We start from the raw sequence: 111,021 nt of genomic DNA, 5'->3' as shown, positions 1-111,021 counted from the left end.
AATGGGCGATCGCCGTCCTCGCGCTCCCCGCAGTCGCGCTCAACGCGCTACTGATCGGCCCGGGCGACGCGCTCTATGTCGCCGCGTGCGTGATGGCAGTGGCGATGGCGCTCGAACATCGTCACCTCGCCATGTTCGCGTGGTGCGGAATCGCTGTCGCGTTCGACATACACGCAGCGCTGGTCGCGCCCTTCTTCCTCGCGCTTGCCATCCACCGCCGCGTGCCCTTCGGCTATTGGCTCGCGGCACCCGCCACCTTGGTAGCGGTCGCAACACCCGCGCTGATCGCCAGCTGGTCGTCCGCAGACCTCGCGACGGTCTATTTCCGTCAAGCCGATGCCGGCATTGCCCTCAATGCGCCCAACATCTGGTCTCTCGCGAGCGCGATCTCGCCCGAACTGGCGCCGACGCTCTTCGGCCTCGCGCTCGCTACGACATTCGCCGCTACTGCCACCTATGTCGCACAACTACAGGTGGCGCGCTTCGACAAAACAGGGCTGGTCGGCATGGCCGCGCTCGCCGCGCTGCTTACCGCCGGACTGCTGCCGGGGATGCACGCGCGCGCCTTTCTGCTCGCCGACATCCTGATCCTGGCGTTCGCGATTTCGCGCGGCACCCGCAGCGCGTTTACGCTCGCCGCGCTTGTCCAGCTCGGATCGACCGCGGCGATCCTCGGCGGTCCGGGCCCTGGCATCCCGATGGTCGCAATCGGAGCGGTCTGTATGATCGCCGCGACGTGGATCGCAGCCCGGCCACTAATTGCCCCTCATGCGAATGATAATCGCGACGGATCGCATCGAATCCCCGCCCCGCACGGGCTGCGCGGTACCCTGTCCTTTGATATGATAAGCGCGCGGGTCGCAGGGCCGCGGGGGGAGTAAGACTTATGTTCGGGAACAAGACGCGCGACGAGCGGCCAGCGATGCCGCTGACCAATGGCAACAACGGCAAGCGCGGCATGTTCTCCGTCATCGGCGCCGATGTCACCATCTCGGGCAGCATCAGGGCCAGCGCCGAGCTGCATGTCGAGGGCCGAATCGAAGGCGACGTCGATTGCGCCGGGCTGATTCAGGGTGCGGAAAGTCAGATCATCGGCGGGGTCACTGCGGAGAGCGCACGCATCGCCGGCGCGATCGAGGGCGCGGTCCGTGTCCGCCAACTCACCGTCGAGCGTACCGCCCGGATCAGCGGCGACGTCGAGTATGAGAACATCACGATCGAGAATGGCGGCCATATCGACGGCCGGATGCGCCGCATCGGCGCCACCACCGTCACCATCACCCCGCTGATCGGCAGCGACGCCCCGCGGGCGCCGCTCGCGACGACAATCGAACCGGCCGCCGCCAGCCTAGTCTGAGACCAGCACCCCGCCCTTGATCACCGCCTTCACTGCGGTGAGCACGCCGACATCCTTGAGCGGGTCGCCCTCTACCGCGATGATATCGCCATAGCGGCCGACCGCGATCGCGCCGACATCCTTCTCGCGTCCAAGCGCCTGCGCGGCGGTCACCGTCGCCGCGCGGATCGCTTCGAGCGGGGTCATCCCATAGGTGACCATCGTGCGGAACTGGCCCGCCGCAGTGCCGTGCGGCATCACGCCCGCATCGGTGCCGAACACCATCTTCACCCCGGCGGCGTGCGCCTTGCGGAAATTGTCGCGCTGGATCTGTGCCACCTCGCGGTCCTTGCGCAGATTGTCCTCGAGCACGCCGTTCTTCTTCCCCTCGGCCTGCGTATAGTCGGTGTTGAAAATATCCATCGAGAACCAGACCGGCTGCTTCCGCGCAGCAGCAAGCCGAATGCCCTCGTCATCGACCAGGCTGGCATGTTCGATCGTATCGATCCCTGCACGGATCGCCGCCTTGATCCCCGCCGCGCCATGCGCGTGCGCCGCGACCTTCAGCCCCCATTGATGCGCCTCGTCGGCAATCGCGCGCATCTCCTCCTCCGACAGTTGCTGCTGCCCCGGCTCGGTATTGCGCGAGAAGACCCCGCCGGTAGCGCAGATCTTGATCACCTCGGCACCGTATTTGCGCTGCTCGCGGACCTTGACGCGCAGCTCCTGCGGCCCGTCGCCGACCGCCACGCCCTTCGCTTTGAACGAGGGCGGCAGATAGGTCTGGTCACAATGCCCGCCCGTCGCGCCCAGCGCATGCGCCGCCGGCACGATCCGCGGGCCGGTGATCAGCCCCTCCTCGATCGCCTGCTTGTAACCGACATCGGCATAATTCTCGGACCCGACATTGCGGATCGTCGTGAACCCCGCCTTGAGCATCGCGCGCGCATTGGCGACACCCTGGATCGCCCAGAAACTGTCGGTGAACTGCAGCCCGGTATAGCCGCCATAGAGCGGGTTGGCGTCGAGATGGACATGCATGTCGATCAGGCCCGGCAGGATCGTCTTGCCGCTCAAGTCGATATGCCGGACATCGCTGCCCCAGCGCACCGTCCGCGCATCGGCGATGTTCTTGATCCGCCCATCCTCGATAAAGACAGCGGGATGCTCGACCACAGTTCCCGCGACGACATCCACCATCCGGTCGGCGGTGACGACGACGGTTTCGGCGGCGGCAGGTGCGGCGGCAAGCACGGCTGCAGCCGCGGCGATCATCTGGCGCTTCATGGTATCCCCCGTTTGGCGTTTTCCCGACGCTCGCCCCGCCCGCGCCAAAGGTCAACTATTTCAGCGGATCATGTCCCCAGTTCATCAGCGAATAGCGCCAACGCGAAGTCGGAATACGGAACTCCTCATACGGCCCTTGTCCGCGATGCCGCCGCACGAAGCCGACCACCTTCCGCATATGCGCATAGTCGCTGCCGTCCAGCCCATCCCGGGGGGTCCGCAGGATGCTCACGATCCGGCGGCCCGAAGCGTGGCCGACACTCTCAGTCGCACCGTCGCGCCTGAAGCCGACCTTGCCGCTTTCCTCGGTCTGCAGCCACGCCTCGATCTCACCCGCGGTCATGTTCACCGCCTCGTGAAAGTTCTGCAAAACCTGCTCGTGATCGTCTTGCTTCGCCATGTCTTCCCAAAGCTCAAACCCTGGCCGGGTTCTCCATCACGCCGTCCAGCGCAGCCCGTGCGCTCGCCACGTCAATCGCAAAGCCGATCCACATCGCCAGCAACACAAGCGCCGAGAGCGAGAAGAGCAGCGCTCGCACCGGCACCTTCTTCGGCCCGATGTGCACGAAACTGTGAACGCAGCGCAGCCCGACATAGACCCACGCCAGCACCCCCTGCGCCATGCTGTCGTGGCCGGTGATCAGCAGAAGTGGAACCAGCGCGAAATAGAGCACCGGCATCTCGAACAGATTGCGATAGTTGTTCGCCGGCATCTCGACCGGCTCGAAGTAGCGCAGGGCTGCCTCACCCGTCGCGAAATCCTCCGCCGTCGGCGGGTTGGCGCGGATATGGCCGAACCGCTTCACGAACATCATCAGGTAGACAATGAACGCCAGCCCCACGAGCGCGAATGTGGGCCACAGGATCGAATTATCCATGCCGATGTCCCTCCCCTTCGGTTATGGTGGCAGCGTGGCGGCACGGAGCCGCGCTGTAAAGCGGAGGGTCGAATGGTGACGGGTCAGGAAGGCGGATGCCGCTGCGGGAAGGTTCGGTTCCGGATCAACGCCGAGCCGTTCGTCACCGCGGTCTGCCATTGCCGCGGCTGCCAGAAGATGAGCGCCAGCGCCTTCTCGACCACCCTCACCTTGCCCGCCGATGCGCTGGAGATCCTCGAGGGCGAGCCGGTGATCGGCGGTCTGCATGGCGACGAGGCACGGCATCATCATTGCGACTGGTGCAAGAGCTGGCTCTTCACGCGGCTGCCGCCTGAGTACGGCGCGGTAAACGTGCGCGCGACGATGCTCGACGATGCGAGCGGGTTCGTCCCGTTCATCGAGACCTATACCAGCGAACGCTTGCCCTGGGCGCAGACCGGCGCGACCCATAGCTTCGAAAAATTCCCCGAAGCGTCCGACTATCCGACGCTGATGCAGGCCTTCGCGCAGGCGAAGGCGGGCTAACCGCCGCGCGTCAGACCGATTTGCGGCCGAAGGTTGCGCGGGGTGCCGCGCCATCGGGCACCACGAAGTTCGCTTCGCCCGAAGCCTTCTTCTCAAGATAGCGCGAGATCGTCGCGTCGGCATCGAAACCGCCGCCCGCCGCATCCTCGGACGTCTTTCCGCCCTTGGGCTTCGCCGTCGCCAACCGCAGCAGCTTGAACAGGATCGGAAGGCTGAAGAACACGCTGATCGCGCCGAGCGCATAGACCATCGGCATCAGCTGTTGCGACGCCACTCCGCCCATCGAGTCGTTGACGCGATAGAGATAGATCGCCAGCCCGCCGAACCCGAAGATGGGGACGATCCCCAGAAACGCCTTTGCCGACATGCCATGCTCCCGCAATTCGCGCGGCAGCATGGCAGGGTTTCACCAAGAAAGGCTGAACGGGATCACATGTGCAGCTGGCGGCCATAGGCGGCCAGCACCGCCTCGTGCATCGTCTCGCTGATCGTCGGGTGCGGGAATACCGTCTCCATCAGCTCGGCCTCGGTGGTCTCGAGCGTCTTGCCGATGGTGTAGCCCTGGATCATCTCGGTCACCTCGGCGCCGATCATATGGGCGCCGAGCAGCTCGCCGGTCTTCGCATCGAACACCGTCTTCACAAAGCCTTCGGGCTCACCCAGCGCGATCGCCTTGCCGTTGCCGATGAAGGGGAAGTTGCCGACCTTGACCTCATAGCCGGCCTCCTTCGCCTTCGCCTCGGTCAGGCCGACCGACGCGATCTGCGGGTGGCAATAGGTGCAGCCCGGGATGTTGAGCGGGTCCATCGCATGCGGATGCTTGCCCGCAATTGCCTCAGCCGCGATCACGCCCTCATGGCTCGCCTTGTGCGCAAGCCACGGCGGCGCGGTGATGTCGCCGATCGCGTAGAGGCCGTCGATGTTGGTCTTGCACGCGGTGTCGGTCTTGAGGAAGCCGCGGTCGTCGACAGCGACGCCAAGCTCCTTGAGGCCGAGATCGGCGGTGTTCGGGACAATCCCGATCGCGACGATAACGTGACTAAAGTCGCCCACAGCGGACTTGCCGTCCTTGGCGATGATCGTGGCCTTCACGCCGTTCGCGTCGGCGGCGATCTTGTCGATCTTCGCGCCGGTCATGATCGTCATGCCCTGCTTCTTGAGCGCCTTCTCGAGATGCGCGGAGATGTCGGCATCCTCGACGGGCACGATGCGGTCGAGCATCTCGACGACGGTCACATCCGCACCCATGTCATTGTAAAAGCTTGCGAATTCGATGCCGATCGCGCCCGATCCGATGACCAGAAGCTTCTTCGGCATCTCCTTCGGCGTCATCGCATGGCGATAGGTCCACACCTTGTTGCCGTCGGCGGGCAGGTTCGGCAGGTCGCGGGCGCGCGCGCCCGTGGCGAGAACGATGTTCTTCGCGGTCAGCTCGGTCACCTTGCCGTCCGCGGCCGTGACGCTGAGCTTGCCCTTACCGGTCAGCTTGCCACTGCCCATGTGCACCGCGATCTTGTTCTTCTTCATCAGGTGCGTGACGCCCTGATTGAGCTGCTTGGCGACCCCGCGCGAGCGCTTGACCACGGCTTCCAGATCCGCGCTGATCTTCTCGGCGGCGAGGCCGTAATCCTTGGCGTGCTGCATGAAGTGGAAGATTTCGGCCGAGCGCAGCAGCGCCTTGGTCGGGATGCAGCCCCAGTTGAGACAGATGCCACCCAGCAGCTCGCGCTCGACAATCGCGGTCTTGAGGCCGAGCTGGCTCGCACGGATCGCAGCGACATAGCCGCCGGGTCCGGAACCGAGCACGATCACGTCATAGGATTCAGCCATTGCCTTCTAGAGCCCCTGGGGAATGAGGATTGAACGATAGATAGGTTGGGCGAGCGCGCCGCGCATCAGCCGTCCACCGGCCGCGGCTTGCGGTCATCGCCCACCGCGACGAAGGTAAATACGGCCTGCGTCACCAGCTGGTGCTCCTCAGCGTGCCGGTTGCGGCGCCACGCCTCGACGTCGATCTTCATCGAGGTCCGTCCGACCTTGACCAGTTCGGCATAGACCGAGACCTCGTCGCCGACGAAAACCGGAGCGTGGAACTGCATGCCGTCCATCGCGATCGTCACCGCCCGCCCCCGCGCCCGGCGCGCAGCGACCAGCCCCGCGGCCATGTCCATCTGCCCGACCAGCCAGCCACCGAAGATATCGCCATAGGCATTGGCGTCGGCGGGCATCGTGCTGACCCGGATCGTCGGCTCGAACGCAGGCGGATTGCGATCAGGCATCGTTCTTGTCCGCCTTGCCGCGGTCGGCCGCCATCGCCCGGCGCATCGGCCCGATGCCCATGACGATCACGCAAACAATCGCAACCGCCGTCACCAGCCACACATCGCGCGCGGCGAGCGGGTAGGCCCAGGCGGACAACGCGGCGATCAACAGCGCGACCGAGATTCCGGCTGCAATGTGCAGGGCTTCAACGAGGACGCGCATCTCAGCCAGGCACCCGGTGTCAGGCCAGAAGGCCCATTGGCGACTCGACGAGCGCCTTGAACACCTTCATCAGCTCGGCGCCGTCGGCCCCGTCCACCGCGCGGTGATCGAAGCTGCCGGTCGCCGACATGACAGTCGCCACGCCCAGTGCGTCGTCAACAATGTACGGACGCCTCTCGCCCGCGCCGACCGCCAGGATCATCGCCTGAGGCGGGTTGATCACCGCGTCGAACTGCTTGATCCCGAACATGCCCATGTTGGAAATGCTGGCGGTGCCGCCCTGATATTCGTGCGGCTGCAGCTTGCCTTCCTTGGCCCGCTGGCCAAGCTCCTTCATCTGGGTCGAGATCGACGCCAGACCGATATTCGCCGCGTCGCGGATGATCGGGGTGATCAGGCCGGTCGGAGTCGAGACCGCGACCGAGACGTCCGAGCGGCTATACTTGATCAGCTTGTCGCCCGCATAGGTGACATTGCACTTCGGCACCTGCGCCAGCGCGACGGCCAGCGCCTTGATCAGCATGTCGTTGACCGACAGCTTCACGCCGCGGGCTTCGAGGCTCTTGTTGAGCTGGCCGCGCAGCTTGAGCAGCGCATCGAGCTGGACATCGACGGTGAGGTAGATGTGCGGGATCGTCTGCTTCGCCTCGGTCAGGCGGCGCGCGATCGTCTTGCGGATGTTGCTGAGCTTCTCTTCCTCGTGCGGGATGCTCTCGTCATACCAGACCGAGGCAGGCGCCGCCGGAGCCGCGGGTGCAGCCGCCGAAGCCGCCGCCGGTGCGGCAGCAGCAGGCGCTGCGCCGGGCTTCGCGCCCTCGACATCCGCCTTGATGATGCGTCCGTTCGGGCCCGAGCCGCTCACACCGCCCAGATCCACGCCCTTCTCGGCCGCGATGCGGCGCGCCAGCGGGCTCGCCTTGACGCGATCGCCGCTCGCCGCAGGGGCAGCAGCGGGTGCCGGCGCTGCAGGGGCAGCCGCCTTGGGTTCTTCCTTGGGTGCCTCGGCGACCTTGGGGGCTTCGGCCTTGGGGGCCGCGACCGACGACGCATCCTCGCCCTCGCCCGCCAGAACCGCAATCACGGTGCCGACCTTAACGCCATCGGTGCCCTCGGCGATCAGGATCTTCGCGATCACGCCCTCGTCGACCGCCTCGAACTCCATCGTCGCCTTGTCGGTCTCGATTTCGGCCATCAGGTCGCCGGCCTTGACCGTATCGCCCTCCTTCACCAGCCATTTGGCGAGAGTGCCCTCCTCCATCGTCGGGGAAAGGGCAGGCATCTTGATGTCGATCGACATGGGTGGGGAGGATCCTGTCGCAGGGTGGTGGTTTCCATCCTCCCTTGCGCGATGAACGGCGCGGGTCAACCCTCCCGCACCCGTCAACCTCTTGCGCTGCGGCCCTTCTCGCGTCACCACGAAGGAGAAACGGGAGGGGATGGTTTCATGCGTACCTATCTTGTGGTGATCGACGAGAGCGCGGAGGCGCAGATTGCGCTGCGCTTCGCCGCGCGCCGCGCGGTCAAGACCGGTGGCGGAGTCGAGATTCTCTCGCTGATTCCCAAGCCCGATTTCGTCCAGTGGGGCGGCGTGATGGCAACGATCGAAGAAGAGGCGCGCCAGCGCGCCGAGGCTCTGGTCGCGGGCGCCGCCGGCACATTGATCCAGGAATCGGGTCTGAAGCCCACAATCACCCTGCGCGAGGGTGATGGCCCCAAGATCATCCGCGAACTGATCGACGCGAATCCCGAGATCGCCGCACTCGTCCTCGGCGTCGCGATAGGAGGCAAGCCCGGCGCGCTGGTCACCCACTTCACCAGCAGCGACATGGCCGCGCTCCCGGTTCCGCTGATGCTGATCCCGGGAAGCCTCGACCGCGACGCAATCGACCGGCTAAGCTGATCCTATGCGCAATCTGACCCTTACCGCGCTGCTCCTGGCAGCCTCCGCCCCGATCACCGTCAACGCCCAGAACAAGCCGGCTCCCGAACAACCCAGCCCCGAACGGCTCAAGGCCGATGTTGAGAAGCTGGTGAGCTTCGGCACGCGCCACAGCCTGTCTTCCGCGACCGATCCGGTCCGCGGCATCGGCGCCGCGCGTAAATGGGCGGCGGACGAGTTCAACCGCATCGGCGAGAAGTGCGGCTGCATCGAAGTCGCCAACATCGCCCGCACCTTCACCGGCCCGCGCGCGCCGGGCGGGGTCGAGATCGTCAACGTCCTCGGCTTTCAGGCAGGCGAGGACCCCAAGCGCGTCGTGATCGTGCAGGGGCATATCGACAGCCGCGTGTCCGACCCGCTCAACTTCACCGCTGACGCGCCCGGCGCCAATGACGACGCATCGGGCGTCGCGCTGGTGATCGAGGCGGCGCGGATCCTCTCAAAGCAGAAGCATCGCGCGACGATCATCTACGCCGCGCTGTCGGGCGAGGAACAGGGGCTGTGGGGCGGCACGCTGCTGGCCGAAACCGCGAAGGAGCGCGGCTGGACCGTGATCGCGGTGCTCAACAACGACATCGTCGGCGGCACGATGGGCCAGAACGGCGTGCGCGTCGCCGATCGCGTGCGCGTCTTCTCCGAGGGCATCCGCGCATCCGAGACGATCGAGGAACAGATCAAACGCCGCGGCGACGGCGGCGAGGATGACGGCCCCAGCCGCGCGCTCGCCAAGGCGATCGACAAGGTCGCCGACGGGCTGCGCAAAGACTCGCCCGACGCGCTCGACGCCTTCATCGTTCGCCGCCCCGACCGGTTCGGCCGCGGCGGCGATCACGAGCCATTCCTGCGCCTCGGCTATCCGGCGATCCGTTTCTCGGTCGGCGCCGAGCATTACGACCAGCAGCATCAGGACCTGCGCACCGAAAATGGCCGCGTCTATGGCGACACGATCGACAAGATGGACTTTCCCTATCTGGCGAAGGTGACGGCGCTCAACGTCGCAACGATCCGCCGGCTCGCCAACGCACCCGATGCACCGTCAGGCGTGGTGCTCGACGGCGCACTCTCGCACGACATCAAGGTGAAGTGGAATCCGGTCGCGGGCGCCAAGGGCTATCGTGTCCACTGGCGCCGCAACGACATGCAGGACTGGACCGATGTGCGCGGGGTCGCCGGGCTGACCGAGACGGTGCTCAAGGATGTTCCGGTCGACGATCACTTCGTCGGAGTCTCGGCGGTCGCGGCGGATGGCAGCGAGAGCATCGTCACCTTCGGCACGCGTCCGCCGCGCTGACGACCGCGGCCTAAGCGCGTTCTTTCACGAACTGGGAGCCCGCCGCCATCCTCCCCCCGGGGATGGCGGCGGGAAGCGCTTCAACGGCAATAGCAGTTCTTGCCCTTCACCGGCGCGCGATAAAGCTTCTTCGTCGGGGCGCGGCGCACGACCCGGCGGGGCGAGGAGTAGATCACTTCCTCGGTCACCGTCGTCGTCACCACCGGCACCGACTGGATCACCACGGTCGTGGTCGCGGGTGCGCCATAATAGCCCTGAGTGTAGCAGTTCGCGACGCAGACGAGCGGACCGCGGCGGGCATAGCCCCCGCGATATTCGTCGCGATATTCCCGGCGGTCATGGTGCCGCACGCGGACGTCGCGGTCATAGTCCTCATAGTCGGGCGCGTCGTAATCGGCGCCATAGCCGCGATCGCCCTCACGATCGGCATAATAGCCATCGTCGCGGTCGTCATCATCATAGCCGTGGCCGTCGCGGTCCCAGTCGAGGCCGCTCACCGAATCCCACACCTTGCCGCGGCGGTCGATCAGCACCGCGTCGTCATAATAGCGGACCCAGTCATAGCCGGATGCCGGGCGGCTAAGCCCCCAGCTCGACCAGTCGTTGATCCAGAAGCCGCTGCCGATCCAGTAGCTCGGCAGCGTCCAGCCGCGCACGGGCCGGCGATAGGCGTTCCAGCCGCCCGGCGCCTTCCAGCCCGCGGACCAGCGCCCATCGATCCGCTGTCCCCAGCGACCGGGACGTGCCGGCTGCCAGTTGCCGGGGCGGGTCGGCTTCCAACCACCCTGCGGCGGGCGTCCCGGCTGCCAGCCACCGGGAGGCGGCGTGCCGGGACGCCAGCCGGGGCGCGGCGCATGCTGAACATGCGGCGCCGCCGGCATCACCGCGACCGGCGCGGCGGGAGCGACCGGCGCCGGACGGGCATGCTGTGCCTGCGACGGCATGGCGAGCGAGAGACCGCCAAGCGTAGTGGCGATGAGGGTGGCGGTACGCATGGTTGCGGCAACTCCTTTGCGGACTCGCGCGCTCCAATCGGTGAAGACGCGATTCTTCACCTTTTCTTAACATTTTCGTTTCGCTGCAACCAATGGCGGGCTGTGGTTAAGAAAGTCCCGAATCGGGTCAGGGACTTAACCCGCGATGCGTGGACCCAGCAGCGCCACCAACGCCTCGCATCCGGTGACATCCTCAGCATCGAATCGCCCGCGCATGGGGCTGTCGAGATCAAGCACGCCGATCAGCCGGCCGTTCTGCACGATCGGCACCACCAGCTCGGAATTGCTCGCGACATCGCACGCGATATGGCCCGGAAAGGCGTGGACGTCCTCGACCAGCTGAGTCTCCCTGCTCGCCGCCGCCGCGCCGCACACGCCCCTGCCGAACGGGATGCGGATGCACGCCGCCTTGCCCTGAAACGGGCCGAGCACCAGCTCGCCACCGACATTGCGGTAGAATCCGGCCCAGTTGAGGTCGGGCAGATACTGCCAGATCAGCGACGCCGCATTGGCCATATTGGCGACGGAGTCGTCCTCGCCCGCGGTCAGCGCGTCGAGCGCGGCCAGCAGGTCGCGGTAAAGCTCGGCCTTCGATCCGGCCGCGATGTCGAAGCTGTACATGGCCTCGCAGGTGGCCCGGCGCGGTGCCGGACGCAAGGGGTCAGGTCTTCGAGTCCGCTTTGGCGAAGGCGCGCAGCGCATCCTTGCCGTTCCAACGCGCAGTGCGGTCGTCCGACGCGGAAAGTTTCGCCGCCAGGTCACGCGCCGCCGCGCGTAGCGCCGGGTCCTTCTTCCCGCCGATCGCGCGCAACGCCCAGTTGGCGCCCTTTTTGACGAAGTTGCGCGCGTCGCCCGCCGCCCCCTCGATCAGCGTAAGGCCGTGCACGAAGTCCGCCGGGCGTCCGTGCAGCGCGAGGCAGGCAAGCAGCGCGAAGCCCGCGCGACGCCCCATCTCGTCATTGAGCCGGGTCCATGGCTCGACCATCGCCGCCGCGCCCTCGACCTTGTCGAACAGCTTGAAGCAGGCGGTGTCGGTCACCGCCCAATTGTCGAACCCGGCGCGCCAGGCATCCATCTGTGCGTGAGTCACCAGCGCCGGATCGTCGATCAGGAAGGCGGCCATGCGCGCCTCATAGACCCGCGTTGCCCACAGGCCGGCGGCAAGGTCGTGGTCCTTGCCCAGCGGTTTGGCGACCGCCTGAATCCGCGCCATCGGCACGCCGAACACGCGATCGGCGGTGACGATGCCGTAGCGCGGTCCCATCGCGTCGCGGGTCTTCGCCAGCCCCTCGGCCTCCAGCGCTGTCAGCACCGCTGCGACCCGATCGGTCACTCGACCCGAACCTTGCCGCGCCCGGCCTTGACCACGGCGCGCCCCTTCTTCTCGTCGACGCGGCGCGCCTTCGCCGCCTTGCTCGGTCTGGTCTTCACCCGCCGCGCATCGCGTTCATACGCCTTGGTGATGAGTTCGATCACGCGCTCGCGCGCATCCTGGCGGTTGGCTTCCTGCGTGCGGAATTTGCGCGCGGTGATCACCAGCTCGCCGCCCGCGGTCATCCGGCTCCCGGCCAGTTCCTTGAACTTGGTATAAGCCCAGGGCGGCAGGCCCAGCCTGAACACGTCGATGCGCAGTTGCACCGCGGTCGCGACCTTATTGACGTTCTGCCCGCCCGGCCCCGACGCCGCGAGGAACTTCTCCTCAACGATCGCCGCTTCGGGCAGCTCAGCCGGCATCGTTCCCGTCCGCCGCATCGCCCGCAGCAGCGTCCTCGCCTGCCCCTTCGGCAAAGCCGCCAAAGCCCATCGCCTTGAAGCGCGCCGGGGTCGGCGCCTCGGCATGGACGTCAGGCTTGCCCGGGCGCGGCACGGTGAGCTGCGCGGCGTGGAGCATCATCGTGCGTCCGCCCGCAACGCCATAGACCGGATCGCCGGTGATCGGGATGCCCAGCCCCTCGGCGGCATGGACGCGGATCTGGTGCGTGCGCCCGGTCTCGGGATAGAAGGCAACGAACGCGCGCCCGTCCTTCGCATCCAGCACCCGCCAGCGCGTCCGCGCGGCCTTGCCCCCCATCTTGTCTGCGCCGTCGCCGGTCATCCGCCAGCCGCGTTCGGCGCTCGATACCTTGATCAGCGGCAGATCGATCAGCCCCGATGGCTCCTCGGGCACGCCGTCGATCACGGCGAGGTAGCGCTTGGTCACCGCCCCCGCCTCGAACGCCTGCTGGAAGCGTGCATGCGCCTTGGGATGGCGCGCGAGCAGCAGGCAGCCGCTGGTATCGCGATCGAGCCGGTGCACCGCAGTCGGCCAGCGCTGGAAGCCAAAGGTCAGATTGCCCAGATAATTCTCGAGGCTGATCGATCCGTCGCGCGGCGGATCGACCGGCAGCCCGGCGGGCTTGTCGATGATGATTGCCTCGCCGTCGATAAAGAGAACATGGTCCTGGATCATGCCCCGCTTTGGGCGTTGCGGCGTCCGCGCGCAATGGCGGAAACCGCGCCCCTTCTATCGCAGCGAAGTCTGGAAGACCGGCAACCCCGGCAGCGCCGACTGGACCACCGGGCGCTCCCAGCCGCGCTCGATCATCCGGTCGAGCGACAGGCCGAGCTGAGCGAGCATCATCGACGATACGCGATAGCGCGGGCGGTAACCGCCCTGCCCATCACTCACCAGCGCTTCGTCAAATTCGAGTCCCTGATGCGTCCCCCGCGACCGGCGCACCGTTGCGACGGCCCATTGGCGGTCGCCGAAATCGATGACGAACCGCGTGCCCGGCGGCACGTCCACCAGCCCCTGAATCAGCGCCCCGGTGCCGGACAGGTTGCGCAGGATCACCGGGTAATAATGATCGCCATGCACCGCACCGATGCGGCGGAAGGTCGCGACGCGGCTGCCGCGCTGCTTTGCCGGGCCGATCGGCTGGATCTCCCGATGTTCCTTGCCCAGCATCTCCGTCACGGCCGCAGCCGAGACCGGCAGACTGTAGAGATAGCCCTGGATCAATCCGACATCGAGCGCGCGGAGCGCCTCGAGCTGATCGAGCGATTCGACCCCCTCAGCCGTGGTTTCCATCCCGAGCGCGCGCGCGAGTGCGACGATCGCGGTGATGATCGCGTTGTTGCGCGACGCAGGATCGGCGACTGACCGCACAAAGCTCTGGTCGATCTTGATCTTGTCGAACGGCGCCGACTTCAGATAGCCCAGTGAGGAATAGCCCGTCCCGAAATCGTCGAGCGCCAGCCGCACGCCGATCTTCTTGAGCGTCGCGAAGGTCGCTTCCGCCTCGCCGCCACCGTCGATGAAGACGCTTTCGGTGATCTCCAGTTCGAGCCGGTCGGGTTCCAGCCCGGAATGAGCGAGCGCATTGAGCACCACATGCGACAGGTTCGGGTTGGCGAACTGGACCGGCGACACGTTGACCGCGACGCGAAGGTCGCCCGGCCAGGTTGCCGCGTCCGCGCATGCCTGACGCATCGTCCATTCGCCCAGCCGCGCGATCAGGCTGGTTTCCTCGGCAATCGGAATGAACAGCGCGGGTGAGATGCGGCCGCGGTCGGGGTGGTTCCAGCGCAACAGCGCCTCGAACCCCACAATCCGATTGGTCATCGCCTTGACCAGCGGCTGGTAATTGACCTCCAGTTCGCCGCGGTCGAGCGCGTCGAGCAGATCCTGCTCCAGCAGCCGGCGGTCCTCCGCCGCCTCAAGCATATCGCGCGCAAAGAAACGATAGCCGCCCCGGCCTGCGTCCTTCGCCGCATAGAGCGCCAGATCGGCGTTGCGCGTCAGATCCTCGGCAGTGTCGCCATCCTGTGGCCCCAGCACGATGCCGATCGATGCGCCGATCACGCAGCGGCTGCCGTTGATGAAATAGGGTTGCGAAACGGTGCGGATCACCTCTCCGGCCAGCACCGCAAGCGCATCGCGGTCCGTCGGCGCGTCGAGCACGATCTGGAACTCGTCGCCGCCAATCCTTCCGACGCAATCCTTATGGTTCAGCACGCGCCCCAGCCGCGCCGCCACCTGAGTCAGCAGCTTGTCGCCGGCCGGATGGCCCAGCGTGTCATTGACCTGCTTGAACCGGTCGAGGTCGACCAGCAGGATCGCGAAAGACTGGTCCGAGCGCGCCGACACCAGCAGCGCCTTTTCGACCAGCGCCGAAATGCCGCGCCGGTTGCGCAGACCCGTCAACGGATCGTGGCTGGCGAGCCGCGAAATCGCCTCGGCCGATTCCTGTACCGCCGTGATATCCGCGCCGATCCCCTGAAAGCCGAGGAAACTCCCCGCCGCGTCGAACTGCGGATTGCCGGACATCGTCCAGATCCGTTCCTGCGGATCATGGGTGCAACGCATGTTGACCGCGCGGAACGGCTTCTGCTTCGCCAACAGATAGCCGATCGGGGTTTCGAGTGTATCGCTCTCGACCTTGAAGATGGCGGCAAGCTCCTTGTCCGCCACGCCTTCACCGGCGACGGCAAACTCGCTCGCGACCCACTCGCTGACATAGGTCAGGCGACCGTCGCTGTCGGTGGACCAGAACCAGTTGGTTCGCAGTCCCTCGACCGAGGCAAGCAGGTCGTGCTGTGTCTGATGCGAGGCCGAACCGCCCCCGCTCCACAGCTTGCGCTGCGGACGCATTTTCGCCCCGATCAATCGACAGCTCCCGCGTGAATGACGCTACGGCGCGACAGCTAGGGCGGCGTACTTGCGATTTGGTGAATTTTCGCCGGATCGGAGCCGACTTTGCTACTCGAAACGGTAAGCGTCCATCGCCAGCACGCCGTAAGTATAGCCATGGTGCAGGCGCTCGGCCCGGAATCCGCCGGTCTCGCTACCCGCGCCGATCGCGGTAAACAGCGGCAGGATATGGTCCATCGTCGGGTGGTTCTGTTTGCCGAACGGCGCGCGATCGACCGCGTTCAGCACCGCATCGGTGTCGCCCGCATCCATCCGCGCCTTCATCCAGTCGGCAAAGGCCGCGGCCCAATCGGGCACCGCCGCGTCATGGTCGCGTCCCTCGACGAAAATCGCGCGCAGATTGTGCGTCAGGCTGCCCGATCCGATGATCAGGATGTTGCGGTCGCGCAGCGGCGCCAGCGCCTGCCCGATCCGGTAATGCCATTCGGGTGCATGCGCGCTGCTGATCGACAGCTGCACCACCGGCACGTCCGCGTCGGGCCATGCCAGCATCAGCGGCACCCACGCGCCATGATCAAGCCCGCGCTTCGGATCGAGAAAGACGGGCGTTCCCGTTTCCCCGACCAGCGCCGCGACCTCGGCCGCCAGTGCCGGATCGCCCTTCGCCGGATAGCGCAGGTCAAATAGCTTTTGCGGAAAGCCGCCGAAATCGTGGATCGTCGCCGGCGCCTCGATTGAGGTCACTACCGCCTCCGCCATATCGTGATGCGCGGAGACCATCACAATCGCGTCGGGCCGCTCGACCTGTCCGGCCAGCCCGGCGAGAAATTCCCGCGCCGGACTGGGCTCGAACATGATCATCGGCGAGCCGTGCGATACGAACAAAGCGGGCTGGCGCGCCATGATCGCTCTCAGGCGCTCAGCTTCGCCGCGACTTCGGCGATACGACGACCCTGATAGCGGGCACCGTTCAGATCGATCTCGCTCGGCTGACGGCTGCCGTCGCCAGCCGCCACCGTGGTCGCGCCGTAGGGAGAACCGCCCAACACCTCGTCGACCTTCATCTGGTCGGTATGGCCATAGTCGAGACCGACGATGGTCAGGCCGAAGTGCAGCAGGTTGGTGATGATGCTGAACAAGGTCGTCTCGTTGCCGCCATGCTGCGTCGCCGTGGAGGTGAACGCACCGCCCACCTTACCATGCAACGCGCCCGACGCCCACAGGCCGCCTGCGGTATCCCAGAAGCTCGCCATCTGGCTCGTCATCCGCCCGAACCGGGTCGGCGAGCCGACGATGATCGCGTCATAATCCTTGAGCGCGTCGGGGCCGGAAATCACCGGATGTGCGCTGTCGGTCTTGAAATAGGCGGCCTTGACCACCGCTTCGGGCGCGGTCTCGGGGACGCGCAGGATATCCACCTGAGCGCCAGCGCCGCGCGCGCCTTCGGCAACGGCCTCGGCCATCTGCTCGATATGTCCGTAGGACGAGTAATAGAGGACCAGAACCTTGGCCATTGCATGTCTCCTGATGGAAAAGGGGTGGAGCGGCCCGCCTTGGGAGGGGGAAGTCGCGGGCCGCTCCGGGGGGGTCAGTCGGCGTCGACCAGAACGATCTCGGCGTCTTCGATTGCGGTGATCGTCACGGTCTGGCCGCCGGTCAGCGCTGCGCCGTCGCGGGCGTCGAAGGGCTTGCCGTCGATCTCGATCTTGCCCACTGCGGGGACGAGATAGGCGTAACGCCCCTCACCCACGCTGTGCGTCAAGCTCTCGCCCGCCTTGATCGTCGCGCCGAGCACGCGGGCATCCGCACGGATCGGCAGCGCATCGTCGTCCTCGGCAAAGCCCGAGGCCAGCGTCACGAACTTGCCCGAGCGCTCACCCTTGGGGAACGGCTTGGCGCCCCAGCTTGGTGCGCCGCCATTGGCCCGCGGCATGATCCAGATCTGGAACAGCGTCGTGGTTTCCGGCTCGAGGTTGTACTCGGCGTGGCGCACGCCGGTACCCGCGCTCATCACCTGGACGTCGCCGGCGCCGGTCTTGCCGGTATTGCCCATCGAGTCCTGATGCGTGATCGCGCCCTTCCGGACATAGGTGATGATCTCCATGTCCTTGTGCGGGTGCGCCGGAAAGCCGCTATTGGGTGCGATCTCGTCGTCGTTCCAGACGCGGATCGCGCCCCAACCCATCCGGTCGGGGTCATAGTAATTGGCGAAGCTGAAATGGTGTCGGGCGTTGAGCCACCCGTGATCGGCATGGCCCAGGCTGTCGAACGAGCGTTTCTCGATCATATGTGCCTCCTTGGTTGACGCTCAAGATAGGCTCTGCGATCAGTGCGTAAATGGAAACGTTTGAAACGGATCGTTTCAAGAAACTAACGGAGATTCATCTTGCGGCTGCCTGATTTCGAAGCCTGGGCGATCTTCGCCTGCGTGGTCGAGCATCGCTCGTTCAGCGGCGCAGCGGAATCGATCGGCGTCTCCAAGGCAACCGTGTCCAAGGCGATCGCCCGGCTGGAAACCCAGCTCGGCACCGCCCTGTTTCACCGCACCTCGCGCCGCCTGACCCTCACCGACAGCGGCAATGCGCTGGCCGAACGCGCCGGGCGCATCCTTGCCGAGGCGCAGCAGGCCGAGGAGGCCGCGCTGGAGTCCGCCAAGGCGCCCTCGGGACTCGTCCGCATCGCCGCGCCGATCACCTTCGGCATCCGCTTCGTCGCCGATGCGATCGCCGATCTGCTCGCCGAACACCCGGGGATCGAGATCGACCTCCGCCTGTCCGACGCGCGCGTCGATATCGTCGCCGACGGGTTCGATATCGCGCTGCGCATCGCCGATCTGCCCGACTCTTCGTTGCGGGCGCGCCGGCTTGCCCCAATTACCGCGCGCGTGGTCGCTGCGCCTGCCTATCTGGAAAAGCATGGCACGCCGCGCCACCCCGCCGACCTCGCTCACCATGCCTGCTTTCTCTACGCCAATGCGATCGGCGCCTGGCATTTCCGCAAGGCGGATGGCGAGGAGGCGGCAGTACGCCCCGCCGGCCCTCTGATCACCGACAACGGCGATGCGATGCTTCCGGCGCTGCGGGCCGGCCTCGGCATTGCCCGTCTGCCGGGCTTCATCATCGATGCCGAGTTGGAGAAGGGCACATTGGTGGAGATTCTGGACGCCTGGTCGCCGATGAACATCGCGCTCCATTTGCTCACGCCGCCCAGCACGCTGCGCCCGGCGCGGGTCGAACTGGTGATCGATTATCTCTCCCACCGCTTCCGCAACATCTGCGCGAAGGAGACGGCGGCGCGCGCGGCGTCCCGCGCATAGAAAAAGGCCGGCCCGCGCATCCGCGGACCGGCCTTGTTTCCCGTTGTTGCGATCAGAGCTTGTAGCGGAAGCCCACGCGGAACTGGCGACCCAGCATGTCCGAATAAGTGCTGTTCGATGCGTTGCCGGTCTCCGGAACCAGCAGCGGCCAGCGGTTGAACAGGTTGGTCACGTTGAAGAACATCTCGGCTTCCGAGCTTCCCATCTTGACCTTCTGGGTCAGGTTGAGATCGGCATAGAACAGCCCGGACACGCGATTATTGTCATAGGTCGGGAAGTTCGTAGTCGAGACCGGGCAGCCGCTCGTGCATTCGATGCCGTTCGCGACATATTTGCCGGCGCTGACGCCGCGGCCGGTGAGGGTCACCGAGAAGCTCGGCGTCTCGTAGTTGATGCTGCCGCGGAAGATCCAGGTCGGCGTGCTGGCCTGACCGCCATTGGCGCCGACGGTATTGACCGGTGCCGAACCCGCGATACCCGTCACCGCCAGATTCTCGATGTAGCGGGTCGCAACGCCACGCAGCGTGACCTGCCCTTCGCCCACCGGAATGCGATAGGCCGCGTCAAAGTCGATGCCGCGCACCAGACGCTTGACGTAGTTGAACGGCTGGGTGCGGATCAGCAGATAGGGCGCTGTCGGCGTCGAACGCGCCGGATCGACGGTGATTGCGTTGCAGAAGTCCTGATTCCCGTCGGCGTAGCAGCGATTGACCGTTTCCTGCGCAGTGATCGAGTCGATCGCCCCTTCCAGATCGATCCGGAAATAATCGACCGATGCCGTGAACCCGGGCAGGAAGCGCGGCGAAACCACACCGCCGATGTTCCACGAATTGGCGACTTCCGGACGCAGATTGGGGTTGCCGGTGGTCAGGCCCGAATAACCATAAGTCCGGGGGCCCTTCGAACCGTCCGCAACGAAGACCGGGTTCGAGACCGAATCGCTGTTCGCGGTGCCTGCCTGATACAGCTCGTTGAGGTTAGGCGCGCGGATGTCGCGCGAGCGCGTGACGCGGAAGCGGATGTCCTCGATCGGCTGCCAGGTCCCACCCAGCTTCCAGGTCGTGACATAGCCCGAATTCGAATAGTCGGTGCCGCGCACCGCGCCGTTGAACTCGAGACCGAAGCCCAGCGGAATGACGGTCTCGAGATAGGCTTCCTTCACCGTGTATTTGCCGGTGAAGGGCAGATAGTTGCCGACCGACCATGCATTGGCCGTGGTGGGACGACCGTTCGAACCGACGGTGATGACCGGCTGGAACTCGGTCGGCACGCTGCCGCGGATCTTCTCCTCGCGATACTCGCCGCCGAACGACACGCTGACGTCGCCTGCCCAGGTCGCAAACGGCGTCAGAGCGAAGTTGGCGCCGGTGACGAATTGCTGCAGCGTCTGGTCGCGATAGGGATTGCCAAGCACATACTTGATCGCTGCCGGATCGGCGACGCCGACGCCGAGGCGGTTGAGCGGCACGCAGTTCGGATCGTCGTTGGCGGCGGTGCCGTCGACATTGATCAGGCACTGGATCGACCCGGTCGCATAGCCGCGCGCGTTGCCGGCCGGCGCAAACGCCGCCGCGGTGGCGTTGTTCATGCGGGCGGTGTGCATGATGTTGCGCAGCTGCTCGCGCACGTCGGAACGGCCATATTGGGCATAGACGTCCCAGCGTGCGTTCTTGCCGAACGCTTCGAACGTGCCTTCCAGCCCGACGACATAGCGCTGAACCTTGCGCTCGTTATCGATGGCGCGGAACGGCAGATCGGCGGCGGTGGTCGCCACCGTGACGCTGTTGACGCCGGCCAGTCGCGCCGCACCCAGCGCCTGCAGCGCAAAGGCGTTACAGGTGGTCGGGACCGGCACGGTGGTGCAGCCGGTGGTGTTGTAGGTGATGCCGGTCGACAGGTTCGGGCCAGCGTTGAAATAGACCTTCTGGCGGTTGTACGAACCCTCGAAAAAGGCTTCGACGCCATCGGCGACTTCGTAGCTCAGCCGGCCGAACACGCCCCAGCGATCGTCTTCGGGCATCAGGCCGATACGGCGGCCCGAATCATTGACCTGCCACGATCCGCCCTGAACAACGGCCGGATGCGACGTGCCGTCGGCACGGCTGAACACGGGCGACTGGAACGAGCCATAATCGAAGACGTTCACGGCGCCGTTCTGACCGAAATACAAACCGCGCAGCGCGTTGGGGCTGGTACCTGCCGAGGCCGTGATCAGGCCGCCGGGCGTCGAGTTCGCCGCGCCGATCTGACGCAGTGTCGTGATGTAGCGCGGCACCGTGGAATTGGCCGTCCAGTTCGGATTCTCCGCCCGCGCATAGCCGGTGTGGTTCCACTTGCGATCGGTCGGGTCGATCTCGAAAATGCCGTCCTGATGCGCGATCTCGGCATTGAACAGGATATGGCCGCGCCCGCCTGCGAACGACGTGCCGCCCGAAACGCTGCCCGAATAGTTGAAGCCGTCGCCATAGGTGGTGAGGCCCGCCTCGCCCGTAACGCGCAGGCCCTCTAGCTTCTTGTTGAGCACGAAGTTGACCACGCCGCCGACCGCGTCCGAGCCATAGGCTGCCGAAGCGCCGCCGGTCACCACTTCGACGCGATCGACCAGCCCCTGCGGAATCGTGTTGATGTCGACCCAGCCGTAGATCGTCGAGCCCACCGAGCGGCGACCGTCGAGCAGGACCAGCGTGCGGCCCTCACCCAGGTTGCGCAGGCTCAGCGCGTTGATGCCGGCCGAACCGTTCGACAGGTTGAGGCGCGAGTTGGCCGGCTTGGTCGATCCGGCAAGCTGCGGCAGCTGATTGACGAAGTCGGCGATATTGTTGGACGGCGAGGTGTTCTCGATATCCTGACGGGTCAGCACGGTCAGCGGGGTCGGCGCCTGAAACCCGTCGCGGATGATGCGCGTGCCGGTGACCACGACCTCGCCTTCGGCCTCTTGCGTCGCGGCTGGTGCGGGGGCGTCCTGCGCAAAAGCCGGATGCGCTAGCGCGCAAACCGTGACGAGAAGCGCGGCTTTGATCTTCATACTGACCCCCTGATTGTCCCGGCCCGCGTTATCGCGTGACCACCCCGGAAATGACGAAACTAACCATGCAAGCTCTTGGTCAGCAAACGCAAAAAAAGGATGAAGCCTATAGACTGGGGATATGGGTGCCTGTCGCGTCCAAACCACGCCATATCGTTACGGGCGCGTCGGCGCGCGCCCCGATCCCGGCGCCGGAGATTCCGCGCGACTCGTGGATTCCTGCGGGTTAGCACAAAATTAACCTTTTGCCTTCAGACCTGTTTAGGTTAATGAATCAGTCGTGTTGCGGGTCACAGGGGGTCCGCAACCGGCACAGGGGGAACCCGCAAATGCGCGTGTTGCTGATCGAAGACGAGCCGACGACTGCCAAGGCGATCGAGCTCATGCTCTCGACCGAGGGCTTTAATGTCTACACCACCGATCTGGGCGAGGAAGGCCTCGATCTGGGTAAGCTGTACGACTATGATATCATCCTGCTCGATCTGAACCTGCCGGACATGCATGGTTACGACGTGCTCAAGAAATTGCGCGTCGCCCGTGTCCAGACCCCGGTTCTGATCCTGTCGGGCATCAGCGAAATGGACAGCAAGGTGCGCTCGTTCGGCTTCGGCGCGGACGATTATGTGACCAAGCCGTTCCATCGCGAAGAGCTGGTCGCGCGTATCCACGCCGTCGTCCGCCGCTCGAAGGGCCATTCGCAGTCGGTGATCCGCACCGGCAAGCTGGCGGTGAACCTCGATGCCAAGACCGTCGAGGTCGATGGCGCCCGCGTCCATCTGACCGGCAAGGAATATGCGATGCTGGAGCTGCTTTCGCTCCGCAAGGGCACGACGCTCACCAAGGAAATGTTCCTCAACCACCTCTATGGCGGAATGGACGAGCCCGAGCTCAAGATCATCGACGTCTTCATCTGCAAGCTGCGCAAGAAGCTGAGCATGGCGACCGACGGCGAGAATTATATCGAGACCGTCTGGGGCCGCGGCTATGTGCTGCGCGACGCCGATGAAGTCGCAGCGCCGGTCAGCGCGGTCGCCTGAACCAGCCCTTTAACGGAGAATGAGGTCGCGGGTCCGAAAGGGCGCCGCGGCCTTCTCTTTGCCCGATAACGCTCGGGCCCGATTCGGTTTGAGAAGCTCGGCTTTCAATATATTGTTACTGAGCCATTTTCCGATCCGTGAAAACGAATGGCGGATGCCAAAAGGGCAGAAAGACGCTATCCTGCGCTCAGCTCTGGGGTAGTTGAGATCAGGGAAGCCATGTATTTCGTTCGCGCGGTCGGCGTCGCAATCGCCGTGGGTGCCGCCCCCCATGCCGCAGAAGCGCAGCAGAACATCGTCGTCCCGTCGGGGACGATCGACCCGACACCAAAACAGGTCTCCGGCACCGACCGAGTTACCGTGCAGGTCAACGCTGAAATCTCAACCGCGAGCAGCCCCGCCATCGACTGGAACGGCGCGTCCACGGACCTCAGGATCGTCAATTCTGGAATCATCCGCTCGACCGCGGCCAACGGCAGCGCGATCGACACATCGGGAAGCGGCAGCCCCCGAACGATCACGCTCACCAATCACACAGGCGCGCTGATCGAAGCGCGCGGCGACGCGTTTCGTGTCGATACAAACCCGACTTCCGGCACGATCACGATCAACAACAACGGAACGATCCGGTCCACTGCAGGCGGGCGGGCGATCGATATGGGCACGGTCGCGCTTGGATCGATCCGGGATCCCGGCACCAGTATCACCAACGGCACAAGCGGCGTAATTTCCTCGTGGGAAGGCGACGCTATCCACGCTGGGCGGTACACCAACCTCGTCAACCAGGGCTCGATCTACGCGGACGGCGGACCCAACAGCACCGCAGATGGCGTCCGCTGGGCGGGCGGAGGCGACATGTATGATAGCGGCCGCGCATACATCTCCAATCAGCCGGGCGCCACGATCTCCGGCCGGCGCAACGGCATCTCTGCTGACGGAAACCTCTATATTCACAATGGCTTCGGCTCGTCGCTGAACAGCGGCAGCGTCATCGGCCGAAATGGAGCCGGAATCGATGCCGGGGCCAATGCCCAGGTCACCAACTGGGGAGAAATCACCGGACAGTGGGACGGCGTTTCCGCTAACGGCGATGGCGATGGGATCCGTATTGCCGGTGAAGTACGCATCTTCAACGGCGGAACGATCCGGGGCACAAGCGCGCACGGCACCGACAGCCAGGGCCGCCCCAATCGCGCCGACGGCGTCGTGGTGAACGCCGGTTCGGTAGACAATACAGGGACCATTATCGGCGCTGCGTCGGGCGTTCTGTTCGAGCCGACGCCCGCTGGCGGCGTTCGAAGCGTCAACAATACCGGCACTATCCAGGGCGGAACGGATGCCGCCATCAAGATGGTCGGCGATCAGCGAAGCTCGGTTTATAATAGCGGCTATATTCTTGCCGGGCAGAGCGGCGTGGCGATCCAAATGGGCGGCGGAGACGACTATGTGAGTGTGTCAGGCGTCACTGTCGGATTGGTCGATGGCGGAGCCGGCTACGATACTCTCTTTCTCGCGCGAAGCTCGGGAGCGGTGCAAGGAACTCGGTTTGGCAACGTCGTCAATTTCGAAGAGCTGACGGTTGGTGGCGCGTGGATCCTCGACGGCGAGCAAAGCTATAGCGGCGGCATCGTCGTCAACTCGTTTGCCCGGATGACGACGACGGGGCAGCTTAACACCAGCCTCATCAACAATTTTGGCACCGTCATATTCGATCGCGCGCATGACAGCAGCTTTTCCGGGGCGATCGTCAATGTCGGCGGGCTTGAGAAGGCTGGCGCCGGTTCTCTTACTCTGGGGTCCCAAACCTATACCGGATCGACAGCCGTAAGCGGCGGAACGCTGATCCTGACCGGGAATCTCGCCAGCCGGAACTATCGGGTCGAACCGAATGCCACAATCCGCAGCGCACTTGATGCCACCCTGATTGCGTCCGGCGATTTCAGCCTGACCAATCAGGGTACCGTATTGAACGACAACGCGGCAGGGCGGGCAGTCGCCATCACTGCTTCGGCTAATGTCGCGATCACCAATATCGGCAGCATCCAAAGCGTGGCCGAAGCGATTTACGTCAATGCAGCTTCGTCCGGCAGCAAGTCCGTGATCCGCAACTCCGGCCTGATACAATCGGCCGGCGGCAAGGCCATTACGCTGCTTGGCGACACATCCGACACCCTCGTGAACCAGGGCACCATTTTCGGCGCCGTCTCGATGGGGGGTGGCAACGATACGGTGCGCCTTCACGCGCAAGGACGGATCATTGGCCTCCTGGATGGCGGAAGCGGCCAGGACCTCCTCGAACTAAGCGACGGCCAGGGAACGATCGACGGCTCAATTCGTGATTTCGAGCTGCTGACCGTGCGTTCGGGTTCATGGAGGCTGACAGGCGAAGGTCCCGACTGGGAAAGCATCCGGATCGAGACCCCCGGGACCCTGACCGGTCAGTCGGCAGCGCTGAAAGGGCCGATCACCAATTTCGGCACCCTCATATTCGACCAGCCGGCCGACGCCACGGTCCTGGCGACGATCGTCGGCAATGGCACCGTCATCAAACAGGGTACCGGCAGGCTCACGATCGGCTCGCAATCGTACCGCGGCGAAACCCATGTGAATGCCGGAGAGCTGATGTTGGCAGGCTCACTTGCGTCGTCGGGCGTATCGGTCCGCAACGGCGCGAAGCTGAGCGGGGTTGGCAGCCTGACCGCAGATCTGCAGATCTGGAATGGCGGCACCATCTCGCCGGGCAATGGTCTGGGTACCATCAACATCGGCCGGAACTTTGATCAGGCGGCGGGGTCGATCTATCTGGCCGAAACGACCGCTGCGGGCGGATCGGACCGTATCATCGTCAATGGGACGGCGACGATCGGAGAGAATGCGATCCTCAACATCGTACGCGACGGGGGAACCTACACGCTCGGAACCCGCTACACGCTTCTGACTGCGATCCAGGGCATTTTCGGGCAGTACACGTTAGTGCAGAATGAAAGCGGCCTGACCGAGTTCAGGCTCGGCAGAAATCCCACGGCAGTTTTCGTCGACGTCGTCAGGACTGGTCCGTCGCTGGCCCTCGCCGCGGCCACACCCAACCAGGCTACCGTCGCTTACGCCGCAGGCAGGCTCAGCAAGACTCATTCCGTCTACCTCGCGTTGACCGCGCTTCCGCAAGATGCCGAATTGCAGCGCGGGTTGGACAGCCTGTCGGGAGAGGTCCATGCCTCTGCACGACTTTTGGCGATCAAGGATTCCGAACTGGTCCTTGATGCCATTCGATCCCAGCTCGAAAGCCCGGTCTCGAGCGGGGCAATCTGGGGCCGCTTCGTCAGTGCGGGCGGCTCGAGCAAAGGCGCAGGCATCGCGGATGTGCGCCGCGACACCAGCGGCGGGGTTGGTGGTGTCGATGTTGCGCTAGGCGACGCGGGTCGCATCGGGGTTGCCGGAAGCTATACGTTCACAAAGGCGCATATTCCGGGTCGCGCGAGCGAGCTTCGGGCAAAGAGCTTTAGCGCCGCGGTCTATAGCCAGGTCTCAATCGGATCGCTGGGCATCCGTAGCGGTGCCACCTATAGCTGGATCACCAACGAGATCACGCGCCGCGTGGCGTTCCCCGATTTCTCGGAACTGGTGCGCGCCGATTACGATGGCAACGTCGCCAGCGGCTTTGCCGAGATCGGTTGGACTCATCTTTGGCGCGGTAACAAGCTGACACCCTTCGCCATGATGACCGCATATCGGGTATCCACCGATGCGATGACGGAAACGCAAGGGCGCGCCGCACTGTCGAGCCCGCGCCAGGCCGAAAGCTTCGCCACCGCCACGCTCGGCGTTCGCGGTGAGAGCTCACTGGCGAGCACCGTCGATGTTCGAGCGCGACTGGGATGGCAGCATGCCTTGGGGGATATCACCCCGGTCATGGCACTGCGATTTAGGGACGGAACGACAGGGTTCGTGATCGAGGGCGCACCGCTGTCGCGGAATGCGGCAACGACATCGCTCGACATGGCCTGGAGACCGACGCAGCGAATCCGGATCACCGCTGGATATGCGGGCACGTTCGGAAACAGCGGCACGGACAATCGCGGGCAAGTCGGCGTGTCGTTTGGCTTCTGAGTACAGGGCACCACCGGCAATCGCGAGAATGCCCCCCGCCCTCCCGATCGAGGCGGCAACCCCGCGAAACGGCCTTCAGTCCCGCGAGTAGATCGAGCTAACTTCAACGTCCCTCGCCGGTCCGTGCAGCATCGCTTTGCCGGTGCATTCGGGTGGTCAAAACAGTGAAGCGCAACATGGCATCGCATATCGCCCTCCTCCACAGCGTTTCGATCGGCGATGGCCGTCGGCTGGTGATGGCCGAGTGGCGCGACATGATGGAGCGCATCGGGCTGAAGAATCCCCGAACGCTGATCGCGACGGGCAACGCCCTGTTCGACAGCGATGGCGCCACCGTCGGCCAGCTCGAAGGGCGTCTCGAAGCCGCCTTCGCGCAGCGCTTCGGTCGCCCTATCGACACGATCGTCACCACCACCGCGCAGTGGCGCAAACTGGCTGCCGCCAACCCCTTCCCCCAGGAGACCGACGGCACACGGGTGGCGGTACGCGTCATGCGCAAGCCGCTCGATGAAACCGCCCTTGACGTGCTGGCACCCTATGCGACGCAGGGCGAACGCATGAAATTGGTGGACGGACATCTCTGGCTGCACTTCCCGCAGGATTCCGCTCGCTCACGGCTCGGCGCCCAACTGACGATCAAGCGCCTCGGCACCGGCACCGTTCGCAACTGGAACACGGTACGCAGGCTTGGCGAAATGATTGCCGAGCCCTGACCGCCCTCACCTTGCCTCGCGATATGAAATCGGGCGGTTCATATGAAGTAAATCCGAGCGATGGCCATGTACCGCCTGTGATTCCGGAAATATGCTCGGAATCTCGATAGGGGAGGAACGATATGCTCAAGTTGTTTGCAGGCACCGCATTAGTGGCAATGCTGGCACAAACAGCGCCCCACTCCGGAATGCAACACAAGCACAAGCCTCAGGTGGTGGAAGCCACGCCGACCACTACGCCGGCAGCAAAGTCGATCAGCGAAAAAGGAGTCAAAGGCGGCCCCGCTCCGGACCGCCCGTCGCCACGCCCCTCACCCAAGGCGGGGGTCAAGTTCTAGGAACAGCCTGCCCTGCCCGCACTTGGGATCAGCACGGCCCGTGCCAGAAGACTCCGTCGCTCATCTGCCAATAGCATTCGGCGGGCATGGACAGCTTCCCGCTGTCGCGCACACAGGATAGCCCCAGCCGATCCGGGTCTCAGGCACCAGTGTCGTAGTTCCGTGCGCGCCACCGGCGTATCCCGCTACGGGTGCGACCCTTCCAATGTTGGATTTCATCTGATCTATCCTGATCGATGGATCAGCTGAAACCCCGATGCTTGTCACGGCCGTTGTCGCGCCACTGCCGCGTGGGTGCGGCGTCCGTGTCGCGAACCGTCGCGTTGCTGTCGCGCGGGTGGCGCGTATCTGGCGCGTCATCGTCGCGCGTACGGCGCGCAACTGGCGCGTCGGTGGCGCGCCAGTGCGGCGAACCCGGCGCAAACCTGTCGCGTCGCGGTCGCGTCCGCCGAAGAACCCGTGTTTTCTGTCGGCTTGGTCAACCACTGCGCCACGCAGGCCGGATCAGCGCCCCTCCCCGGCCTTCGCCGGTTCACTGCGCCGATACACGCGCTGCCCGCCGACCCAGGTCTCCAGCACCACCGTGGCACGCAGCTCGGTTGGCGACGACAGCAGCGGATCGCGGTCCACCACGATGAAGTCCGCCAGCATCCCCGGCGCCAGATGCCCGAACAGCTTCTCGCCGAACCCGGCATAGGCCGCGTCGACGGTGAAGCCCTTCCACGCCTGTTCGCGGGTCACCACCTCTTCGGGGCGCCAGCCGCCGAACGGCTGGCCCTGTGCGTCCTGCCGGGTGAAGCCGACCGCCCAGCCTTCGAACGGGTTCGGGCTTTCGACCGGATAGTCCGAACCGAACGCCAGCCGCACGCCGTTGTTCAGCATCGACTTCCACGCATAGGCGCCCGCCAGCCGTGCCTGCCCCAGCCGTGCCTCGGCCATCGTCCGGTCGCTGGTCTGGTGGACGGGCTGCATCGACGCAATGATGCCGTGTTTGGCGAAGCGCGGCAGTTCGGTCGGATCGACAATCTGGGCATGCTCGATCCGCCAGCGCCGGTCGCCGTTGAACGCGTCCGATACCTCGTCGATCGCATCGAGAACCTGCTGATTGCCGCGATCGCCGATCGCGTGGATCGCGATCTGGAAATTGTCCATCGCTCCACGGCTGATCGAGTTGAGCAGTTGCGCGTCGGTCAGGAAGGGCAGCCCGGTGACGCCCGGCGCATCGGCATAGGGTGCCTTGAGCCACGCCCCGCGCGAGCCGAGCGCGCCGTCGACCATCAGCTTGATCCCGCCCATGCGCAGCTTGTCGCCGTACAGCCAGGGGGTCGGCCCGGTCCCGGCGGCGATCAGCGCGGTATCGACGCCCGCGGCATAGCTCATGATCCGCATCCGGAGCGCGCCAAGGTCGCCCATCCGGCGAAAGGTTTGCCAGTCATCGAGGCTGGTGCCCATGTCCGCACTGGCCGTGACGCCGAGCGCGAGCAACTGGTCCTGCGCCTTCAGGAACGCGGCGTTGCGGTCGCGCGGGGTGGGCTTGGGCAGCGTCTTCTCGATCAGGTCCATCGCCGCATCGACGAACACCCCGCCCGGCTTGCCTGCAATCAGCTCGATCCGGCCACCATTGGGGGACTTGGTCGCGGCGGTGATCCCCGCGGCCTTCATCGCCGCGCTGTTCGCCCAGCCGGCATGTCCGTCGGCACGCACGAACCAGGCGGGCTTGTCGCCGGTCGCTGCGTCGAGTTCGGCGGCGGTCGGGAAGCGGCCCAGCGCCCAGGCTTCCTGGTTCCACCCGCCGCCGGTCAGCCAGGGCCGCGCAGCATTTTCGAGCGCGTAGCGGCGGATCGCCTCCTGCGCCTGTGCGAGCGAGGTCGTTGCCGACAGGTCGAGCGCCAGCGCACGGAAGCCGAGCCCCATGACATGGCCATGGCCGTCGATCATGCCCGGGATCACCGTGCGCCCCTTCAGATCTTCCTTCCAGTCGGGTCGCTCGGGACGTTTGTCGCCGCGCTTGAGCAGCTTCGTAACCTTGCCGTCGGCGCCGATGACGATGCCGGTGAAGCGCACCACCTCGCCCTTCTCGTCCAGCGTCATCCCGTCGACATTCTCGACCAGCGCGTCGGCAAGGGCGGGGGAAGCAAGCAGCAGCGATGCGGTCAGGGCAAGCGAAACGGGAAGGCGCACAGGGTTCTCCGGACTGTCAGCCAAGGATTCGAAGCATATAGCCGCGCTTGGATGCACATTCGAATAGGCGGTGTTCCCCCGTCGCGCCAGATGGTCTACGCCCCGCCCATGGCAACTCAGGCAGCATCCGCACCGCAATCCCTCCCCGTCACCCTCGCCGACGTTCAGGCGGCGGCGGCGCGGATTATGGGCGCAGTGGTGCGCACGCCGACCCTGCACAGCAAGACATTGTCGGATCTCACCGGCGCCAACGTCTTTCTCAAGTTCGAAAACCTTCAGTTCACCGCCGCTTACAAGGAGCGCGGCGCGCTCAACACGCTGCTTCAGCTCGACGATGCAGCGCGCGCCAAGGGCGTGATCGCGGCCTCGGCGGGCAATCATGCTCAGGGCCTCGCCTATCACGGCAACCGCCTTGGCATCCCGGTCACGATCGTGATGCCCAAATCGACCCCGACGGTGAAGGTCACCCAGACCGAAAGCCACGGCGCCACGATCATCCTCGAGGGCGAGACCTTTGACGAGGCCTATGCTCATGCCCGCCAGCTTGAGGCGTCGAACGGCTTCACCTTCGTCCATCCCTTTGACGATCCGCGCATCATCGCGGGTCAGGGCACCGTCACGCTCGAAATGCTCGCTGACGCGCCCGCCATCGATACGCTGATCGTCCCGATCGGCGGCGGCGGACTGATCTCCGGCGCGCTGACCGTCGCCAAGGCGGCGGATCACCCGATCGAGGTGATCGGCGTGCAGGCCGAGCTGTTCCCCTCGATGTATAACCGCGTCACCGGCGCGCACGAGCCGATCGGCGGCGATACGCTGGCCGAGGGGATCGCGGTCCGGGAGCCGGGCAGCATCACTGCCCGCATCGTCGAGGCATTGGTCGATGAGATCCTGCTGGTCAGCGAGCGCACCCTTGAGGAATCGGTCAGCCTGATCCTCCAGATCGAGAAGACCGTGGTCGAAGGCGCGGGCGCGGCCGGCCTCGCCGCGCTGATGACCCAGCCCGAACGCTTCCGCGGCAAGACCGTCGGCGTGATCCTGACCGGCGGCAATATCGACACGCGCCTGCTCGCGAACGTGCTGCTGCGCGATCTCGCCCGCTCGGGCCGTCTCGCGCGGCTGCGCATCCGGCTGCAAGATCGGCCGGGCGCGCTCTATCAGGTCGCGCGCATCTTCCAGGAGCAGGCGGTCAACATCCTCGAGCTGTCGCACCAGCGCATCTTCACAAACCTGCCCGCCAAGGGTCTGAGCCTCGACGTAGAGTGCGAGACCCGCGACCGTGCGCATCTTGAGCGCCTGAACACCGCGCTGCAGGATGCAGGCTATGAAGTGCGGCAAATCGAACTAGCCTGAATCGGTTTGGTTACTATCCACATTTTCCACAGGATGTGGACGAACTGAATCGCACGCGCGACGAGCCGAGTCGCGGGACTCTTTTCGGTGACTCATCAACCCGGTAAAAGCTGACACAGATGCGGCCTGGACAGCGCTGCGCATCGTCCACAACTCCTTCCAACCGTTAACTCTCTTTCATGGTGAATCGCCTTTTCATCACGATTCGCCTGATTCATAAGGGGGCATCGCCGAGCGGTTCGGCGACCGGCAAAGGGCGCAGACAGGGTGACAGCACTTACCCGCTTTCCACGGTTCTTCGTGACCAGCCCGTCACCGTGTCCGTATCTTCCGGGCAGGCAGGAACGGAAGATCTTCACCGAGCTGTCCGGGCCGCACGCCGGCGAGCTCAACGATGCGCTCGGCCGCATCGGCTTTCGCCGCAGCCAGTCGGTCGCCTACCGGCCCAGCTGTGTCGGCTGCAACGCCTGCCTCTCGGTCCGCGTCGTCACCGACGCCTTCCGTCCCAACTCCACCCAGCGCAAGCTGGTACGCCGCCACGCCGATCTCGAAGTCACCGCCTGTCGCCCCTGGGCGACCGAGGAACAGTTCGACCTGCTTCGCAAATATCTGTCGAGCCGGCACCCCGGCGGCGGCATGACCGCGATGGACGAGAGCGACTATTCGGACATGGTCGAGCAGTCTCCGGTCGGGACCTATGTGATCGAGTATCGCGAGCCAGCCGAGCGCGGCGGGGCGCTGGTCGGCGCGTGCATCACCGACCATCAGGCCGACGGGCTGTCGATGATCTACAGCTTCTTCGACGCCGACAATCCCGAGCGTCCGGGCCTCGGCAACCTGATCATCATGGACCATATCCTCCGCGCCCGCAGCGCCGGACTGCCCTATGTCTATCTGGGCTATTGGGTGAAGGGCAGCGCGCGGATGGCGTACAAGACGCGTTATCAGCCGCTGGAAGTCCTCGGCCCCAATGGCTGGCGCCCGTTCAACGAGGACGACGTCGCACCGTCTGCCCCGGCACAGGTCCGCGAACTGGCCTGAAGCTCAGGCATCGCTGCCGAGGCGGCCGACATGGAGGTCGACCTCCATCTCCTCGCCGCCCTGCCCCAGCCTCGATCCCGCGATCGACGCGGCACCCGGCGCATCCAGCCCCACCGCGACCCGCACATAGCGTTCGTCGGGGCCGATGCCGGCCGAGGGATCGAACCCCACCCAACCGAGATCGGGCACCCACGCCTCAGCCCAGCCATGCGGCGCACAGGCATCGTCCGCGCCCTGCCGGTACCCCGAGACATAGCGCGCAGGCACCCCGATCGCGCGCGCGCCGGCGATGAAGATATGGGCGAGGTCGCGCGAGCTCGGCTGCGGTTCCGCAAAGGCCTGCGCCGCCGATAGTCCGGCATCGGGAAGATCGGGCACATCGGGAAAGCGCGTCGCCAGCGCGATGTTCCAGCGATGCAGGCAATCGAGCGGCCCGCTGCACGCCCCGCGCGCTTCCTCTGCAAAGGCACTCAGGGCATCGCTGCTCGCGGTCCGTGGCGTCTCGCGCAGGAACAGCCCCTCGGGCAGGGGTTCGTAGCTGCCGCGTACCACGCCGTTGGACTCGGTCGTCAGCACCTGCCCCGCCACGGTGATGTCGATGCTTTCCAGCGGCCCTTCGGCGTAAAGCATCGTCACCTTGTTGCCGTACCCGTCGATCGTGTCGCGCAGCCGCACATCGCAATCGACATCGACACGCCAGGTCAGCACGGTCTGGTCGACGGTGTCGCTTGGGGTCAGCCGCAGCATCTGAACGAGACGCGACTGCGGCTCGGTGAAGCGGTACTGGGTATGATGCTCGATCGCGAGGCGCATGACGGACGCTAGATGAAACGAAACTGGCGGGCGATGGATGCATCGAGCAGCGCATTCTCGTGGATGAACGCCTCCAGATATTCGTGGAGCCCACTTACCATCACCTCGTGGCTGCGGGTCTTTTGCATCCGCGCGATCCGCCCGCGCGCCATCCGGTCGGCTTCGCCCTGAAGGCCGGTTCGCTTGGCGAGCGCGTTGAGCAGTTCGACCACCTCCTCGACGCACGATGCCAGACTGCGCGGCAGTTCGGCATGGCAGACCAGCAGGTCGATCACATTCACCGGCTGCAGCCCTTCATTGTAGAGCCAGCGATAGGCAGTGACCGCCGACACGGTCTGGAGGATCGTCGTCCACTGGTCGCGGTCGACCACACCCCCCACCTGCTCGCCCTCGGGCAGCAGCAGATGATATTTGACGTCGAGCAGCCGCGCAGTGTTGTCCGCACGCTCGATGGCGGCGCCGAGCTGGATCAGCAACGTCGCCTCGTTGCGCATCATCCGGTGGATCGCACCCTCGAACCCGCGCGCCTCGGCCATCACGCCTTCGACGAGATTGAGCGTCGCCGCCGACCCGCCGGGGCTGGAGCGGTTGGCGAACAACAGCCAGAGCCGGTTGATCGCGGTCCACGCCTCCCGCGTCAAAGCCGTCCGCACCGCCCGCGCATTATTGCGCGCCTGTTCGAGGCAGCGGACAATCGAGCCGGGATGCGTCATGTCGAGCGTCAGATAGCGCGCCACCGGCTGCTGGCTCACCGACTGGCCGGTCGCCGCAAACCCGTCGGCGTTGTAAGTGACGCTGAGCGCGCTCGCCCAGGCAGCCTCGCCCGCGGGCCGCGCCGAGAGCGCGTCGAGCCGCACCGTCGCCTCGACCAGCCGCGCCGTGAAATCGGCACGCTCGACATAACGGCCAAGCCAGTAGAGCGCCGACGCGGTGCGCGAGAGCATCCGCATCAGCCGAGCACCCGAGTCTGGGTCTGCGTATCCCCCTCAGGCAGCAACACGAAGCTGTCCTTGGTCCCGCCGCCCTGACTGGAATTGACCACCAGCGAGCCTTCCTTGAGCGCGACGCGGGTGAGACCGCCCGGCACGACGCGCACCCCGTCCGATCCGGTCAGCACGAACGGCCGGAAGTCGACATGGCGCGGCGCGAGGCCGGCCTCGGTGACGGTGGGCACGGTCGACAGCGCCAGCGTCGGCTGCGCGATATAGCGGTGCGGCTCAGCCTTGAGCGCGCCGCGAAACGCCTCAATCTCGGCCTTGGTCGCGGTCGGCCCGACCAGCATACCGTAGCCGCCCGAACCGTCGACCAGCTTCACGACGACCTCGTCGAGGTGATCGAGCACATATTTGAGCGCCTGCGGCTCGCGGCAGCGCCATGTTTCGACATTGGGCAGCTTCGCTTCGCTGCCGGAATAGAATTTCACGATCTCAGGCATGTAGCTGTAGATCGCCTTGTCGTCGGCGATGCCATTGCCCGGTGCGTTGATCAGCGCGACATTGCCCGCACGATAGGCCGAGATGATCCCCGGCACGCCGAGCAGCGAGTCCGGGCGGAAGACCAGCGGATCGAGGAATTCGTCATCGATGCGGCGGTAGATCACGTCCACCTTCACGCGGCCCGCGATGGTCTGCATATAGACCACGTCATCATCGACCACGAGATCGGCGGCCTCGACCAGTTCGACCCCCATCGTGTCGGCGAGGAAGCTGTGTTCGTAATAGGCCGAGTTGAAATGCCCCGGCGTCAGCACGACGCAGACCGGCACGCCACCGGCTGAACGGGCGCGGGTATCGGGCGCGACCGAGCGCATCGTTTCGCGCAGCATGTCGCTATAGCTGTCCACCGCCGCCACCCGGAAGCTGCGGAACAGCTCGGGGCACAGCCGGATCATGGCCTCACGGTTTTCGAGCATGTACGAGACGCCCGAGGGGGTACGGGCATTATCCTCCAGCACCCAGAATTCGTCGGGACCGGTGCGGACGAGATCGATCCCGCAGATATGCGCCCAGATGCCGTGCGGCGGTCTTATCCCCGCGACCTCTGGCCGGAATTGCGGATTCTTGAGGATCAGTTCCTCAGGCAGGACTCCTTCCTTGAGGATGCGGCGCTCGCCATAGATATCCTCGAGGAAGGCGTTGATCGCCTCGACCCGCTGGACCAGCCCTTCGCTCAACCGCTGCCATTCGTCGTGGAGGAAGATGCGGGGAACGATGTCGAAGGGGATGATCCGCTCGCTCGCATCGCTGTCGCCATAGACGGCGAAGGTGATGCCGAGCTGGCGGAAGGTGGCCTCCGCCGATTGCTGGCGGCGATGCAGCTCGGACTGGGGGGTGTCCGCGATCCATTCGGAAAGCGCGGCGAAGTCGGCGCGCGGGTTGTCGGGCCCGCCATGCCCCCAGATTTCGTCGAACGCGCGGCCTGTCCCCATTCAGCCTCCGATCCAGACTTCCAGCCGCTGGCCTGCCCAGCCGTTGGAATGCCCGGTTGACGTCATGCTGCAATGCTTTGTTGCGTCGCACAAGGGGGGCAGCAACCCAGATCGGCTTGACATTGCCGACGCGAAAGCGGGGTTTTTCGCCAACGCGCCGGATTGGCCCCACAAATGCGCCGGTTATGCGCCACCCGCGCGCCGGTGACGCGCCACTCACGCGACACTGGTGCGCCATCCGCGCGCCAGTCGAGCGCCAGTCGAGCGCCAGCCACGCGCCACCTGCGTACGTTGCCGCGCCACCGGTGCGCCACTTGCGCATCAGCCGCGTGCCGCTGGCGCGCCGGCCTTGGCAAAGGGATCGGCGAGGCGGCCTTCATACGCCGACAGCACTTGATCCCAGGTGCGGTCGAACGCCGTGCCCGTCAGGCGTCGGCGCAACCGGTTGGCGCTGGAGCGCGACATGCCGGCGGCGCGCGATGCCGCCGCGACGCTGCCGGTTTCAAACAGCGCGGCGAGGAAGATGCGCTGTTTGGCAGGAGTCCAGCGCGCATGGCTGCGGATCGCCGGGGCGGATTGGGGTGTGGGATCGTTGCTCATGCCGGCAAGCGCAGCACGGAATTTCCAACATGTATCCAACAAAATGCGGAGGCATCGCGCGCGCCGTCACGCCAACGAAAAAAGGCCGGGGTCGCCCCCGGCCTTTTCTCCGCCTCTGCCCCCTATAAACAGGGCGGGAACCCTTATCCGGCGTATTTGACCGAGCAGCCATAAGGCTGGCTGGTCGCGACCGAGACCGGCTTGCCTGCCTTCATCTCACCGAGCGCCGCGAGAACATGGTTGCGCGCGGCGCCCATCTCCTCGACCCGCGCCGCGGGTTTGTCGTCGATGCCGCCCTGATAGCGCAGCACGCCCTGACCATCGATGATGTACATGTGGGGGGTCGTCTTGGCGGCATAGCCCTTACCGACCACGCCCTTGGCATCGAGCAGGTAGTGCGCGGGCACTGCCTTCTGTTCGCCCACCCATTTCGTCGCGCCGGCGCCGTCCATATGGCCCTGTTTGCCCGGCGCACCCGAATTGATCGTCAGCCACACCACGCCGCCGGCCTTCGCCGCAGCCTGGGTCCGCTGCATATTGCCCTGATAGTGGCGCTGCACGAACGGGCAGCCGGGGTTGTTCCATTCGAGCACCACCGTCTTGCCCTTGAAGTCGGACAGCTGGACGGTCTTGCCGCTGGCGTCGGTCAGCTTGAAATCGGTCGCCTTCTGGCCGTTGGTCTGTTCGGCAGCGCCGGGCACGGTCAGTGCCACGAGCATCGCTGCGCCAATTGGGATCAACCTGTTCATCACCCTATCTCCTGGTTACGCACCGTCCCCCGGAAGCGCGGTCAGCATGCCTTGGGTCAGCATCTGGGGCAAGACCTTCGGTTCGGCCGATCCCTTGGGATACCAGAGATATAGCGGCACCCCCGCGCGATTATGCTGCTCGATGAAGCGGCCCAGCGCCGGATCGCCATCGGTCCAGTCGCCGACCAGCACCGCAACGTTGCCGTCCCTGAACGCCTTGTTCACCGCATCGGTCTCGATCGCGGTCTTCTCATTGACCTTGCACGTCACGCACCAGTCGGCGGTGAAATAGGCGAAGACCGGGCGCCCTTCGGCACGCAGGGCCGCGAGCCGTGCCTCGCTGAACGGCTCGGCACCGGCAGCCTTTACCTCTGCCGCTGCGGCGGGCTTCTCGATCGTCGCGACCGCCCAGATCCCGGCGACCGTCACCGCCAGCGCCGCGATCCACGCGATGCCGTTGCCCGCGCCCCGCGCCTGCCGTCGCCCGAGCGCCCACAGCACCACCGCCAGTCCAAGCGCAACGACCAGCCCGATCGCCATGCCGTTGACGCCCTTGAGGCTGCCCAGCACCCAGGCGAGCGCGATCGCGGTCAGGAACATCGGCACCGACAGGATCTTGCGGAATGTGTCCATCCACGCGCCGGGCTTGGGCAGCATCCGCCGCAACGCGGGCACGAACCCCAGCAGCAGGAAGGGCAAGGCAAGCCCAAGCCCAAGCCCGAGGAAGATCAGCAAGGCGACATACCAGGGGAGGATCAGCGCTGCGCCCAGCGCCGCACCCATAAACGGGCCGGTGCACGGCGTCGCGATGAACGCCGCGAGCGCGCCGGTCATGAACGCGCCGCCGGAACCGCCGCTCGCCAGCTTGCCCGCGAACCGCGGCGTCATCAGTTCAAACAGCCCGGCGAGGTTGAGCGCGATCCCCAGCACCAGCAGCAGCAGGAACAGGATCACCCGAGCATCGGTGAGCTGAAACGCCCAGCCGACGCTCGCGCCCGCCGCGCGCAGCCCCAGCATCGCGCCGCCGAGCGCCAGCACCACCAGCACGACGCCCGCGGTATAGGCGAGCGCTTCCGCGCGGGCATGGCCCTCGCTAGTCCCGCTCTTCGCGAGGCTCAGCGCCTTGAGGCTGAGGATCGGGAAGACGCAGGGCATGATGTTGAGGATGAGGCCGCCGAGCAGCGCGCCGCCGAGCGCGACGAGCGCCGCGGTCCAGTCGATCGCAGCGGCCGGTGCCGTGCTCGCGGCGACCGCACCCGGCACCGCGGCCAGCGCGAAGCCCTGCCCCGGTCCGACCGACAGCACGCCTTCGAGCTTCGCGGGCGTCTTCGTCCCTGCCTTCACCTCGACCACGACGGTATCGCCGTCGCGCGTCAGTTTTTGCGGCGCGGAATAGTTCACCGCCTCAAGCGTCAGCGGGAAGAAATAGGCTTCAGCGCCGAGCGGCGCGCTCGCGGGATAGGGGATCGCGACGCGCAACACACCATCGGCGACCGCGAACTTGCCTTCGCTGCCGAGCGGCTTGGGGAAGGCGCGGCGCCATTCGTCGAAGCGCGCACGCTGACCAGCCGCGATCGCACCATCGCCGACGGTCAGGTTGATCGCGAGATTCTCCGTTTCCGGCACGCACACTTCGTCGGTGCAGACGAGATAGTCGGCGCGCACGGCGATCGGCAGCGCGGTGCCCGGCTTGAGCCCGGCCGGGATCTTGAGCGTCACGAGCTGGGTGTAGCTGCCCTTGTAGACATAGTTCATGATCCCCGCGACCATCAGCCGCGTCGGAACCGGATAGCGCAGATCGCCCGCGGTCAGGCCCTGCGGCAGCTTCCAGTCGAGGCGCGTGTCGAGGCCGGCATCGCCGGGATTCTTCCAATAGCCGTGCCAGCCGGGGTTGGGCTTCGCGACGAACGCCAGCGTCACCTCGCTGCCCGGCGCGGGGTTGTCGCTCTCGGCCACCAGATCGACGGTGAGGTTGTTCTGACCCGCCTGCTGCGCCGCCGCGGGTGACGCTGCCGCCAGAAACCATGCGAACATTGTCACTAACGCGAAACTCAACTTGCGCATTCACCAGTCCTTGCCGTGCGGGAGCGAAAGGAACATAGCGCCCCCGGCCCGATTTGCCATCCGGAGGAAAGATGCTTCGTTCATTCGCCGCCGCCCTGCTCCTCGCATCGCCAGCATACGCGCAGGACGCACCGCCCCCTCCTCCGCAGGCACCCGCCGGTCCGCCCAAGCTGATCGTCGCGATCTCGGTCGACCAGTTTTCGGCCGATGTGTTCGCCGAATATCGCCAGCACTTTACCGGCGGCCTCGCCCGGCTCGCCAACGGCGTGGTCTTTCCGTCGGGCTATCAGAGCCATGCCGCGACCGAGACCTGCCCCGGCCATTCGACGATCCTCACCGGCAGCCGCCCCGCGCGCACCGGCATCATCGCCAATGACTGGATCGACCTCAGGACGCCGCGCAAGGACAAGACGATCTATTGCTCAGAGGACGAGAGCGTCCCGGGCAGCAGCTCGGCCAACTACACCGTCTCGCCGCTCCACCTGAAGGTGCCGACGCTGGGCGAGCGGATGCAGGCAGCGACCCCCGCCACCCGTGTCGCCGCGGTCGCAGGCAAGGACCGCGCCGCGGTGATGATGTCGGGCCACAAGGCCGATCAGGTCTGGTGGTGGGGCGGCAAGGCGTTCGTCAGCTATGCCGGACGCGCCACCCCCGAAGCCATCACGCGCGGCAATGCCGCCACCGCCGCGCGCATCGGCCAGGTGCAGTCCGCAATGGAACTGCCCGCCTTCTGCCAGTCGCGCGACATCGCGATCCCGATCGGCGCGGGCAAGACCGTCGGCACCGGCCGCTTTGCCCGTGACGCGGGCGACAGCCGCCGCTTCCGCGCCTCGCCCGAGTTCGACATGGCGATCGTCGGCATCGCCGCCGATCTGCGCGCCGAGATGAAGCTGGGAGAGGGCACGGCAACCGACGTGCTGATCGTCGGCGCATCGGCGAGCGACTATGTCGGCCATACCTATGGCACCGAGGGCACCGAGATGTGCATCCAGATGGTCAATCTCGACCGCACGCTCGGCAAGTTCTTCGAGATCCTCGACAAGACCGGGATCGACTATCAGGTCGTGCTGACCGCCGACCATGGCGGCCACGACCTGCCCGAGCGCCACAACCTGCATGGCATCCCCGAAGCGGCGCGCGTCGCGCCGGGCATGGGCGCCAAGGCGATGGGCGAGAAGGTCGCCGCCAAGCTCAAGCTCGGCGAGCGCCAGCTGCTGTGGGGCGGCAATTTCGGCGACATCTATGTCGACCCGGCGCTCCCGAAGAAGCAGCGCGAGGCGGTGCTGCGCGAGGCGATGGCACTCTACCGCGCCAATCCGCAGGTCGCCGGAGTTTACACCCGCGCCGAGATCCTCGCGACGCCCAGCCCCAGCGGCCCGCCCGAAACCTGGTCGATGCTCGAGCGCGCCCGTGCCTCGTTCTTCCCCGAACGCTCGGGCGACTTCGTCGTGGCGCTGAAGCCGCGGATCACCCCGATCTCGGACCCCACCAACGGCTCGGTCGCGACGCATGGCAGCTTCTGGGATTATGATCGCCGCGTGCCGATCCTGTTCTGGCGCAAGGGCCAGACCGGGTTCGAGCAGCCGATGTCGGTCGAGACCGTCGACATCCTGCCGACGCTGGCCGGGCTGATCGGGCTGCCGATCCCGGCGGGCGAGATCGACGGCCGCTGCCTCGATCTCGACGCCGGACCGGGTACGACCTGCCCGGCGAAGTAAGCCGTCACCCCGGCCCTGTGCCGGGGTCCACTTTGCCGCAGCGGATGCGATGGAGCCTCTGGCCCATCGCCTTCCGCCCGGTGGATCCCGGCACAAGGCCGGGATGACGGACGTCAGGGTTGGGCTTTCCCGTCCAGCATCTTGATGATGCCTGAGAAGTCGACACCGGCATTCCCGGCGTCGGCGAACTGCGTGTAGAGCTCGGCCGCGCGCGCACCCATCGGGGTTTCGCTATGCGTGCTTTCCGCAGCTTCCATCGCGAGCTTCAAATCCTTGAGCATCAGTCCGGCGGCGAACCCGCCCTGATAGCCGTTATCGGCGGGGGTCTGCGGACCCATGCCCGGCAGCGGCGCATAGGTGTTGAGCGACCAGCATGCGCCCGACGAAACCGAGGCGATGTCGTAGAAGGTCTGCGGATCGAGCCCGAGCTTCTGCGCGAGCAACAGCGCCTCGCAGGTCGCGACCATCGTCGCGCCGAGCAGCATGTTGTTGCAGATCTTCGACGCCTGTCCGGCGCCATTGCCGCCGGCATGGATCACGGCCTTGCCCATGGCAGCAAGGAACAGCTCGGCACGCGCGAAGGCGCTGTCGTCGCCGCCGACCATGAAGGTCAGCGTGCCGCCCGCCGCCGCCGCGATCCCGCCCGAGACCGGGGCGTCGACCGCCGCAAGGCCCTTTGCCTGCGCCGCGTCGGCGACACGGCGCGCGGTGGCGACGTCGATGGTTGAGCAATCGATCAGGATCGCGCCGGTGTCGGCCGCGCCGAACACGGCGTCTTCATAGACCTGTTCGACATGCTTGCCCGCGGGCAGCATGGTGATGACCGCCTCTGCACCCTCGGCGGCCGCCGCGGCACTTTCGACGGGCAAGCAGCCCGCTGCCCTGGCGCGCTCAAGCGCCTCGGCCGAGAGATCGAAGGCGCGGACGTCATGTCCCGCCTTGGCCAGGTTCGCGGCCATCCCGCCGCCCATATTGCCCAGCCCGATGAAACCAACGCGCGCCACTCAACTCTCCTTTGCAAATCTGCGTCGAGCCTTGGCCCCGGCAAATGCGGCGATGGCGGCAGGAACGAACATCGCGCCTCCCACCATGCTCACAAAGGGGAGCATCGACCCAAAGCTATACCCCGAAGTTGCGATAAAAAGGCCTGCCAGCAACAGCACCGCCCCCAAACCCGCCAGCAGCCAACGGCCCGGAAAAAGGGCTCCGCCAACGAACGCCAGAGCGAGTGGCGGCAATCCATAGACCAGGAAGGCAAGGCCGATCATGCGATCACTTGCCCGTCCAGTTCCCCGGGCGCTTCTCAACGAACGCCGCCATGCCTTCCTTCTGGTCGGCGGTGCCGAACAGGCCGTGGAACAGGCGCCGCTCGAACTGAACACCCTGCGCCAGCGTCGTCTCGAACGCAGCGTTGACCATTTCCTTGTTCGCCAGCACCGACAGCGGCGCCATGCCCGCGATCGCCGTGGCCGTCTTAAGCGCATCCTCGAGCAAATCGGCGGCGGGGACGATGCGGCTGACGAGGCCTGCACGCTCGGCTTCCTCGGCACCCATCATGCGGCCGGTGAGGCACATCTCCATCGCTTTGGCTTTGCCCACCGCGCGCGCCAGCCGCTGCGATCCGCCCATGCCCGGCGCCACCGCGAGCTTGATCTCGGGCTGTCCGAATTTGGCGGTGTCGGCGGCGAGGATGAAGTCGCACATCATCGCCAGCTCACACCCGCCGCCGAGTGCGAAGCCCGAAACGGCGGCGATGATCGGCTTGCGCGTGCGGGTGAACTGATCCCAGCCAGCAAAGAAGTTATGGCCGTACATGTCGGCAAAGCCCTGCGCCTGCATCTCCTTGATGTCGGCACCGGCGGCGAACGCCTTCTCGCTGCCGGTCAGTACCGCGCAACCCTGCGACGGATCGGCGTCGAACTTCGCGAAGGCGTCGAGCAGTTCGCTCAGCACCTGGCTGTTGAGCGCGTTCAGAGCTTGCGGCCGGTTGAGCGTCACCAGTGTGACGCCGCCGCGCTGTTCGACGAGGATGGTTTCGTAGCTCATTTGGACTCCTGATTCAGGCGCTCGACATTGGCGAGAAGGATAGCGAGCTGCGCAGGCGTCGCGTGCTCGTGCGCTTCCTCGATCGAGCTGGGGCTGTTGTCATAGGGAATCGGCTCGTCGAACTGATCGGTCGCGAGGTCCCAATAGCGGCCATCGATGCGGTTGTAGAAATGGGTGCCGCCTTTGGTGGCGGTCTTGAAAATCTCCCCGCCGAAGACGTGCTGGGTGGCGAGCGCCGTCACCGCGCACTGGTTGCGGCACGGATTGAGTGGATCGAACGGGTCCGGAATCGTCTCCGCGCTCCAGGCGTGCCTGACCGCGTGATAGAAGTCGGCCGGGGTAGCGTAGCGCATCAGGGCTCCCATTGCTGATCGGTGGACAAGGGCGCGAAGATCTGATCGATCAGGTGATCGCTCACCTCTTCCGCGGTCGCCGGGTTCCATTTCGGCGCATTGTCCTTGTCGATAATCACTGCGCGTACGCCTTCGATGAAGTCATGGCGTTGCACGACATGGCTGCCCACCGCGAATTCCTGGCGCATCTCATCCTCGAAGGTGGGCATGGTCTTGCCGTCGAGCAGCAGCTTGAGGCTGACCTTCATGGTCTGGGGGGATTTGGTGCCAAGCGTTGCAAGCTGTTGCGTCGCCCATTCGCCGCCGTCCGCTTCGAGCGCAGCCAGCACATCCTCAAGCTTGTCCGACGCGAACAGCCGGTCGATCGCGCCGCGATGCGCGAGGATGCGGGCGTCGGGTGCAGGAGAGGACAGCGCCTCCAGAACGGCTTCGATCGTCTGCGGATCGGCGATGATCCGCGCCTTGGCACCATCCAGCGCGTCCGAATGGAGATAATGGCTCGCCAGCCCGAGCGCGAGGCACTCGGCCCCGTCGAGCCGGTGCCCGGTCAGCGCCAGATACTGGCCGGTGCGCCCCGCCAGCCGCGAGAGATACCAGCCGCCGCCGACATCGGGGAACAGGCCGATCCCGGTCTCGGGCATCGCCAGCTTGGTATTCTCGGTCGCGACGCGGTATTTCGCCGGCTGGCTGATGCCGACGCCGCCGCCCATCGTGATCCCGTCCATAAAGGCGACGATCGGCTTGGCATAGGTGAACAACGCGTGGTTCATCCGGTATTCGACCCGGAAGAAGTCGCGCGCCGCGCTGCCATCGCCGGCACCGCTTTCCGCGATCATGCGGATATCGCCGCCTGCGCAGAACCCCCGGCCCTCCGCGTGATCTATGATCACCGCTTCGACGGCGGTGTCGTCGCGCCACGACGTCAGCGCATCGAGGATGGCGGCGCACATCCCTGTGTTGAGTGCATGGATCGCCTTGGGCCGGTTGAGCCGGATGCGGCCGACCTTGCCCTCGATCGAGATCAGGACGTCGCTCATTGGCGGGTCAGCTCGCGTCCGACGATCATCCGCATCACCTGATTGGTGCCTTCCAGGATCGAATGGACGCGGAGGTCACGCCAGAAGCGCTCGATCGGATAGTCCATGAGGTAGCCATAGCCACCATGGAGCTGGAGCGCGCGATCGACCACCGACGATCCGGTGTCGGTGGCGAAGCGCTTGGCCATCGCTGCGAACTTGGTCTTGTCGGGCGCGTTCGCGGTGACCTTGGCCGCGGCGAGGTAAAGCAGCGCGCGCGCCGCTTCGAGCTCGGTTGCCATGTCGGCGAGCGTGAACTGGGTGTTCTGGAAGTCGGCGATCGCCGATCCGAACTGCTTGCGGTCCTTGGTGTACTGAACCGCCTCATCGAGGCAGCGCTGCGCCCCGCCGAGCGAACAAGCGCCGATGTTGAGACGGCCGCCGTCGAGACCCATCATCGCGATGCGGAAGCCCTCGCCCTCGCCACCGATCAGGTTTTCGGCGGGCACGCGGACATTGTCGAACGTCACCTGCCGGGTGGGCTGGGCGTGCCAGCCGAGCTTGCGCTCATTGGCGCCGAAGCTGACGCCGGGCATGTCCTTTTCGATCGCGAGGCACGAGATGCCCTTGGGGCCGTCGACGCCGGTGCGAACCATCGTGACGTAGAGCTCGTTCTCGCCCGCGCCGGAGATGAACTGTTTCGACCCGTTGACGATGAAATGGTCACCGTCACGCTTCGCCGTCGTCTTGAGCGCGGCGGCATCGGAACCCGAGGACGGTTCGGTCAGGCAGTAGCTCGCCAGCCAGTCGGCGGTGACGAGCTGGGGCAGATACTTGTCCTTCACCGCCTGCGACCCGAAGCGGTCGATCATCCAGCTCGCCATGTTGTGGATCGAGATGAACGCGCTGGTCGCGGGACAGCCATAGGCCATCGCTTCCATGATCAGCGCGGATTCGAGCCGGCCGAGACCGATCCCGCCGCTCTCTTCGGACACGTAGATCGCGCCGAAGCCGAGCTCGGCTGCGGCCTTCACCGTCTCGCGCGGGAAGATGTGCTTCTCATCCCACTCGGCGGCGTGCGGGGTGATCGCATCGGCGGTGAACTTGCGCGCCATCTCCTGGATTGCGCGCTGGTCTTCGTTGAGATCGAACTGGTCCATCATCCCCTCTTTATATTTCGCCAGTTGAACGCCGCCCGGGTCCGTGCGATCCGATGCCGCACAAATCGGGGAAGTTCACCACATGAAGCTTCGTCTTTTGATTGTCGCGCCGCTGCTTGCCACCGGCGCCTGCGCCACGCCCGACACGCTCAACAGCCTTGCCGTCGGCATGTGCCGGAAGCAGGACGGATGCCATGTCCGCGATCAGGCGCCCCGCCACGGGTCGCAGCAGCAACGCGCGGTCGAGGACGTGATCGAGGGCCGTCAGGAGCCGATGTAGCGCCAGGTTCATTCCGCTTCGCCCAATACGCGGCGGCGGAACAGCGGACCCATGAGATCGAGATCGTTGCGCGCATACCAGCGCGGTGCGGGCAGGCCCCTTTCCCACGCCAGCGCTTCGGTCAGCGTACCTTGCGCGACGGGGGCGTCGGGCTCACCGAGCGGGTCGGCATAGGCCGCATCGGCGGTCACGATTTCCCAGCCCTTCGCCCGCAGCGCCGCGACCAGTTCGTCGACGAACATCGCCGCGAGGTCATTCTCGTGCAGCAGCAGCATCTGGACGGGCTGCCGGCCAATGGTCTTCACCATCAGCCCGTCGTAGAATTCGGCGGCCTCGACATGGCTTTCGACATAGAGGTCGCGCAGCGCCTTCATGTCGATGCGCTTGCCGGCCTTCTTCGCCGCCATTGCCTGATCGTCGATATACCAGTCGACGGACTCGGCGGTGACGTAGCCGTTGGAGAGGCCGCGCGCCTTCAACCCCGCGCGCACGGCGTCGCGCTTGACCTTGTCCTTGCCGCCCTCATCGAGGAACGGGAAGCGGAACCACGGGCGATAGCCTCCCCAGCCTTTCAGCCATGCATCGGCATAATCGATATCCGCCAGATAAGCGTCGGCTGACATGCCGCTCAGCCTTTTATGCGAATAGCTGTGATTGGCGAGTACATGTCCCGCCACCACATATCGCGCGATATTGGTCGCGCCGTCGCCGGTGCCCGGCTTGCCCAGATTGCCGACGGTGACGAAGAAGGCAGCCTGCTTGACCTTCGCCTTGCGCAGCGCCTTGATCAGCATTTCGGCTCGTGCATCCGGGTCCATGAACCCGCCCGCATGCCGTGGCGTATCGTCGAAGCTGAGCGCGATCCGCTTCTGCGCGGCGGCGGGCATCGCCATCACCAGACATGCCACCAGAGCCGCAAGCCACCGCATCGCCTTCTCCCCCGTTTTCATGAAACGGCGACGCTCATAGCATGGCGCACGATCCGGCTGTCACGCGCACATTTGCGGGCGAACGTCAGGGGGCGGGTTCGGCCGCCGCTTCGAACGCTGACTTCACGGCCTTGCCGGCGAGATAGAGCATGATCAGCGCCACGCCATTGAAGATCAGCTCGATCCCCAGCAGCGTGCCCAGCAGGACCGTTGCGGAACCCGGATAGGTCGCGAACACATAGGCGCCGAGGCCGATCGCGATCAGGCCGGTCAGCAGCAACGGCCAGAACAGGCCGGTGCCACGCACCTGAACCGCGAAGATCACTCGGAACAGCCCGGAGGCGACGAACAGGATCCCGGCGGCGAGCGTGAGCGACAGCATCCCCGCGAGCGGATTGGCGAGGATCGCGATGCCCAGCAGCGTCACGACGACCGCCCACAGGATCGCCCAGATCTTTGCGCCCGTCCCCGTTTCGGAGAAGGCCGAGATCAGATGGACAATCCCGCTGAACAGGAACATCCACCCCGCCAGGAATACCGCCGTCAGCGTCGCGCCGAACGGATTGAACAGTGCAAGTACGCCGCCGACCAGCGAAACAATGCCGGCGATGATCCAGAGTGTAGACGCTTTCATGACTTGCCACCCTTTTCCCGCGATCGCCCCCCGGCCCGCCGGACCATAGGTCAGCGGCGGTCGGAGGAACAGGATATTCGGGGTGGCGGGGCATGTCAGCCCATCGTCGGGATGACGAACGCGTTGCCACCGTCAGGCGAACCGTCGGGCCAGCGCTGGGTGATCGTCTTTACCTTGGTGAAGAACTTGATGCCTTCCATGCCGTGCTGGTTGGTGTCGCCGAACGCACTGCGCTTCCAGCCGCCGAAGGTGTGGTAAGCGACCGGCACCGGGATCGGCACGTTGATGCCGACCATGCCGACATTGACGCGCGCGGCGAACTCGCGCGCGGCATGGCCGTTGCGCGTGAAGATCGCGACACCATTGCCGTACTGGTGATCGCTCGGCAGACGCAGCGCGGTCTCGAAATCGGGGGCGCGGACGATCTGGAGGACCGGACCGAAAATCTCTTCCTGATAGCTCTGCATCTGCGGGGTGACGCGGTCGAACAGCGTCGGGCCGACGAAGAAGCCCTGCTCATGCCCCTGCAGGCTGAAGCCGCGGCCGTCGACGACCAGTTCTGCGCCCTCATCGACGCCCATCTGGATGTAGCTTTCGATCTTCGCCTTGTGCGCGGCGGTGACCACCGGGCCGTAATGCGCCCCGGCATCGGTCGACACGCCGACGCGCAGTGCCTCGATCGCGGGCAACAGCTTGGCGCGGAGCGCTTCGGCGGTCTTGTCGCCGACCGGCACCACTACCGGGAGCGCCATGCAGCGCTCGCCCGCCGAGCCGAAGGCCGCGCCGGCGAGGTCGTTGACGACCTGATCGAGATCGGCGTCGGGCATGACGATGCCGTGGTTCTTGGCGCCGCCCATCGCCTGGACGCGCTTCCCGGCCGCGACGCCGCGGCGATAGACATAATGCGCGATGTCGGACGAGCCGACGAAGCTCACCGCCTTGATCTCGGGATGGTCGAGGATCGCGTCGACCATCTCCTTGTCGCCCTGCACGACCTGAAGCACACCCTCGGGCAGCCCGGCCTCGAGCATCAGCTCGGCAAGACGCACGGGCACGCTGGGATCGCGTTCCGAGGGCTTGAGGATGAAGGCGTTGCCGCAGGCGATGGCGACACCGAACATCCACATCGGGATCATCGCGGGGAAGTTGAACGGTGTGATGCCCGCGACGACGCCCAAGGGCTGGCGCATCGAATAGACGTCAATCCCCGGCCCCGCGCCCTGCGTATATTCGCCCTTGAGCACGTGCGGGATGCCGCAGGCGAATTCGATCACCTCGAGCCCGCGCTGGATGTCACCCTTGGAGTCGGCGATGACCTTGCCATGCTCGGAGCTGAGCAGATGCGCCAGCTCGTCCATGTTCTTTTCGATCAGCGCCTTGAAGTTGAACATGACGCGGGCGCGGCGCTGGGGGTTGGTCGCCGCCCAGCCGATCTGCGCCCTGACCGCATTGGCCATCGCCGCGTCGAGATCGGCTTGCGCGCCCAATGTCACCTGCGCCTGAACCGCGCCGGTATTGGGATCGAACACGTCGGAACGGCGCGTGCCGGTTCCGGCCGTCGCCGCATTGCCGATGAAGTGCGAAATCTCACGGACCGCCGTCGCCATTTACCGTCTCCCAAACCGTCGACCGTCATCCCCGCGAAGGCGGGGATCCATTCAGGCTAACGTCGGGAAAGAACCTCGGCACCTGAGACAATGGATTCCCGCCTTCGCGGGAATGACGAACCAAGGACTTTCTGCACCCGCGCCCGCCAGGCGAGCAACCCATCGACATGCAGGTATAAGCTGCATATCTGCAGGCCATGGACTGGAGCGACCTGCCGATCTTCCTTGCAATTGCCCGCACCGGGCAGCTCGCCAAGGCCGCGCAGGCGCTGGAGATCGACGCCACGACGGCAGGCCGCCGTCTGCGCAGGCTGGAGCAGGCACTGGGCGAGCGGCTATTCGAGCAAGGGCCGGACGGCCAGTCGCTGACCCCGGCAGGCGAGCGGCTGCTGACCCATGCCCGCGCGATGGAACGTGCCGCCGCCGCGATCGGCAGCCGCGACCCTGGCGGCGCGGTCCGCGGCACGATCCGGGCGAGCGTGTCCGAAGGCTTTGGCACGTGGTTCGTCAGCCGCCATCTGGGCGAGCTGGCCGCCGCGCACCCGGGGCTGGCGGTCGATCTGATCGCGACCAGCGGCTTCCTGAACCCGACGCGGCGCGAGACCGATGTCGCCGTGCTGCTCGCCCGCCCGCGACGCGGGCCGCTGCTGACACGCAAGCTCGCCGATTATGGCCTGCGGCTTTATGCCTCGAACGACTATCTCGCCCGAAGCGCGCCGCTGACCACGCCCGAAGAGCTGCGCGCCCATCGCCTGATCGGTTATGTCCCCGACATTCTCTATGCGCCCGAGCTGCGCTATCTCGACGAAATCCCCGGCGCCCCCGAGCCGCAGCTGCGATCGTCGAGTATCAACGCGCAATATCGGATGACTACGGCGGGAGCGGGCATCGCGGTGCTGCCCTGTTTCATCGGCGACGCGGATCGCAAGCTGACGCGTGTTCTTCCCGATATCCGCATCCGTCGCAGCTTCTGGCTGGTGACGCATGAGGAAACCCGCCATTTCGCGCACGTCGCCGCGTTCGCCGACTGGATCACCGCACTTTCCGCACGTCACCGGCCGGAATTGGAAGGCGACCTGTAGAAACTGGCGAAAAACCGCCATTTGTCTTCAAACTGTCACGCCCGGATAACATCGCATTTACCGCATCGCCCCTAGTGGAACGGTATGTTCTGTTCGCCCGCCGACTTCGCCGACCTTCGTCAGCCCGCCACCGCGCGCAGCTGGCTGACGCCGATCGAACGCGATCCGCCCTTCCTGCGCGAGACCGATACGCTGTTCGCCGCGATCGACCTGTTCCAGGCGAATATGGAGCTGCGCCTGCTTCCGGTGGTGGACAGGGGGCATCATATCGTCGGCGCGGTGTTCGAGAAGGATGTGCGGCGCCTGCTGCTCAATCCCTTCGGCCATGCGCTGATGCGCAACCCTGCCTATGGCAACGGGCTGACAGCGCATATCCGCCCCTGCCCGACCGCAGAGGTCGATCAGGATCCGGGCGCACTGGTCGAGGCCTATCGTGCCGCCAATGGGGCTGAGGGGATGATCGTCACGCATCGCGGACGCCTGTTCGCTGTGGTCGCCAATCGCCGCCTCGTCCGCCTCACCTCCGAACGCGAACTCGACGCGGCCAATGCGCGGGTCGAGCGGGCGCAGCGGATCGAGGCCGCGACGACGCGGTTCGAGCGGCAGGTCGCGGGACTCGCGCGTGCGCTGACCGATCTGGCGCGCTTCATCTCGGCCAATGCCAAGCAGACCGAAGGGCGTGCGGGCGATACCGGCGATCGCGCCGCAGCAGTCGCTGCCGCCGCCGGACAGACCAGCGCGTCGATGCGCGACATCGCCGACCGGGGCCGGATGCTCGCTGGCGCCTTTGCGGCGATCAACGACGACACGCTGCGCGCCAAGGCCGCCGCGTCAGACGCGGTCACGCTGGTGAGCGCAGGTACCGCACGCATGGACGGGCTGATGCACTCCGCCCAATCGATCGACGCGGTGATCGGCCTGATCGGTGAGATCGCGAAACAAGTGAATTTACTTGCGCTCAATGCGACGATCGAGGCGGCGCGCGCAGGCGAGGCAGGACGCGGCTTCACCGTCGTCGCCAATGAGGTGAAGATCCTGGCGACACAGGCGGGGGTCGCCGCCAAGCGCATCACCGCGCATGTCGAGGAAATCCGCAGCGGTATCGTCCATGTCGCCGACGGCCATGCTCAGGTCGAGGCGTCGATCGCCGCGATGGCACGCCTGTCCGACACGGTCGAGGACGCGGTCGGCACCCAGCGCGACACCACCCGCCTGATCGCGCTGACCGTCGAGGAAGCGGTCGCCGCGGGCACGCAGATCCATGACGATGTCGAGGCGATCGGCGCGACCGCGCGCTCAGCGTCGAGCAGCGCGGGCGAGATGGGCGGACTTGCCGGGCGTATCCGCGCGGAGGCGGATGCGCTGGGCAATACGGTCAGTGCGTTCCTCGCGGAATTGCGCGCGGCTTAGGCAGCCGTCAGTCCCCTCCCTGCAAGGGAGGGGTTAGGGGTGGGTTGTCAGCGGACGGGGCTCGATGCCCCGGCCGGTGACTTTGAACCGGGCGTTGACCGCGCGGCTGCGCCGCGCGACCCACCCCCTGCCCCTCCCTTGCAGGGAGGGGAGATTCACCGACTAAGCTTCCACCGCTTCGCCGATCACCGTATAGACGCGCGCCAGATCATCGTCCGAGATGCAGTATGGCGGCATGACGTAGACGGTGTTGCCGAGCGGACGAAGAAGGACGTTGCGATCGCGGAAGAAGCTCATCAGCCGCGGTCCGAGGACGGACAGATACGCCCCTTCCGGCGCCTCGATCTCCATCGCAACGATGGTGCCCAATTGCCTGAGGTTGTTCACCTTCCCCGACAATGCCCGGCTGTAGCTGCGCTGCCGCAGGGCAAGATGCGCGACCCGCTCGAGCACCGGCTCGTCACGCCAGATGGCGAGGTTCGCGGCGGCGGCGGCACAGGCGATCGGGTTGGCGGTGTAGCTCGACGAATGGAAGAACATCTTCGCGCGGTCCTTCGACCGGTGCGATTCGAAGATCTCGGGCGTCGCCATCGTCACGGCCAGCGGCAGCGATCCGCCGGTCAGCCCCTTGGACAGGCATAGCAGGTCGGGCACGACCGACGCCTGCTCGCACGCCAGCAACGTGCCAGTGCGGCCCCAGCCGGTCATCACCTCATCCGCGATGAACAGCACGCCGTGCGCTGCGCAGATGTCGCGCATCGCCCGCAACACGCCGGGCGCGTACATCTTCATGCCGCCAGCGCCCAGCACCAGCGGCTCGACGATCATCGCGGCCGGCGGCGGCGACTGAGCGCAGAGCTGCTCGAGCGCGTCGAGCGCGCGATACTCGTTCGCGCCCTGTGGAAAGGGGATGGTGTCGACGTCGAACAGCAGCGGCGCATAGCTCCTGTTGAACACACCACGCGCGCCGACCGACATGCCGCCGATCGTGTCGCCATGATAGCTGCCCTGCATCACCACGATGCGATGGCGCGGCTCGCCGCGATTGGCGAAATGGCCGAGCGCCATCTTGATCGCGACCTCGACGCTGGTCGATCCGCTGTCCGAGAAGAAGACATGGTCGAGCGGGCGCGGCATCATCGCCACCAGTTCGCGCGCGACCGTCTCGGCAGGCTCGTGGGTCCAGCCGGCAAAGATCAGCTGGTCGAGCTTCTCCGCCTGATCGCGGATCGCGGCGACGATGCGCGGGTTGGAATGGCCGTGCGTCGTCACCCACCAGGAGGAGATCGCGTCGATCACCCGCCGCCCGTCGGCGGTATGCAGCGCCGCGCCCTCGGCATGGGTCACCAGCGGCACCGGCTCATTGAGCCCATGCTGGGTAAAGGGATGCCAGACAGGCGAGTTCATCCGAGGCCCGTCAGGTCGAGCGTTTCCGCTGCTGCACGCAGCGTATCCGGGGTGAGCGGATCGAGCAGGGGAATGCGCCCGAGCGACCGCACCTTGCCCATTGCGCAGATCGTCGCTTCGCTGTCCGGCATCGCATCCCCCGAGAAGAGCACGCCGCCTACCCAGATTGAGCGGGCGCGCAAAGCCTCGATCGTCAGCAAACTATGGTTAATGGCGCCTAACGTCGTTCGGGCGACCACCACCACGGGCAGGCCCCAGCGCGCGAAGAGATCGGCATAGACCAGCTCGCGGGTCAGCGGGACCAGCGCCCCACCTGCCCCCTCGATCACCACCTGGCCCGGCGGCGGCGTGAGGCGATTGGGGTCGATCGTGACGCCGTCGATCTCTGCAGCGCGGTGCGGCGAACAGGGCGTGGTCAGCCGATAGGCTTCAGGCAGGATTTCGACACCGGCGAGCCGGGCGACGGTTTCGCTGTCGGTTTCCTCGTCGAGCCCAGCCTGAACCGGCTTCCAATAGGCAGCGCCCAGCCGTAGCGCGAGCGCCGCCGACGCCACGGTCTTGCCGATGCCGGTATCCGTTCCGGTGACGACGATCATGTGAGTGCGTCCGCCAGCCGGTCGATATCCCCCTGAGTGACGTTGAGCGTCAGCGATATGCGCAGCCGCGCCGTGCCCGCGGGCACGGTCGGTGGACGGATGCCGCGCACGTCGAAGCCCTTGGCCTGAACCGCCGCGGCGCGCGCCATCGTCTCAGCATCGCCGCCGACGATCAACGGGAGCAGTTGCGACCCCGTCGGAGTCACGCCGAGCGGCGCCAGCACGCGCTCGGCATGCGCGATCAGCCAGTGCAGCGTCTCACGCCGCGCCGGTTCGTCGGCGACGATCCGTAGCGCCTCTCGCACCGCAGCCGCCATCAGCGGCGACGGCGCGGTCGAAAAGATGAAGGGCCGCGCACGGTTGACGAGGAAGTCGATGAAGACGCGCGGGCCGCAGACCAGCGCGCCCTCGCATCCCAGCGCTTTGCCGCAGGTGTGCAGCGTGATGATATTGGGCTGGCCCTCCAGCGTCGCGGCGAGGCCGCGTCCGCCGCTGCCCCACACGCCGGTCGCATGCGCCTCATCAACGATCAGCATGGCGTCATGTCGCGCCGCCACTTCGGCGAGCGCGGCGATCGGGGCGCGGTCGCCGTCCATCGAATAGAGGCTCTCGACCGCGATCCACGGCGTTCCCGTGCCGCCGTGCCCACGCCATGAAGCGATGGCGTCGTCGACCGCCTGCGCATCGTTGTGTGCGGCCGCCACCGATGGCGCACGCGACAGCTTGAGGCCGTCATGCACGCTGGCGTGGATCAGGGCGTCATGAACGATGAGGTCGCCCGGCTGCGGCAGCGTCGCCAATAGCGCGACGTTTGCGGCGAAGCCGGTGGAGAAGAACAAAGCCGCCTCCGCCCCGAACATGGTGGCGGCGTCGGCCTCTAGCGCGGCGATCTCGGGATCGTTGCCGCGCAGCAGGCGTGATCCGCCCGACCCGACCGCAACGCCACGGTCCAGCGCCGCCGCGACCGCATCGCGCAGCCGCTGATCGTTCGCGAGGCCGAGATAGTCGTTGGAAGCGAAGTCGATCCCCGTGCGCGGCGTCAGCGACCGGTAACGGCCCGCATCGCGCAGCCGCTCCAGATCGCCGCGATGGAAGTCCCCACTCACGTGACGCCGGCGCGCTTCAGCAATGCTTCGGCCTGTTTGAGGTGCGGCGCATCAATCATCTTGCCGTCGAGCTGGAGCGCGCCTGCTTCGGGGTTCGCCGCGAATGCCGCGACCACATGCCGGGCGTGGGCAATCGCTTCCTCCGACGGGCTGAACGCGGCGTTGATGATCTCGATCTGCGCGGGGTGGATCGCCATCATGCCAGTGAAGCCGTCGCGCATCGCCCGCGCGCAATAGGCCTTGAGCCCGTCGAGGTTGCGGAAATCGGGATAAACGGTCTCGATCGCCCGCACGCCCGCGGCATGGGCGCCGAACAGGGTCAGCGCACGAACCATCTCATAGGGCGGGGTATAGCTTCCGTCCTTCTCACGCGAGGAGACCGCGCCGATCGCGGCAGGCAGATCCTCGGCACCCCAGGTGATGCCGGCAAGACGCGGCGAGCAGCCGGCATAGCTGCCGAGGCCGAATACCGCCGCCGGGGTCTCGGTCGCGATCGGGAGGATGCGCGCGGCGATCCCGCCGAGCATCGCATCGAGCGAGGCGACGTCCGCGCCGGTCTCCGCCTTGGGCAGGACAATGCCGTCGGCGCCATGCGCGGCGCCGAGATCGTCCTGCGTCATCCCCGAATCGAGCGGGTTGATGCGGACCCACAGGCCCACTTCGCTGCGCGTCTCGGCGAGGAACTTTGCAACCGCCAACCGCGCGGCGCCCTTATTGGCCGGAGTCACCGAATCCTCGAGGTCGAGGATCAGGGCATCGGCGCCGCTTGCGAGCGCCTTCTCCATCCGGTCGGGCCGGTCACCGGGAACGAACAGCATGGAACGCAGCTTCATGGGAACCTCTCCTTGCGCTGCCCCATGCCGCCGGATCGTGCCAAAGTTCAAGAAGGGACTTGAACCGAACGCAGCGCGCGTCATATGGCAACGCACACCCGAGCGGGTGTAGCTCAATGGCAGAGCAGAAGCTTCCCAAGCTTACGACGAGGGTTCGATTCCCTTCACCCGCTCCAGTTCCCCATGATCCGCACGCGCGAAAATGGAACGCACATGCGCCTATTGAGTACCGGGCGACGCAAGGCATTCGCCGCGCTTTCCACGCTGGCACTGGGCGCGGGCGCCTTCGCCGCCTTTCACTTCGCCGGTCCCCAGCCTCCCTCCGGCAATACGACCGACCCCATCGCGAATGACGTGGTGCAGGCGGTGGCCACCCCGACGCGCGTGGACTATCGCCGGCTCGAGGCGCGGATCGCGCGGCTCATGCAGGAACCCGATATGGTCGGCCTTGCGGTCGGCGCCGTCGAGAACGGGCAAGTTCGCTTCGCGAAGGGCTTTGGCGAGACGGTCGCGCATAGCGGCACTCCCGTCACCCCGAACACCGTGTTCCGCTGGGCTTCGGTGTCGAAGGGGGTCGCTGCTGCGCTGGTGACCAAGCTTGCCGAAGCGGGGAAGCTGTCGCTCAACGCCCCGGTCGCGTCGCTGAACACCACGCTGACGCTGCCGGGCAACTGGAGCAACGTCACGGTCGCCAATGTCCTGTCGCACCGCGTCGGACTGGTCCGGAACGCATGGGACGACCGGCTCGAGGCCGGGCAAGACCCCAGGGCATTGCGCGCGGCGCTGGGCACACTGCCCGTCCATTGCCCGCCGGGAACCTGCTACGGCTATCAGAACATCGCCTATGATACCGCGACCGAGATCGTCGAGGGCGCGACTGGCGAGGACTATGCCAGCCTCGCCCATAAGCGCCTGTTCGAGCCGCTGGGAATGCGCAACGCCAGCGTCGGTCGCGCGGGGCTGCAAAGCGCGACGAGCTGGGCGCAGCCGCACCGCAAGGGTAAGGCGCTCGTCACCGTCAACGACGCCTATTACCGGGTGCCCGCTGCAGGCGGGGTCAATTCGTCGATCCGCGACCTGCTGATCTGGATGCAGGCCCAGATGGGCAATGCGCCGGGTGTGCTGTCGGCGACGGCGCTCGAAACGATGCACCGCGCCCGGGTCGCGACGCCGCCACACGGACCGCGGGGGCCGATGGACCGCGCGCTGACCAACGCCTCCTACGGCCTTGGCTGGCGCAGCTTCGTCTATGCCGGACATCCGCTGGTCGGGCATCGCGGTTCGGTGGACGGCTATGGCTCGCTCGTCCTGTTCGATCCGGCGGACAAGAGCGGTATCGTGATGCTGTGGAACAGCAACACGGGCAAGCCGGCGCGACTGCAGCTCGAATTCTTCGACCTGCTCTATGGCCTGCCGCACACCGACTGGTTCGAGTTCGACAAGAAGCCGGAATCTGCAGAGGGGCTTCCCCCAGGGACGAGCAAACCTAAAGCTCGATGATGCGCTGGCCCAACCGCTCGGCTTCGGCTTGATCGTGGGTCACCATCAGGATCGGTAGCGCCGCTTCATCGCGCAGCCGCTCGATCACCCGCATTACCTCTTCGCGCCGGCCGCGGTCGAGCGACGACAGCGGCTCGTCCAGTAGCAGGAAGCGGGGGCTGGCCAGCAGCGCCCGCCCGATCGCCACGCGACGCGCCTCACCGCCCGAGAGCGAACGCGGCCAGCGATTGAGCAGATGCGCGATGTCGAACCGGGCGGCGAGATCATCGAGGCCCGAGGGATCACCCCCCGCGCCATAGAGCAGGTTCGCACGCACATCGAGATGCGGGAACAGCCGCGCATCCTGAAACACATAGCCGGCGCGGCGCCGCTCGGGGGGTATATCTACCCCGGTGGCGGCATCGAACAGCGCCTCGCCGTTCACCCGCACATGACCCGTATCGGGTTTCAGCAGCCCGGCGACCATGTCGAGCACGCTGGTCTTGCCGACGCCGGAGGGCCCGAACAGCACGGTGAGCCCGTCGCCGCCTTCGATCCGGCAGGTCACATGCGCGTCGCCCCGACGCTTTTCGACGGCGATGTCAAAGGACATGGACGCCCCGCCCCGCCCGCCGCGCGAGCAGTTCCGATGCCACCAATGCCGCCAGCGACAACGCGACCGAGATCAGCGCCAACCGCAACACCTGCGCCTCGCCATCGGGCGTCTGCAGCGCGGCATAGATGGCGAGCGGCAGCGTCTGCGTCTCGCCGGGCACGTTGGAGACGAAGGTGATCGTCGCACCGAACTCGCCCAGCGCGCGGGCAAAGCCGAGTACTGCCGCGGCCAGCACCCCGGGCAGTGCGAGCGGGAGCGTGATTGTCCGGAACACACGCGTCCGGCTTGCCCCCAAGGTGCGAGCAGCATCCTCGAACCGTCGATCCACCGCCTCGATCGATAGCCGCATCGCGCGGACCATCAGCGGGAGCGCCATCACCCCAGCGGCGATCGCGGCGCCGGTCCAGCGGAACATCACGCTGACTCCGAGCCAGCGCTCGAGCCAGCCCCCCACCGGTCCCGCAGGGGCGAAGGCAAGCAGCAGCAGCCAGCCGGTCACCACCGGCGGCACGACGAGCGGCAGATGGACCAGACCGTCGATCAATATCTTGCCCGGAAAGCGCGTGCGGGCGAGCAACCATGCGAGCACAAAGGCGATCGGCAATGTGACGATGGTCGCAACCAGCCCGACCTTGAGCGACAGGGCGACGACCGGCCAGATGCCGCCCTCCAGCATCAGCGCCGCGAGAAGCCGTGGCGGATGAAGATCGCGCGGCCTTCGTTCGAGAGCAGGAAGCGCCGGAACCCCTCTGCGTCGGGGTGCGCCGAGCCTTTCAATCGCGCGAGCGGATAGACGATCGGCGGGTGGCTCGATTGCGGGAAAACGCCCACGACGCGCACGCGCGCCGAAGCCCGCGCGTCTGTCGCATAGACGATGCCATAGGGCGCCGCACCACGCTCGACCAATGCCAGCGCGGCGCGGACATTCTCCGCACGTACCAGCTGCGGGGCAGCGGCATTCCATAGTTTGAGCTTGCGCAAGGCCGCTTCGGCATAGCGGCCTGCGGGCACCGATGCCGGATCGGCCACCGCGATCCGCCCGCGCAGCATCGCCGCGAGCGGGCGTCGCTGGGCCGGGACATCCACTCGGGTCACCAGCACCAGCCGGTTGCCCAGAAACGGCGCGCGCGTCCCCGGTGCGAGCATCGCCCGCTGGTCGAGATAGTCCATCCACTCCTGGTCCGCCGACACGAACAGGTCGGCGCGCGCGCCCGCTGCCGCCTGCCGCGCCAGTACCGAGGATGCGGCGAACGAGATCACCGGCCGTGGATGCCCCTTGCGCGCCCAGCCATCGGCTGCAGCGGTCATCGATTCCTGCAGGCTCGCCGCCGCCAGCACCAGCGGTCCCTCGCCGCGCTGCGCCGCCGCCGGAATCGCGGCGAGGCCAAGCCCCAGCGCAACCCCGATCAGCCAGCGGCGCGCGACGATCATCGGCGCTATTCCACCGTCACCGACTTGGCGAGGTTGCGCGGCTGGTCGACATCGGTGCCCTTAGCCACCGCGACATGATAAGCGAGCAACTGCACCGGCACCGCATAGACGATCGGCGCGATCAGCGGGTGGACCTTGGGCATAGTGATCGTCGCGATGCACCCCTCACCCGCCGCTTCGATCCCGTCATAGTCGCTGATGAGGACGACCTTGCCGCCGCGCGCCTGCACTTCCTGCATGTTGCTCACGGTCTTCTCGAACAGCGGGCCTGAGGGCGCGATCACGATCACCGGGACATTCTCGTCGATCAGCGCGATCGGCCCGTGCTTCATCTCGCCCGCGGCATAACCTTCGGCGTGGATGTAGCTGATTTCCTTGAGCTTGAGCGCACCTTCCAGCGCCAGCGGATAATCGGTCCCGCGGCCCAGATAGAGCACGTCGCGCGCGCTCGCGACGACGCCCGCCATCCCCTCGATTGCCTCGTCATAGGCGAGCGCGGCGTTGAGTGCGGCCGGCGCTTCGGACAGATGCCGGACGATTTCCTTCTCCTCGGCCGCATCCATCCGTCCCTTTGCCTTGGCGAGGTTGGCAGCGAGCGCGGCGAGCACCGCGAGCTGGCAGGTGAACGCCTTGGTCGACGCCACGCCGATCTCCGGCCCGGCATGGGTGGGGAGCAACAGGTCGGCTTCGCGCGCCATCGTGCTGGTCGGCACGTTGACCACGGCGGCGATCGTCTGCCCCTCCGCCTTGGCGTGGCGCAGCGCCGCGAGCGTGTCGGCGGTCTCACCTGACTGGCTGATGACGATCATCAGCCCACCATCCTCCATCACCGGCGCGCGGTAACGGAATTCGGACGCGACATCGATATCGACCGCGACGCGCGCGAACTGTTCGAACCAGTATTTGGCGACCATGCCGGCATAGAAGCTGGTGCCGCACGCCACAATCGTCACGCGCTTGATCGTCGACAGGTCGAAGTCCGGGATCGGCAGCGTCACCGTATCCTCGAGCCGCTGGAGATAGCCGCGCAGCGTCTGCGCCACGACGATCGGCTGCTCGTAAATCTCCTTCGCCATGAAGTGACGATGGTTGCCCTTGTCGATCAGCTGGCCTGACGCGCCCGAATTGACGATCGGGCGTTCGACCGGGTTGTTGTCGACGTCATAGACCTGAACGCCCGACCGGGTCAGCACGACCCAGTCGCCTTCCTCAAGATACGAGATGCGCTGGGTCAGCGGGGCCAACGCCAGGGCATCGGAGCCGAGATAGGTTTCATCCTCGCCATAGCCGACCACCAAAGGCGAACCGAGGCGGGCGCCGATCAGCATGTCGGGATGCTGGCGGAACAGGATGGCGAGCGCGAAGGCGCCGTGCAGCCGCGGCAGCACGCCCTTCACCGCCTCGACCGGGTCGACGCCATTCTCCACCTGTTCGCTTACCAGGTGCGCGACGATTTCGGTGTCGGTCTCGCTGTCGAACTTGCGGCCGCGCGCCAGCAGTTCTTCGCGCAGCGGCTTGAAATTCTCGATGATGCCGTTGTGGACCAGCGCGACCTCGCCGGTGGCGTGCGGGTGGGCGTTGTTGGTCGTCGGGCCACCGTGCGTGGCCCAGCGCGTATGTGCGATCCCCACCGTTCCGGACAGCGGCTCCTGCGCCAGGACCTTACCCAGATTGACGAGCTTGCCCGAGGCGCGCCGCCGGTCGATCGCCCCATCGACGATCGTCGCGATGCCCGCCGAGTCATAGCCGCGATATTCGAGGCGCTTGAGGCCGTCGAGCAGCCGGTCGGCAACGTCTTCCTTGCCCAGGATTCCGACGATTCCACACATTTCAGTTCATCCCCAGCCGCATCAGTGCGGAAAATTGGTGTCGACGAAAAACCGGGTGAATTCTTCCGGGTCGGGGTCGCGTCCGTTCGCCTCGACGAACCGGGCATGGCCGCTTTCCCAGACCTGACGGATCGCTTCCCCGATGCCTTCGGGGAATTGCATCCGCGCCACCACGATCTCGCGCCAGCTCCCCTGCTCGCCAAAGGTCTCGCGGAACTTCGGCGTCATCTTTGTCAGCTGCGCTTCCTGTACATCGTCGAGATGTCCGATCGCATCGAGCACATAGCAATCGACCAGCCGGAGGAAGGGTTTGCCTTCGTAACGGTCACTCATTTCGCTGCCTTCCTCGCCTGCATCATCGCTCTGAATCGCTTGGCCCAACCGGGCTTGCTCACCTGTTCGGGCCGCACCAGCGCCAGCGCATCGGCCTCGACATCCCGGGTCACCACCGCACCCGCGGCGACGATCGCGCCCTCGCCGATCGCAACCGGCGCGACCAGCGCGCTGTTCGATCCGATGAAGGCGCCTGCACCGATCTGCGTCCCATATTTGAAGAAGCCATCATAGTTGCAGGTGATCGTGCCCGCGCCGATGTTCGCGCCCGCGCCCACCTCCGCATCGCCGAGATAGGTCAGGTGATTGGCTTTCGCCCCCTTGCCCAGCACGGTCTTCTTGGTTTCGACGAAATTGCCCACCTTGGCCTTTTCGCCGATGATCGTGCCTGGACGCAGACGAGCATAGGGGCCGATCTCGGCGCCGGTGGCGATCGTCGCGCCCTCGATATGGCTGAAGGCGCGGATATTCACCGCGTCCGCGACCGTCACGCCGGGTCCGAACACCACATTGGGCTCAAGCGTCACGTCGCGACCCAGCACGGTGTCATAGGCGAACCACACCGTATCGGGCGCGGTCAGCGTCGCGCCATCGGCCATCGCCTGTGCGCGGCGCGCCTGCTGCCAGCCGGCCTCGACCGCTGCCAGATCGCTCCGGCTGTTCACCCCGGCCACCTCGGCGGCATCGGTCTCGATCACCGCCGAGCCGCCCGCATGGGCGGTCGAAAGCTCGACGATGTCGGTCAGATAATATTCGCCTGCGGCATTGTCGTTGCCCAACCGGTCCAGCAGCGCGAACAGGTCAGCCGACTGCACCGCCATCAGCCCCGAATTGCACAAAGTCACCGCACGCTCCTCGGGGGAAGCGTCCTTGAATTCGACGATCTTCTCGATCCGGCCGTCACCGTCGACGATCACCCGGCCATAGGCCGCCGGATCGGCGGGGCGAAAGCCGAGCACCACAACGCTGGGCGCGTCGGGGGCGTGCAGCCGGTCAACCATCCGGCGCATCGTCTCCCGCGTCACCAGCGGCACGTCGCCATAGAGGACCAGCACATCGCCGTCGAAGCCGGCCAGCGCGTTCTTCGCCTGCATGACGGCATGCCCGGTGCCGAGCTGTTCAGCCTGATGCGCGCTGACCACGCCGTGCGGCGCCACCGCGGCTTCGACCTGCTCGCGGCGCGCGCCGACCACAACAACCGCCCGCTCGGGCGACAGGCTCGCAACGGTATCGACCAGATGCAACAGCATCGGCCGCCCGGCGATCGGGTGCAGGACTTTGTGAAGATCCGATTTCATCCGCGTACCACTGCCGGCGGCAAGGATGATCGCGGCGATGGGTCGCTGGCTCATGCTGGAAAACGTCTCCCGTCGGGCGCACCTGCCACGATCATCTTGCAATTTCCATAGTCGCGCGGGCATTTGCCGCGACATGACCAATTTCCCTTTCGATATTGTCGGCTTCGATCTCGACGGCACGCTGTTCGATACCAGCGCGGACCTTGCCGCCGCGACCAATTATGCGCTCGAACTGGCGGGCCGGCCGACACTCTCCCTCGATACCGTCAAGTCGATGCTCGGCCGGGGCGCGAAGCATATGCTCGAACAGGGACTCGAAGCCTCAGGCGGATTCGACGCGGATACGATGCAGCGTGTCTACCCCGCCCTGCTCGATTACTATGATGCCAATCTGACGCACGGCACCGTCGCATTCCCCGGATTGATGGCCGCGCTCGACGATCTCGACTCACGCGGGGTGAAGGTCGCGATCGTCACCAACAAGTTCGAACGCTTCGCGGTGAAGCTCATTGCCGAAGTCGGTCTCGATCATCGCTTCGCATGCGTGATCGGCGGCGACACGATGGGTAAGGGCAACGCCAAGCCCTCCGCCGCGCCGATCCGTGAGATGATCGCGCGCTGCGGCGGCGGGCGCGCGGCGTTCGTCGGCGATTCGATCTACGATATTCAGGCAGCCAAGAATGCCGGTATTCCGAACATCGCGGTCAGCTTCGGTTTTATGATGCAGCCGATCGAGGAACTGGGCGCCGATGCGGTGATCGACAGCTATGACGAGCTGATCCCGACGCTCATCCGGCTGGGCGATACCCTTTCCGCCACTTCGTCCACAGGTGTCGCACCAGCATAAGCGGCGGCATGCGCAGCCAGTGGCCGCGCAGGTAGAAGGCCAGCTCGGTCAGCTTGCGGGTCGGCCGGCCCCAGCCGTCACGTGCGAGCAGGCGACGGACATAGAAGCGATCGGCCAGCGTCAGGTCCGCGCCCTCACCGAACAGGTGGCTCGACAGGCGCAGCGCCCGCTCGACCTCATGCGTCAGCCCGTGGTGCGCGGCGCAGGCGGCCAGCTTCAGCTCGAACGCCTCATCCCCGAACTCATCGGTCAGGCAGCGGATATCCCACAGGTTGCGCAGGCCGCCCTGCAGGTCGCCGTCGGCGAAGAGATGCGCCGCTGCGTGGACCAGCATCCCCTCGGGCGGCAGCACCAACAGCCCGTTCTCCAGCGGCACCCCGCTCGCGATCAGCGCCGCCGCATCGGGCGTGATTCGCGCGGTGAGCGGGAGGATCGTATGGTGCACGTCGATCATCCGGTCGCGCTCGCGATGGATCAGCGGTGGCAGCTCGTGCATCCAGCGGCGGTAATAGGCGTCGTCATAGGGATCGGGCTTCACCCATTCCCACCCCGCCGCGATCAGCGCCGCCTCGGCCTCGTCGATCCGGTCGCGCGGCACGAGAATATCGAGATCGCCGATCTGCCGCCCCTGCCCCGCCGACAGCCCAGCGGCGACGAACGCCGTGCCCTTGAGGAGCACAACCGGCATGCTGGTCGGCGTGAGCGCGCGCCGCGCCATCTCGGCCTCCCACAGTGCGACCAGCCGCCCCTGCTCGACCGTGGCGCGGGCATCTTCCAGCACACGCCGCGCCGCGTCCGGCATCGCCAGTCCTTCGACCCGCCAGGCAAGGGTGCCGATCAATTGCTCTGCCCGCGCCGCCGCCAGCAATCCCGTCCAGCCGCTCGCGTCGAGTGCCTCGACCGATAGGGGGTCGCGCAACGCCCGCGCCAGCAGCGCGCCGCTCATGCGAGCTCGCTCCACAGCCGCTCAACCGTCGCGATTGCAGTCGCGGTATCGGGATAGTCGATCGCGCGCGCAGGCACGCCGCGGACAAGGCCCGTCAGCGCGTCGAACCCTGCCTCGCCGAGCGTGACATAGTTGGTCGACGCCTGAGTCAGCCGGACGAAGCACTCGCTCGGAAACACTTCGCGCTCTGCACTGTCGAAGCCGAAGGACGGGAACAACAGCAGCGCGGGCTTCGCGGGCTGCTCCATCGCCGCGATCGAGCGGGCATCGGGCACCAGATGCCGGATCGCGCCCTTGGGCGTCCCTTCCAACAGCGGCCCCCAGCGACCGCCCTTCATCTCGCTCGCCATCACGCCGATCGCTTCGTTCTTGAGGCTGATCAGCCGCGGAAAGCCGTGGATCATGCCGGTGGCGGGATCGAGCAGGGCGAACTCGTCGCCCATCAGCCGCCACCCGCGCGCCATCAGCAGCGCCGCCAGCGTGGACTTGCCCGCGCCCGACTCGCCGGTCATCAGCAGCGCCTTGCCGTCGCGCTCGACCGCGGAGGCGTGGAGCAGCAGATAGCGGCGCTGGCCGAGCGCCATCTGAAGATTCATCGCCATCTCGGCCGCGAGCAGCCCCTGCGCCAGCGGCAACGGCGCGGCGTCGGGAATGACGAAATCGCCGCCGATCTGCACCGACGGCCGGACCCAGCGCCGCCAGAAGCGCGCGGCGAACAGGCGGACGTTGAAGTCGGGGATGCCGTCCTGCGGCTGCGGGTAATCGTGGTAAAGGTCGTCCAGAAGCGCGACAGGCGCGCGCCAGTCGCTTCCGACTCGAAACCCGACCGGGCCGATCCGCAGCATCGTCGAATGGCGCATCAGATCGCCTCGACCAGACCCGCCGCGACCAGCTCGTCGAGCCGCGCGGCGAGGGCCGCACGGTCCGGGTCGATCAGGTCGTGCGCGGCCGCGAGCGCCGCCAGCGTCTCGTCAAGCGTAAGCGATTGATTATTAAGCGTTTCGAGAAGTTCCGGCACCGGCGAATCCACCACATGCGTGATCCCCGACGCGCGGTGATAGACCAACGTCAGCACATCGAGCGGGGCGATCCGGAGCGTCGCGGCGGGCGCGGCGCGGTAGCGGGTCACGGCACCTAGCCGCGCGGCATCTGGAGCGATGCGAAGCAGGTGAAGCCGCTCGTCCCGCGCTGCAGGCGGCGGATGTAATTGGTGTAGGCGCGGCTCTGGTCAGAGGTCGTGCCCGGCAGGTTCGCGCCGTTCATTGCCCGTTTGACGTCTTCGCCGCGGAAGGGGCGCACGGCAGGCGGAAACGCACCCTTGGTTCCCGGCGGCACGACCTTTCCATTGGCGTCGATATAGCTGCCCGCACGGCCCGGATCGGGCACCGGAATCTCGCACGTGAGCACCGATCCCGCGGTCTGCGCCAGCGCCGGCTTGATCGAGACGATCGCCGACGCGCTCGCCGCACCAAGCATCAGCGCGCGGCGGCTGGGGCGCACTGCCTTGCTCGCCTGCTGCCCGTCATCCTGGGAATTGTCGTCGCCCATATTCCACTCCTGCCACATCTGCCTTTCACAAAGGTGAATCGGGCGCAAGCACGCAAGCGGTGGCGCGTTGTCCCACATGTGGGCTAGATGCCCGATATGCCTGGGCTTTCCCGATCCCGCACGATCTTCGCGCTGACCGCCGTGCTCATCACCACGCTCGCCGTCTGGCTTGCCGGGGGGATCGAGGCCGGCGGGATCGCGCTGGTCGGCGCCGCGGTCGCCGCGCTGATCGCCGCCCCTCCCGCCGAGCACGCCACCTCGGACATGTTCCCGCCCGCCCCCGCGGCGGACAGCATCGCCGATGCGATCGAGGCGATTTTCGAGCCGGTGCTCCACGTCGCCGAGAACCGCGTGATCGCCGCCAACCGGGCCGCGCGGACCCTGCTGGGCGAGCATATTCTGGGCGAGGATGTGCGCGTGGCGATCCGCCACCCCGCCGCCGCCGAACGCCTGCTCAGCGCCGAGGAAACGTCGGCAGCCCCGATCCAGCTCGTCGGTCTCGGCGCGCGCGACCAGCATTGGGAAATGCGCGTGCGCAGCCTGCCCGGCGGACACCGCATCGTCCATCTGGGCGACCGCACCGGCAGCCACGCCGCCGACAGGATCCGCGTCGATTTCGTCGCCAATGCCAGCCACGAACTGCGCACCCCGCTCGCCTCGATCCTCGGCTTTATCGAGACGCTGGAGGACGCCGCCGACGATCCCGAGACTCGCACCCGTTTCCTGCGCGTGATGGACAACGAGGCGCGCCGCATGCAGCGGCTGATCGACGACCTCATGTCGCTGTCGCGAATCGAGGCGGAGAAATATCGCGCGCCCGACGATTCGGTCGATCTGCCCGAGCTGATCGACGAGGTGCAGGCCGAGCTGGCGGCGCTGTCGCCGACCCGCGCGGCGGATATCGTGATCGACGCCGATCCGGTCATCCCAATCCGCGGCGATCGCGTCCAGCTCTCGCAGCTGCTCCACAACATCGTCGGCAACGCGATGAAATATGGGCGCGCCGGGACTCCTGTCTCCGTCTCGCTCCGCGCCTCGGGCGAATCAATGGTGCGCCTGTCGGTCGCCGACGAAAGCGAAGGGATCGCCCCCGAGCATCTTCCGCGCCTTACCGAGCGCTTCTACCGCGTCGATTCGAGCCGCAGCCGCGCTGCGGGCGGCACCGGCCTTGGCCTCGCCATCGTCAAGCATATCGTCGAACGGCATCGCGGACGGCTGGATATCGCCAGCACCGTCGGCACGGGGACGACGGTGACGATTCTGCTCCCCACGGCCCCGCCTCCGGAAGCGCTGTCATCATAACGTAACGCAACTGCAACACAGGCCGCGACGGAACGGGACCGGCCGCCCTTCCAGCGAATCGCTTCGGCCGAGGGGATTACAGATGCGCAGCTTCACTCTGATCGCGCTCTCCGCGCTGGCGCTTGCCGGCTGCGACCGTCAGGCGACCCGGGACCAGATCAAGGTGGTCGGTTCCTCGACCGTCTATCCGTTCACCACCGCCGTCGCCGAAGCCTTCGTCAACAAGAGCACTCAGGCCAAGGCCCCGGTGATCGAGCAGGGCGGCACCGGCGCCGGCATGAAGCTGTTCTGCGGCGGCATCGGCGTCGCGCATCCCGACATCGTCAACGCATCGCGCCGGATCAAGAAGTCCGAGTTCGAGCTGTGCCAGAAGAACGGCGTCACCGAGATCATCGAAGTCCAGATCGGCAATGACGGCATCGCGCTCGCCGAATCGAACGCGGGCCCGAAGATGGCGCTGACCCGCAAGGACATCTACCTCGCGCTCGCCGCCAATCCGATGGGCAAGCCCAACACGGCCAAGACCTGGAAGGACGTCAACGCGTCGCTTCCGGCCATCCCGATCAAGGTGCTCGGCCCGCCTTCGACCAGCGGCACGCGCGACGCGTTCGCCGAACTGATCCTGGAAAAGGGCTGTGAAGAGGCCAATCCCGAAGCCAAGGCGCTCAAGGATTCGGACAAGCATAAGTTCGATAATCTTTGCCTGCTGATCCGCAGCGACGCCGCCTATGTCGACTCGGGTGAGAACGACAACCTCATCGTCAAGAAGCTGTCGACCGATCCCAACGCGCTCGGCATCTTCGGCTATTCCTATCTTGAGGAAAACGCCCAGCGCCTGCACGGCGTGCCGATCGACGGCGTGACCCCGACTTATGAGACGATCGCCGGCAACAGCTATCCCGGCGCCCGCGCGCTCTACATCTACGTCAAGAAGCAGCATCTGAAGGCGGTTCCGGGGCTCAAGGAGTTCCTGGCGCAATACGCCCAGATGTGGGCGCCGGACGGCCCGCTGGTGAAGCGCGGCCTGATCGCCAGCCCGCAGGCCGCACGCGACGCCGCGACCAAGGTGATCGACATGGAAACCACGCTCGACCCCGCGTCGCTGAAGTAAGGCCGGAACCAGCCCCGTGAACCCTTACGCACTTATCTTCCTCGTCGCGGGGCTGGGCGTCATCGCCTGGCTCACCGGCCGCGCGCGCGCCGCGCGGTTCGGTGCGGCCAGCAAGCACCGGCTCCACTCGCTTCCGGGCCAGCACGGCCTGTATGTCGCGATGTGGACGGTGATCCCAACGCTGGTCTTCGTGATCGCCTGGAACATCATCACGCCGAGCCTTGCCACCGACGCGGTGCTGCGCGCGCCCGAGGCGTTCCAGCTGCCTGCCTTCGGATATGAGCGCGACGCGATCCTCAACGAAGTGCGCGCGCGGGCCGCGGGCGGCAGTTACGGCTTCTACCCGCTCTCCGAACAGCTTGCCCCGGTCTATAGTCAGGCGAGCCGTTTCTATAGCTGGCTGGGAACGGGCATCGCGATCCTGCTCGCCTTTTCGACCGGAGCCTTCGCCTATACCCGCGTGAAGGCCGATTTCCGCGCCCGCACCCGGGTGGAGCGGACGGTGATGCTTGCGCTGCTGGTGGCGTCGCTGATCGCGATCCTCACCACGCTCGGCATCTTCCTGTCGCTTCTGTTCGAATCGCTGCGCTTCTTCTCAATGGTGCCGATCACCGATTTCCTGTTCGGAACGCTGTGGAGCCCGCAGGTCATCGACCCGGCCGATCCGGGCGCGACGCTGGGTGCAGTGCCTTTGTTCTGGGGCACCTTCTTCATCGGCGCAGTGATCGCGATGCTCGTTGCGATCCCGTTCGGGCTGATGAGTGCGATTTACCTGACGCAATATGCCCGCCCCGCGGTGCGCCAGTGGATGAAGCCACTGCTCGAGATCCTCGCGGGCGTGCCGACCGTGGTCTATGGCTATTTCGCCGCGCTCACCGTCGGCCCGGCGATCCGCGACCTCGCGGTCTCGATGGGCTTCACTTACGCCAGCTCCGAAAGCGCGCTGTCGGCGGGCCTCGTCATGGGCGTGATGATCATCCCCTTCGTCTCTTCGATGGCAGACGATTCGATCGCCGCCGTCCCCCGCGCAATGCGCGACGGCAGCCTGGCGATGGGCGCGACCACCAGCGAGACGATCCGCAAGGTGCTGCTCCCCGCCGCGCTCCCGGGCGTGGTCGCGGGCGTGCTACTCGCGGTCAGCCGCGCGATCGGCGAGACCATGATCGTGGTGATGGCCGCTTCGGGAGCCGCCAACATCACGCTCAACCCGATGGAAAGCGCGACCACCGTCACCAAGCAGATCGTCGATCTGCTGACCGGCGAGGCCGAGTTCGACAGCCCCAAGACCCTGGCCGCGTTCGCGCTGGGCCTGACGCTGTTCATGATCACCTTCCTCCTCAACATCGTCGCCCTGCGCGTCGTGAAGAAGTATCGCGAAGCATATGAGTGAGCTGAGCCACCGCGCACCCACCGACTGGAAGACGGATGCGATGCAGAAGCGCATCCGCAAGCGCTACCGCGCCGAACGCCGGTTCCGGCTGATCGGCATGGGCGCGGTCGTCATCTCGGCGTCGTTCCTGTTCTTCCTGCTCGCGACGATGATCGGCAACGGCGCCGCCGGGTTCATGCGGACCGAGGTCTCGCTGCCGATCGACTTCAAGTCGGCGCCGCTCGCGGTCGATCGTGCCCAGCTTGCGACGCGCGGCGCCGATCTGGCGCTGGCCGGCGCCGGTCTGGAGGATCGCGTGAAAACCGCGGCGACCGCCGCGTTCGGCGCGAAGGGCGAGGAACTGATCGCCGGGAACGCGTGGACGGCCGTGCGCGACGCGATCAAGGAAGATCCCAATCTGCTGAGCCAGAGCGCGCATATCTGGGTGCCTGCCTCAGCCGGGCTCGACACCGCGGCCGATGGCGGCGGCGAGCCGGAATTCCGCGCGCTGGTCCAGCAACTGCGTGACCGCGGCGCGCTGCAGAGCGGCTTCAATGCCGGCTTTCTCAGCCGTGCGGACTCGACCGACCCGACTTCGGTGGGCATCTGGGGGGCACTCAAGGGCTCGATCCTGACGATGCTGGTGACCTTGCTGATCGCCTTCCCGATCGGCGTGCTCTCAGCCGTGTATCTTGAGGAATATGCCCCCAAGAACCGCTGGACCGACCTGATCGAAGTGTCGATCAACAACCTCGCGGCGGTTCCGTCGATCATCTTTGGCCTGCTTGGCCTTGCAGTGTTCCTCGGCACGCTCGGGCTGCCGCGATCGGCGCCTTTGGTCGGTGGCCTGACGCTCGCGCTGATGATCATGCCCGTGATCGTCATCGCCGGGCGCAACGCGATCAAGGCGGTGCCGCCGTCGATCCGCGACGCCGCGCTCGGCATCGGCGCCAGCCGCATCCAGGTCGTGTTCCACCACGTCATCCCGCTCGCGCTGCCGGGTATCCTCACCGGGACGATCATCGGCATGGCGCGCGCGCTGGGCGAGACCGCGCCGCTGCTGCTGATCGGGATGCGCGCCTTCATCGTCACGCCGCCCGGCGGCGTGTTCGACCCCGCCACCGTGCTGCCCGTCCAGATCTTTCTGTGGTCGGACGAGGTCAGCCGCGGCTTCATCGAGAAGACGAGCGCCGCGATCATCGTGCTGCTCGCATTCCTCCTCGCGATGAACGCCCTCGCCATCTATCTTCGCAACAAATTCGAGACCCGCTGGTGATGACCGCAGTGATGACCCAATCCGATATCGCAGAAGCCGCCGACACCGTCGCGGCGCAGCCAGCCACCAAGATGTCGGCGCGCGGCGTCAACGTCTTCTACGGCGAGAAACAGGCGATCCGCGACGTGTCGATCGACGTCGACATGGATCACGTCACCGCCTTTATCGGCCCGTCGGGCTGCGGCAAGTCGACCTTCCTGCGCACGCTCAACCGCATGAACGACACCGTCGCCAGCGCGCGGGTCGAGGGTGAGATCACGCTGGACGGCGAGAATATCTACGACAAGTCGATGGACGTGGTTCAGCTGCGCGCGCGCGTCGGCATGGTGTTCCAGAAGCCGAACCCGTTCCCCAAGTCGATCTACGAGAATGTCGCTTACGGCCCGCGCATCCATGGCCTTGCGCGCGCCAAGGGCGACATGGACCAGATCGTCGAGCGTTCGCTCAAGCGCGCGGGCCTGTGGGACGAAGTCAAGGACCGGCTGCAGGACAGCGGTACCGCGCTGTCGGGCGGTCAGCAGCAGCGTCTGTGCATCGCCCGCGCGATCGCGGTCGATCCCGAGGTGATCCTGATGGACGAGCCCTGCTCGGCGCTCGACCCGATCGCGACGGCGAAGATCGAGGAGCTGATCCACGAGCTGCGCGGCCGCTATGCGATCGTGATCGTCACGCACAACATGCAGCAGGCCGCGCGCGTTTCGCAGCGCACCGCCTTTTTCCACCTCGGCACGCTTGTCGAATATGGTGAGACGGACCAGATTTTCACCGCCCCGCGTCAGGAGCGGACCAAGGACTATATCACCGGAAGGTACGGGTAATGGCGACGACCGGGCACGAACATACCGTCAAGGCGTTCGATCAGGACATCAAGCATCTCCGCGCGCTGATCTCGCAGATGGGCGGGCTGGCCGAGGAAGCGATTCGCGATGCGATGATCGCGCTCCAGCGCGGCGATACGAAGCTCGCCAAGGAGGTCCGCGCCAAGGACAAGGCGATCGACGCGATCGAAGCGGAGGTCGAGAAGCTCGCCGTGCGCGTCATCGCGCTGCGCGCGCCGATGGCCGACGATCTGCGTGAGGTCGTTGCTGCGCTCAAGATCGCCGCGGTGATCGAGCGGATCGGCGACTATGCCAAGAACATCGCCAAGCGCACGCCGCTGATCCATGCAACCGACGGCGATCGGATCGAGGCGATCTCGCTGTTGCCGGCAATGGCGCAGATGGCAGGCGAGATGGTCCATGACGTGCTCGACGCCTTCTCGGCGCGCGATGCCGAAGCGGCGATCCGCGTATCCGAGCGCGACGCGCGTCTGGACGATTTCTACGACAGCATCTTCCGCACGCTGGTGACCTATATGGTCGAGAATCCGCGGACGATCAGCGAGGTCGCGCACCTGCTGTTCGTCGCCAAGAATATCGAGCGGATCGGCGATCACGCCACCAACGTCGCCGAGATGGTGTATTTTGCCGCGACCGGGCAGTATCTGGCCGATCGCGATACCGACACCGCGGAGAACTGACATGAGTCGCGCCCGGATGCTGCTGGTCGAGGACGACGCCGCGCTCGCCGAGCTCCTCACCTATCACTTCAAGCGTGAGGACTTCGACGTCCGCCACACCCCCGATGGCGAGGAGGCACTGCTGCTCGCCAAGGAGTGTGCGCCCGATATCGTCCTGCTCGACTGGATGGTCGAGAGCCTGTCGGGGATCGAGGTCTGCCGCCGCCTGCGCCGGATGAGCGAGACGGCCAACGTCCCGATCATCATGCTGACCGCGCGTGGCGAAGAGGAGGACCGCGTCCGCGGGCTCGAGACCGGCGCCGACGATTATGTCACCAAGCCGTTCAGTCCGCGCGAGCTGGTCGCGCGCGTCGGCGCGGTGCTGCGCCGCGTGCGTCCGGCGCTCGCGGGCGAGGCGCTGCTCTATTCGGACATCGAGATGGACACGGTCGGCCATAAGGTGCGCCGCGGCGGCGATGTCGTACCGCTCGGCCCCACCGAATTCCGCCTGCTCAAGCATTTCCTCGAGCATCCTGGCTGGGTCTTCTCACGCGAGCGGCTGCTCGACGCGGTGTGGGGGCATGACAGCGACATCGAGAGCCGCACCGTCGATGTGCACATCCGCCGGCTGCGCAAGGCGATCAACACCGGCGACCGTCCCGACATCATCCGGACCGTCCGTTCGGCCGGTTATGCGCTCGACGCGGGATAGAATCACTTCCTGATGCGTTGGCGGGCCGAGCAAATATGCTCCGACCCGACCAACGTCAGGAGAAATCCCATGAAGCTGCTCGCTCTTGCCGCGGCTGCGTTCGCGATGTCCGGTACCGCCGCGCTTGCGCAGGATACGCAAGCCAACCCGGCGCCCACGGCCCCGGCCGCCCCCTCACCCGAAGATCCCGTCGGCGGCTATCAGCCTTCGACCCCCGCCATCCAGGGCGATACCAGCAGCGGCCAGAAGCCGATCTTCCAGGCTAATCCGATGACGCCCACTCAGGCGTTCCCGCCCCCGCCGCCGCTCGACAAATATCCGCTGTGCAAAAAGGGGCAGACCGACAATTGCCGCCAGCGCGGCGGTTGAAGTGAAAGGCGGGGCTGGCGCCGCGCTCTGCCCTCAACGGGGCTTCACGACCCAGTTCCGCTTGGCGAGCCGCAGCATCGGCACGCCGCAATAGGCGCATTTGCTTTCATAGGTGTCGCCCACCGGACGAACCGCGGACTCGGAGCGCATATGCCGCGCCCGCAGGCAATTGAGCCGGCCCGTCAGCCACTTGATCATCAGATCCCCCACCAGTTGGCGGAAGGGGCATGGCCGGGACTCGCTGTCCCCGTCGAGTGCCATTTGGTACTGGCGCACGCTTGCCCCCTTTGTGTCTCTTGCGAAAATTGCGCGCCCGCGGCACTAGCCGCAGGAAGATTCGAGGAGGCGGTATGGCGATCAGGTTCGACGGGCGTGTTGCCATTGTGACGGGAGCCGGCGGCGGTCTCGGCCGCGCCTATGCGCTCGAACTCGCCCGGCGCGGCGCGAAGGTGGTGGTCAACGATCTGGGCGGCAGCCGCGACGGCACCGGTCATTCCGATGCCGCCGGCAAGGTAGTCGAGGAGATCGAAGCGCTTGGCGGTGAGGCGATGACCAATGGCGGCAGCGTCACCGACTATGCCCAGATGGAGGCAATGGTCGCTGCGGCGAAGGAGAAGTGGGGCGGCGTCCACATCCTCATCAACAATGCCGGCGTCCTGCGCGACAAGAGCTTTTCGAACATGGAGCCGGAGGATTTCCGCTTCGTCGTCGACGTCCATCTCAACGGATCGGCCAACGTCACCAAGGCGGTGTGGGCGACGATGCGCGAGCAGAATTACGGCCGCATCCTGATGACCGCATCCTCGACCGGCCTTTACGGCAATTTCGGTCAGGCCAATTACGGCGCAGCCAAGCTCGGCCTCGCGGGCCTCACCAAGACGCTCTACCTTGAGGGTGCGAAATACAACATCCGCGTCAATACCCTCGCGCCCACCGCGGGCACGCGGATGACCGAGGACATCTTCCCCGAAGCCGCCTTCCAGTCCTTCACGCCCGAAAGCGTCGCGCCCGCTGCGCTGTTCCTCGTCAGCGAGGATGCGCCGACCAACATGATCGTCGGCGCCGGTGCGGGCGTGTTCCAGGCAGCCTATATCACGCTGACTCCGGGCGTCCGGCTTCAGGGCGACGAACTGACGCCTGAGGGTATCGCCGCAAACTGGAGCGCGATCACCGATCGGATGGGCGAGATTGTTCCCAAGTCAGGCGGGGAACAGGCGATGACGATCATGGCGAAGCTACAGCGCTGAATCTGCCGGGAATCGGCACAGAATCGGCCTTCATTCGCTGCCGGAACGATATAACGAAGCAACCCGAACCGCCGGATTCCGGGGGTTTCGGGGCTTTATTCCGCTCAAAACTACTCAAAATGATGCGACTTCCTGCCCAATCGCGCAAAATGAGTAGCTGATCCGTTGCGCATATCCTGAATTCCGCCTTCACTTCATTTGAATTGGGGGAATTCAAGGCGTTGGTGCGTTGTGAAGTCATTGCTGGAGGGGCGCCAAGTGATGGCGTTTGAACCAGCCCAACAGCATCAGGCTGCGGCGCCCTTGCAAGGGCCGTTGTTCGAGGGATTGCTGGCCGAGTTCGCGGCATCCGCCATGTCCGCCGGCATCAACGCGTTTGGCGCGCCCAATCGAGCCCTGATCTTTGCTGCAGCGGCGCGGGCGTGCGGACCGTTCGATTCCGGACCGGGCCGCTCGCATCCGGTGAGCGTCAACGCCCTCGCTGCCTCGCTCACCCGCCCGTTCGAGACGATCCGGCGTCAGGCCAATATGCTGATCGAGGCAGGTCTGCTGGTCCGCAGCGACACCGGCCTGTCGGTCCCGCTCCAGGTGATCTGCGACCCGCGCGTCGCGCTGATGGCCGACGGGTGCCACGACCTGCTCGTCCGGTTGGTTGAGGACGTGCGCGCCGCAAACCTGCTGCTTCCCGAACCGCGCGCAGGCGCACCCTATGACCCGCGCGCGGGCATCGGGATTGCGTTCGACCTGCTGCTTGCCACGATCGAGTGCCATCATCAGCGCGGCGAGAACTGGACCCGTCTCTCGCTGATCTTCGCGATCGAATGGGCCAACCGCCGCTTCGCACACGCCGCCGGACCCTATCTGGCGCCGGTCAAGCCGAGCACCGTGGCCCGGATCCTCGGTCTTCCCTACGCCACGGTCTCGCGCAACCTTGAGGGACTGGTCGCATCGGGCAAGTTGCGCCGGGTGCCCGAAGGACTGGTAATCGCGCCCGATCTGGTCGCCGCACCCGTCGCAATCGATGCGCGGCTGGCACTCACCAACCGCGCGCGCCAGTTGCTCGGCCGGCTGGGTCAGGTCGGCTTCCCGCTCGACCAGCCGGCGCGGGCCTATATCGGCACACGACCGCCACTCCCCGCACTCGGCTGAAACCGCTTCCCGGCGGACTGAGGAACCCTGGCCGCTTCCCGGCCGTTGCCCCTGCATCCCTTTTTCCGGAGATGCAGCATGTCCAACCCACAGGAACTTCAGAAGAAATTCTGGAAGGCGATCGACAGCGACCGCACCCTCTTTCTCGGACTGGACGGGGTCGATGATGGCCATGCCCAGCCGATGACGGCGTTGCGCGATGACGAGCAGCAGGGCGGCCCGATCTGGTTCTTCACGACCCGCGACAACGGTCTTGTTCAGGCGATGCGCGAAGGGCACCGCGCGATGGCCCATTTCGCATCCAAAGGGCACGAGCTCTGGGCGACGATCCACGGCAACCTTGTCCTCGACAATGATCGCACAATGATCGACCGGCTTTGGAATCCCTTCGTCGCGGCGTGGTTCGAGGGCGGCAAGGACGATCCCAACCTCCAGCTTATCCGGCTCGATACCGAGCGCGCGCAGATCTGGCTGAATGAGAACAGCCTGTTCGCCGGCGTGAAGATGCTGCTCGGTGCCGATCCCAAGCAGGACTATCGCGACAAGGTCGCTGAAGTCTCGCTGACCTGATCACCGATACGATGCCGGCGCTGCGATTCCATCGTTGCGCCGGCGCGCGTCCGCGGCCTACAGGCACCTGACGCCGCCCAACCCGGTTCGCGGCCAGACAGGATCGCCCGACGCTCTCCATGGCCGCCCATCCCTTCGCTATCCACAATTACCGTGTGTACTGGATCGCCCGGCTCGCTTCGACGCTGGCGGGCCTGTCGATGGTGGTGGTGATCGGCTGGCAGGTTTACGATCTTGCCCGCGAGACGATGGGGATCAAGCAGGCGGCGCTTCAGCTCGGACTGGTCGGCCTTGCCCAGTTTCTGCCGCTACTGGTGTTGACGCTGTTCACCGGATGGGTCGCCGACCGGCTCGACCGGCGCTGGATCATCCGCGCCGCGATCGGGCTTGAAGTCTTCTGCGCGCTCAGCCTTGCCTGGCTGACGTGGTCCAACACCGTTACCCTCCCCGCGCTGTTCGGGGTTGCAGCCCTGCTCGGCGTCGCGCGCGCCTTCCTCGCCCCTGCGCAACAGGCGCTCGCGCCGAACCTAGTACCCGCGGCCTCGCTTCCCACCGCGATCGCGCTCAGCGCACTCGCCTGGCAGGCAGGGTCGATCGTCGGGCCGGCGATGGGCGGCTATCTCTACGCTGCCTCCCCCGCCCTGCCCTATGCCGTCTCGGGCGGGCTATTCGTTATCTCGCTGCTGATGATGTTCCTTGTGACGCCGGTGCCACGCAGCCAGATCGCGCGCACCGGCAGCCCGCTGCGCCAGATGATGGACGGCCTCCATTATGTCCGCCAGAACCGCCTCGTTCTCGGCGCGATCTCGCTCGACATGTTCGCGGTGCTGCTCGGCGGCGCGACCGCGATGCTCCCCATTTATGCCCGCGATATCCTGATGACCGGCGCCGACGGCCTCGGCCACCTCCGCGCCGCGCCCGCGGTCGGCGCGGTTGCTGTCGGTCTGGTCCTGTCGTGGCGTCCGCTCAAGACCAATGTCGGCGTGAAAATGCTGTGGTCGGTCGTCGGCTTCGGCGTGGCGACCGTGGTGTTCGGCTGGGCCGGGCCGCTGATGAGCAGCTGGTGGGGTCCATCGATGATCGGGAGCGATTTCGCCCCGGCGGTGCTGGTCTCGCTCGTTGCGCTGGCGCTGCTTGGAGCGTTCGACATGATCTCGGTCTATGTCCGCTCGTCGCTGATCCAGCTTTACACCCCCGACGCGATGCGCGGTCGGGTCGGGTCGGTCTCGACGCTGTTCATTTCCAGCTCGAACGAACTGGGCGAGGCGCGCTCGGGGTTTCTTGCCGCAGCGATCGGCCCGGTGGTCGCGACTGTGGGCGGCGGCTTTCTGGCCATCTTGGTAACTGCGTATTGGGCGCGTATCTTTCCCGAGTTGCGGCGGGCGCGAACCTTCGACCCGCCGGTACATCTTGCGGAGCCTATTCCTGAGGAGACGAAGACGTGAAGGCCAACACCATCCTCGAGACGATCGGCAACACGCCGCACATCCGCATCCAGCGCCTGTTCCCCGGCGCCGAAGTGTGGGTGAAGTCCGAACGCTCCAACCCCGGCGGATCGATCAAGGACCGCATCGCGCTGTCGATGGTCGAAGCGGCAGAAGCTGACGGCAGCCTGCAACCCGGCGGGACGATCGTCGAGCCGACCAGCGGCAACACCGGCGTCGGCCTGGCAATGGTCGCCGCGGTCAAGGGCTACAAACTCGTACTGGTAATGCCCGAGAGCATGAGCATCGAGCGCCGCCGCCTGATGCTGGCCTATGGCGCGACCTTCGACCTGACCCCGCGTGAGAAGGGGATGAAGGGCGCGATCGAACGCGCGGTCGAGATCGTCGAATCGACTCCCGGTGCATGGATGCCGCAGCAGTTCGAGAACCCGGCCAATATCGACGTGCATGTGAAGACTACGGCGCAGGAGATCCTCAGGGACTTCGCTGACAGCCCGATCGACGTGATCGTCACCGGCGTCGGCACCGGCGGGCATATCACAGGCGTTGCCGAGACGCTCAAGAAGAGCTGGCCGAACCTCAAAGTCTATGCGGTCGAGCCCGAGCTTTCGCCGGTCATCTCGGGCGGCCAGCCCGGCCCACACCCGATTCAGGGCATCGGCGCTGGCTTCGTACCGCGCAACCTACACACCGATTCGATCGACGGGGCGATCCAGGTCGATGCCGGCGACGCCAAGAGCTACGCTCGCCGCGCCGCGAGCGAGGAAGGCCTGCTGGTCGGGATCAGTTCGGGCGCAACCCTGGCGGCCATCGCCAAGAAGCTGCCCGACCTGCCCGCAGGATCGCGCGTGCTGGGCTTCAACTACGACACGGGCGAGCGTTACCTGAGCGTTCCCGACTTCCTGCCCGAGAGCTGATCAGAGCGCCGGAGCGGTGGCACGCGCCGCCGCTCCGGTCGTCTCCGATGGTTCCAACTTCGTCACGCGTGCGTTATGGGCGGCGGCCTTTCGCCGTCCGAGGACAAACCACGCCTGTGACCGACCCTGCCACCGAACCGACGCGCATCGCGCCTGGCCTGTGGGTCGCGCTCGCGCTGATCGCGCTGCTGGCGGTCCTCGCCCCGCTGCTGGTCGTGCTCAACGCGCCGCCGGCCCGCCCGGGCGACGCCGCGACGCTCGCCGAAATCCGCAAGCCCAAGCGCGTGGTCCCGCAGGCCGAGCTTCCGCAGGTCGAGCCGGTGCGCCTCGCCGAACTGCCAATGGACGAAGCACGGCGCTTCAACGCAACCATCCCCTTCGTCACCGGCCCCAACCCTGCCGCGCGTCCTTTCTTTGTCACCGGCGCCGTTGACGATCAGGCGCGCGCGGTCGACTGCCTTGCCGCGGCAACCTGGTATGAGGCTGGCGACGATCCGGTCGGCCAGCGCGCGGTGGCGCAGGTAATCCTCAACCGGATGCGCCACCCGGCCTTTCCCAAGAGCGTGTGCGGCGTCGTGTTCCAGGGGCAGGAGCGGCGCACCGGCTGCCAGTTCACCTTCACTTGCGACGGCGCGATGACGCGAACCCCTTCAGCCGCGGCATGGGATCGCGCACGCGCCCTGTCGCGGCAGGCGCTGGCCGGATATGTCTATACAAAAGTAGGGAACTCGACCCATTACCATACCGATTGGGTGGTGCCGTACTGGAGTTCGAGCCTCGACAAGGTGGCCGAGGTCAACACGCACCTTTTCTTCCGCTGGACCGGCTGGTGGGGCACCCCATCGGCCTTCCGCCGCGCCTATGCCGGTGCCGAGCCGGTGATCGCCAAGATGGCGCGCCTCTCCCCCTTCCATGCCGTGGGCGGTGATCCGGCAGCACTCGCGGCGGAGGGCGTCGCGATCGCCCCCGCCGCGATCCCGGACTCAGCGATCCCGCAGCCGGTGACGGGCAGCGACAGCAACGTGTTCCACGTTGCGCTCGATCGCAGCATGGGGGCCGATGCGTTCGCCGCGCTCGCGATCCGGACATGCGCGGAGCGGCCCTTCTGCAAGTTCCTCGGCTGGACCGATCGCAGCAAGGTTCCGCCGGCAGGCGGCACGCCCAGTGCCGGGCAGATCGAGGCGATGTCGTTCAGCTATCTGCGCGATCAGGCACAGGGCTTTGGCAAAGCGCTGTGGAATTGCGGCGAGTTCAGGCGGCCGAGCCCGGTGCAGTGCATGCGCCGCATGCCCACGCTGCCTGCCGCCGTCCCGTCTGCCGCGCCTGTCGAGGCGGAGGCGGCCAAGCGCGCCGCGGTGCCCGATGGCCTCACCGGGGTTCGCCGCAAGGGAGATGTTACGCCGCCGATCGTGACCGTCCCCGTGCCCCAGCCGACACCAGCGCGCTAGCCGATCCGCGCCACCAGACCAGACGCCAGCGCACGCGCGTCCTCGGCTGCCAGATCCACTACGTCGGGCGCGCCGCCACCGCCCGCGCCCGCGGTATCGACGAGCACGCTCGCCAGTCCCAGTCGCCGCTGGAACCAGCCTGCACGCAGCGTCACTACCTGCACATTCTGGTAGGGCACGATCCAGTCGCGCTGGGCGATCACGCCGCGCATCACCTGAAGGCTGGTGTCACGCAACGCATAGCGATGGTACCGGCGCTGCAGCAGGGCAATTCCCACGATCGGGAGCAATGCCAGCATCGCGATCCACGCAAGCGGAGACACGACCAGCGCCGCCACGATGACGACCACCGGCACCGGAGCCGCCCGCACCAGGCTGCGCAGCACATGCCCCGCCGCAACCGGACGGAGCGGTAGCCGTTCAAATGGGGGCAGGCCCGAGGTCTCGACGATCGCGGCGACTTCATGGTCGCGCGCGAGCGGCGCCATCGCCTGCCGGCCACTGGGGTCGTTGCTGCCACCAAGCGTCTGGAAACTGAGCGCGTGCCAGCCGAACGCGCCGCGCAACGGACCGCGCTGGACCATCGCGAGCTGGATGCGGCGCATCGCCACCACCACCTCGCTGCGGGTCAGCAGACCACGGGTGCGGCGAAACCGTCCGCCGCCCGCGCGCAGGGTGAAGCCATAGTCGCGCAGGGTAGTACGGATCACCCCGCTAACCACGCCCAGCACCAGCGCGACCCCGGCGACGGCAAGCGCCGCGGCGATGCTGAAGCGGGTCTGCACCTGGTCTTTCGCAACCTCCGCCCAGTTGTCCGGCTCACCGAGGCCAAGGTCGAAGATCTGGTCGAAAAACTGGAGGACGCCGAACAGCGCGGCGATCCAGACCAGCGAGAAGCTGAACATCCCGAGCAGGACGACCCGGACGAGAGGCATCTGGAAAATAACGGGAAGCGCAGAGGCCTCCGAAGACTTCGCATTTCCTTCGGCAGACGAGACAATCGTGGAGGACGGTATCTGGCCGCGCAATGCGGCGCGCAGCCGTTCTGCCTCCGCGACGGAGACGCTGTCGAGCACCGCCTCGTCCTTCTCGCCGCCGCCGGTTTCTACCTTCACCTCGGCAAGCCCGAACAGGCGCGCGAGGGGTTTGCGCTCGATCGACACGTCCTGAATTCGCGTCAGCGGGATCGAGCGGCGGCTGCGGTTGAGCAGACCGCGCTCGATCACCAGCTCATGCTCGGTAATCGTATAGGTGAAGCGCCGCCAGCCGATCCAGGTGAAGACCAGCATCCCGACACCAAGCAGCGTCGCGGCGAGCAGGATCCAGCCGATGCTGCGACCCGAGGTCCAGCCTGCGATCGCAGGAAGGCCGATCACCGTCTGCGGGGCGCGGCGCAGGAAATCGATCGCAATTGTGCCCGGATGGACGCGCTTCGGTCCGTGATCCTCGACGTCGCTCGTCTGCTCGCTCACGTCGTCGTTCAGGCTACCGCTCACCAGGGATCGCTCGACAGATGCGCGCGGATCGCGTCGCGGATCTCCTCGGCGGTCTCGCGAGAGATGCCGGGCAGATTGACCTCGCTGTTCGCAGTGCCGGCGGTGTGCAGGATAAGCGTCGACACGCCGAAGATCCGCTCGATCGGCCCCTGCGTCACATCGATATGCTGGACCCGCGCGGCAGGGACGATGGTGTGGCTCCGGATCAGCCAGCCCGAAGCGACGTGGAGCTCCCGGCCCGTCCACGCCCAGCCCCAGCGCGCCCAGCGCCGCCGGGTGAACGCCAGCGACCAGGCGCCGATCAGCGCCACCGCGAGCGACGCGGCCCAGACGGGCAGCCATTCCCAGCTGTGCGACAACGCCCAGCTGGGGATCGCGGCGACGATCGTCGCGCCGCCGAAGCCGATCGCGCCCGTCAGGCGCATCACATTGAGCTGACCGCGTTCGAGCGGCTGGAGCGAAATTTCAGGAATAAGCATCGCCGCCGGTTATGCCTGAGGCGCGATCAGGCTCAAGAGGCGATCAGCGGGTTTCGATTCCGGCGATCAACCCGTCGCCGAGCCACTGGCCCAACATCTGTCCTGCCTGGACGATTCCGTCGTCATCGCCATAAGTATCGACCATCGCCGTGCACAGCGCCGCGAAGGGAAGCCCCTGACGCGCGGAGAGCAATGCCTGCCGTTCCACCTGCCCGATCGCGCGGAAGCGAGACAGACCGGCATGGCGCCAGACGATCATCGCGCCGGTTTCGGGGAGCATCTCGATACCCGGCGGGACGACGCCATCGGCGAGAGCGGACCAGATCGCGGTGGCGTTGGTGGTCAGCGCGGCGAGATCGAGCGTCGGGGTGAAACGCAGCACCGCGCGGTCCCAGTCGATCCGGGTGAGATCGTCGTCCAGCGCGGGACTGTCGGGTCCGACAAAGGCCTCCCCCAGCGCCATGTCGAGCCAGGCGAGTTCGGCGACCTCGGGATCAACGGGATAAAGGATCGCGAGCGTCGCGGGGAAATCGCGGGGATAGGCGTCGAGCGTCCAGCTGCTCGGCGGGACGCGGGCGATATGGGCGATCACCGCCTGTTCGAACCCCTCCCCGCCGATCCAGTTGCGGGTGCGGGCGAAGCTTTCCCCAAGGCAGGCGACAAGCTGGGCGCGGTAGTTGTTCAAATAGGCGCGCAGCCCCGGCCCGGCATCGGCACCGAGATGAGCGGTAATGGCTTCATCCTCGCGTGTCAGCCAGCCGCGCATATCGCGCTGAAGATCGAGCAGGGTCATGCCGCCACCCGTGCCCCATCCGCCGCGATCCGGCGGGCAACAGCCAGCTCAGCAAGCAGTTCGTGCAGCGGCGGGATCGCATCGTCGCGTTCGATCATGGTCGCGACCGGACCGAGGCGCGGCAGAACATGGGCGTAGAGGTCCCAGACCGAGGCGGGCACCGGCTGGTCGTGCGTGTCGATCAGCAATTCGCTGCCCTGACTATGCCCAGCCAAGTGAATTTGGCGGACCCGATCATGGGGTACCCCATCGAGATAGGCGAAGGGATCGAAGCCGTGGTTGGTGGCGCTGACGAAGACATTGTTGACGTCGAGCAGCAAGTCGCAGCCGGTGCGCGCGCACATCTCCGCCAGAAATTCCCATTCGGTCATCTCCGCAGGCGCGATGTCGAGATAGGATGAGGGATTCTCGATCAGCATCGTGCGGCCCAGCGCGTCCTGTGCGCGGCCGATATTGGCGCAGACCAGATCGAGCGCCTCATGCGTATAGGGCAGCGGGAGCAGGTCGTGCGAATTGAATCCCTCGATCCGCGACCAGCTCAGATGATCGGACACGAACAGCGGATCGATCTCGTCCACCAGCGCGCGCAGCCGGGCAAGATAGGCAGGATCGAGCCCGTCGGCCGAGCCGATCGACATCGACACGCCGTGCAAAGCGACGGGGTAGCGCGCGCGAACGTCGCGCAGGATTTCGCGCGGCCGGCCGCCATCGACCATGAAATTCTCAGAGATCACCTCGACGAAATCCACCGCGACGCGATAATCGAGGAATTCGGCATAATGCGGCTTGCGCAGTCCGAGGCCGAAGGCGTGGTGAGAATGCGGCATCATCGTCCTTTCGGAACCGCCGGCCCGGCACACGCACCGGGCCGGCGCGCCATCATTTGGCCTCGGTCAGGCTGCCGCCCGCGGCCTTACACGCCTTGACCGTCAGCGACTTGAAGCCATGGCCTTTGCAGGTGTTCTGGCCGCGGCATTCGTTGGCTGCGGTCTTGCAGTCCGACGTGCCCTTGCAGGTGTTGATGCCGTAGCAATGGACGGATTTGGCGGCGCCCGCCTTCTCCTTTGCCACCGCAACCGAAGGCATGGCAGCGAGCGCGACGACGGCGGCGGATGCGGCGATGCTGGCGCCGGTACGAACGGTAATCATCGGAAAGTCTCCAGTCTTGGATACAGCCGGATTGGCTTTCCGAGTTCGCCGCTGGCGCCGCGGCGGTTACAGCCGGGGTGGAATTTACCAGCGCAACAGGCGCGGCCCGACCAGCGCGCCCAGCGCCGACGCAAGGACGATGCCGAGCGAATACCAGGTGAGCACGAACACTGCCGACACTTCGGGGCAATGGAGGCAATAGATCGTCGCCGCAAACGCACCCGCTGCCAGCCCCGCCGCCGCCCCGGCGGCACGGAGCCGGGTGGGCGCGAGCCGGCGGAACGACCAGAGCAGGCCGCCAAAGATCGGGATGGCGAGCAGCAGCACATGCCAGGGACAGCTTGCCCAGCTATGCCCAAGCAGCATGTGGAGCCAATGGCTCGTCGGGACCCGGCTCAGCTCGATCGCGCCCATCACGGCGAGCGGCACCACCGGGACCAGCAGCAGCCAGCGCCAGCGCAGCATATTGCTGTCCGGGCGGGCCAGCTGGACGGTCAGGACCAGCGCGACCAAAGTCAGCGAAATGGTGTAGCCCCATTTCATCCAGAAGCTGACGCCGCGCATCGCCAGCATCAGATCGGGGCGGACCCCGAGCCACAGCAGCGCCCAGACCGCCGACACCAAAGCGCCGAGCAGCAGGCCGATCGCCAGCCGCCGCCCGACCGCGTTGCGGCGGACCGGCGGCACATCGTCCGACAGGCGGCGGATGAGATCGCCGGTATCCATCATGCCCTCCCCTGTATCCGCGCGGCGAGCGCCTTCAACCCGCGATGCACCGAGACCTTGACGTCGGATTCGCCGAACCCGCCCACCATTGCCGCCTCGGCGACGCTAAGCCCGTCGATCCGGGTCGCGCGGATCAGCCCCGCCTGTTTAGCAGGCAGGGTTCCGAGCAGCTCGTCGATATCGATCCGGGCAGCGGCAACGCTCTCGAAATCCTCAGCGACCAGAATTTCCTCAAGCCCCTCGATCGGGCGGAGGCGACAGCCGCGGCGAAACTGATCGATCATCTTGTAGCGCGCGATCGCGAACAGCCATGCGGTGAAGGCGCGGCCGGGGTCATAGGTTGCGCGGCGCACATGCACCGCAATCAGCGTTTCCTGCACCAGATCCTCGATATCGTCATCCGAGCCGCTGGCGCGGCGCCGGTAGAAGCCGCGCAGCAACGGAACGAGCACGCCGAGCAACGCCGCGTGCGCCGCGGCGTCGCCGTCCAGTCCCGCGACCATCAGCTCGCGCAACGCGTCTTCATTCGCCCGCATGCATGCTCCTCGACCGGAGTTCGGCGTAGCCGGGGGAAAGGTTACACCGGATTGCGACGAAATCTTTCAGCGCATCTGTAACCGCGATCGGCGGACACGCGAACTGGATCCTGTGACCCCGGCATCCCGCCTCCTTCCGGGGCACCGCGCGGCCCGGTCTTCCCCTGCACCGGGCCGCGCACCCGAGGCCCCGATCGAAAGGACAGATTATGCGTTCCACTCATGCCACGCTGGCCGCCAGCCTTGCCCTTGCCACGCTTGGCGGCGCGGCGCTCACCGGAACCGCTTCGGCCCAGACCAAGCCCAAGATGGAGAAATGCTATGGCGTTTCGCTAGCGGGCAAGAATGACTGCGCGGCGGGCGCCGGCACCAGCTGTGCCGGCACGTCGAAGGCCGATTACCAGGGCAATGCCTGGAAACTGGTCAAGGCCGGCACCTGCACCACGATCCAGACCCCAAGGGCAAGGGTTCGCTGACCCCCAAAGCCTGACCCGCGCGCTGGCCGGGGCCTCCTGCCCCGGCCGCGCCAGCCGGAGACGATGATGATTTCGCTCTATCGCCGCTTCGCGCGGATCGCATCGGCGCTGTTGCCCGAGGCCCTGTTGCTGCTGGTCGCGCGGCTGGGCATTGCCGCGATCTTCTTCCTGTCGGGCCGGACCAAGGTGGAGGGGCTGCTGCACATTACCGACAGCACCTATTTCCTGTTCGAGAACGAATATGCATTGCCGCTGATCCCGCCGCATATCGCCGCAACGGCCGCGACCGGGGCCGAGCATCTCTTCCCGGTGCTGCTGGTGCTGGGGCTGGGCACGCGCGTGTCGGCACTCGCCTTGCTGGCGATGACGGCGACCATCCAGATCTTCGTCTATCCCGACGCCTGGCCGACGCATCTGAGCTGGGCGGCGATCCTGTTGCCGCTGATCGCACGCGGTGGCGGGGCGATCAGTATTGATGCGCTGCTTGCTCGCCGTCAGCCCGTTCTGGCGGGCTGACGGCGGGGCAGAGGTTCACGCCGCGCGGAACATCTCGGGCGGGAGTGCCATGATGGTTTCCGAGCCGCCCTCGATTTTCCGCCGCAGCGCACCGGCGTCGGGCATGATGCGTTCGGCATAGAAGCGCGCCGTCACCAGCTTCGCTTCGAGGAACGCCTTGTCCTCCGCTTCGCCCGAGGCGAGCGCTGTGACCGCGGCGTCAGCCATGCGCAGCCACATCAGGCCGATCGCGACGATGCCGGTGAGCTGCATATAGCTGTAGGCGCCGGCGCCGACCTGATTGGGGTTCTGCATCCCGTTGGCCATGAACCACATGGTCGCGGCCTGAAGCTGGCCATTGGCCTTTTCCAGCGCCTCGGCGAAGCTCGCCAGTTCGGGCTTGGACTTGGCGGCGGCGACTTCCTCGCCAACCACCTTGAAGAAGGTCTGGACCGCGCGGCCGCCATTCTGGGCGAGCTTGCGGCCGACCAGGTCCATCGCCTGAACACCGTTGGTGCCTTCATAGATCATCGCGATGCGGGCATCGCGGACATACTGCTCCATGCCCCATTCGGCGATGTAGCCATGGCCGCCATAGACCTGCTGCGCGTCGGTCGCGATCTTGTAGCCGGCATCGGTGCCGACGCCCTTGATCACCGGGGTGAGCAGACCGACGAGATCGTCGGCGAGCTGGCGCTCCTCCTCAGTCGCGGCGAGATGGGCGAGATCGACCTGAAGGCCGCCCCACAGGCACAGCGCGCGCAGGCCCTCGGTCATCGCCTTGGCTTCCATCAGCATCCGGCGGACATCGGGGTGGACGAACAGCGTGTCGGCCTTCTCCTCCGGGTCCTGCGCACCGGTGAGCGCGCGGCCCTGACGGCGGTCTTCGGCGTACTGGACGGCGTTCTGGTAAGCGACCTCACCGATGCCGAGGCCCTGAAGCCCGACGCCGAGGCGCGCGGCGTTCATCATGATGAACATCGCGGCGAGGCCCTTCATCTCCTCGCCGACCAGCCAGCCGGTGGCACCGTCATAGTTCATGACGCAGGTCGAATTGGCGTGGATGCCCATCTTGTGCTCGATCGAGCCGCACGACACCGCGTTGCGATCGCCCAACGAGCCGTCGTCGTTGACGATGAACTTGGGCACCACGAACAGCGAGATGCCCTTGCTGCTCTCCGGCGCGCCAGGCGTCTTGGCGAGGACGAGGTGGATGATGTTGCTGGTAAGGTCATGCTCGCCGGCCGAGATGAAGATCTTGGTCCCGGTGATCGACCAGCTGCCGTCCGCGGCCGGTTCGGCGCGGGTCTTGATGAGGCCGAGATCGGTGCCGCACTGCGGCTCGGTCAGGTTCATCGTGCCGCCCCATTCGCCCGAGATCATCTTCGGGACGTATTTGGCCTGCTGTTCGGGGCTGCCCTTGACCAGCAGCGACGCGATCGCGCCATGGGTGAGGCCGGGGTACATGGCGAAGGCCATGTTCGACGAGATCATGAACTCCTGAAACGCGGTCGAGACGACGTGCGGCATGCCCTGCCCGCCGAATTCCTCCGGCGCGGACAGCGTGCCCCAGCCGCTCTCAACGAACTGGTTGTACGCTTCCTTGAAGCCGTCCGGGGTGGTGACGCTGCCGTCGGGGTTGCGCTTGCACCCCTGCTGGTCGCCCGAAAGATTGATCGGGAACAGGACTTCCGCGACGAATTTGCCGCCCTCTTCCAATACCGCATTGACCACATCGGGGGTCGCGGCGGCGAAGCCGGGAAGGTTGGTGTAGCGATCAATCTTCAGGACGTGATCGAGCACGAAGCGGGTATCGCGCACGGGCGGCGTATATTTCGGCATCTCTCTGTATCCTGTTCTTATTTGGCGGGGGCGGCGCGGCCTTCGAGGACCGCGACGAAATCTTCGAGCTCGACGATATGCGCGTCGATATCGACCTTCTGGCGCTCGAGCAGATCGATGCGCGCGCGGCACTTGTCGAGCGTCACCTGGTGCTGGGTGCGGCGTTCGTCGCCAAGGTCATAGAGGTCGATCATCTCGCGAATCTCGGCGAGGCTGAACCCGACGCGCTTGCCGCGCAGGATCCAGGCGAGTCGCGCGCGATCGCGGTGCGAGTAGATGCGGGCAAGGCCACGCCGTTCGGGCGCGATCAGGCCTTCATCCTCATAGAAGCGCAGCGCCCGCGCCGTCACCTCGAACTCGGCACAAAGATCCGAGATCGAAAAGCTCTCTTTTTCGGGCCGGGCTTCGGTCGGAGCGAAGCTGGCTACATGCTTCATGGTCGTTGCCATGCCGCATGCTTACGCCGACCTTACGTTAACGTCAATCGCCGCAGAGGCGCTTTCCTTCGGCGCTGCGCAGTGCCCGCGCTTCGGCAGCGGATCCGCTCAGCCGTTCGGCGTCGAGCGCGGCGAAGGACGCGCGCGGGCCGCAGAATTTGGCGCATTCGGGCGGGATATTCGCCGGGAAGCGGATATGCTCGCCGTCGAAGCGCGCGTCGAAGGAACAGGTGATGCCGCCCTTGCCCGTGAGCGTCACCGCCAGCGTCTCGCCCGATCGCGTGACCGTGCCGGTTCCCGTGCAGGACAGGCCGTCGCCATAATCGACGAACGCGCCGATGCGGTAGCTATCGCCCTTTGGGATGACACAGACCCGGTCGGTGTCGCGCGCATAGAGGCCGGTGAGATCGGTATCCTCGGGATTGCGGACCAGACCACGCTCGACCGCTGCGGATTCGAGATCCTGCGGCGTGGCGGACTGGTTACCGTCCCCACCGCCCGAACAAGCCGCGAGAAACAGGAACAGCGCCGCGGCGGCAGGCTTCATAGGTTGCGCACCAGCGCGCCATTCTCGATGCGGCGGAAAAAGCAGCTGCGCTCGCCGGTGTGGCAGGCAGGGCCGGCGGCGTCGACCTTGAGCCATAGCGCGTCCTGATCGCAGTCGATCCGCGCCTCGACCACGCGCAGCACGTTGCCCGAGCTTTCGCCCTTCTTCCATAGCCGCCCCTTGCTGCGCGACCAGAACCACGCCTCGCCGCTCTCCAGCGTCTTCGCCAGCGCGTCGGCGTTCATATGCGCGAGCATGAGAAGCTCGCCGGTGACGGCATCGGTGGCGACCGCGGTGATCAGGCCGTTGGCGTCGTATCTGGGGTCGAGGGCGAGGGTGGAGTCGCGGGGGTCGGTCATGGGGCGGTGTTAGCCCCTCCCCTCCCGATCGTCACCCCGGCCTTGTGCCGGGGTCCACCGGGAGGCGAGCGGTGCGCGCAAGGCTTAAGGGCATTGCGAGGGGTTGCGTGGATCCCGGCACAAGGCCGGGATGACGGAGGGTACCGAGCCGGCGGAGGGAGTAACGGAAACGGCCGCGACTTTCGCCGCGGCCGTCCCTGATCGCATCGGCTCGCTCAGGCTAGATCGAAGCGGTCGGCGTTCATCACCTTCGTCCAGGCCGCAACGAAGTCCTTCACGAACTTCTCCTCATGCCCGGTCTCGGCATAGACCTCCGCCACCGCGCGCAGTTCAGAGTTCGAGCCGAAGATCAGGTCGGCACGGCTGGCGCGCCAAGTCTCGCCGCCGCCCGCACGATCGGTCGCGACATATTCCTCGTCATCCGAGCCATCGACGGCCTTCCAGACATTGGTCATGTCGAGCAGGTTGACGAAGAAGTCGTTGGTGAGCTGGCCCGAGCGTTTGGTGAAGTGGCCATGGCCGCGCTCGCCGTGATTGGCGCCGAGCACGCGCAGACCGCCGATCAACACGGTCATTTCCGGCACCGACAGGCCGAGCAACGATGCACGGTCGAGCATCATTTCCTCGGTCTTCACCGCCAGCTTCTTCGGCAGATAGTTGCGGAAGGCGTCGGCCTGCGGCTCCATCACCGCGAAGCTGTCGGCATCGGTCTGCGCATCGCTCGCGTCGCCACGACCGCCCGTGAACGGCACCGCGACGCTGGAGCCGCCGTCCTTGATCGCCTTTTCCAGCCCGACCACGCCGCCGAGCACGATCGCATCGGCGAGCGAGAGGTTACCGCGCAGGCCATCGAGCGTGGCCAGAACCTTTGCAAGCGGCGCCGGTTCGTTGACCTCCCAGTCCTTTTGCGGCGCGAGGCGGATGCGCGCGCCATTGGCGCCGCCGCGGAAGTCGGACTTGCGATAGGTGCTTGCCGAGGCCCACGCCGTCTTGATCAGCTGGCTGACGGTGAGGTCGCTCGAAGCGATCGCCGCCTTCACCGCCGCGACATCGGCATCCGAAGGCTTGCTGCCGGCAGGAACCGGATCCTGCCAGATCAGCTCCTCGGCGGGGACTTCCGGGCCGAGGTAGCGGACCCTGGGCCCCATGTCGCGATGGGTCAGCTTGAACCAAGCGCGGGCGAAGGCATCCTTGAACGCTTCATGGTCGTTGCGGAATTTCTCCGAGATCACGCGGAACTCAGGGTCGACCTTGAGCGCCATGTCGGCGGTGGTCATCATCGTCGGCACCTTCTTCGAAGGGTCATGCGCCGCGGGCGCCATGTCCTCTTCCTTCTGGTTCACCGGCTGCCATTGCTGCGCACCTGCGGGTGAGCGCACGAGCTCATACTCATAGTCGAGCAGGAGACGAAAAAAGTTCTCGCTCCACTCGGTCGGCGTGTTGACCCACGGCCCCTCGAGCCCGCTGGTGACGCTATGCTCGCCGATGCCGCCGCTTTCGTGGCTGCTGACCCAGCCAAAGCCCTGTGCGGCAAGGTCGCCGCCCGCGGGCGCGTTGCCGAGCAGCGACGCATCGCCATTGCCGTGCGCCTTGCCGAAGGTGTGGCCGCCGGCGGTGAGCGCGACGGTCTCTTCATGATCCATCGCCATCCGCTCGAACGTCGCCTTGATGTCGCGCGCCGATGCAAGCGGATCGGGGTTGCCGCCCGGTCCTTCGGGATTGACGTAGATCAAGCCCATCTGGATCGCGGCGAGCGGGCCTTCGAGCGCTTCGAGTCCCTTGTCGAGGTCGATGCGGGTCTGGACGCCCTCATTCACCCATTTATCTTCCGAGCCCCAATAGATGTCGCGCTCGGGCTCGAACACATCGGCGCGGCCGCCGCCGAAGCCGAACACCGGGCCGCCCATCGATTCGATCGCGACGTTGCCGGCGAGGATGAAGAGATCGGCCCAGCTGATGTGCTTGCCGTATTTGCGCTTGATCGGCCACAGCAGGCGCCGCGCCTTGTCGAGGTTGCCGTTGTCGGGCCAGCTGTCGAGCGGAGCGAAGCGCTGTTGCCCGCTATTGGCGCCGCCGCGCCCGTCAGCGGTGCGATAGGTACCGGCAGCGTGCCACGCCATGCGAATGAAGAACGGACCATAATGCCCATAATCAGCCGGCCACCAGGGCTGGCTGTCGGTCATCAGCGCGGTGAGATCAGCCTTGAGGGCGGCATAATCGAGCTTCCTGAACGCTTCGGCATAGTCGAAGTCGGCGCCCATCGGGTTCGACGGGCCATTGGGGTTGAGGATTTCGGTGGCGAGCATCTCGGGCCACCAGTCGCGGTTGGTGCGCCCGAGCAGGGCACGGACGCCCCCGTTAAACGGGCAGCCGCCGCCGTCGATCGATCCGGTCTTCGCGTCCATGTGCCTGATCCCTCTCTTATGGTGTGGTTCTGAGAGGAGGCTATCGGAACCCCGCCCAGCCCGGAAACGAGATAAACAAGTCAGTACGAATGAGAGAATCGATCACGTAACTGGATTGTCATCGACGCGATCGAACATGTGACAGCGTGCCTCGAACCCGTGGCCGGCCCTTCCCCTCCTTCGTCACCCCGGCCTTGTGCCGGGGTCCACCGGTAGGCGAGTCATGGACATGAGGCTCGTCGGCATAGCGGAAGGCTGGGTGGACCCCGGCACAAGGCCGGGGTGACGGCTGGGAGGTTGTCCCTGACAATCAGCGATCGCGGATCGCGTCGATCAGCTCGTCCTTGTCCATCTCCGATCGGCCCTCGATGCCAAGCGCCTTCGCCTCGTCATACAGCGCTTCCTTACTGCGATTCTCGAGCTGCGTACCGTCGTGGTCGAGCGTGCCGCCCGCATAGGCATTGGCGATGCGAGCCGCCTTCTCCTTGCTGGCCCCCGCCTCGCGCAGATCCTCATAGACTTTGTCGCTCTTGATCGAAGGTCCGTGATTCCGGGCCATTTTCCGTCTCCTTCGCGCCACTAACGCACCCGGAAACGATGGGGTTCGACGGTTGATGTTACAAAAGGGCGACAAGTGCCAATCGAGCGCCTATATGCGCGCCCATCGACCAACGATTCCCCCGCGAAGGGCCGATGCAGACCACGAATCCGTTTGATGACGACAAGCTGCGCGAAGAGTGCGGCATCTTCGGCGTTTCCGGCGCCGACGGTGCAGCCGCGCTCGTTGCGCTTGGCCTCCACGCGCTCCAGCACCGCGGCCAGGAGGCCGCCGGGATCACGAGCTGGGACGGCGCCCATTTCCACACGCATCGAGCGATCGGCCATGTCGCCGGCAATTTCGACCGCGACGAGGTGATGCGTGCGCTGGCCGGCAGCGTCGCCTGCGGCCATGTCCGCTACGCGACTACCGGCGATTCGGGCATGCGCAACGTCCAGCCGCTCTATGCCGAGCTGGCGAGCGGCGGCTTCGCGGTGGCGCATAACGGCAACATCTCCAACGCGCTGCACGTGCGCCGCGAGTTGATCCAGCGCGGGTCGATCTTCCAGTCGACCTCGGACACCGAGACGATCATCCACCTCGTCGCGACCAGCGGCTACAAGGATCTGCTCGACCGTTTCATCGACGCGCTGAAACAGATCGAGGGCGCCTATTCGCTGATCTGCATGACACCCGAGGGCATGATCGCCTGCCGCGACCCGCTGGGCATCCGCCCGCTGGTGATGGGCAGGCTGGGCGACGCCTATATCTTCGCGTCGGAGACGGTCGCGCTCGACGTGGTGGGTGCCGACTATGTCCGCGATGTCGAGCCGGGCGAGCTGGTGATCGTGCAGGACGGCGAACTGCGCTCGCTCCGCCCCTTTACCGCGATCGCGCCGCGCCCGTGCATCTTCGAATGGGTCTATTTCTCGCGCCCCGATTCGATCTCCGAGAATCGCTCGGTCTATTCGGTGCGCAAGAATATCGGCGCGGAGATCGCGATCGAATCGCCGGTCGACGCCGATCTGGTGATTCCCGTTCCCGATTCGGGCGTGCCCGCGGCGATCGGCTACGCCCAGAAATCGGGGATCCCGTTCGAACTGGGCATCATCCGGTCTCACTATGTCGGCCGGACCTTCATCCAGCCGAGCGCGGAAGTGCGCCGCCTGGGCGTCAAGCTCAAGCACAACGCCAATCGCGACCTGATCCAGGGCAAGCGGATCATCCTGGTCGACGATTCGATCGTGCGCGGCACCACCAGCCTCAAGATCGTCGAGATGATGCGCGAGGCCGGCGCCGCCGAAGTGCATATGCGCATCGCCAGCCCGCCGACCACGCACAGCTGCTTCTATGGGGTCGATACGCCCGAGCGCTCGAAGCTGCTCGCCGCCCGGATGGACGTCGCGGCCATGGCCGAGTTCATCAAGGCCGACAGCCTCGCCTTCGTCTCGATCGACGGGTTGTATCGCGCGCTCGGTCAGGCGGAGCGAACCGACGTGCTGCCTAAATATTGCGATGCCTGCTTCACCGGCCAGTATCCCACGCAGCTGACCGACCATAATGAGCAGGCCGACAGCCAGCTCGCCCTTCTCGACGAACCGGCCTGAACCCCATGACCGAACAGATTCTTGCAGGGCGCGTCGCGCTCGTCACCGGCGCGAGCCGTGGCATCGGCGCAGCGACCGCCATCGCGCTTGCCGCGCGAGGCGCGCATGTCGTGCTGACCGCACGCACTGCCGGCGGCCTCGAGGAAGTCGAGGAGGCAATCTTTGCCGCGGGCGGCAGCGCGACGATCGCGCCGATGGACCTGCTCGAAACCGATTCGATCCCGCGACTTGCCGCTGCGGTGGCCGAACGCTGGGGCAAGCTCGACCTGCTGGTGCTTAACGCTGCCGCGCTCGGTTCGCTGTCGGCGATCGCGGCGTTCGACCCCAAGGAAGTGGCCAAGGTGCTGGCGCTCAACGTCAGCGCACAGGCGGCGCTGCTCGGCGCGTTCGATTCGCTACTGCGCAAGTCGGATGCAGGCCGGGTGATCGGTCTGACCTCCACCGTCGCGCGCAAGCCGCGCGCGTTCTGGGGGCTGTACGGTGCGACCAAGGCAGCGTTCGAGACCCTCGTGCTGAGCTATGGCGAGGAAGTGCGCAACCTGACCAGGGTGCGCGTCGCTTTGCTCAACCCCGGTGCCACCCGCACCAAAATGCGCGCGCGCGCCTATCCGGGCGAAGCGCCCGAGAGCGTCAAGCCGCCGGAAGTCGTGGCAGAGCGCATCCTTGCGCTGCTCGACAGCGATTTCGAGACCGGAGCGTTCGAGACACTCGACTGACCGGCCGGGCGCAATCGGACTCAGTTCATCGCATTTGCGGCGCCCAAGCCTTCCGAACCGCGGATCGCTTCCTAATTAGCTCTCGAGAGGGAGAGCAGGAATGCATGCGCCGCCAGCGACGATCGCACCCGAGATCATTGCCTGCATCGCTGAGGGAAGGCTCCCCACAATGGGCGAATTGCGCCGCGTCGCCCGGCGCATCCACGACGAACTTCGCGGCGCGCGGAGCGTGTTCCGTTGGGAGCGCAGCACCGAAGCACGCGAACGCCGGCTGATGCTGCGCGCAGCCCTGGCGGCGCTGGCCGGCAGCACGGTCAGGCGGCGCGCTGCGGTCGCCGCCTGAGCCATCCGCCTCAGGACGCCGGCTCGATCCCAAGCAACTCTACGGTGAACAGCAAGGTCGCGCCGCCCGGAATAGGGCCGCGGCCCTTGGGGCCGTAAGCGATCTGCTGGGGAATCGCGAATTCGACCTTGTCGCCAATGCCCATCAGCTGAACCCCCTCGGTCCATCCGGGGATGACGCGGTTGAGCGGGAAGGTCGCGGGCGTGCCGCGCCGGACCGAACTGTCGAACTCGGAGCCATCGCTGAAGGTACCGACATAATGGACCGTGACGCTATCCGTGGGGCCGGGGTGTTTTCCGCTGCCATTGCCGGCAACCAGACGCCAGCGCAGCCCGCTCGCCGTGACGTTCCAGCCATTGCCGCCGTGGCGCTCGGCCAGCGCGAGCATCTGCTTGTTATGCCAGGCGGCATCCTGCGAGAGATCGGGCGCCTGAGTCTGCGCGACGGCCGGAACCGCGGCGAGCGCGCACGCGAAACTAGTCAAACAAGCCTTGAACATCTTCCGCTTCTCTTCCCTGTAAAATGTGCTCATGCCGCGAGGAACGCCTTGACCTCGGCCTGAAAGAACGGAGCATTATCCCACATGAGGAAATGCGCAGCGTCGGGCACGCGCTTGAGCACCACACCCTTCAGCGGGGCGTAGGACATCTGGTAATAGCCATCCATCTGGACGTCAGTCACCGGCGCCCCCTTGGGTGTGACGTAGAGCACGAGCGTCTTCGCGGTGACCTTCGACAGTTCGGGCATCAGGTTGGTCATGACCAGCTCGCCATAGGCGCGCGCCACCACATCGCGGTCGGACTTCATCGCATCGTCGAGCGCGCCGGCGCGCATGTTCTCGGTCGCGACCATCGATGCGATCGTCTGCTCCTGCCGCTTGGCATAGGCGTCGGCGGGCGAGGTTCGCATGCTGGTCATGATCCCATCGGCGATCGGCTTCAACGTCTCGGGTGTGGCGTTGGGGCCGCCGAACATCGCGCCCATGAACGGGAACATGTCGACCACCATCAGCTTCGACACGCTGGCGGGGTGGCGCGCGGCGAGCATCATGCCGATCGAGCCGCCCATCGAATGGCCGATCACGGAGACCGGACCCAGCTTCTGGTCGACGATATAGCGCGCAATCTCTTCGGCCACCGGCGCGGCGACGTTGCCTTCGGCATTGCCGCCCTTGTCGGTACCCGCAAAGCCATGGACCTGGACCTTGTGCCAGCGATAGCCGGGCACCGCTGCGATCATCTCCTTCCATACGCGCGGGCTGGAGGTGAGGCCTGGGATCAGGATCACGTCCTTGCCCGTCCCTTCCACGCTCACGGTGATGCGGGTGGAGGCGAAACCCTTCGCGGCGACCGGCGCAGGCAGCAGCGTGACAGTGAGCAGCAGCGCGACGAACGCGAACAGGCCGCGGCGGTGAATCATGGCAGGTCCTCCCGGTTTCGCGGGAAATTATCGGGGGATGACCGGCCAGTCTATCCCGGTCGTTCCATCTCGATGACGATATCCTCGTCGACCGCGGCCTCCTCATCCAGTTCCTCAGTGGCGAAGGCCTCGCGGTTCATCACGAAGCTGCCGTGATAGCCCGAGAAGCGCCATTCGCCGGTCACCTCGGTCCCGTCATCGTTGATGGTTCCGGCATAGGCGACCGAATGGGCGAGCGGCCCGGCCGGATCATATTGCTTCATGAAGCGCAGCCGGGCACCGGCGCGATCGCCATCGACGAACGCGCGGCGGATCTCCGCTTCGCCGCTATTGTCGGGCTCGGTGATCGTCCCGCTTACTTCGCCGCCCGTTTCGTCCAGATGGGCGATGAAGCTGTTCTCATCCGCGCCGAACGAGGAGGTGAAATAGCGCCCGTACCAGACGCCCGTCACATCCTGCGGGTCGGTGATCAACTGCTGTGGTCCGCGACGATCTTCCAGCCGCGCGCCTCGCGCCGGAAGAGCAGCGACGTCATCCCAGTCTGCGCCGCGCCGCCCGCCGCGGGGGTCAGCGTCCAACGCGCGATCAGGTGGGCATATGTCCTGCCGATCAGCCGGAAATCCTCGAACCCGAAGCTCAGCAGCGTGTGCTTCGGCCGTTCGCCGGGGCCGAACTGGTCGGCATATTTAAGCGCATAGCGCGCGCGGATGGGTCCCAGGCCGCGTTCGACGCCCTTGGCGCCGGTGAAGCTGGTGCCCGGATCGTCGGAATAGACGGCGAGAAAGGCATCAAGGTCGCCGCGGTTCCAGCCCTGTGCGCTGTCCGACATCGCGGCTTCGATCTGCGCTCGCGGCGCGAGCGGCTCCTTCGCCGCAGCAGGCAGCGCTACGAAGACCATGAGCAACGCGAGCAGCCACCTCATCCGCGTTCCTCTATCAGCTTCTCCAGCTCAGCTGCGGTCAGCGGCTCTGCGCAGAGATAACCCTGATAGAATTGGCACCCCTCCTTCGCGAGCAGTTCGAGCTGTTCCTGCGTCTCCACCCCCTCAGCCACGACTGCGAGGCCAAGCGAGCGCGCCATGTCGATCACGCCGCGCACCACCACCCGGTCGCGCGCTGATCCGGTGATGTCCTGGGTCAGCTTGCGGTCGATCTTGAGATAGTCGAGCGGCAGCGCCTTGAGATAGGCAAGGCTCGAATAGCCAGTTCCGAAATCGTCGATCGCGACGCGGCAGCCCGCGGTGCGCAGCTCCGCGAGCAAGCGCGCGGCTTCGCTCAGGTCGCTGATCAATCCGCCCTCGGTGATCTCGACCGTCAGACGGCCACGCGGAAAGCCGCTCGCATCCACCCAGTCGAGGAACAGGTCAGCGAAGCTGGCACGTGTGACATCGGCAGCGGTGACGTTGACCGACAGGCGCAAGCCCCGAAGCTCTGCAGGCCAGCGCGCAGCCTGATTAAGCGCGAGCCGCTGGACATGCTCGGACAGGGCGAGCTCGAGCCCGGCGCGCTCCGCGGCGGCGAACAGCATCTCGGCGCCGATCTCGCCCGTCGCATGGTGCCAGCGGGCAAGCGCCTCGACCCCGGCGATCGCACCGGTCGAGACCACGACCTGCGGCTGAAAGCGGAGCGTGATCTCCCCCGCATCCATCGCCCGGCGCAGGTCGACCGCGAGCGTATCGACCGGCACGGTTCCCGCGGGGGCGTCGTTCCCCGCGAGCGTATCGCTCACGCGGCGGAGCAGGGTCGCGGCAGTATCGTCCGGTTCGGATGCCGCAATCGCAGTGCGTGCGCCGAGTGGCATAATCTCGTCCCCGATCACGAAGGGCCGTGACAGCGCCTCCTCGATCCGGCCGGCCACGGCCTCAAGCAGTTCGGGCGTAGCGCCTTCCGATGCGACGACGAATTCGGCCCCGGCGATGCGCGCGGCGACAAAATGGCGGCCCAGTACCTCGCGCGCAGCCTCTCCCAGCCGGCCCGACGCCGCGCGCAAGAGCGAATCGCCCGCGGGGCGGCCATAGGCGGTATTGACCATCTCGAACCGGTTGAGCGCCGCAAGGACAACCCCCACAGCTTGTCCATCACCAAGCCGCCGTTCAATCCAGCGGCGCACGCCAGCGCCATCATGCACCCCGGCCAGCGCGTCGCGGACTGCCGCACCCGCATCAATCTCGCCCAATCGCTCGATCAACGCATGGACCCGGCCGGTGCGGGCATCGCGCTGAAGATGCTCGACGACGCGGCCCGCGCCCTTGAGTTCGTGCGCAAAGGCGGTTGCGGCAAGGCCGTCGCGCAGCCGCCCGAACGCTGCACGCAGCGCACCATGGTCGCCCGCCTCCACCCGGCGCAGCATCGCGCGCACCGAGGGCTCTTCGCCCAGCCCCAGCATCCCGGCCAGCGCAGGCGTCACCTGGATAGACGCGAGCGCTGGATCGTAGCGCCAGCCCAAGGGTTCGGCATCGCCGACGATCACCGGACCCTCGCCGCTGACACGCTCGGCATGACGCGCCGCGAAGCGCAGCGCCTGAACAAACTCGGCCTCACGCATCGGACTGGCAAGGAAATGCGTGGCGCCGGCGTCGTAGAACGCGCCGAGCCGCGCGGAATCGTTACGAGAGACCAAAGCGAGCAGCGCGCCGCCGGTCGCACCGGTAACCCCGGCCAGCGCGCGCACCGCGGCCAACCCTTCCTCGACCGCACCGCGCGCGTCGACCACCGCGACCGACGCACCGCTTGCCAGCAGCCGCCGCTCGGCCCCGTCGGACCGCCGCGCGGCGACCACGCGCCAGCCAGCCCCGGCGGCAAGCGCAGCAAGTTCGTCACGCTGACGAAACGACAGCAGGAAAACCGGCCGTTCGCGCCCGGTCATTGGCGTGATCTGGATGGGCGCGGCTTCGGTCATCGCCCTATCCCTAACCCAAGGCTTGCTGCGAAGTCATCAACGGCTTAGCTGCTTATTTCATGGCGACCGCGCCCGCCCTGATCGACCGTCACGGCCGCACGATCCGCTACCTCAGGGTATCGGTGACGGACCGGTGCGATCTGCGCTGCCGCTATTGCATGGCCGAGACGATGACTTTTCTGCCGCGCAGCGAGCTGCTGGCGCTGGAAGAGATCGCGCTGATCGCCGAACGCTTCATCGCGCGCGGGGTCACCAAGATACGGCTGACCGGTGGCGAACCGCTGGTGCGCCGCGATGCGATCGACCTGGTGCGGCGGCTTGGGCGACATGTGGGTAGCGGCCTCGACGAACTTACAATGACCACCAACGGCACGCGGCTGACGGAATATGCGCAAATGCTCGCCGGAGCGGGGGTGCGGCGGATCAACCTCAGCCTCGACAGCCGCGATCCCGAAACCTTTCGCCACATCACCCGCCATGGCGACCTCGCGCAGGTGCTGGACGGCATTGCCGCGGCACAGGCGGTTGGTCTCGCGGTCAAGATCAACATGGTCGCGCTCAAGGGGCTGAACGATCACGAAATCGCGCCGATGCTCGAATGGGCGGGTCGCAACGGCATGGACCTGACCCTGATCGAGACGATGCCGATCGGCGCGATCGACGAGGATCGTGCCGACCGCTTCCTTCCATTGACGCAGGTGCTCGACGACTTGTCGCGCCACTACACGCTGACGCCCGACCAGCATCGCAGCGGCGGCCCCGCGCGCTACTGGCACGTTGCAGAGACAGGCGCGCGGCTCGGTCTTATTACACCACTCACGGGCAATTTCTGTGAAAGCTGCAACCGCGTTCGGCTGACCACGGAGGGAAAACTGTTCACTTGTCTCGGTCATGAGGACCAGGTCGATCTCAAAACCGCAATCCGAAGCGGCGGACTTGCCGCCGTCGATGCCGCGATCGACGATGCACTCGCCACAAAGCCCGCGCGCCATGATTTCAGCGTGACGCGTGGCGCGGCGCCTGCTGTCGGCCGCCATATGAGCGTGACCGGCGGATGAGCGGTATCCGCCGGGCACTCGTCGCCTCCCCCACCAACCCCGCCGAGGTTGCCGCGCACGAACTGCTGGCGGCGCATGACTGGGTGCACCCGGACGAGGCCGAGATGATCGTCGCATTGGGCGGCGACGGCTTCATGCTTCAGACGCTGCATATGCTGCTGGAAAAGCATCGCAACCTGCCGGTGTTCGGGATGAACCTCGGCACGATCGGTTTCCTGATGAACGAATGGCGGCCCGACGGGCTCGACTCGCGCCTGACGCGCGCGCGCCCGTTCCGGGTAACGCCGCTGGTGATGACCGCGACGACGGTGGCGGGCGAGACCCACCACCTGCCCGCGATCAACGAAGTGTCGCTGCTGCGCGAGACGCGCCAGACCGCCAAGCTTGAGGTGACGGTGAACGACCGCGTCGTGCTGCCCGAACTCGTGTGTGACGGCATCCTGGTCGCGACCCCGGCGGGGTCGACGGCCTATAACCTGTCCGCGCACGGGCCGATCCTGCCGCTGGGATCGCAGATGCTTGCGCTCACGCCGATCAGCCCGTTCCGGCCCCGGCGCTGGCGCGGCGCGATCCTGCCAGAGAAGACGCGGATCTCGCTCGTGGTGCTCGACCCCGGCAAGCGCCCGGTGAGCGCCGTTGCCGACCAGCGCGAGGTCCGCGACGTTGCACGCGTCGATATCGAGATCGATCCCAAGCGCGACCTGACCCTGTTGTTCGACCCCGAACATGCGCTCGACGATCGCATTACGATGGAACAGTTCGTGGCTTGATTTGGGTGGCGGCACCGGCCCGTTCCCCGCCCGGCCACCTAACGCCAGCATCCTGTGGGCGGCCGGGCGGGGAAGCCAGCCCGTGCCGTGGCGGCAAAGCGATAAAAAACCCGGCTTTACGCGCTTGCAATGCATGAAACCCCTTCGTATAGGCGCGCCCTCGCTGTCGTTCCCTGATAGCTCAGCGGTAGAGCTCTCGACTGTTAATCGAGCGGCCGTAGGTTCGAATCCTACTCAGGGAGCCAGCGAGTTTTCCGGCAGAATCGACAATCAGACCGCGACGCACCGACGCGTCCATGCGGTTACGGGTATGCGCGCGCCACTCCGTTCGTTGAATGATCGTTCAGCGAATGGACATTTGCGTTAGACTATTCGTTACAACCACATATCGGCACGAGTCGCCGCAGTTGATTAGGAGGAATTTCATGCGCACCAGTCAGTCCCGCCGTTCGCGGGTTGCGGCGCTTGCCCTCGCCCTTGCGTCGGCATCCGTGCTTGCGTCCTGCGCGACGCCCACGCCCTATCAGCCCGCCACCGGCAGCGGTTCGTACCGCAACGGATATTGGGACGAGCAGATCGAGAGCGACCGGTTCCGCGTCAGCTTCTCGGGCAACAGCCTCACCTCGCGCGAGACGGTCGAGCGGTACCTGCTCTATCGCGCGGCGCAGCTCACCGTGGAGCGCGGCTTCGACTATTTCATCCTCTCGGACCGCGACACCGAGAAGAAAACCAACACCTATATCGATCGCCCCTTCAACTCCGGCCCCTGGGGCTATTGGGGTCCGTCGTGGCGCTATTATAGCCCGCGCTGGGGCTGGCGCGGCTGGAGCCCCTTCTATGGCGACCCCTTCTGGGATCGCGACATCGATGTCCGCACCGTCGATCGCTATGAGGCGAGCGCCGAGGTGGTCGTCGGCCGCGGCCGCAAGCCCGACAATGTCCGCGCCTTCAACGCGCGCGAGGTCCTCGAGAATCTCGGCCCGTCGATCAGCCAGCCCAAGCCGCGCTGAGACCGACTGAACGCCAAAAAGAAAGGGCCGCCCGGGAAACCGGGCGGCCCTTTCTTTTTGGCTAGCGCATCGAGAACGATGCTTCGGGGCCACCCCTCCCCCGAAGGGGAGGGGCCAGCGCGCCTTACAGGGCGCCGTGGCAATGCTTGTATTTGTTGCCCGACCCGCAGGGGCAGGGCGCGTTGCGGCTGACGCGGCCCGCCCATTGCGACGGATCGTCGCCCAGCGCCTCGGCATCGGGACGCGGAATCTGCAGCGCCGGCAGCTCGTTCGAGATCAGGCCCGCCGATCCCGCATCCCAATCGGCGCTGTTATCGATCCCGGTCAGCGGATCGATATGCGTCGTCAGGAAATCGGGCAGCTCGGGAAGCTCAGGCGGCGCCTGGAACTGGAACTCGGCCCATGCCAGCGTGCGCGTGACGTCTTCACGAATGCTGCCAAGCATCCGCTCGAACATCGCGAAGGCTTCCTGCTTATATTCGTTGATCGGCGTCTTCTGGGCGTAAGCGCGCAGGTGAACCACCTGACGCAGCGCATCCAGCGTGCCGAGATGCTCTTTCCAGTGATGGTCGAGATTCTGCAGGAGGATCGACTTTTCGATCTGCACCCAGGTCTCGGGATCGAGATCGTCGGACTTGGCCTTCACGCGTGCGTCGGCCTGCTCACGGATGCGGTTCTCGACATCCTCGGGCTCGAGCCCGTCCTTCTCGGCGATCCACGTCTCGATCGGCACCTCAAGGCCCAGCGTCTTCTGGACATTCTCCTTGAGTCCCTCGACATTCCACTGCTCGGGATAGGTCTCGGCGGGACAGAAGCGGCCGACGAGATCGTTGACCGTCTCGGCGCGCATATCCTCGACCACGTCGCCGACAGTCTCGGCGTCCATGATGTCCGAGCGCTGCTCGTAGATCACCTTGCGCTGGTCGTTCATGACGTCGTCATACTCGACGACCTGCTTGCGGATGTCGTAGTTGCGCGCTTCGACCTTCTTCTGCGCGGTCTCGATCGCCTTGGTCAGCCACTTGCTGCCGATCGCCTCGCCATCGGCGATGTTGTTGCGCATCATCTTGGCGAACAGCGTGTCCGGCCCGAAGATGCGCAGCAGGTCGTCATCGAGGCTGAGGTAGAAACGGCTGAGGCCCGGATCACCCTGGCGGCCTGAGCGGCCGCGCAGCTGGTTGTCGATGCGGCGGCTCTCGTGCCGCTCGGTGCCGAGAACGAACAGGCCGCCGGCTTCGAGCACCTTCTGCTTCTCGGCGGCGACCTCGGCCTTGATCTGCTCGATCGCCGCTTCGCGTTCCGGCCCCTCGGCCATTTCGCTGAGCTCGTCGTTCACCCGGAACTCGACGTTACCGCCAAGCTGGATGTCGGTGCCGCGGCCCGCCATGTTGGTGGCGATGGTCACCGCGCCCAGACGGCCGGCCTGCGCCACGATATGCGCTTCATTCTCATGCAGGCGCGCGTTGAGCACCGAGTGATCGACGCCCTCCTTGGTCAGATAGTCGGACAGCATTTCCGACTTCTCGATCGAGACCGTGCCGACCAGCACCGGCTGGCCCTTGGTCGCATGTTCCTTGATCGAGCGTGCGATCGCGATGAACTTGTCCTGCTGGGTCTTGTAGAACTCGTCGTCTTGGTCGACGCGCTGGACACCGACGTTGGTCGGAATCGACACCACGTTCATCTTGTAGATGTCGAAGAACTCGGGCGCCTCGGTCGCCGCGGTGCCGGTCATGCCCGCGAGCTTGGGGTACATGCGGAAATAATTCTGGAAGGTGATCGAAGCGAGCGTCTGGTTCTCCGGCTCGATGTTGACGCCTTCCTTGGCCTCGACCGCCTGGTGCAGGCCGTCCGACCAGCGGCGACCGTCCATCATGCGGCCCGTGAACTCGTCGATGATGACGACCTTGCCGTCCTTGACGATATAATCGATGTCGCGCTTGCGCATGACGTTTGCCTGCAGCGACTGGTTGAGGTGGTGGACCACCTGGGTATTCTCGAAATCGTAGAGATTGGCGCCCTGGAGCAGCCCGGCCGCCTCGAGCATCCGCTCGGCAGTCTCGATCCCGTCCTCGGTCAGAACGACGCTCTTCTGCTTCTCGTCCTTGTCGTACAGGCCCTCTTCAAGCTGTTTAACGATCGCATCGACGCTGATGTACAGATCGGACTTATCGTCGGTGGGGCCGGAGATGATCAGCGGGGTACGCGCCTCGTCGATCAGCACCGAATCGACCTCGTCGACGATCGCCATCGCGAACGGGCGCTGCACCATCGACGCGCGCTCATACTTCATGTTGTCGCGCAGATAGTCGAAGCCGAATTCGTTATTGGTGCCGTAGGTGATGTCGGAGTGATACGCCTCGCGGCGCTGGTGATCGGCGAGGTTGGGGACGATCACACCCACGGTCAGGCCGAGGAACTTGTAGATCTGTCCCATCCACTCGGCGTCGCGGCGGGCGAGATAGTCGTTGACCGTAATGACGTGCACGCCCTTTGCGGGCAGCGCGTTGAGGTAGGTGGCGAGCGTCGCCACCAGCGTCTTGCCCTCACCCGTACGCATCTCGGCGATCTCGCCGCGATGGAGGACGATACCGCCGATCATCTGCACGTCGAAATGGCGCATGCCGAGCACGCGGCGCGATGCCTCACGCACGGTGGCGAAGGCTTCGGGGAGGATCGAGTCGATCTTCTCGCCATTCTCGAGCCGCTCGCGGAACTTCACGGTCTGCGCCGAAAGCTCTTCGTCGGACAGGCGCTCCAGCGCTACTTCGTAGGCGTTGATCTTCTGAACAATGGCCCCAAGGCCTTTGACGTACCGGTCGTTGGACGAGCCGAACAGGGATTTGGCCAAACCGCCGAGCATGATGGATTCCAGTCGTATGAGAATTGCGGGATGCGCGCCCGGCCAGCGAGCGCAACTATAAGCATGTGCGAAGGAGGCCGCCTCACCCGTTCAATCCGGGTCAAGCGGCGGCGCGGCTATTCCAGCCGGCGCTCGCTCGACAGGCGCGCAGGGCGAAGCACCGGCGCGTCATGGATGGCAAAGGATGCGGCAGCAGGACGCTGCGGCGTTGTGGCGGGGATAGCCGTGCGGGCCGCGGTAATGGCGGCAACTGCCTCCGCCGCAACGTCGGCGGCGCGGGTGATCGCGGTTTCGCTCTGCCGCTGCGCCGCGCGCAGGTCACGGTCGCCGGCGAAAGCACCGGTCAGACCCGCCAACAGCGCGGAGAGAAACAGCAACAGTTGCACGATGTACCCTGTACCAACCCCATGTTGCCCGGCGCTGAACGGCGGGCCGTGCAGGACATAGGGCGGGACTCCGCTTCCTCCAACCCATAAACTGGAAAATCAGTCGCCGATCACCCAACGCACCGGCAAAACTACCGAAGCCTTCACCGCCTGCCCCGCCATGCGCATCGGAGTGTAACGCGCGCGCACGGCAATCTGGAATGCGGCGACATCGAGGTCCGCCGAACCCGAGCTTTGGTGTACACTACAGTCGATCAGCAAACCTTCCGGGGTGAGGACGCAACGCAGCTGCGTCACCCCCTGACGCTCCTCAGCAAGCGCAGCGGGCGGATAGAATTCGCTGGGACTCGGCAGAGAGATCAGGCGTGGCCGCTCGACTTGCTCCGGAGCAGCATCGGTGGCGAACGGTGTCGGCGGCTGCGCCGGAGGTGGCGCAGGAAACGGAGCCGGGCGGATCGCTGGCGATGATTGCGCTGCGAACAACAACAGGACCAAGGCAGTCTGCAGCATCGACCTGCTCCCTTATCAGCCGCGCGTGCGTGCGACTTCGCATCCTACGCGCGCATCGGGATAGACGTCGAGCTTCATCGACCGCACCTTGACCGCGCGCACCCGCGGGTCGGCGGCGAGGGCAAGCCGAGCGACCTCTTCGCACAAGGTCTCCTGCAGCTCGATATGCCGCGCGGCAGCCAGCGCGCGGATACCTTCGCGCAGATAGTCATAGTCGACCACTGCCTCGATCTGGTCTTCGGGAGCCCCTTCATAGGCGCAGGTCAGCCAAACGCTGACCGACACCCGCTGCGGCGCCGCGCGTTCATGATCGTGGATGCCAAGGCCAATCGTGACCTCCAGCCCCTCAAGCAGGATCGTATACTCAACCACCTGGCCGCTCCCGCCCCTCGAACATCACATCGCCCTCGCGGCGCACGAAACGCTGGCCGCAATCGACGAAGACGTTCTGACCGGTGATGCTGCGCGCGGTGAGCAGATGTTCGACGGTGCGGGCGATGTCGCCAAGTTCGACCTGACGCTCAAGCAGGTTCTGCGTCGATGCCTTTGCGAACTCCGCTTCGCTCTGATCGAGACTGGGCAACGAAATCCCCGGCGAGACCGCGTTGACGCGAATGCGCGGGGCCAGCGCCATCGCCAGCAGCCGCGTCGCCTCGGCCAGCCCCGCCTTGCTCAGCGTATAGGTCAGGAAATCGGGGTTGGGATTGTCGAGCTTCTGATCGAGCAGATTGACGATCGCGCCCTCCCCCAATCCGGTTTGCGCCGCCATCGCCGAAGCGAGCACCAGCGGCGCGCCAAGGTTGACGTGCATATGCCGGTCGAGCCCCGAATAATCGGCGACCGGCAACGCATCCCATCCAAACAGCGAAGCGTTGTTGACCAGCCCCTCGACCGGTCCGCCCAGCGCCTCGGCCGCAGCCTGCGCCAGCCCACGCGTCTCCGCGGCATCGGCGAGGTCGGCGGTGACGAGCGCGACGCCCAGCTCGGCCGCCAGCGCCTCCGCTTCATCGTGCGAGTCATGGTGATGCACCGCGACCTTGTGCCCGGCGGACACCAGATGCCGCACGATCGCGGCCCCGATCCGCCGCGCGCCGCCTGTCACCAGAACGCGCATCAATAGCCCATCAACGCCAGCACTTCCTTGCGGCTGCGCTCATCCTCACGGAACACGCCCATCATCCGGCTGGTGACCATGCCGACGCCCGGCGTGCGCACGCCGCGCGCGGTCATGCAGGCATGGCTTGCCTCGATCACCACCGCGACGCCGCGCGGGTGGAGGTGGTTCCAGATGCAGTCGGCGACCTCGGCGGTCAGCCGCTCCTGCACCTGCAGCCGGCGCGCATAGGCATGGAGCACGCGCGCGAGTTTGGAGATGCCGACGACATGATCCTGCGGAAGATAGGCAATCGACGCGCGGCCGATGATCGGCGCCATGTGATGCTCGCAATGCGACTGGAACGGGATGTCCTTCAGCAGCACGATCTCGTCATAGCCGCCCACTTCCTCGAAGACGCGCGACAAATGGTGCGCCGGATCCTCGCCATAGCCCTGACAATATTCCTTCCACGCTCGCGCAACCCGCATGGGGGTATCGAGCAGACCTTCGCGATTCGGGTCGTCGCCGGTCCAGCGCAGGATGGTGCGGACCGCCTCGGCGACGTCGTCGGGCACTGCGATCTTGGGCGGCGAAGCGACCATGTCGCCATCCTCGGGCTCATCGTGATCGTGACAGCTCATCGTCCTGCAAATCCTGTGTTTCGTGCGTGACGCTACGGCAAGCTCGCCTGCCTGTGTTGCGCTTCGGCAACAACCCGGTGTGAAGAGGAATTGCAAGCATTTCCGGGGGATTCCTGACGTGATTTGACGTTGACGTAAGGATTCGGGGAGCGGTAGCTTCGCCAACAGAAACAGGTGACCGGCCAAAGAAGCGGCACCACCCCAGAGAGGAGTCTTTCATGCGGAAGTTCCAACTGCTCACCGCGACTGCCATCACCCTGATGGCCACAACCCCCGCCTTCGCGCAGGATACAGCACAGGCTGATCCTGCCGATGTCACCGAAGAAGTCGTCGTCACCGCCACGGGCCGCGCCCAGGCGGCACAGGATGTGCCGATCGCAGTCAGCGTCGTCGGTGCCGAACAGCTCGAAAATGCCGGCGTCAGCGACATTCGTGGCCTGCGCCAGGTGACGCCGAGCCTTCAGGTGACGACGGGCCAGTCGGCCGCAACCGGCGTAGTGCTGCGCATCCGCGGCATCGGCACCGCGGGCGACAACCCCGGCTTCGAGCCGGCGGTTGGCGTGTTCATCGATGGCGTGTTCCGCGCCCGCGCGGGCGTCGCACTGTCCGACCTGCCCCCGATCGACCGCGTCGAAGTGCTGCGCGGCCCGCAGGGCACGTTGTTCGGCCGCAACACCTCGGCCGGCGCGCTCAGCATCACCACCCAGGGTCCATCGTTCGACCTCGGCGGCTATGTCGAGGGCTCGTACGGCAATTATAACGAAGTCGAGATCAAGGCCGGTCTGACCGGCGGCGTCACCGAGCAGCTCGCGCTGCGCGTCGACGGTGGCTATCACAAGCGTGACGGCTATATCACCGATCCCAACACCGGCCGCGACTTCAACAATATCGACCGCTGGTTCGTCCGCGGCCAGGCGAAGTTCGAGACGACCAACGTCACCTTCCGCCTGATCGGCGATTATGCCCAGACGGATGAGGCATGCTGCGGCGCGATCAACACCGGATCGGGCTTCGAGCTGCTCCCCTCCGGCCGCGACACCACCACCTCCGGCGGCGTGCTGGGCTTCATCACCAGCAACCTGATCGATGCGCTCGCAGGAACCCCCGCGCTGGGCGGTGCGGTCGGCCGTGACGGCATCGTCCGGCCCTTCGATCGCGAGGGGCGGCAGATGGCGACATCGCCCAACCGCAACCTGACCGAAAAGGTCAAGGAATGGGGTATTTCGGGCCAGCTCGACTGGAATCTGGGCGACGTTACCCTCACCTCGATCACCGCCTATCGCGACTGGCGCGCGGTGCGCAGCCAGGACATCGATTTCTCGGGCGCGGACCGCGCCTATCGCGACGGCTATCGCACGGGCATCAAGGACTTCACCCAGGAACTCCGCCTCAAGGGCAGCGCGTTCGATGGGAAGCTCGACTGGCTCGTCGGCGGCTTCTACCTCAACGAGAAACTGAACCTGACCGACGTGGTCCGTTACGGTACCCAGGCCGACCAGTTCGTCGACGGCATCTTCAGCCAGCTGACCCGGAACGCGCTGCTTCCCAACGGCGCGCAGCTGTTTGGGACGCTGGGTGCGGGCGTGCCCCTGTTCGGTCAGGTCGCCTTTTCCCAGATGACTCCAGCGCAGCAGGCCGCGGTTCTCGCAAATCCCGGTGTGCGTGACACGTTCCTCCAGCCGATCCCACGCACGCCGGACGGCGCGGGTCAGCAGGCTGATCGCTACAAGGTGGACACCCAGGCCTTCGCGCTGTTCACGCACAACATCATAAACTTCACCGACAATCTGTCGTTGACGCTGGGTCTGCGTTACAATCGCGAGACCAAGAAGATCGACGCGAACCTCAATGCGTCGGTGCCGTCGTGCAGCTTCTGGCTCAACCCGAACTCGGCAATGTTCCGCCAGGCGCTGATGGCGCAGGGGGCGAGCCCGTCCAACCCGCTTGGCTTGTTCGGCCTTGCGCATCTTTATACCTGCAACCCGACGATCAACTCGGAGTTCAACGGCAGCTACAACGGCAAGCGGACCGAGGACGAGTTCACTGGCACCGCAAAGCTCGCGTTCAAGCTCTCCGACAACTATTTGCTCTATGGCGGGTATGACCGCGGCTACAAATCGGGCGGCTACAACCTCGACCGCGGTTCGTTCGACTCGCGGCTGCTCGGCGGCAATGGTGCGCAGATCAGCGATCTGGAGTTCGGCAACGAGCTGGTCGACGCCTATGAAATCGGCATCAAGAGCAACCCGATCCGCGGCCTCCAGATCAACCTCGCGGGCTTCTATCAGGAGTTCAAGGGCTACCAGAACAACTCGTTCGAGGGCACGCGCTTCGTCACCCGCAACTTCGCCAAGGTGGTCTCGAAGGGCATCGAGCTTGAATCGGTGATCCGCCCGACCTCGAACCTGACCTTCGCGCTCAACTACACCCTGCTCGACACCGAGGTGAAGGACCCGCTCGCAGGGGCAGACAATGGCAAGCCGCTGACCAACTCACCGCGCAACGTCATCACCGGCGCGGTGACCTGGACCCCGCAGATCAGCGATACTGTCGGCGCGCTGTTCCACATCGACTGGCGCACCAACAGCGATGCGAACACGATCAACCCTGCGATCGCGCGGCCATACACCACCAATGACGGCTACAGCATCGTCAACGCCCGCGTCGGTCTGAACTTCGGCGAAGGCGGCCGGTTCGGGATCGAGGCCTATGTCGAGAACCTGTTCGACACCTATTACAACATCACCTCGTTCCCGATCCCCGAGCAGGGCAGCAGCTTCGCGGTCTATCCCGCACCGCCGCGCTTCTACGGTGTGAAGGCACGCGTGAAGTTCTAAGGGGCAAATCGACCAGAGCCGGGGCATACCGGCTACAGGAGGGCGCGTTCGGGAAGCCGGGCGCGCCCTTCGCCATTTACTCCGTCGTGGAGAGAATCGGCACGGCCTGGCCCCTCTGAGGACGTCTTGCCGTGCGCAAACCGCCCGGAGGGGCGCTCAGAGGGCAAGTTCTCCACAAACAAACGCCCGTTATGGCCTTGAAAGGCCATCAAGTACGTGCATCGCATAGAGAACCACAGTACATCGTCTCCAGCGACAACGGTGGGAACGCAGCCCACAAACCGTCGGCGCTGGAGCATATCTGAGCCCGGGGGCTTGTCACCGGCTCACAGAGGAGAAGAAAATATGGCGGAAAAGAAGGCATCCGGCGGGGCCCGTGGCGGCATCGCGAAGCCAGTCACCCCCTCGCCCGAGCTCGCCGCGATCGTCGGCGCAGGTCCGCTGCCGCGCAGCGAGATCGTCAGCAAGATGTGGGTCCACATCAAGGAAAACAATCTCCAGAACCCCGCCAACAAGCGTGAGATCCTGGCCGATGACAA

Annotated in this window: 114 protein-coding genes, 2 tRNA genes and 1 pseudogene (2 of these 117 running past the window's edge); 44 read left to right on the top strand and 73 right to left on the bottom strand. The window is 66.0% G+C overall.

The genetic code is table 11. The features are described from left to right. Together AC07NK_RS08705 and AC07NK_RS08700 are read left to right on the top strand one after the other, a co-directional pair. Positions 1–881: the 3' portion of a putative hexosyltransferase gene (locus tag AC07NK_RS08705; RefSeq protein ID WP_495170184.1), read on the top strand. The gene continues 262 nt to the left of window position 1, outside the view; only the last 881 of its 1,143 coding nucleotides appear in the window; its start codon lies off the left edge, out of view; the stop codon is at positions 879–881. A gap of 5 nt (positions 882–886) precedes the next feature. Continuing rightward, the gene (locus tag AC07NK_RS08700) at positions 887–1,357 is read left to right on the top strand and encodes a bactofilin family protein (RefSeq protein WP_495170183.1); all 471 of its coding nucleotides are present in this window, start codon (positions 887–889) and stop codon (positions 1,355–1,357) included. Here the strand turns inward: AC07NK_RS08700 and AC07NK_RS08695 are convergent. From AC07NK_RS08695 to AC07NK_RS08685, 3 genes are read right to left on the bottom strand one after another with little or no spacing between them, the layout of a single operon-like run. Further along, on the bottom strand, positions 1,349–2,623 hold the full coding sequence (locus AC07NK_RS08695) for a Xaa-Pro dipeptidase (RefSeq protein ID WP_495170182.1): 1,275 nt from the start codon (positions 2,621–2,623) through the stop codon (positions 1,349–1,351). The two genes, AC07NK_RS08700 and AC07NK_RS08695, sit on opposite strands and share 9 nt — an antisense overlap. Before the next feature lie 55 nt (positions 2,624–2,678). Further along, positions 2,679–3,023 (bottom strand): DUF3140 domain-containing protein, encoded by a 345-nt coding sequence (locus AC07NK_RS08690; RefSeq protein WP_495170181.1) that lies wholly within the window; start codon positions 3,021–3,023, stop codon positions 2,679–2,681. Positions 3,024–3,036: 13 nt separating this feature from the next. Continuing rightward, positions 3,037–3,501, bottom strand: a complete 465-nt coding sequence (locus AC07NK_RS08685) for an MAPEG family protein (protein ID WP_495170180.1) — start codon at positions 3,499–3,501, stop codon at positions 3,037–3,039. Positions 3,502–3,573: 72 nt separating this feature from the next. On the opposite strand from AC07NK_RS08685, the gene AC07NK_RS08680 reads away from it, so the two are divergent. Beyond that, positions 3,574–4,026, top strand: a complete 453-nt coding sequence (locus AC07NK_RS08680) for a GFA family protein (RefSeq protein ID WP_495170179.1) — start codon at positions 3,574–3,576, stop codon at positions 4,024–4,026. Positions 4,027–4,036: 10 nt separating this feature from the next. On the opposite strand, the gene AC07NK_RS08675 is transcribed toward AC07NK_RS08680, so the two are convergent. The 5 genes from AC07NK_RS08675 to AC07NK_RS08655 all read right to left on the bottom strand — a co-directional run bounded on the left by AC07NK_RS08675 (position 4,037) and on the right by AC07NK_RS08655 (position 7,807). Beyond that, positions 4,037–4,393 carry a hypothetical protein gene (locus tag AC07NK_RS08675; protein ID WP_495170178.1) on the bottom strand — a complete coding sequence of 119 codons (357 nt, stop codon included), beginning with the start codon at positions 4,391–4,393 and terminating at the stop codon, positions 4,037–4,039. A 62-nt stretch (positions 4,394–4,455) separates the two neighbouring features. After that, the gene (gene lpdA, locus AC07NK_RS08670) at positions 4,456–5,856 is read right to left on the bottom strand and encodes a dihydrolipoyl dehydrogenase (protein ID WP_495170177.1); all 1,401 of its coding nucleotides are present in this window, start codon (positions 5,854–5,856) and stop codon (positions 4,456–4,458) included. A gap of 65 nt (positions 5,857–5,921) precedes the next feature. Then, positions 5,922–6,305, bottom strand: coding sequence for an acyl-CoA thioesterase (locus tag AC07NK_RS08665; RefSeq protein ID WP_495170176.1), 384 nt, complete (start codon positions 6,303–6,305; stop codon positions 5,922–5,924). Next, on the bottom strand, positions 6,298–6,510 hold the full coding sequence (locus AC07NK_RS08660; RefSeq protein ID WP_495170175.1) for a hypothetical protein: 213 nt from the start codon (positions 6,508–6,510) through the stop codon (positions 6,298–6,300). Before AC07NK_RS08660 ends, AC07NK_RS08665 begins: the two co-directional genes overlap by 8 nt. A gap of 19 nt (positions 6,511–6,529) precedes the next feature. Beyond that, on the bottom strand, positions 6,530–7,807 hold the full coding sequence (locus tag AC07NK_RS08655; protein WP_495170174.1) for a pyruvate dehydrogenase complex dihydrolipoamide acetyltransferase: 1,278 nt from the start codon (positions 7,805–7,807) through the stop codon (positions 6,530–6,532). 147 nt (positions 7,808–7,954) lie between these two features. Between AC07NK_RS08655 and AC07NK_RS08650 the strand changes: the two genes are divergently transcribed. Continuing rightward, positions 7,955–8,410 (top strand): universal stress protein, encoded by a 456-nt coding sequence (locus AC07NK_RS08650; RefSeq protein ID WP_495170173.1) that lies wholly within the window; start codon positions 7,955–7,957, stop codon positions 8,408–8,410. A gap of 4 nt (positions 8,411–8,414) precedes the next feature. Further along, complete coding sequence (locus tag AC07NK_RS08645; RefSeq protein WP_495170172.1) at positions 8,415–9,740, top strand: M20/M25/M40 family metallo-hydrolase; 1,326 nt, start codon at positions 8,415–8,417, stop codon at positions 9,738–9,740. Positions 9,741–9,820: 80 nt separating this feature from the next. On the opposite strand, the gene AC07NK_RS08640 is transcribed toward AC07NK_RS08645, so the two are convergent. The 9 genes from AC07NK_RS08640 to AC07NK_RS08600 all read right to left on the bottom strand — a co-directional run bounded on the left by AC07NK_RS08640 (position 9,821) and on the right by AC07NK_RS08600 (position 17,655). After that, positions 9,821–10,735, bottom strand: a complete 915-nt coding sequence (locus AC07NK_RS08640) for an RcnB family protein (RefSeq protein ID WP_495170171.1) — start codon at positions 10,733–10,735, stop codon at positions 9,821–9,823. A 135-nt stretch (positions 10,736–10,870) separates the two neighbouring features. Further along, positions 10,871–11,356 (bottom strand): GAF domain-containing protein, encoded by a 486-nt coding sequence (locus AC07NK_RS08635; RefSeq protein ID WP_495170170.1) that lies wholly within the window; start codon positions 11,354–11,356, stop codon positions 10,871–10,873. Between the two features lie 40 nt (positions 11,357–11,396). Then, positions 11,397–12,068, bottom strand: a complete 672-nt coding sequence (locus tag AC07NK_RS08630; protein ID WP_495170169.1) for a DNA alkylation repair protein — start codon at positions 12,066–12,068, stop codon at positions 11,397–11,399. After that, positions 12,065–12,487, bottom strand: coding sequence for an alternative ribosome rescue aminoacyl-tRNA hydrolase ArfB (arfB, locus tag AC07NK_RS08625; RefSeq protein ID WP_495170168.1), 423 nt, complete (start codon positions 12,485–12,487; stop codon positions 12,065–12,067). The genes AC07NK_RS08630 and arfB overlap by 4 nt, the downstream gene beginning before the upstream one ends. After that, a complete protein-coding gene (locus AC07NK_RS08620) occupies positions 12,459–13,184 on the bottom strand; it encodes an RluA family pseudouridine synthase (protein ID WP_495170167.1) in 726 nt (241 codons plus the stop codon). Before AC07NK_RS08620 ends, arfB begins: the two co-directional genes overlap by 29 nt. A 54-nt stretch (positions 13,185–13,238) precedes the next feature. After that, positions 13,239–15,383, bottom strand: coding sequence for a sensor domain-containing protein (locus tag AC07NK_RS08615; protein ID WP_495170166.1), 2,145 nt, complete (start codon positions 15,381–15,383; stop codon positions 13,239–13,241). A gap of 93 nt (positions 15,384–15,476) precedes the next feature. After that, positions 15,477–16,271, bottom strand: coding sequence for a dioxygenase family protein (locus AC07NK_RS08610; protein ID WP_495170165.1), 795 nt, complete (start codon positions 16,269–16,271; stop codon positions 15,477–15,479). An 8-nt stretch (positions 16,272–16,279) separates the two neighbouring features. Then, complete coding sequence (wrbA, locus tag AC07NK_RS08605) at positions 16,280–16,882, bottom strand: NAD(P)H:quinone oxidoreductase (protein ID WP_495170164.1); 603 nt, start codon at positions 16,880–16,882, stop codon at positions 16,280–16,282. Positions 16,883–16,956: 74 nt separating this feature from the next. Beyond that, complete coding sequence (locus AC07NK_RS08600) at positions 16,957–17,655, bottom strand: pirin family protein (RefSeq protein WP_495170163.1); 699 nt, start codon at positions 17,653–17,655, stop codon at positions 16,957–16,959. 99 nt (positions 17,656–17,754) lie between these two features. On the opposite strand from AC07NK_RS08600, the gene AC07NK_RS08595 reads away from it, so the two are divergent. Then, positions 17,755–18,684: a LysR family transcriptional regulator gene (locus AC07NK_RS08595; protein ID WP_495170162.1), complete on the top strand. Its 930-nt coding sequence runs from the start codon at positions 17,755–17,757 to the stop codon at positions 18,682–18,684. Between the two features lie 52 nt (positions 18,685–18,736). Here the strand turns inward: AC07NK_RS08595 and AC07NK_RS08590 are convergent, their stop codons facing one another. Further along, complete coding sequence (locus tag AC07NK_RS08590) at positions 18,737–21,709, bottom strand: TonB-dependent receptor plug domain-containing protein (protein WP_495170161.1); 2,973 nt, start codon at positions 21,707–21,709, stop codon at positions 18,737–18,739. A gap of 329 nt (positions 21,710–22,038) precedes the next feature. Here AC07NK_RS08590 and ctrA point away from each other — a divergent pair, with 329 nt between their 5' ends. The 3 genes from ctrA (at position 22,039) to AC07NK_RS08575 (ending at position 27,566) form a co-directional block, all read left to right on the top strand. Next, entirely contained in the window at positions 22,039–22,746 is a 708-nt protein-coding gene (gene ctrA, locus AC07NK_RS08585) for a response regulator transcription factor CtrA (protein ID WP_495170160.1), read from the top strand. Positions 22,747–22,893: 147 nt separating this feature from the next. Beyond that, a complete protein-coding gene (locus AC07NK_RS08580; RefSeq protein WP_495170159.1) occupies positions 22,894–26,853 on the top strand; it encodes an autotransporter domain-containing protein in 3,960 nt (1,319 codons plus the stop codon). A gap of 176 nt (positions 26,854–27,029) precedes the next feature. Further along, entirely contained in the window at positions 27,030–27,566 is a 537-nt protein-coding gene (locus AC07NK_RS08575) for a DUF1697 domain-containing protein (RefSeq protein WP_495170158.1), read from the top strand. 842 nt (positions 27,567–28,408) lie between these two features. On the opposite strand, the gene AC07NK_RS08570 is transcribed toward AC07NK_RS08575, so the two are convergent. After that, positions 28,409–30,085: an amidohydrolase gene (locus AC07NK_RS08570; RefSeq protein WP_495170157.1), complete on the bottom strand. Its 1,677-nt coding sequence runs from the start codon at positions 30,083–30,085 to the stop codon at positions 28,409–28,411. 108 nt (positions 30,086–30,193) lie between these two features. Between AC07NK_RS08570 and AC07NK_RS08565 the strand changes: the two genes are divergently transcribed. Then, entirely contained in the window at positions 30,194–31,438 is a 1,245-nt protein-coding gene (locus AC07NK_RS08565) for a threonine ammonia-lyase (protein WP_495170156.1), read from the top strand. 267 nt (positions 31,439–31,705) lie between these two features. Further along, a complete protein-coding gene (locus AC07NK_RS08560) occupies positions 31,706–32,479 on the top strand; it encodes an arginyltransferase (RefSeq protein WP_495170155.1) in 774 nt (257 codons plus the stop codon). Positions 32,480–32,482: 3 nt separating this feature from the next. On the opposite strand, the gene AC07NK_RS08555 is transcribed toward AC07NK_RS08560, so the two are convergent. The 6 genes from AC07NK_RS08555 to AC07NK_RS08530 all read right to left on the bottom strand — a co-directional run bounded on the left by AC07NK_RS08555 (position 32,483) and on the right by AC07NK_RS08530 (position 39,103). After that, the gene (locus AC07NK_RS08555; RefSeq protein WP_495170154.1) at positions 32,483–33,292 is read right to left on the bottom strand and encodes a transglutaminase family protein; all 810 of its coding nucleotides are present in this window, start codon (positions 33,290–33,292) and stop codon (positions 32,483–32,485) included. 8 nt (positions 33,293–33,300) lie between these two features. Beyond that, positions 33,301–34,236 (bottom strand): alpha-E domain-containing protein, encoded by a 936-nt coding sequence (locus AC07NK_RS08550; protein ID WP_495170356.1) that lies wholly within the window; start codon positions 34,234–34,236, stop codon positions 33,301–33,303. 5 nt (positions 34,237–34,241) lie between these two features. After that, on the bottom strand, positions 34,242–35,720 hold the full coding sequence (locus AC07NK_RS08545) for a circularly permuted type 2 ATP-grasp protein (protein ID WP_495170153.1): 1,479 nt from the start codon (positions 35,718–35,720) through the stop codon (positions 34,242–34,244). A 321-nt stretch (positions 35,721–36,041) separates the two neighbouring features. After that, positions 36,042–36,320 (bottom strand): LysR family transcriptional regulator, encoded by a 279-nt coding sequence (locus AC07NK_RS08540; protein WP_495170152.1) that lies wholly within the window; start codon positions 36,318–36,320, stop codon positions 36,042–36,044. Positions 36,321–36,463: 143 nt separating this feature from the next. After that, positions 36,464–37,069, bottom strand: a complete 606-nt coding sequence (locus tag AC07NK_RS08535) for a redoxin domain-containing protein (protein WP_495170151.1) — start codon at positions 37,067–37,069, stop codon at positions 36,464–36,466. 15 nt (positions 37,070–37,084) lie between these two features. Continuing rightward, a complete protein-coding gene (locus AC07NK_RS08530; RefSeq protein WP_495170150.1) occupies positions 37,085–39,103 on the bottom strand; it encodes a protein-disulfide reductase DsbD family protein in 2,019 nt (672 codons plus the stop codon). A 101-nt stretch (positions 39,104–39,204) separates the two neighbouring features. On the opposite strand from AC07NK_RS08530, the gene AC07NK_RS08525 reads away from it, so the two are divergent. After that, entirely contained in the window at positions 39,205–40,851 is a 1,647-nt protein-coding gene (locus AC07NK_RS08525) for an alkaline phosphatase family protein (protein WP_495170149.1), read from the top strand. Positions 40,852–40,964: 113 nt separating this feature from the next. Here the strand turns inward: AC07NK_RS08525 and mmsB are convergent, their stop codons facing one another. Genes mmsB through AC07NK_RS08495 form a run of 6 tightly spaced genes read right to left on the bottom strand, consistent with a single transcriptional unit; the run spans position 40,965 to position 45,426 of the window. Then, a complete protein-coding gene (gene mmsB / locus AC07NK_RS08520; protein ID WP_495170148.1) occupies positions 40,965–41,855 on the bottom strand; it encodes a 3-hydroxyisobutyrate dehydrogenase in 891 nt (296 codons plus the stop codon). Then, the gene (locus AC07NK_RS08515; RefSeq protein ID WP_495170147.1) at positions 41,856–42,119 is read right to left on the bottom strand and encodes a hypothetical protein; all 264 of its coding nucleotides are present in this window, start codon (positions 42,117–42,119) and stop codon (positions 41,856–41,858) included. It abuts the gene before it with no gap. Positions 42,120–42,123: 4 nt separating this feature from the next. Next, a complete protein-coding gene (locus tag AC07NK_RS08510) occupies positions 42,124–42,897 on the bottom strand; it encodes an enoyl-CoA hydratase (protein ID WP_495170146.1) in 774 nt (257 codons plus the stop codon). Beyond that, the gene (locus AC07NK_RS08505) at positions 42,894–43,250 is read right to left on the bottom strand and encodes a YunG family protein (RefSeq protein ID WP_495170145.1); all 357 of its coding nucleotides are present in this window, start codon (positions 43,248–43,250) and stop codon (positions 42,894–42,896) included. The genes AC07NK_RS08510 and AC07NK_RS08505 overlap by 4 nt, the downstream gene beginning before the upstream one ends. Then, positions 43,250–44,287: an enoyl-CoA hydratase/isomerase family protein gene (locus AC07NK_RS08500; RefSeq protein WP_495170144.1), complete on the bottom strand. Its 1,038-nt coding sequence runs from the start codon at positions 44,285–44,287 to the stop codon at positions 43,250–43,252. The genes AC07NK_RS08505 and AC07NK_RS08500 overlap by 1 nt, the downstream gene beginning before the upstream one ends. After that, positions 44,284–45,426: an acyl-CoA dehydrogenase family protein gene (locus AC07NK_RS08495; RefSeq protein ID WP_495170143.1), complete on the bottom strand. Its 1,143-nt coding sequence runs from the start codon at positions 45,424–45,426 to the stop codon at positions 44,284–44,286. Before AC07NK_RS08495 ends, AC07NK_RS08500 begins: the two co-directional genes overlap by 4 nt. Before the next feature lie 82 nt (positions 45,427–45,508). Between AC07NK_RS08495 and AC07NK_RS08490 the strand changes: the two genes are divergently transcribed. Continuing rightward, positions 45,509–45,706, top strand: coding sequence for a hypothetical protein (locus AC07NK_RS08490; RefSeq protein WP_495170142.1), 198 nt, complete (start codon positions 45,509–45,511; stop codon positions 45,704–45,706). An 8-nt stretch (positions 45,707–45,714) separates the two neighbouring features. On the opposite strand, the gene AC07NK_RS08485 is transcribed toward AC07NK_RS08490, so the two are convergent. The 3 genes from AC07NK_RS08485 to AC07NK_RS08475 all read right to left on the bottom strand — a co-directional run bounded on the left by AC07NK_RS08485 (position 45,715) and on the right by AC07NK_RS08475 (position 48,876). Next, positions 45,715–46,635: a polysaccharide deacetylase family protein gene (locus AC07NK_RS08485; RefSeq protein ID WP_495170141.1), complete on the bottom strand. Its 921-nt coding sequence runs from the start codon at positions 46,633–46,635 to the stop codon at positions 45,715–45,717. A gap of 85 nt (positions 46,636–46,720) precedes the next feature. Further along, positions 46,721–47,269: an HdeD family acid-resistance protein gene (locus AC07NK_RS08480; RefSeq protein WP_495170140.1), complete on the bottom strand. Its 549-nt coding sequence runs from the start codon at positions 47,267–47,269 to the stop codon at positions 46,721–46,723. Between the two features lie 95 nt (positions 47,270–47,364). Beyond that, complete coding sequence (locus tag AC07NK_RS08475) at positions 47,365–48,876, bottom strand: CoA-acylating methylmalonate-semialdehyde dehydrogenase (RefSeq protein WP_495170139.1); 1,512 nt, start codon at positions 48,874–48,876, stop codon at positions 47,365–47,367. Between the two features lie 197 nt (positions 48,877–49,073). Here AC07NK_RS08475 and AC07NK_RS08470 point away from each other — a divergent pair, with 197 nt between their 5' ends. Then, the gene (locus AC07NK_RS08470) at positions 49,074–49,958 is read left to right on the top strand and encodes a LysR family transcriptional regulator (RefSeq protein ID WP_495170138.1); all 885 of its coding nucleotides are present in this window, start codon (positions 49,074–49,076) and stop codon (positions 49,956–49,958) included. An 84-nt stretch (positions 49,959–50,042) separates the two neighbouring features. Continuing rightward, entirely contained in the window at positions 50,043–51,368 is a 1,326-nt protein-coding gene (locus tag AC07NK_RS08465; RefSeq protein WP_495170137.1) for a methyl-accepting chemotaxis protein, read from the top strand. Positions 51,369–51,530: 162 nt separating this feature from the next. Here AC07NK_RS08465 and AC07NK_RS08460 read toward each other — a convergent pair whose 3' ends face one another. From AC07NK_RS08460 to AC07NK_RS08445, 4 genes are read right to left on the bottom strand one after another with little or no spacing between them, the layout of a single operon-like run. Then, positions 51,531–52,775: an adenosylmethionine--8-amino-7-oxononanoate transaminase gene (locus AC07NK_RS08460; protein ID WP_495170136.1), complete on the bottom strand. Its 1,245-nt coding sequence runs from the start codon at positions 52,773–52,775 to the stop codon at positions 51,531–51,533. After that, positions 52,772–53,371 (bottom strand): dethiobiotin synthase, encoded by a 600-nt coding sequence (gene bioD / locus AC07NK_RS08455; protein ID WP_495170135.1) that lies wholly within the window; start codon positions 53,369–53,371, stop codon positions 52,772–52,774. Before bioD ends, AC07NK_RS08460 begins: the two co-directional genes overlap by 4 nt. After that, complete coding sequence (locus AC07NK_RS08450; protein ID WP_495170134.1) at positions 53,368–54,477, bottom strand: 8-amino-7-oxononanoate synthase; 1,110 nt, start codon at positions 54,475–54,477, stop codon at positions 53,368–53,370. The genes bioD and AC07NK_RS08450 overlap by 4 nt, the downstream gene beginning before the upstream one ends. After that, the gene (locus AC07NK_RS08445; RefSeq protein ID WP_495170133.1) at positions 54,474–55,310 is read right to left on the bottom strand and encodes an HpcH/HpaI aldolase/citrate lyase family protein; all 837 of its coding nucleotides are present in this window, start codon (positions 55,308–55,310) and stop codon (positions 54,474–54,476) included. Before AC07NK_RS08445 ends, AC07NK_RS08450 begins: the two co-directional genes overlap by 4 nt. Before the next feature lie 102 nt (positions 55,311–55,412). Here AC07NK_RS08445 and AC07NK_RS08440 point away from each other — a divergent pair. Together AC07NK_RS08440 and AC07NK_RS08435 are read left to right on the top strand one after the other, a co-directional pair. Beyond that, positions 55,413–55,486 (top strand) — tRNA-Gly (locus AC07NK_RS08440). Positions 55,487–55,523: 37 nt separating this feature from the next. Then, the gene (locus AC07NK_RS08435; RefSeq protein ID WP_495170132.1) at positions 55,524–56,810 is read left to right on the top strand and encodes a serine hydrolase domain-containing protein; all 1,287 of its coding nucleotides are present in this window, start codon (positions 55,524–55,526) and stop codon (positions 56,808–56,810) included. On the opposite strand, the gene AC07NK_RS08430 is transcribed toward AC07NK_RS08435, so the two are convergent. From AC07NK_RS08430 to glmU, 6 genes are read right to left on the bottom strand one after another with little or no spacing between them, the layout of a single operon-like run. Continuing rightward, positions 56,797–57,402 (bottom strand): ATP-binding cassette domain-containing protein, encoded by a 606-nt coding sequence (locus AC07NK_RS08430; protein WP_495170131.1) that lies wholly within the window; start codon positions 57,400–57,402, stop codon positions 56,797–56,799. The genes AC07NK_RS08435 and AC07NK_RS08430 overlap by 14 nt on opposite strands. Further along, positions 57,392–58,081, bottom strand: a complete 690-nt coding sequence (gene modB / locus AC07NK_RS08425; protein WP_495170130.1) for a molybdate ABC transporter permease subunit — start codon at positions 58,079–58,081, stop codon at positions 57,392–57,394. The genes AC07NK_RS08430 and modB overlap by 11 nt, the downstream gene beginning before the upstream one ends. After that, complete coding sequence (modA, locus tag AC07NK_RS08420; RefSeq protein ID WP_495170129.1) at positions 58,081–58,836, bottom strand: molybdate ABC transporter substrate-binding protein; 756 nt, start codon at positions 58,834–58,836, stop codon at positions 58,081–58,083. Before modA ends, modB begins: the two co-directional genes overlap by 1 nt. Positions 58,837–58,841: 5 nt before the next feature. Continuing rightward, on the bottom strand, positions 58,842–60,665 hold the full coding sequence (gene glmS, locus AC07NK_RS08415; RefSeq protein ID WP_495170128.1) for a glutamine--fructose-6-phosphate transaminase (isomerizing): 1,824 nt from the start codon (positions 60,663–60,665) through the stop codon (positions 58,842–58,844). A 21-nt stretch (positions 60,666–60,686) separates the two neighbouring features. Beyond that, on the bottom strand, positions 60,687–60,998 hold the full coding sequence (locus tag AC07NK_RS08410) for a hypothetical protein (protein ID WP_495170127.1): 312 nt from the start codon (positions 60,996–60,998) through the stop codon (positions 60,687–60,689). Next, entirely contained in the window at positions 60,995–62,350 is a 1,356-nt protein-coding gene (glmU, locus tag AC07NK_RS08405) for a bifunctional UDP-N-acetylglucosamine diphosphorylase/glucosamine-1-phosphate N-acetyltransferase GlmU (RefSeq protein ID WP_495170126.1), read from the bottom strand. Before glmU ends, AC07NK_RS08410 begins: the two co-directional genes overlap by 4 nt. A gap of 79 nt (positions 62,351–62,429) precedes the next feature. On the opposite strand from glmU, the gene AC07NK_RS08400 reads away from it, so the two are divergent. Continuing rightward, positions 62,430–63,143, top strand: coding sequence for an HAD-IA family hydrolase (locus tag AC07NK_RS08400; RefSeq protein ID WP_495170125.1), 714 nt, complete (start codon positions 62,430–62,432; stop codon positions 63,141–63,143). On the opposite strand, the gene AC07NK_RS08395 is transcribed toward AC07NK_RS08400, so the two are convergent. Genes AC07NK_RS08395 through AC07NK_RS08380 form a run of 4 tightly spaced genes read right to left on the bottom strand, consistent with a single transcriptional unit; the run spans position 63,085 to position 65,637 of the window. Further along, a complete protein-coding gene (locus tag AC07NK_RS08395) occupies positions 63,085–64,089 on the bottom strand; it encodes a nucleotidyltransferase domain-containing protein (RefSeq protein WP_495170124.1) in 1,005 nt (334 codons plus the stop codon). The genes AC07NK_RS08400 and AC07NK_RS08395 overlap by 59 nt on opposite strands. Next, complete coding sequence (locus AC07NK_RS08390; protein WP_495170123.1) at positions 64,086–64,949, bottom strand: HprK-related kinase A; 864 nt, start codon at positions 64,947–64,949, stop codon at positions 64,086–64,088. The genes AC07NK_RS08395 and AC07NK_RS08390 overlap by 4 nt, the downstream gene beginning before the upstream one ends. Continuing rightward, on the bottom strand, positions 64,949–65,218 hold the full coding sequence (locus tag AC07NK_RS08385) for an HPr-rel-A system PqqD family peptide chaperone (protein WP_495170122.1): 270 nt from the start codon (positions 65,216–65,218) through the stop codon (positions 64,949–64,951). Before AC07NK_RS08385 ends, AC07NK_RS08390 begins: the two co-directional genes overlap by 1 nt. 5 nt (positions 65,219–65,223) lie before the next feature. Further along, positions 65,224–65,637, bottom strand: a complete 414-nt coding sequence (locus tag AC07NK_RS08380) for a hypothetical protein (RefSeq protein WP_495170121.1) — start codon at positions 65,635–65,637, stop codon at positions 65,224–65,226. A gap of 96 nt (positions 65,638–65,733) precedes the next feature. Here AC07NK_RS08380 and AC07NK_RS08375 point away from each other — a divergent pair, with 96 nt between their 5' ends. The 8 genes from AC07NK_RS08375 (at position 65,734) to AC07NK_RS08340 (ending at position 73,274) form a co-directional block, all read left to right on the top strand. After that, positions 65,734–66,939 carry an ATP-binding protein gene (locus AC07NK_RS08375; protein ID WP_495170355.1) on the top strand — a complete coding sequence of 402 codons (1,206 nt, stop codon included), beginning with the start codon at positions 65,734–65,736 and terminating at the stop codon, positions 66,937–66,939. An 82-nt stretch (positions 66,940–67,021) separates the two neighbouring features. Then, on the top strand, positions 67,022–68,050 hold the full coding sequence (locus tag AC07NK_RS08370) for a substrate-binding domain-containing protein (RefSeq protein ID WP_495170120.1): 1,029 nt from the start codon (positions 67,022–67,024) through the stop codon (positions 68,048–68,050). Between the two features lie 16 nt (positions 68,051–68,066). Beyond that, positions 68,067–69,440 (top strand): phosphate ABC transporter permease subunit PstC, encoded by a 1,374-nt coding sequence (pstC, locus tag AC07NK_RS08365; protein ID WP_495170119.1) that lies wholly within the window; start codon positions 68,067–68,069, stop codon positions 69,438–69,440. After that, positions 69,433–70,695, top strand: a complete 1,263-nt coding sequence (gene pstA, locus AC07NK_RS08360) for a phosphate ABC transporter permease PstA (RefSeq protein WP_495170118.1) — start codon at positions 69,433–69,435, stop codon at positions 70,693–70,695. Before pstC ends, pstA begins: the two co-directional genes overlap by 8 nt. A gap of 11 nt (positions 70,696–70,706) precedes the next feature. Next, entirely contained in the window at positions 70,707–71,513 is an 807-nt protein-coding gene (pstB, locus tag AC07NK_RS08355; protein ID WP_495170354.1) for a phosphate ABC transporter ATP-binding protein PstB, read from the top strand. Beyond that, positions 71,513–72,214: a phosphate signaling complex protein PhoU gene (gene phoU, locus AC07NK_RS08350; RefSeq protein WP_495170117.1), complete on the top strand. Its 702-nt coding sequence runs from the start codon at positions 71,513–71,515 to the stop codon at positions 72,212–72,214. The genes pstB and phoU overlap by 1 nt, the downstream gene beginning before the upstream one ends. A gap of 1 nt (position 72,215) precedes the next feature. Continuing rightward, positions 72,216–72,905 carry a phosphate regulon transcriptional regulator PhoB gene (gene phoB, locus AC07NK_RS08345; RefSeq protein WP_495170116.1) on the top strand — a complete coding sequence of 230 codons (690 nt, stop codon included), beginning with the start codon at positions 72,216–72,218 and terminating at the stop codon, positions 72,903–72,905. Between the two features lie 69 nt (positions 72,906–72,974). Next, on the top strand, positions 72,975–73,274 hold the full coding sequence (locus AC07NK_RS08340; RefSeq protein ID WP_495170115.1) for a hypothetical protein: 300 nt from the start codon (positions 72,975–72,977) through the stop codon (positions 73,272–73,274). 33 nt (positions 73,275–73,307) lie between these two features. Here AC07NK_RS08340 and AC07NK_RS08335 read toward each other — a convergent pair whose 3' ends face one another. Continuing rightward, positions 73,308–73,550, bottom strand: coding sequence for a hypothetical protein (locus tag AC07NK_RS08335; protein WP_495170114.1), 243 nt, complete (start codon positions 73,548–73,550; stop codon positions 73,308–73,310). A 74-nt stretch (positions 73,551–73,624) separates the two neighbouring features. Here AC07NK_RS08335 and AC07NK_RS08330 point away from each other — a divergent pair, with 74 nt between their 5' ends. The 6 genes from AC07NK_RS08330 to AC07NK_RS08305 all read left to right on the top strand — a co-directional run bounded on the left by AC07NK_RS08330 (position 73,625) and on the right by AC07NK_RS08305 (position 80,050). Next, a complete protein-coding gene (locus tag AC07NK_RS08330; protein ID WP_495170113.1) occupies positions 73,625–74,521 on the top strand; it encodes an SDR family NAD(P)-dependent oxidoreductase in 897 nt (298 codons plus the stop codon). 261 nt (positions 74,522–74,782) lie between these two features. Beyond that, positions 74,783–75,670, top strand: coding sequence for a hypothetical protein (locus AC07NK_RS08325; RefSeq protein ID WP_495170112.1), 888 nt, complete (start codon positions 74,783–74,785; stop codon positions 75,668–75,670). A gap of 78 nt (positions 75,671–75,748) precedes the next feature. Next, positions 75,749–76,240 carry a pyridoxamine 5'-phosphate oxidase family protein gene (locus tag AC07NK_RS08320; protein WP_495170111.1) on the top strand — a complete coding sequence of 164 codons (492 nt, stop codon included), beginning with the start codon at positions 75,749–75,751 and terminating at the stop codon, positions 76,238–76,240. Between the two features lie 119 nt (positions 76,241–76,359). Continuing rightward, entirely contained in the window at positions 76,360–77,685 is a 1,326-nt protein-coding gene (locus tag AC07NK_RS08315; protein WP_495170110.1) for an MFS transporter, read from the top strand. Continuing rightward, positions 77,682–78,602, top strand: coding sequence for a cysteine synthase A (gene cysK / locus AC07NK_RS08310; protein WP_495170109.1), 921 nt, complete (start codon positions 77,682–77,684; stop codon positions 78,600–78,602). The genes AC07NK_RS08315 and cysK overlap by 4 nt, the downstream gene beginning before the upstream one ends. Positions 78,603–78,718: 116 nt before the next feature. Beyond that, positions 78,719–80,050 carry a cell wall hydrolase gene (locus AC07NK_RS08305; protein ID WP_495170108.1) on the top strand — a complete coding sequence of 444 codons (1,332 nt, stop codon included), beginning with the start codon at positions 78,719–78,721 and terminating at the stop codon, positions 80,048–80,050. On the opposite strand, the gene AC07NK_RS08300 is transcribed toward AC07NK_RS08305, so the two are convergent. From AC07NK_RS08300 to AC07NK_RS08270, 7 genes are all read right to left on the bottom strand, one after another. Continuing rightward, positions 80,047–81,546, bottom strand: a complete 1,500-nt coding sequence (locus AC07NK_RS08300) for a PH domain-containing protein (RefSeq protein WP_495170107.1) — start codon at positions 81,544–81,546, stop codon at positions 80,047–80,049. The genes AC07NK_RS08305 and AC07NK_RS08300 overlap by 4 nt on opposite strands. Then, positions 81,543–82,025 carry a PH domain-containing protein gene (locus AC07NK_RS08295; protein ID WP_495170106.1) on the bottom strand — a complete coding sequence of 161 codons (483 nt, stop codon included), beginning with the start codon at positions 82,023–82,025 and terminating at the stop codon, positions 81,543–81,545. Before AC07NK_RS08295 ends, AC07NK_RS08300 begins: the two co-directional genes overlap by 4 nt. Before the next feature lie 43 nt (positions 82,026–82,068). Then, a complete protein-coding gene (locus tag AC07NK_RS08290; protein WP_495170105.1) occupies positions 82,069–82,818 on the bottom strand; it encodes an HvfC/BufC N-terminal domain-containing protein in 750 nt (249 codons plus the stop codon). Next, positions 82,815–83,648 carry an MNIO family bufferin maturase gene (gene bufB / locus AC07NK_RS08285; protein WP_495170104.1) on the bottom strand — a complete coding sequence of 278 codons (834 nt, stop codon included), beginning with the start codon at positions 83,646–83,648 and terminating at the stop codon, positions 82,815–82,817. Before bufB ends, AC07NK_RS08290 begins: the two co-directional genes overlap by 4 nt. Before the next feature lie 49 nt (positions 83,649–83,697). Beyond that, positions 83,698–83,967 carry a BufA2 family periplasmic bufferin-type metallophore gene (gene bufA2, locus AC07NK_RS08280; protein ID WP_495170103.1) on the bottom strand — a complete coding sequence of 90 codons (270 nt, stop codon included), beginning with the start codon at positions 83,965–83,967 and terminating at the stop codon, positions 83,698–83,700. Positions 83,968–84,051: 84 nt separating this feature from the next. After that, positions 84,052–84,693: a DUF1109 domain-containing protein gene (locus tag AC07NK_RS08275; protein WP_495170353.1), complete on the bottom strand. Its 642-nt coding sequence runs from the start codon at positions 84,691–84,693 to the stop codon at positions 84,052–84,054. Further along, a complete protein-coding gene (locus AC07NK_RS08270) occupies positions 84,693–85,229 on the bottom strand; it encodes a sigma-70 family RNA polymerase sigma factor (RefSeq protein ID WP_495170102.1) in 537 nt (178 codons plus the stop codon). Before AC07NK_RS08270 ends, AC07NK_RS08275 begins: the two co-directional genes overlap by 1 nt. Before the next feature lie 209 nt (positions 85,230–85,438). Between AC07NK_RS08270 and AC07NK_RS08265 the strand changes: the two are divergent. Beyond that, positions 85,439–85,719 (top strand): annotated as a pseudogene (locus AC07NK_RS08265) (BufA1 family periplasmic bufferin-type metallophore). 49 nt (positions 85,720–85,768) lie between these two features. Then, entirely contained in the window at positions 85,769–86,221 is a 453-nt protein-coding gene (locus AC07NK_RS08260) for a DoxX family protein (protein WP_495170101.1), read from the top strand. A 15-nt stretch (positions 86,222–86,236) separates the two neighbouring features. Here the strand turns inward: AC07NK_RS08260 and AC07NK_RS08255 are convergent, their stop codons facing one another. The 6 genes from AC07NK_RS08255 to AC07NK_RS08230 form a co-directional block, all read right to left on the bottom strand. Continuing rightward, positions 86,237–88,042 (bottom strand): acyl-CoA dehydrogenase C-terminal domain-containing protein, encoded by a 1,806-nt coding sequence (locus AC07NK_RS08255; RefSeq protein ID WP_495170100.1) that lies wholly within the window; start codon positions 88,040–88,042, stop codon positions 86,237–86,239. Between the two features lie 17 nt (positions 88,043–88,059). Continuing rightward, the gene (locus AC07NK_RS08250; protein WP_495170352.1) at positions 88,060–88,479 is read right to left on the bottom strand and encodes a MerR family transcriptional regulator; all 420 of its coding nucleotides are present in this window, start codon (positions 88,477–88,479) and stop codon (positions 88,060–88,062) included. Between the two features lie 43 nt (positions 88,480–88,522). Further along, complete coding sequence (locus AC07NK_RS08245) at positions 88,523–89,026, bottom strand: hypothetical protein (RefSeq protein WP_495170099.1); 504 nt, start codon at positions 89,024–89,026, stop codon at positions 88,523–88,525. Further along, the gene (gene hisI / locus AC07NK_RS08240; RefSeq protein ID WP_495170098.1) at positions 89,023–89,385 is read right to left on the bottom strand and encodes a phosphoribosyl-AMP cyclohydrolase; all 363 of its coding nucleotides are present in this window, start codon (positions 89,383–89,385) and stop codon (positions 89,023–89,025) included. The genes AC07NK_RS08245 and hisI overlap by 4 nt, the downstream gene beginning before the upstream one ends. Before the next feature lie 215 nt (positions 89,386–89,600). After that, positions 89,601–91,790, bottom strand: a complete 2,190-nt coding sequence (katG, locus tag AC07NK_RS08235) for a catalase/peroxidase HPI (protein WP_495170097.1) — start codon at positions 91,788–91,790, stop codon at positions 89,601–89,603. Between the two features lie 310 nt (positions 91,791–92,100). Further along, the gene (locus AC07NK_RS08230) at positions 92,101–92,349 is read right to left on the bottom strand and encodes a DUF7218 family protein (protein ID WP_495170096.1); all 249 of its coding nucleotides are present in this window, start codon (positions 92,347–92,349) and stop codon (positions 92,101–92,103) included. A 134-nt stretch (positions 92,350–92,483) separates the two neighbouring features. Between AC07NK_RS08230 and purF the strand changes: the two genes are divergently transcribed. The 3 genes from purF to AC07NK_RS08215 all read left to right on the top strand — a co-directional run bounded on the left by purF (position 92,484) and on the right by AC07NK_RS08215 (position 94,994). Continuing rightward, on the top strand, positions 92,484–93,935 hold the full coding sequence (gene purF, locus AC07NK_RS08225; RefSeq protein WP_495170095.1) for an amidophosphoribosyltransferase: 1,452 nt from the start codon (positions 92,484–92,486) through the stop codon (positions 93,933–93,935). A 5-nt stretch (positions 93,936–93,940) separates the two neighbouring features. After that, positions 93,941–94,651: an SDR family NAD(P)-dependent oxidoreductase gene (locus AC07NK_RS08220; protein WP_495170094.1), complete on the top strand. Its 711-nt coding sequence runs from the start codon at positions 93,941–93,943 to the stop codon at positions 94,649–94,651. Between the two features lie 100 nt (positions 94,652–94,751). After that, complete coding sequence (locus AC07NK_RS08215) at positions 94,752–94,994, top strand: hypothetical protein (RefSeq protein WP_495170093.1); 243 nt, start codon at positions 94,752–94,754, stop codon at positions 94,992–94,994. A gap of 10 nt (positions 94,995–95,004) precedes the next feature. Here the strand turns inward: AC07NK_RS08215 and AC07NK_RS08210 are convergent, their stop codons facing one another. From AC07NK_RS08210 to AC07NK_RS08190, 5 genes are read right to left on the bottom strand one after another with little or no spacing between them, the layout of a single operon-like run. Further along, positions 95,005–95,478, bottom strand: coding sequence for an FKBP-type peptidyl-prolyl cis-trans isomerase (locus AC07NK_RS08210; RefSeq protein ID WP_495170092.1), 474 nt, complete (start codon positions 95,476–95,478; stop codon positions 95,005–95,007). A gap of 44 nt (positions 95,479–95,522) precedes the next feature. After that, entirely contained in the window at positions 95,523–96,413 is an 891-nt protein-coding gene (locus tag AC07NK_RS08205) for an alpha/beta fold hydrolase (protein WP_495170091.1), read from the bottom strand. A gap of 50 nt (positions 96,414–96,463) precedes the next feature. After that, positions 96,464–96,886, bottom strand: coding sequence for a hypothetical protein (locus AC07NK_RS08200; protein ID WP_495170090.1), 423 nt, complete (start codon positions 96,884–96,886; stop codon positions 96,464–96,466). Next, positions 96,883–97,335, bottom strand: a complete 453-nt coding sequence (locus AC07NK_RS08195; protein ID WP_495170089.1) for a YybH family protein — start codon at positions 97,333–97,335, stop codon at positions 96,883–96,885. The genes AC07NK_RS08200 and AC07NK_RS08195 overlap by 4 nt, the downstream gene beginning before the upstream one ends. Then, positions 97,332–99,311 carry a putative bifunctional diguanylate cyclase/phosphodiesterase gene (locus AC07NK_RS08190; protein ID WP_495170088.1) on the bottom strand — a complete coding sequence of 660 codons (1,980 nt, stop codon included), beginning with the start codon at positions 99,309–99,311 and terminating at the stop codon, positions 97,332–97,334. The genes AC07NK_RS08195 and AC07NK_RS08190 overlap by 4 nt, the downstream gene beginning before the upstream one ends. A 59-nt stretch (positions 99,312–99,370) precedes the next feature. Here AC07NK_RS08190 and moaA point away from each other — a divergent pair, with 59 nt between their 5' ends. The 4 genes from moaA (at position 99,371) to AC07NK_RS08170 (ending at position 102,149) form a co-directional block, all read left to right on the top strand. Further along, on the top strand, positions 99,371–100,369 hold the full coding sequence (gene moaA / locus AC07NK_RS08185; protein ID WP_495170087.1) for a GTP 3',8-cyclase MoaA: 999 nt from the start codon (positions 99,371–99,373) through the stop codon (positions 100,367–100,369). Further along, complete coding sequence (locus AC07NK_RS08180; RefSeq protein WP_495170086.1) at positions 100,366–101,139, top strand: NAD kinase; 774 nt, start codon at positions 100,366–100,368, stop codon at positions 101,137–101,139. Before moaA ends, AC07NK_RS08180 begins: the two co-directional genes overlap by 4 nt. Positions 101,140–101,309: 170 nt before the next feature. Continuing rightward, positions 101,310–101,384 (top strand) — tRNA-Asn (locus tag AC07NK_RS08175). 180 nt (positions 101,385–101,564) lie between these two features. Continuing rightward, a complete protein-coding gene (locus AC07NK_RS08170) occupies positions 101,565–102,149 on the top strand; it encodes a CC0125/CC1285 family lipoprotein (RefSeq protein WP_495170085.1) in 585 nt (194 codons plus the stop codon). Between the two features lie 124 nt (positions 102,150–102,273). Here the strand turns inward: AC07NK_RS08170 and secA are convergent, their stop codons facing one another. The 6 genes from secA to folE all read right to left on the bottom strand — a co-directional run bounded on the left by secA (position 102,274) and on the right by folE (position 107,606). Continuing rightward, the gene (secA, locus tag AC07NK_RS08165; RefSeq protein ID WP_495170084.1) at positions 102,274–105,012 is read right to left on the bottom strand and encodes a preprotein translocase subunit SecA; all 2,739 of its coding nucleotides are present in this window, start codon (positions 105,010–105,012) and stop codon (positions 102,274–102,276) included. 116 nt (positions 105,013–105,128) lie between these two features. Continuing rightward, positions 105,129–105,398 (bottom strand): hypothetical protein, encoded by a 270-nt coding sequence (locus tag AC07NK_RS08160; protein WP_495170083.1) that lies wholly within the window; start codon positions 105,396–105,398, stop codon positions 105,129–105,131. Between the two features lie 99 nt (positions 105,399–105,497). Then, on the bottom strand, positions 105,498–105,908 hold the full coding sequence (locus AC07NK_RS08155; protein ID WP_495170082.1) for an energy transducer TonB: 411 nt from the start codon (positions 105,906–105,908) through the stop codon (positions 105,498–105,500). 15 nt (positions 105,909–105,923) lie between these two features. Beyond that, positions 105,924–106,280, bottom strand: a complete 357-nt coding sequence (locus AC07NK_RS08150) for a dihydroneopterin aldolase (RefSeq protein ID WP_495170081.1) — start codon at positions 106,278–106,280, stop codon at positions 105,924–105,926. Then, a complete protein-coding gene (locus tag AC07NK_RS08145) occupies positions 106,273–107,022 on the bottom strand; it encodes an SDR family oxidoreductase (RefSeq protein ID WP_495170080.1) in 750 nt (249 codons plus the stop codon). The genes AC07NK_RS08150 and AC07NK_RS08145 overlap by 8 nt, the downstream gene beginning before the upstream one ends. Continuing rightward, a complete protein-coding gene (folE, locus tag AC07NK_RS08140) occupies positions 107,022–107,606 on the bottom strand; it encodes a GTP cyclohydrolase I FolE (RefSeq protein ID WP_495170351.1) in 585 nt (194 codons plus the stop codon). The genes AC07NK_RS08145 and folE overlap by 1 nt, the downstream gene beginning before the upstream one ends. 257 nt (positions 107,607–107,863) lie before the next feature. Between folE and AC07NK_RS08135 the strand changes: the two genes are divergently transcribed. The 3 genes from AC07NK_RS08135 to AC07NK_RS08125 form a co-directional block, all read left to right on the top strand. Then, positions 107,864–110,482, top strand: a complete 2,619-nt coding sequence (locus tag AC07NK_RS08135) for a TonB-dependent receptor (protein WP_495170079.1) — start codon at positions 107,864–107,866, stop codon at positions 110,480–110,482. A gap of 131 nt (positions 110,483–110,613) precedes the next feature. Then, positions 110,614–110,787 carry a hypervirulence associated TUDOR domain-containing protein gene (locus tag AC07NK_RS08130; protein WP_495170078.1) on the top strand — a complete coding sequence of 58 codons (174 nt, stop codon included), beginning with the start codon at positions 110,614–110,616 and terminating at the stop codon, positions 110,785–110,787. A gap of 40 nt (positions 110,788–110,827) precedes the next feature. Then, on the top strand, positions 110,828–111,021 hold the 5' portion of the coding sequence (locus AC07NK_RS08125) for an SWIB/MDM2 domain-containing protein (protein ID WP_495170077.1). The gene runs 76 nt beyond the window's last position; the window shows 194 of its 270 coding nt (coding positions 1–194); it begins with the start codon at positions 110,828–110,830; the stop codon falls past the right edge of the window.

The organism is Sphingomonas sp. GW821-FHT09B04, from assembly GCF_059418285.1.
The sequence above is the reverse complement of the archived record's forward strand: the minus strand, read 5'-3'. Positions and strand labels throughout refer to the sequence as shown.

Excerpts from the sequence above, each read along its gene's own strand:
- AC07NK_RS08215 (WP_495170093.1), top strand. The coding sequence starts at position 94,752 with ATGCATGCGCCGCCAGCGACGATCGCACCCGAGATCATTGCCTGCATC.
- AC07NK_RS08655 (WP_495170174.1), bottom strand. The coding sequence starts at position 7,807 with ATGTCGATCGACATCAAGATGCCTGCCCTTTCCCCGACGATGGAGGAG.
- AC07NK_RS08275 (WP_495170353.1), bottom strand. The coding sequence starts at position 84,693 with ATGGATACCGGCGATCTCATCCGCCGCCTGTCGGACGATGTGCCGCCG.
- AC07NK_RS08680 (WP_495170179.1), top strand. The coding sequence starts at position 3,574 with ATGGTGACGGGTCAGGAAGGCGGATGCCGCTGCGGGAAGGTTCGGTTC.
- AC07NK_RS08145 (WP_495170080.1), bottom strand. The coding sequence starts at position 107,022 with ATGCGCGTTCTGGTGACAGGCGGCGCGCGGCGGATCGGGGCCGCGATC.
- phoU (WP_495170117.1), top strand. The coding sequence starts at position 71,513 with ATGGCGACGACCGGGCACGAACATACCGTCAAGGCGTTCGATCAGGAC.
- AC07NK_RS08510 (WP_495170146.1), bottom strand. The coding sequence starts at position 42,897 with ATGAGCTACGAAACCATCCTCGTCGAACAGCGCGGCGGCGTCACACTG.
- moaA (WP_495170087.1), top strand. The coding sequence starts at position 99,371 with ATGGCGACCGCGCCCGCCCTGATCGACCGTCACGGCCGCACGATCCGC.
- AC07NK_RS08465 (WP_495170137.1), top strand. The coding sequence starts at position 50,043 with ATGTTCTGTTCGCCCGCCGACTTCGCCGACCTTCGTCAGCCCGCCACC.
- AC07NK_RS08395 (WP_495170124.1), bottom strand. The coding sequence starts at position 64,089 with ATGAGCGGCGCGCTGCTGGCGCGGGCGTTGCGCGACCCCCTATCGGTC.
- pstB (WP_495170354.1), top strand. The coding sequence starts at position 70,707 with ATGACCCAATCCGATATCGCAGAAGCCGCCGACACCGTCGCGGCGCAG.
- bufB (WP_495170104.1), bottom strand. The coding sequence starts at position 83,648 with ATGATGCCGCATTCTCACCACGCCTTCGGCCTCGGACTGCGCAAGCCG.
- AC07NK_RS08380 (WP_495170121.1), bottom strand. The coding sequence starts at position 65,637 with ATGGGCGACGACAATTCCCAGGATGACGGGCAGCAGGCGAGCAAGGCA.
- AC07NK_RS08315 (WP_495170110.1), top strand. The coding sequence starts at position 76,360 with ATGGCCGCCCATCCCTTCGCTATCCACAATTACCGTGTGTACTGGATC.
- AC07NK_RS08665 (WP_495170176.1), bottom strand. The coding sequence starts at position 6,305 with ATGCCTGATCGCAATCCGCCTGCGTTCGAGCCGACGATCCGGGTCAGC.
- AC07NK_RS08255 (WP_495170100.1), bottom strand. The coding sequence starts at position 88,042 with ATGCCGAAATATACGCCGCCCGTGCGCGATACCCGCTTCGTGCTCGAT.
- AC07NK_RS08555 (WP_495170154.1), bottom strand. The coding sequence starts at position 33,292 with ATGCGCCTCGCGATCGAGCATCATACCCAGTACCGCTTCACCGAGCCG.
- lpdA (WP_495170177.1), bottom strand. The coding sequence starts at position 5,856 with ATGGCTGAATCCTATGACGTGATCGTGCTCGGTTCCGGACCCGGCGGC.
- AC07NK_RS08525 (WP_495170149.1), top strand. The coding sequence starts at position 39,205 with ATGCTTCGTTCATTCGCCGCCGCCCTGCTCCTCGCATCGCCAGCATAC.
- AC07NK_RS08250 (WP_495170352.1), bottom strand. The coding sequence starts at position 88,479 with ATGAAGCATGTAGCCAGCTTCGCTCCGACCGAAGCCCGGCCCGAAAAA.
- folE (WP_495170351.1), bottom strand. The coding sequence starts at position 107,606 with ATGGTCGCTTCGCCGCCCAAGATCGCAGTGCCCGACGACGTCGCCGAG.
- AC07NK_RS08620 (WP_495170167.1), bottom strand. The coding sequence starts at position 13,184 with ATGATCCAGGACCATGTTCTCTTTATCGACGGCGAGGCAATCATCATC.
- AC07NK_RS08530 (WP_495170150.1), bottom strand. The coding sequence starts at position 39,103 with ATGTTCGCATGGTTTCTGGCGGCAGCGTCACCCGCGGCGGCGCAGCAG.
- ctrA (WP_495170160.1), top strand. The coding sequence starts at position 22,039 with ATGCGCGTGTTGCTGATCGAAGACGAGCCGACGACTGCCAAGGCGATC.
- AC07NK_RS08685 (WP_495170180.1), bottom strand. The coding sequence starts at position 3,501 with ATGGATAATTCGATCCTGTGGCCCACATTCGCGCTCGTGGGGCTGGCG.
- AC07NK_RS08390 (WP_495170123.1), bottom strand. The coding sequence starts at position 64,949 with ATGCGCCATTCGACGATGCTGCGGATCGGCCCGGTCGGGTTTCGAGTC.
- bufA2 (WP_495170103.1), bottom strand. The coding sequence starts at position 83,967 with ATGATTACCGTTCGTACCGGCGCCAGCATCGCCGCATCCGCCGCCGTC.
- AC07NK_RS08295 (WP_495170106.1), bottom strand. The coding sequence starts at position 82,025 with ATGCTTATTCCTGAAATTTCGCTCCAGCCGCTCGAACGCGGTCAGCTC.
- AC07NK_RS08245 (WP_495170099.1), bottom strand. The coding sequence starts at position 89,026 with ATGAAGCCTGCCGCCGCGGCGCTGTTCCTGTTTCTCGCGGCTTGTTCG.
- AC07NK_RS08195 (WP_495170089.1), bottom strand. The coding sequence starts at position 97,335 with ATGAGGTGGCTGCTCGCGTTGCTCATGGTCTTCGTAGCGCTGCCTGCT.
- AC07NK_RS08330 (WP_495170113.1), top strand. The coding sequence starts at position 73,625 with ATGGCGATCAGGTTCGACGGGCGTGTTGCCATTGTGACGGGAGCCGGC.
- AC07NK_RS08435 (WP_495170132.1), top strand. The coding sequence starts at position 55,524 with ATGCGCCTATTGAGTACCGGGCGACGCAAGGCATTCGCCGCGCTTTCC.
- AC07NK_RS08540 (WP_495170152.1), bottom strand. The coding sequence starts at position 36,320 with ATGAGCAACGATCCCACACCCCAATCCGCCCCGGCGATCCGCAGCCAT.
- pstA (WP_495170118.1), top strand. The coding sequence starts at position 69,433 with ATGAGTGAGCTGAGCCACCGCGCACCCACCGACTGGAAGACGGATGCG.
- AC07NK_RS08550 (WP_495170356.1), bottom strand. The coding sequence starts at position 34,236 with ATGCTCTCGCGCACCGCGTCGGCGCTCTACTGGCTTGGCCGTTATGTC.
- AC07NK_RS08205 (WP_495170091.1), bottom strand. The coding sequence starts at position 96,413 with ATGATTCACCGCCGCGGCCTGTTCGCGTTCGTCGCGCTGCTGCTCACT.
- AC07NK_RS08640 (WP_495170171.1), bottom strand. The coding sequence starts at position 10,735 with ATGCGTACCGCCACCCTCATCGCCACTACGCTTGGCGGTCTCTCGCTC.
- phoB (WP_495170116.1), top strand. The coding sequence starts at position 72,216 with ATGAGTCGCGCCCGGATGCTGCTGGTCGAGGACGACGCCGCGCTCGCC.
- AC07NK_RS08270 (WP_495170102.1), bottom strand. The coding sequence starts at position 85,229 with ATGCGGGCGAATGAAGACGCGTTGCGCGAGCTGATGGTCGCGGGACTG.
- AC07NK_RS08135 (WP_495170079.1), top strand. The coding sequence starts at position 107,864 with ATGCGGAAGTTCCAACTGCTCACCGCGACTGCCATCACCCTGATGGCC.
- AC07NK_RS08460 (WP_495170136.1), bottom strand. The coding sequence starts at position 52,775 with ATGAACTCGCCTGTCTGGCATCCCTTTACCCAGCATGGGCTCAATGAG.
- AC07NK_RS08290 (WP_495170105.1), bottom strand. The coding sequence starts at position 82,818 with ATGACCCTGCTCGATCTTCAGCGCGATATGCGCGGCTGGCTGACACGC.
- AC07NK_RS08650 (WP_495170173.1), top strand. The coding sequence starts at position 7,955 with ATGCGTACCTATCTTGTGGTGATCGACGAGAGCGCGGAGGCGCAGATT.
- AC07NK_RS08535 (WP_495170151.1), bottom strand. The coding sequence starts at position 37,069 with ATGAACAGGTTGATCCCAATTGGCGCAGCGATGCTCGTGGCACTGACC.
- AC07NK_RS08660 (WP_495170175.1), bottom strand. The coding sequence starts at position 6,510 with ATGCGCGTCCTCGTTGAAGCCCTGCACATTGCAGCCGGAATCTCGGTC.
- AC07NK_RS08375 (WP_495170355.1), top strand. The coding sequence starts at position 65,734 with ATGCCTGGGCTTTCCCGATCCCGCACGATCTTCGCGCTGACCGCCGTG.
- AC07NK_RS08325 (WP_495170112.1), top strand. The coding sequence starts at position 74,783 with ATGGCGTTTGAACCAGCCCAACAGCATCAGGCTGCGGCGCCCTTGCAA.
- AC07NK_RS08495 (WP_495170143.1), bottom strand. The coding sequence starts at position 45,426 with ATGGACCAGTTCGATCTCAACGAAGACCAGCGCGCAATCCAGGAGATG.
- AC07NK_RS08635 (WP_495170170.1), bottom strand. The coding sequence starts at position 11,356 with ATGTACAGCTTCGACATCGCGGCCGGATCGAAGGCCGAGCTTTACCGC.
- AC07NK_RS08430 (WP_495170131.1), bottom strand. The coding sequence starts at position 57,402 with ATGTCCTTTGACATCGCCGTCGAAAAGCGTCGGGGCGACGCGCATGTG.
- AC07NK_RS08370 (WP_495170120.1), top strand. The coding sequence starts at position 67,022 with ATGCGCAGCTTCACTCTGATCGCGCTCTCCGCGCTGGCGCTTGCCGGC.
- AC07NK_RS08400 (WP_495170125.1), top strand. The coding sequence starts at position 62,430 with ATGACCAATTTCCCTTTCGATATTGTCGGCTTCGATCTCGACGGCACG.
- wrbA (WP_495170164.1), bottom strand. The coding sequence starts at position 16,882 with ATGGCCAAGGTTCTGGTCCTCTATTACTCGTCCTACGGACATATCGAG.
- bioD (WP_495170135.1), bottom strand. The coding sequence starts at position 53,371 with ATGATCGTCGTCACCGGAACGGATACCGGCATCGGCAAGACCGTGGCG.
- katG (WP_495170097.1), bottom strand. The coding sequence starts at position 91,790 with ATGGACGCGAAGACCGGATCGATCGACGGCGGCGGCTGCCCGTTTAAC.
- glmS (WP_495170128.1), bottom strand. The coding sequence starts at position 60,665 with ATGTGTGGAATCGTCGGAATCCTGGGCAAGGAAGACGTTGCCGACCGG.
- AC07NK_RS08230 (WP_495170096.1), bottom strand. The coding sequence starts at position 92,349 with ATGGCCCGGAATCACGGACCTTCGATCAAGAGCGACAAAGTCTATGAG.
- AC07NK_RS08580 (WP_495170159.1), top strand. The coding sequence starts at position 22,894 with ATGGCGGATGCCAAAAGGGCAGAAAGACGCTATCCTGCGCTCAGCTCT.
- AC07NK_RS08320 (WP_495170111.1), top strand. The coding sequence starts at position 75,749 with ATGTCCAACCCACAGGAACTTCAGAAGAAATTCTGGAAGGCGATCGAC.
- AC07NK_RS08155 (WP_495170082.1), bottom strand. The coding sequence starts at position 105,908 with ATGCTGCAGACTGCCTTGGTCCTGTTGTTGTTCGCAGCGCAATCATCG.
- AC07NK_RS08480 (WP_495170140.1), bottom strand. The coding sequence starts at position 47,269 with ATGAAAGCGTCTACACTCTGGATCATCGCCGGCATTGTTTCGCTGGTC.
- arfB (WP_495170168.1), bottom strand. The coding sequence starts at position 12,487 with ATGCGGCGGACGGGAACGATGCCGGCTGAGCTGCCCGAAGCGGCGATC.
- modA (WP_495170129.1), bottom strand. The coding sequence starts at position 58,836 with ATGATCGTCGCGCGCCGCTGGCTGATCGGGGTTGCGCTGGGGCTTGGC.
- AC07NK_RS08485 (WP_495170141.1), bottom strand. The coding sequence starts at position 46,635 with ATGCGGTGGCTTGCGGCTCTGGTGGCATGTCTGGTGATGGCGATGCCC.
- AC07NK_RS08600 (WP_495170163.1), bottom strand. The coding sequence starts at position 17,655 with ATGATCGAGAAACGCTCGTTCGACAGCCTGGGCCATGCCGATCACGGG.
- AC07NK_RS08700 (WP_495170183.1), top strand. The coding sequence starts at position 887 with ATGTTCGGGAACAAGACGCGCGACGAGCGGCCAGCGATGCCGCTGACC.
- AC07NK_RS08500 (WP_495170144.1), bottom strand. The coding sequence starts at position 44,287 with ATGAGCGACGTCCTGATCTCGATCGAGGGCAAGGTCGGCCGCATCCGG.
- hisI (WP_495170098.1), bottom strand. The coding sequence starts at position 89,385 with ATGACCGACCCCCGCGACTCCACCCTCGCCCTCGACCCCAGATACGAC.
- AC07NK_RS08180 (WP_495170086.1), top strand. The coding sequence starts at position 100,366 with ATGAGCGGTATCCGCCGGGCACTCGTCGCCTCCCCCACCAACCCCGCC.
- AC07NK_RS08445 (WP_495170133.1), bottom strand. The coding sequence starts at position 55,310 with ATGAAGCTGCGTTCCATGCTGTTCGTTCCCGGTGACCGGCCCGACCGG.
- AC07NK_RS08610 (WP_495170165.1), bottom strand. The coding sequence starts at position 16,271 with ATGGCGCGCCAGCCCGCTTTGTTCGTATCGCACGGCTCGCCGATGATC.
- secA (WP_495170084.1), bottom strand. The coding sequence starts at position 105,012 with ATGCTCGGCGGTTTGGCCAAATCCCTGTTCGGCTCGTCCAACGACCGG.
- AC07NK_RS08410 (WP_495170127.1), bottom strand. The coding sequence starts at position 60,998 with ATGAGTGACCGTTACGAAGGCAAACCCTTCCTCCGGCTGGTCGATTGC.
- AC07NK_RS08470 (WP_495170138.1), top strand. The coding sequence starts at position 49,074 with ATGGACTGGAGCGACCTGCCGATCTTCCTTGCAATTGCCCGCACCGGG.
- AC07NK_RS08340 (WP_495170115.1), top strand. The coding sequence starts at position 72,975 with ATGAAGCTGCTCGCTCTTGCCGCGGCTGCGTTCGCGATGTCCGGTACC.
- AC07NK_RS08690 (WP_495170181.1), bottom strand. The coding sequence starts at position 3,023 with ATGGCGAAGCAAGACGATCACGAGCAGGTTTTGCAGAACTTTCACGAG.
- AC07NK_RS08170 (WP_495170085.1), top strand. The coding sequence starts at position 101,565 with ATGCGCACCAGTCAGTCCCGCCGTTCGCGGGTTGCGGCGCTTGCCCTC.
- AC07NK_RS08590 (WP_495170161.1), bottom strand. The coding sequence starts at position 21,709 with ATGAAGATCAAAGCCGCGCTTCTCGTCACGGTTTGCGCGCTAGCGCAT.
- AC07NK_RS08505 (WP_495170145.1), bottom strand. The coding sequence starts at position 43,250 with ATGCGCTACGCTACCCCGGCCGACTTCTATCACGCGGTCAGGCACGCC.
- purF (WP_495170095.1), top strand. The coding sequence starts at position 92,484 with ATGCAGACCACGAATCCGTTTGATGACGACAAGCTGCGCGAAGAGTGC.
- AC07NK_RS08260 (WP_495170101.1), top strand. The coding sequence starts at position 85,769 with ATGATGATTTCGCTCTATCGCCGCTTCGCGCGGATCGCATCGGCGCTG.
- modB (WP_495170130.1), bottom strand. The coding sequence starts at position 58,081 with ATGCTGGAGGGCGGCATCTGGCCGGTCGTCGCCCTGTCGCTCAAGGTC.
- AC07NK_RS08190 (WP_495170088.1), bottom strand. The coding sequence starts at position 99,311 with ATGACCGAAGCCGCGCCCATCCAGATCACGCCAATGACCGGGCGCGAA.
- AC07NK_RS08645 (WP_495170172.1), top strand. The coding sequence starts at position 8,415 with ATGCGCAATCTGACCCTTACCGCGCTGCTCCTGGCAGCCTCCGCCCCG.
- AC07NK_RS08675 (WP_495170178.1), bottom strand. The coding sequence starts at position 4,393 with ATGTCGGCAAAGGCGTTTCTGGGGATCGTCCCCATCTTCGGGTTCGGC.
- AC07NK_RS08515 (WP_495170147.1), bottom strand. The coding sequence starts at position 42,119 with ATGATCGGCCTTGCCTTCCTGGTCTATGGATTGCCGCCACTCGCTCTG.
- AC07NK_RS08545 (WP_495170153.1), bottom strand. The coding sequence starts at position 35,720 with ATGGGGACAGGCCGCGCGTTCGACGAAATCTGGGGGCATGGCGGGCCC.
- AC07NK_RS08695 (WP_495170182.1), bottom strand. The coding sequence starts at position 2,623 with ATGAAGCGCCAGATGATCGCCGCGGCTGCAGCCGTGCTTGCCGCCGCA.
- AC07NK_RS08490 (WP_495170142.1), top strand. The coding sequence starts at position 45,509 with ATGAAGCTTCGTCTTTTGATTGTCGCGCCGCTGCTTGCCACCGGCGCC.
- AC07NK_RS08575 (WP_495170158.1), top strand. The coding sequence starts at position 27,030 with ATGGCATCGCATATCGCCCTCCTCCACAGCGTTTCGATCGGCGATGGC.
- AC07NK_RS08565 (WP_495170156.1), top strand. The coding sequence starts at position 30,194 with ATGGCAACTCAGGCAGCATCCGCACCGCAATCCCTCCCCGTCACCCTC.
- glmU (WP_495170126.1), bottom strand. The coding sequence starts at position 62,350 with ATGAGCCAGCGACCCATCGCCGCGATCATCCTTGCCGCCGGCAGTGGT.
- AC07NK_RS08220 (WP_495170094.1), top strand. The coding sequence starts at position 93,941 with ATGACCGAACAGATTCTTGCAGGGCGCGTCGCGCTCGTCACCGGCGCG.
- AC07NK_RS08475 (WP_495170139.1), bottom strand. The coding sequence starts at position 48,876 with ATGGCGACGGCGGTCCGTGAGATTTCGCACTTCATCGGCAATGCGGCG.